This window comes from Streptomyces sp. NPDC053560, from assembly GCF_044544605.1.
Lineage (GTDB): Bacteria > Actinomycetota > Actinomycetes > Streptomycetales > Streptomycetaceae > Streptomyces.
This window is the reverse complement of sequence record NZ_JBITXI010000010.1, coordinates 225,729-337,741: the sequence shown is the minus strand read 5'-3', so window position 1 is coordinate 337,741 and position 112,013 is coordinate 225,729. Positions and strand designations below refer to the sequence as shown.

At 72.7% G+C, this 112,013-nt stretch carries 101 protein-coding genes, 1 tRNA gene, 1 pseudogene and 1 riboswitch (2 of these 104 cut by a window edge); of the genes and pseudogenes, 58 read left to right on the top strand and 45 right to left on the bottom strand.

The window, feature by feature from the left end; all coding sequences use genetic code 11:
- Both ACIGQF_RS25310 and ACIGQF_RS25305 read left to right on the top strand, forming a co-directional pair.
- A protein-coding gene (locus ACIGQF_RS25310) for a CHAD domain-containing protein (protein ID WP_399714283.1) crosses the window boundary here: on the top strand, positions 1-720 show its 3' portion. 447 nt of this gene lie to the left of the window's left edge; the window shows 720 of its 1,167 coding nt (coding positions 448-1,167); the start codon falls outside the window, past its left edge; the stop codon is at positions 718-720.
- 14 nt (positions 721-734) lie between these two features.
- Positions 735-1,148: an NUDIX hydrolase gene (locus tag ACIGQF_RS25305; RefSeq protein WP_399714280.1), complete on the top strand. Its 414-nt coding sequence runs from the start codon at positions 735-737 to the stop codon at positions 1,146-1,148.
- A gap of 121 nt (positions 1,149-1,269) precedes the next feature.
- On the opposite strand, the gene ACIGQF_RS25300 is transcribed toward ACIGQF_RS25305, so the two are convergent.
- Positions 1,270-2,100: a class I SAM-dependent methyltransferase gene (locus ACIGQF_RS25300; protein ID WP_399714277.1), complete on the bottom strand. Its 831-nt coding sequence runs from the start codon at positions 2,098-2,100 to the stop codon at positions 1,270-1,272.
- A gap of 252 nt (positions 2,101-2,352) precedes the next feature.
- Here ACIGQF_RS25300 and mshA point away from each other — a divergent pair, with 252 nt between their 5' ends.
- The 3 genes from mshA to ACIGQF_RS25285 all read left to right on the top strand — a co-directional run bounded on the left by mshA (position 2,353) and on the right by ACIGQF_RS25285 (position 6,006).
- Complete coding sequence (gene mshA, locus ACIGQF_RS25295; protein ID WP_399714274.1) at positions 2,353-3,732, top strand: D-inositol-3-phosphate glycosyltransferase; 1,380 nt, start codon at positions 2,353-2,355, stop codon at positions 3,730-3,732.
- On the top strand, positions 3,725-4,231 hold the full coding sequence (locus ACIGQF_RS25290; RefSeq protein WP_399714271.1) for a YbjN domain-containing protein: 507 nt from the start codon (positions 3,725-3,727) through the stop codon (positions 4,229-4,231). Before mshA ends, ACIGQF_RS25290 begins: the two co-directional genes overlap by 8 nt.
- Before the next feature lie 116 nt (positions 4,232-4,347).
- Positions 4,348-6,006 carry a glycosyl hydrolase family 28-related protein gene (locus tag ACIGQF_RS25285; protein ID WP_399714269.1) on the top strand — a complete coding sequence of 553 codons (1,659 nt, stop codon included), beginning with the start codon at positions 4,348-4,350 and terminating at the stop codon, positions 6,004-6,006.
- On the opposite strand, the gene ACIGQF_RS25280 is transcribed toward ACIGQF_RS25285, so the two are convergent.
- Positions 5,960-7,312, bottom strand: a complete 1,353-nt coding sequence (locus ACIGQF_RS25280) for an MDR family MFS transporter (protein WP_399714266.1) — start codon at positions 7,310-7,312, stop codon at positions 5,960-5,962. The two genes, ACIGQF_RS25285 and ACIGQF_RS25280, sit on opposite strands and share 47 nt — an antisense overlap.
- A 201-nt stretch (positions 7,313-7,513) precedes the next feature.
- Here ACIGQF_RS25280 and ACIGQF_RS25275 point away from each other — a divergent pair, with 201 nt between their 5' ends.
- Positions 7,514-8,275, top strand: coding sequence for a phosphoglyceromutase (locus tag ACIGQF_RS25275; RefSeq protein ID WP_399714263.1), 762 nt, complete (start codon positions 7,514-7,516; stop codon positions 8,273-8,275).
- Between the two features lie 332 nt (positions 8,276-8,607).
- Here the strand turns inward: ACIGQF_RS25275 and phoU are convergent, their stop codons facing one another.
- Positions 8,608-9,285 (bottom strand): phosphate signaling complex protein PhoU, encoded by a 678-nt coding sequence (gene phoU / locus ACIGQF_RS25270; protein WP_361559057.1) that lies wholly within the window; start codon positions 9,283-9,285, stop codon positions 8,608-8,610.
- Positions 9,286-9,551: 266 nt separating this feature from the next.
- On the opposite strand from phoU, the gene ACIGQF_RS25265 reads away from it, so the two are divergent.
- A complete protein-coding gene (locus tag ACIGQF_RS25265; RefSeq protein WP_399714260.1) occupies positions 9,552-10,865 on the top strand; it encodes a sensor histidine kinase in 1,314 nt (437 codons plus the stop codon).
- Positions 10,862-11,542 carry a response regulator transcription factor gene (locus tag ACIGQF_RS25260; RefSeq protein WP_006603892.1) on the top strand — a complete coding sequence of 227 codons (681 nt, stop codon included), beginning with the start codon at positions 10,862-10,864 and terminating at the stop codon, positions 11,540-11,542. The genes ACIGQF_RS25265 and ACIGQF_RS25260 overlap by 4 nt, the downstream gene beginning before the upstream one ends.
- Positions 11,543-11,848: 306 nt before the next feature.
- Here the strand turns inward: ACIGQF_RS25260 and ACIGQF_RS25255 are convergent, their stop codons facing one another.
- Positions 11,849-12,502: a copper chaperone PCu(A)C gene (locus ACIGQF_RS25255; RefSeq protein ID WP_399714257.1), complete on the bottom strand. Its 654-nt coding sequence runs from the start codon at positions 12,500-12,502 to the stop codon at positions 11,849-11,851.
- 808 nt (positions 12,503-13,310) lie between these two features.
- Here ACIGQF_RS25255 and ACIGQF_RS25250 point away from each other — a divergent pair.
- From ACIGQF_RS25250 to ACIGQF_RS25225, 6 genes are all read left to right on the top strand, one after another.
- The gene (locus tag ACIGQF_RS25250) at positions 13,311-13,793 is read left to right on the top strand and encodes a CarD family transcriptional regulator (RefSeq protein ID WP_003953493.1); all 483 of its coding nucleotides are present in this window, start codon (positions 13,311-13,313) and stop codon (positions 13,791-13,793) included.
- Between the two features lie 510 nt (positions 13,794-14,303).
- Entirely contained in the window at positions 14,304-15,053 is a 750-nt protein-coding gene (gene ispD, locus ACIGQF_RS25245) for a 2-C-methyl-D-erythritol 4-phosphate cytidylyltransferase (RefSeq protein ID WP_361559067.1), read from the top strand.
- A gap of 136 nt (positions 15,054-15,189) precedes the next feature.
- Positions 15,190-15,681, top strand: a complete 492-nt coding sequence (ispF, locus tag ACIGQF_RS25240; RefSeq protein WP_399714254.1) for a 2-C-methyl-D-erythritol 2,4-cyclodiphosphate synthase — start codon at positions 15,190-15,192, stop codon at positions 15,679-15,681.
- 417 nt (positions 15,682-16,098) lie between these two features.
- On the top strand, positions 16,099-17,496 hold the full coding sequence (cysS, locus tag ACIGQF_RS25235; protein WP_399714252.1) for a cysteine--tRNA ligase: 1,398 nt from the start codon (positions 16,099-16,101) through the stop codon (positions 17,494-17,496).
- 167 nt (positions 17,497-17,663) lie between these two features.
- Positions 17,664-18,617 (top strand): 23S rRNA (guanosine(2251)-2'-O)-methyltransferase RlmB, encoded by a 954-nt coding sequence (gene rlmB / locus ACIGQF_RS25230; RefSeq protein ID WP_399714249.1) that lies wholly within the window; start codon positions 17,664-17,666, stop codon positions 18,615-18,617.
- 367 nt (positions 18,618-18,984) lie between these two features.
- A complete protein-coding gene (locus ACIGQF_RS25225; RefSeq protein WP_399714246.1) occupies positions 18,985-20,778 on the top strand; it encodes a DoxX family membrane protein in 1,794 nt (597 codons plus the stop codon).
- 195 nt (positions 20,779-20,973) lie between these two features.
- On the opposite strand, the gene ACIGQF_RS25220 is transcribed toward ACIGQF_RS25225, so the two are convergent.
- The 3 genes from ACIGQF_RS25220 to ACIGQF_RS25210 form a co-directional block, all read right to left on the bottom strand.
- Complete coding sequence (locus ACIGQF_RS25220) at positions 20,974-21,747, bottom strand: NDP-sugar synthase (protein WP_399714243.1); 774 nt, start codon at positions 21,745-21,747, stop codon at positions 20,974-20,976.
- 282 nt (positions 21,748-22,029) lie between these two features.
- On the bottom strand, positions 22,030-22,449 hold the full coding sequence (locus ACIGQF_RS25215; protein WP_361559085.1) for a hypothetical protein: 420 nt from the start codon (positions 22,447-22,449) through the stop codon (positions 22,030-22,032).
- A 390-nt stretch (positions 22,450-22,839) separates the two neighbouring features.
- The gene (locus ACIGQF_RS25210; RefSeq protein WP_399714241.1) at positions 22,840-23,976 is read right to left on the bottom strand and encodes an ABC transporter ATP-binding protein; all 1,137 of its coding nucleotides are present in this window, start codon (positions 23,974-23,976) and stop codon (positions 22,840-22,842) included.
- A 205-nt stretch (positions 23,977-24,181) separates the two neighbouring features.
- Between ACIGQF_RS25210 and ACIGQF_RS25205 the strand changes: the two genes are divergently transcribed.
- The 3 genes from ACIGQF_RS25205 (at position 24,182) to ACIGQF_RS25195 (ending at position 26,894) form a co-directional block, all read left to right on the top strand.
- Positions 24,182-24,258 (top strand) — tRNA-Thr (locus tag ACIGQF_RS25205).
- Positions 24,259-24,796: 538 nt separating this feature from the next.
- Positions 24,797-25,873: an aminopeptidase P family protein gene (locus ACIGQF_RS25200; RefSeq protein WP_399714447.1), complete on the top strand. Its 1,077-nt coding sequence runs from the start codon at positions 24,797-24,799 to the stop codon at positions 25,871-25,873.
- A gap of 328 nt (positions 25,874-26,201) precedes the next feature.
- The gene (locus ACIGQF_RS25195) at positions 26,202-26,894 is read left to right on the top strand and encodes a pentapeptide repeat-containing protein (protein ID WP_399714239.1); all 693 of its coding nucleotides are present in this window, start codon (positions 26,202-26,204) and stop codon (positions 26,892-26,894) included.
- A 36-nt stretch (positions 26,895-26,930) separates the two neighbouring features.
- Here ACIGQF_RS25195 and ACIGQF_RS25190 read toward each other — a convergent pair whose 3' ends face one another.
- Both ACIGQF_RS25190 and map read right to left on the bottom strand, forming a co-directional pair.
- Positions 26,931-27,428 carry a hypothetical protein gene (locus ACIGQF_RS25190; protein WP_399714236.1) on the bottom strand — a complete coding sequence of 166 codons (498 nt, stop codon included), beginning with the start codon at positions 27,426-27,428 and terminating at the stop codon, positions 26,931-26,933.
- A gap of 254 nt (positions 27,429-27,682) precedes the next feature.
- A complete protein-coding gene (gene map, locus ACIGQF_RS25185; protein ID WP_399714234.1) occupies positions 27,683-28,450 on the bottom strand; it encodes a type I methionyl aminopeptidase in 768 nt (255 codons plus the stop codon).
- Between the two features lie 71 nt (positions 28,451-28,521).
- Here map and ACIGQF_RS25180 point away from each other — a divergent pair, with 71 nt between their 5' ends.
- Positions 28,522-28,860, top strand: coding sequence for a helix-turn-helix domain-containing protein (locus tag ACIGQF_RS25180; protein WP_399714231.1), 339 nt, complete (start codon positions 28,522-28,524; stop codon positions 28,858-28,860).
- 142 nt (positions 28,861-29,002) lie between these two features.
- Here the strand turns inward: ACIGQF_RS25180 and ACIGQF_RS25175 are convergent, their stop codons facing one another.
- Together ACIGQF_RS25175 and ACIGQF_RS25170 are read right to left on the bottom strand one after the other, a co-directional pair.
- Complete coding sequence (locus ACIGQF_RS25175; protein ID WP_399714228.1) at positions 29,003-29,665, bottom strand: GNAT family N-acetyltransferase; 663 nt, start codon at positions 29,663-29,665, stop codon at positions 29,003-29,005.
- A gap of 329 nt (positions 29,666-29,994) precedes the next feature.
- Positions 29,995-30,570, bottom strand: coding sequence for a TerD family protein (locus ACIGQF_RS25170; RefSeq protein WP_052863614.1), 576 nt, complete (start codon positions 30,568-30,570; stop codon positions 29,995-29,997).
- Positions 30,571-30,872: 302 nt separating this feature from the next.
- On the opposite strand from ACIGQF_RS25170, the gene arfB reads away from it, so the two are divergent.
- Complete coding sequence (gene arfB, locus ACIGQF_RS25165) at positions 30,873-31,310, top strand: alternative ribosome rescue aminoacyl-tRNA hydrolase ArfB (RefSeq protein ID WP_361559156.1); 438 nt, start codon at positions 30,873-30,875, stop codon at positions 31,308-31,310.
- Positions 31,311-31,414: 104 nt separating this feature from the next.
- On the opposite strand, the gene ACIGQF_RS25160 is transcribed toward arfB, so the two are convergent.
- Positions 31,415-31,993 carry a flavin reductase family protein gene (locus ACIGQF_RS25160; protein ID WP_399714444.1) on the bottom strand — a complete coding sequence of 193 codons (579 nt, stop codon included), beginning with the start codon at positions 31,991-31,993 and terminating at the stop codon, positions 31,415-31,417.
- Positions 31,994-32,444: 451 nt separating this feature from the next.
- On the opposite strand from ACIGQF_RS25160, the gene cdgB reads away from it, so the two are divergent.
- The gene (gene cdgB, locus ACIGQF_RS25155; protein WP_361559159.1) at positions 32,445-34,109 is read left to right on the top strand and encodes a diguanylate cyclase CdgB; all 1,665 of its coding nucleotides are present in this window, start codon (positions 32,445-32,447) and stop codon (positions 34,107-34,109) included.
- A gap of 366 nt (positions 34,110-34,475) precedes the next feature.
- Positions 34,476-35,438 carry a carbohydrate-binding protein gene (locus tag ACIGQF_RS25150; RefSeq protein ID WP_399714223.1) on the top strand — a complete coding sequence of 321 codons (963 nt, stop codon included), beginning with the start codon at positions 34,476-34,478 and terminating at the stop codon, positions 35,436-35,438.
- Positions 35,439-35,553: 115 nt separating this feature from the next.
- On the opposite strand, the gene ACIGQF_RS25145 is transcribed toward ACIGQF_RS25150, so the two are convergent.
- The 3 genes from ACIGQF_RS25145 to ACIGQF_RS25135 form a co-directional block, all read right to left on the bottom strand.
- A complete protein-coding gene (locus ACIGQF_RS25145) occupies positions 35,554-36,483 on the bottom strand; it encodes a 1-phosphofructokinase family hexose kinase (protein WP_399714220.1) in 930 nt (309 codons plus the stop codon).
- A 187-nt stretch (positions 36,484-36,670) separates the two neighbouring features.
- Positions 36,671-37,828 carry an N-acetylglucosamine-6-phosphate deacetylase gene (gene nagA, locus ACIGQF_RS25140; RefSeq protein ID WP_399714218.1) on the bottom strand — a complete coding sequence of 386 codons (1,158 nt, stop codon included), beginning with the start codon at positions 37,826-37,828 and terminating at the stop codon, positions 36,671-36,673.
- Entirely contained in the window at positions 37,828-38,793 is a 966-nt protein-coding gene (locus tag ACIGQF_RS25135; RefSeq protein ID WP_399714215.1) for an ROK family protein, read from the bottom strand. Before ACIGQF_RS25135 ends, nagA begins: the two co-directional genes overlap by 1 nt.
- A gap of 359 nt (positions 38,794-39,152) precedes the next feature.
- On the opposite strand from ACIGQF_RS25135, the gene ACIGQF_RS25130 reads away from it, so the two are divergent.
- From ACIGQF_RS25130 to otsB, 3 genes are all read left to right on the top strand, one after another.
- Positions 39,153-40,430, top strand: coding sequence for an extracellular solute-binding protein (locus ACIGQF_RS25130; RefSeq protein WP_399714212.1), 1,278 nt, complete (start codon positions 39,153-39,155; stop codon positions 40,428-40,430).
- 123 nt (positions 40,431-40,553) lie between these two features.
- The gene (locus ACIGQF_RS25125; protein ID WP_361559177.1) at positions 40,554-40,799 is read left to right on the top strand and encodes a DUF3263 domain-containing protein; all 246 of its coding nucleotides are present in this window, start codon (positions 40,554-40,556) and stop codon (positions 40,797-40,799) included.
- A 128-nt stretch (positions 40,800-40,927) separates the two neighbouring features.
- Entirely contained in the window at positions 40,928-41,803 is an 876-nt protein-coding gene (otsB, locus tag ACIGQF_RS25120) for a trehalose-phosphatase (protein ID WP_399714209.1), read from the top strand.
- Positions 41,804-41,923: 120 nt separating this feature from the next.
- On the opposite strand, the gene ACIGQF_RS25115 is transcribed toward otsB, so the two are convergent.
- Positions 41,924-43,405, bottom strand: a complete 1,482-nt coding sequence (locus ACIGQF_RS25115) for a trehalose-6-phosphate synthase (RefSeq protein WP_399714206.1) — start codon at positions 43,403-43,405, stop codon at positions 41,924-41,926.
- A 206-nt stretch (positions 43,406-43,611) separates the two neighbouring features.
- Positions 43,612-44,604, bottom strand: coding sequence for a glucosyl-3-phosphoglycerate synthase (locus tag ACIGQF_RS25110; RefSeq protein WP_399714203.1), 993 nt, complete (start codon positions 44,602-44,604; stop codon positions 43,612-43,614).
- 180 nt (positions 44,605-44,784) lie between these two features.
- Positions 44,785-44,943, top strand: a riboswitch (SAM riboswitch).
- A gap of 17 nt (positions 44,944-44,960) precedes the next feature.
- On the opposite strand from ACIGQF_RS25110, the gene thrC reads away from it, so the two are divergent.
- The 5 genes from thrC to ACIGQF_RS25085 all read left to right on the top strand — a co-directional run bounded on the left by thrC (position 44,961) and on the right by ACIGQF_RS25085 (position 49,910).
- Positions 44,961-46,247, top strand: coding sequence for a threonine synthase (thrC, locus tag ACIGQF_RS25105; protein ID WP_399714200.1), 1,287 nt, complete (start codon positions 44,961-44,963; stop codon positions 46,245-46,247).
- Positions 46,248-46,315: 68 nt separating this feature from the next.
- A complete protein-coding gene (locus tag ACIGQF_RS25100; protein ID WP_361559190.1) occupies positions 46,316-46,594 on the top strand; it encodes a MoaD/ThiS family protein in 279 nt (92 codons plus the stop codon).
- Between the two features lie 456 nt (positions 46,595-47,050).
- Positions 47,051-47,254, top strand: a complete 204-nt coding sequence (locus tag ACIGQF_RS25095) for a cold-shock protein (RefSeq protein WP_003986833.1) — start codon at positions 47,051-47,053, stop codon at positions 47,252-47,254.
- 322 nt (positions 47,255-47,576) lie between these two features.
- Entirely contained in the window at positions 47,577-49,202 is a 1,626-nt protein-coding gene (gene groL, locus ACIGQF_RS25090; protein WP_361559193.1) for a chaperonin GroEL, read from the top strand.
- Between the two features lie 162 nt (positions 49,203-49,364).
- The gene (locus ACIGQF_RS25085; RefSeq protein WP_399714196.1) at positions 49,365-49,910 is read left to right on the top strand and encodes a hypothetical protein; all 546 of its coding nucleotides are present in this window, start codon (positions 49,365-49,367) and stop codon (positions 49,908-49,910) included.
- Between the two features lie 72 nt (positions 49,911-49,982).
- On the opposite strand, the gene ACIGQF_RS25080 is transcribed toward ACIGQF_RS25085, so the two are convergent.
- The 3 genes from ACIGQF_RS25080 to ACIGQF_RS25070 all read right to left on the bottom strand — a co-directional run bounded on the left by ACIGQF_RS25080 (position 49,983) and on the right by ACIGQF_RS25070 (position 53,749).
- A complete protein-coding gene (locus tag ACIGQF_RS25080; protein WP_399714193.1) occupies positions 49,983-51,653 on the bottom strand; it encodes a PTS transporter subunit EIIC in 1,671 nt (556 codons plus the stop codon).
- A 117-nt stretch (positions 51,654-51,770) separates the two neighbouring features.
- Positions 51,771-52,712: an N-acetylmuramic acid 6-phosphate etherase gene (gene murQ / locus ACIGQF_RS25075; protein ID WP_399714191.1), complete on the bottom strand. Its 942-nt coding sequence runs from the start codon at positions 52,710-52,712 to the stop codon at positions 51,771-51,773.
- Between the two features lie 56 nt (positions 52,713-52,768).
- Entirely contained in the window at positions 52,769-53,749 is a 981-nt protein-coding gene (locus ACIGQF_RS25070) for a MurR/RpiR family transcriptional regulator (RefSeq protein WP_399714188.1), read from the bottom strand.
- 124 nt (positions 53,750-53,873) lie between these two features.
- On the opposite strand from ACIGQF_RS25070, the gene ACIGQF_RS25065 reads away from it, so the two are divergent.
- Entirely contained in the window at positions 53,874-54,233 is a 360-nt protein-coding gene (locus tag ACIGQF_RS25065) for a hypothetical protein (RefSeq protein WP_361559207.1), read from the top strand.
- Positions 54,234-54,243: 10 nt separating this feature from the next.
- Positions 54,244-54,510, top strand: coding sequence for a DUF4031 domain-containing protein (locus ACIGQF_RS25060; protein WP_399714185.1), 267 nt, complete (start codon positions 54,244-54,246; stop codon positions 54,508-54,510).
- A 126-nt stretch (positions 54,511-54,636) separates the two neighbouring features.
- On the opposite strand, the gene ACIGQF_RS25055 is transcribed toward ACIGQF_RS25060, so the two are convergent.
- The 3 genes from ACIGQF_RS25055 to ACIGQF_RS25045 form a co-directional block, all read right to left on the bottom strand.
- Positions 54,637-55,929, bottom strand: a complete 1,293-nt coding sequence (locus ACIGQF_RS25055; RefSeq protein WP_399714442.1) for a Cmx/CmrA family chloramphenicol efflux MFS transporter — start codon at positions 55,927-55,929, stop codon at positions 54,637-54,639.
- 170 nt (positions 55,930-56,099) lie between these two features.
- On the bottom strand, positions 56,100-56,417 hold the full coding sequence (locus ACIGQF_RS25050) for a DUF397 domain-containing protein (RefSeq protein WP_399714183.1): 318 nt from the start codon (positions 56,415-56,417) through the stop codon (positions 56,100-56,102).
- A complete protein-coding gene (locus tag ACIGQF_RS25045; RefSeq protein WP_399714180.1) occupies positions 56,404-57,240 on the bottom strand; it encodes a helix-turn-helix domain-containing protein in 837 nt (278 codons plus the stop codon). The genes ACIGQF_RS25050 and ACIGQF_RS25045 overlap by 14 nt, the downstream gene beginning before the upstream one ends.
- A gap of 158 nt (positions 57,241-57,398) precedes the next feature.
- On the opposite strand from ACIGQF_RS25045, the gene ACIGQF_RS25040 reads away from it, so the two are divergent.
- Positions 57,399-57,629: a hypothetical protein gene (locus ACIGQF_RS25040; protein ID WP_361559219.1), complete on the top strand. Its 231-nt coding sequence runs from the start codon at positions 57,399-57,401 to the stop codon at positions 57,627-57,629.
- Positions 57,630-57,709: 80 nt separating this feature from the next.
- Here ACIGQF_RS25040 and ACIGQF_RS25035 read toward each other — a convergent pair whose 3' ends face one another.
- Positions 57,710-58,399, bottom strand: coding sequence for a hypothetical protein (locus ACIGQF_RS25035; protein WP_399714176.1), 690 nt, complete (start codon positions 58,397-58,399; stop codon positions 57,710-57,712).
- A gap of 150 nt (positions 58,400-58,549) precedes the next feature.
- Here ACIGQF_RS25035 and ACIGQF_RS25030 point away from each other — a divergent pair, with 150 nt between their 5' ends.
- Positions 58,550-59,251 (top strand): copper homeostasis protein CutC, encoded by a 702-nt coding sequence (locus ACIGQF_RS25030; protein WP_399714173.1) that lies wholly within the window; start codon positions 58,550-58,552, stop codon positions 59,249-59,251.
- A 90-nt stretch (positions 59,252-59,341) separates the two neighbouring features.
- Here ACIGQF_RS25030 and ACIGQF_RS25025 read toward each other — a convergent pair whose 3' ends face one another.
- The gene (locus tag ACIGQF_RS25025) at positions 59,342-61,480 is read right to left on the bottom strand and encodes a HelD family protein (RefSeq protein WP_399714170.1); all 2,139 of its coding nucleotides are present in this window, start codon (positions 61,478-61,480) and stop codon (positions 59,342-59,344) included.
- Between the two features lie 262 nt (positions 61,481-61,742).
- On the opposite strand from ACIGQF_RS25025, the gene ACIGQF_RS25020 reads away from it, so the two are divergent.
- Together ACIGQF_RS25020 and ACIGQF_RS25015 are read left to right on the top strand one after the other, a co-directional pair.
- Positions 61,743-61,979 carry a hypothetical protein gene (locus tag ACIGQF_RS25020; protein WP_399714168.1) on the top strand — a complete coding sequence of 79 codons (237 nt, stop codon included), beginning with the start codon at positions 61,743-61,745 and terminating at the stop codon, positions 61,977-61,979.
- A 103-nt stretch (positions 61,980-62,082) separates the two neighbouring features.
- Entirely contained in the window at positions 62,083-63,471 is a 1,389-nt protein-coding gene (locus ACIGQF_RS25015) for a glycosyltransferase 87 family protein (RefSeq protein ID WP_399714165.1), read from the top strand.
- A gap of 178 nt (positions 63,472-63,649) precedes the next feature.
- Here ACIGQF_RS25015 and ACIGQF_RS25010 read toward each other — a convergent pair whose 3' ends face one another.
- Both ACIGQF_RS25010 and ACIGQF_RS25005 read right to left on the bottom strand, forming a co-directional pair.
- Complete coding sequence (locus ACIGQF_RS25010) at positions 63,650-65,299, bottom strand: DNA repair helicase XPB (RefSeq protein ID WP_399714163.1); 1,650 nt, start codon at positions 65,297-65,299, stop codon at positions 63,650-63,652.
- A gap of 237 nt (positions 65,300-65,536) precedes the next feature.
- Positions 65,537-68,086: a helicase-associated domain-containing protein gene (locus ACIGQF_RS25005; protein ID WP_399714161.1), complete on the bottom strand. Its 2,550-nt coding sequence runs from the start codon at positions 68,084-68,086 to the stop codon at positions 65,537-65,539.
- Positions 68,087-68,317: 231 nt separating this feature from the next.
- Here ACIGQF_RS25005 and ACIGQF_RS25000 point away from each other — a divergent pair, with 231 nt between their 5' ends.
- Positions 68,318-69,394 carry a hypothetical protein gene (locus tag ACIGQF_RS25000; RefSeq protein ID WP_399714159.1) on the top strand — a complete coding sequence of 359 codons (1,077 nt, stop codon included), beginning with the start codon at positions 68,318-68,320 and terminating at the stop codon, positions 69,392-69,394.
- A gap of 196 nt (positions 69,395-69,590) precedes the next feature.
- Here the strand turns inward: ACIGQF_RS25000 and ACIGQF_RS24995 are convergent, their stop codons facing one another.
- The 4 genes from ACIGQF_RS24995 to ACIGQF_RS24980 form a co-directional block, all read right to left on the bottom strand.
- Positions 69,591-70,634 (bottom strand): ABC transporter substrate-binding protein, encoded by a 1,044-nt coding sequence (locus ACIGQF_RS24995; RefSeq protein ID WP_399714157.1) that lies wholly within the window; start codon positions 70,632-70,634, stop codon positions 69,591-69,593.
- Between the two features lie 135 nt (positions 70,635-70,769).
- The gene (locus ACIGQF_RS24990; protein WP_399714154.1) at positions 70,770-71,594 is read right to left on the bottom strand and encodes an ABC transporter ATP-binding protein; all 825 of its coding nucleotides are present in this window, start codon (positions 71,592-71,594) and stop codon (positions 70,770-70,772) included.
- Positions 71,591-72,685, bottom strand: coding sequence for a FecCD family ABC transporter permease (locus tag ACIGQF_RS24985; protein WP_399714152.1), 1,095 nt, complete (start codon positions 72,683-72,685; stop codon positions 71,591-71,593). Before ACIGQF_RS24985 ends, ACIGQF_RS24990 begins: the two co-directional genes overlap by 4 nt.
- Positions 72,682-73,719 carry a FecCD family ABC transporter permease gene (locus ACIGQF_RS24980; RefSeq protein WP_399714149.1) on the bottom strand — a complete coding sequence of 346 codons (1,038 nt, stop codon included), beginning with the start codon at positions 73,717-73,719 and terminating at the stop codon, positions 72,682-72,684. Before ACIGQF_RS24980 ends, ACIGQF_RS24985 begins: the two co-directional genes overlap by 4 nt.
- 131 nt (positions 73,720-73,850) lie before the next feature.
- On the opposite strand from ACIGQF_RS24980, the gene ACIGQF_RS24975 reads away from it, so the two are divergent.
- On the top strand, positions 73,851-74,531 hold the full coding sequence (locus tag ACIGQF_RS24975; protein ID WP_399714146.1) for an HAD family hydrolase: 681 nt from the start codon (positions 73,851-73,853) through the stop codon (positions 74,529-74,531).
- On the opposite strand, the gene ACIGQF_RS24970 is transcribed toward ACIGQF_RS24975, so the two are convergent.
- On the bottom strand, positions 74,504-74,782 hold the full coding sequence (locus tag ACIGQF_RS24970; protein WP_362214243.1) for a hypothetical protein: 279 nt from the start codon (positions 74,780-74,782) through the stop codon (positions 74,504-74,506). The two genes, ACIGQF_RS24975 and ACIGQF_RS24970, sit on opposite strands and share 28 nt — an antisense overlap.
- A 181-nt stretch (positions 74,783-74,963) precedes the next feature.
- Here ACIGQF_RS24970 and ACIGQF_RS24965 point away from each other — a divergent pair, with 181 nt between their 5' ends.
- A complete protein-coding gene (locus ACIGQF_RS24965; protein ID WP_361559258.1) occupies positions 74,964-75,347 on the top strand; it encodes a cold-shock protein in 384 nt (127 codons plus the stop codon).
- Between the two features lie 58 nt (positions 75,348-75,405).
- On the opposite strand, the gene ACIGQF_RS24960 is transcribed toward ACIGQF_RS24965, so the two are convergent.
- From ACIGQF_RS24960 to ACIGQF_RS24945, 4 genes are all read right to left on the bottom strand, one after another.
- The gene (locus tag ACIGQF_RS24960) at positions 75,406-76,257 is read right to left on the bottom strand and encodes a 1,4-dihydroxy-6-naphthoate synthase (protein WP_399714143.1); all 852 of its coding nucleotides are present in this window, start codon (positions 76,255-76,257) and stop codon (positions 75,406-75,408) included.
- Positions 76,254-76,985: a futalosine hydrolase gene (locus ACIGQF_RS24955; protein ID WP_399714140.1), complete on the bottom strand. Its 732-nt coding sequence runs from the start codon at positions 76,983-76,985 to the stop codon at positions 76,254-76,256. Before ACIGQF_RS24955 ends, ACIGQF_RS24960 begins: the two co-directional genes overlap by 4 nt.
- A 29-nt stretch (positions 76,986-77,014) precedes the next feature.
- A complete protein-coding gene (locus ACIGQF_RS24950) occupies positions 77,015-77,530 on the bottom strand; it encodes a hypothetical protein (RefSeq protein WP_361559267.1) in 516 nt (171 codons plus the stop codon).
- 108 nt (positions 77,531-77,638) lie between these two features.
- On the bottom strand, positions 77,639-79,024 hold the full coding sequence (locus ACIGQF_RS24945; protein ID WP_399714439.1) for an MFS transporter: 1,386 nt from the start codon (positions 79,022-79,024) through the stop codon (positions 77,639-77,641).
- 405 nt (positions 79,025-79,429) lie between these two features.
- On the opposite strand from ACIGQF_RS24945, the gene ACIGQF_RS24940 reads away from it, so the two are divergent.
- Positions 79,430-80,476, top strand: coding sequence for a DUF3027 domain-containing protein (locus ACIGQF_RS24940; RefSeq protein WP_361559270.1), 1,047 nt, complete (start codon positions 79,430-79,432; stop codon positions 80,474-80,476).
- Positions 80,477-80,799: 323 nt separating this feature from the next.
- Complete coding sequence (locus ACIGQF_RS24935; protein ID WP_399714135.1) at positions 80,800-84,081, top strand: sacsin N-terminal ATP-binding-like domain-containing protein; 3,282 nt, start codon at positions 80,800-80,802, stop codon at positions 84,079-84,081.
- Positions 84,082-84,138: 57 nt separating this feature from the next.
- Here ACIGQF_RS24935 and ACIGQF_RS24930 read toward each other — a convergent pair whose 3' ends face one another.
- Complete coding sequence (locus ACIGQF_RS24930; RefSeq protein ID WP_399714132.1) at positions 84,139-84,423, bottom strand: DUF2530 domain-containing protein; 285 nt, start codon at positions 84,421-84,423, stop codon at positions 84,139-84,141.
- A 256-nt stretch (positions 84,424-84,679) separates the two neighbouring features.
- On the opposite strand from ACIGQF_RS24930, the gene ACIGQF_RS24925 reads away from it, so the two are divergent.
- Positions 84,680-86,152 carry an NCS2 family permease gene (locus tag ACIGQF_RS24925; protein ID WP_399714129.1) on the top strand — a complete coding sequence of 491 codons (1,473 nt, stop codon included), beginning with the start codon at positions 84,680-84,682 and terminating at the stop codon, positions 86,150-86,152.
- A 61-nt stretch (positions 86,153-86,213) separates the two neighbouring features.
- Here the strand turns inward: ACIGQF_RS24925 and ACIGQF_RS24920 are convergent, their stop codons facing one another.
- Positions 86,214-86,402, bottom strand: coding sequence for a ribbon-helix-helix protein, CopG family (locus ACIGQF_RS24920; protein WP_361559279.1), 189 nt, complete (start codon positions 86,400-86,402; stop codon positions 86,214-86,216).
- Between the two features lie 131 nt (positions 86,403-86,533).
- On the opposite strand from ACIGQF_RS24920, the gene ACIGQF_RS24915 reads away from it, so the two are divergent.
- The 4 genes from ACIGQF_RS24915 to ACIGQF_RS24900 all read left to right on the top strand — a co-directional run bounded on the left by ACIGQF_RS24915 (position 86,534) and on the right by ACIGQF_RS24900 (position 89,497).
- The gene (locus ACIGQF_RS24915) at positions 86,534-86,971 is read left to right on the top strand and encodes a MarR family winged helix-turn-helix transcriptional regulator (RefSeq protein WP_399714125.1); all 438 of its coding nucleotides are present in this window, start codon (positions 86,534-86,536) and stop codon (positions 86,969-86,971) included.
- A 46-nt stretch (positions 86,972-87,017) separates the two neighbouring features.
- Positions 87,018-88,418 (top strand): MFS transporter, encoded by a 1,401-nt coding sequence (locus tag ACIGQF_RS24910; protein WP_399714123.1) that lies wholly within the window; start codon positions 87,018-87,020, stop codon positions 88,416-88,418.
- A gap of 256 nt (positions 88,419-88,674) precedes the next feature.
- Entirely contained in the window at positions 88,675-89,253 is a 579-nt protein-coding gene (gene thpR / locus ACIGQF_RS24905; protein ID WP_399714121.1) for an RNA 2',3'-cyclic phosphodiesterase, read from the top strand.
- Positions 89,240-89,497 (top strand): hypothetical protein, encoded by a 258-nt coding sequence (locus ACIGQF_RS24900; RefSeq protein ID WP_399714118.1) that lies wholly within the window; start codon positions 89,240-89,242, stop codon positions 89,495-89,497. The genes thpR and ACIGQF_RS24900 overlap by 14 nt, the downstream gene beginning before the upstream one ends.
- Before the next feature lie 81 nt (positions 89,498-89,578).
- Here the strand turns inward: ACIGQF_RS24900 and ACIGQF_RS24895 are convergent, their stop codons facing one another.
- The 3 genes from ACIGQF_RS24895 to ACIGQF_RS24885 are packed head-to-tail and all read right to left on the bottom strand — an operon-like array spanning position 89,579 to position 91,541.
- Entirely contained in the window at positions 89,579-90,577 is a 999-nt protein-coding gene (locus ACIGQF_RS24895) for an aldo/keto reductase (RefSeq protein ID WP_399714115.1), read from the bottom strand.
- Entirely contained in the window at positions 90,559-90,765 is a 207-nt protein-coding gene (locus ACIGQF_RS24890) for a DUF397 domain-containing protein (RefSeq protein ID WP_399714112.1), read from the bottom strand. Before ACIGQF_RS24890 ends, ACIGQF_RS24895 begins: the two co-directional genes overlap by 19 nt.
- Entirely contained in the window at positions 90,762-91,541 is a 780-nt protein-coding gene (locus tag ACIGQF_RS24885; RefSeq protein ID WP_399714436.1) for a Scr1 family TA system antitoxin-like transcriptional regulator, read from the bottom strand. The genes ACIGQF_RS24890 and ACIGQF_RS24885 overlap by 4 nt, the downstream gene beginning before the upstream one ends.
- 107 nt (positions 91,542-91,648) lie before the next feature.
- Between ACIGQF_RS24885 and ACIGQF_RS24880 the strand changes: the two genes are divergently transcribed.
- Positions 91,649-92,068 carry a hypothetical protein gene (locus ACIGQF_RS24880; protein WP_399714110.1) on the top strand — a complete coding sequence of 140 codons (420 nt, stop codon included), beginning with the start codon at positions 91,649-91,651 and terminating at the stop codon, positions 92,066-92,068.
- Here ACIGQF_RS24880 and ACIGQF_RS24875 read toward each other — a convergent pair.
- Positions 92,065-92,751: a GDSL-type esterase/lipase family protein gene (locus ACIGQF_RS24875; protein ID WP_399714107.1), complete on the bottom strand. Its 687-nt coding sequence runs from the start codon at positions 92,749-92,751 to the stop codon at positions 92,065-92,067. The genes ACIGQF_RS24880 and ACIGQF_RS24875 overlap by 4 nt on opposite strands.
- 90 nt (positions 92,752-92,841) lie before the next feature.
- On the opposite strand from ACIGQF_RS24875, the gene ACIGQF_RS24870 reads away from it, so the two are divergent.
- The gene (locus ACIGQF_RS24870) at positions 92,842-93,867 is read left to right on the top strand and encodes a hypothetical protein (RefSeq protein WP_399714105.1); all 1,026 of its coding nucleotides are present in this window, start codon (positions 92,842-92,844) and stop codon (positions 93,865-93,867) included.
- A 158-nt stretch (positions 93,868-94,025) separates the two neighbouring features.
- Here ACIGQF_RS24870 and serC read toward each other — a convergent pair whose 3' ends face one another.
- Positions 94,026-95,144, bottom strand: coding sequence for a phosphoserine transaminase (gene serC, locus ACIGQF_RS24865; protein ID WP_399714102.1), 1,119 nt, complete (start codon positions 95,142-95,144; stop codon positions 94,026-94,028).
- A 125-nt stretch (positions 95,145-95,269) separates the two neighbouring features.
- Between serC and ACIGQF_RS24860 the strand changes: the two genes are divergently transcribed.
- The 3 genes from ACIGQF_RS24860 (at position 95,270) to ACIGQF_RS24850 (ending at position 100,623) form a co-directional block, all read left to right on the top strand.
- Positions 95,270-98,137 (top strand): FAD-binding and (Fe-S)-binding domain-containing protein, encoded by a 2,868-nt coding sequence (locus ACIGQF_RS24860; protein WP_399714099.1) that lies wholly within the window; start codon positions 95,270-95,272, stop codon positions 98,135-98,137.
- A gap of 84 nt (positions 98,138-98,221) precedes the next feature.
- Complete coding sequence (locus ACIGQF_RS24855; RefSeq protein ID WP_399714097.1) at positions 98,222-99,244, top strand: EamA family transporter; 1,023 nt, start codon at positions 98,222-98,224, stop codon at positions 99,242-99,244.
- Positions 99,245-99,528: 284 nt separating this feature from the next.
- A complete protein-coding gene (locus ACIGQF_RS24850; RefSeq protein WP_399714094.1) occupies positions 99,529-100,623 on the top strand; it encodes a teichoic acid biosynthesis protein C in 1,095 nt (364 codons plus the stop codon).
- Positions 100,624-100,697: 74 nt separating this feature from the next.
- Here the strand turns inward: ACIGQF_RS24850 and ACIGQF_RS24845 are convergent.
- Positions 100,698-100,889 (bottom strand): annotated as a pseudogene (locus ACIGQF_RS24845) (cupin); the annotation flags it as partial.
- Between the two features lie 199 nt (positions 100,890-101,088).
- Here ACIGQF_RS24845 and ACIGQF_RS24840 point away from each other — a divergent pair.
- The 8 genes from ACIGQF_RS24840 (at position 101,089) to ACIGQF_RS24805 (ending at position 111,370) form a co-directional block, all read left to right on the top strand.
- Positions 101,089-101,931: a TIGR03084 family metal-binding protein gene (locus ACIGQF_RS24840; RefSeq protein ID WP_399714092.1), complete on the top strand. Its 843-nt coding sequence runs from the start codon at positions 101,089-101,091 to the stop codon at positions 101,929-101,931.
- Positions 101,928-103,676 carry an acyclic terpene utilization AtuA family protein gene (locus ACIGQF_RS24835; RefSeq protein ID WP_399714090.1) on the top strand — a complete coding sequence of 583 codons (1,749 nt, stop codon included), beginning with the start codon at positions 101,928-101,930 and terminating at the stop codon, positions 103,674-103,676. Before ACIGQF_RS24840 ends, ACIGQF_RS24835 begins: the two co-directional genes overlap by 4 nt.
- A complete protein-coding gene (locus tag ACIGQF_RS24830) occupies positions 103,673-105,295 on the top strand; it encodes an acyl-CoA carboxylase subunit beta (protein WP_399714087.1) in 1,623 nt (540 codons plus the stop codon). The genes ACIGQF_RS24835 and ACIGQF_RS24830 overlap by 4 nt, the downstream gene beginning before the upstream one ends.
- 7 nt (positions 105,296-105,302) lie before the next feature.
- Positions 105,303-107,156: an acetyl/propionyl/methylcrotonyl-CoA carboxylase subunit alpha gene (locus ACIGQF_RS24825; protein WP_399714085.1), complete on the top strand. Its 1,854-nt coding sequence runs from the start codon at positions 105,303-105,305 to the stop codon at positions 107,154-107,156.
- 25 nt (positions 107,157-107,181) lie between these two features.
- Positions 107,182-108,345: an acyl-CoA dehydrogenase family protein gene (locus tag ACIGQF_RS24820; RefSeq protein ID WP_399714083.1), complete on the top strand. Its 1,164-nt coding sequence runs from the start codon at positions 107,182-107,184 to the stop codon at positions 108,343-108,345.
- Between the two features lie 81 nt (positions 108,346-108,426).
- A complete protein-coding gene (locus tag ACIGQF_RS24815; RefSeq protein ID WP_399714080.1) occupies positions 108,427-110,010 on the top strand; it encodes a 4-coumarate--CoA ligase family protein in 1,584 nt (527 codons plus the stop codon).
- Complete coding sequence (locus tag ACIGQF_RS24810) at positions 110,007-110,777, top strand: enoyl-CoA hydratase family protein (RefSeq protein ID WP_399714078.1); 771 nt, start codon at positions 110,007-110,009, stop codon at positions 110,775-110,777. The genes ACIGQF_RS24815 and ACIGQF_RS24810 overlap by 4 nt, the downstream gene beginning before the upstream one ends.
- Positions 110,765-111,370 (top strand): TetR/AcrR family transcriptional regulator, encoded by a 606-nt coding sequence (locus ACIGQF_RS24805; RefSeq protein ID WP_399714074.1) that lies wholly within the window; start codon positions 110,765-110,767, stop codon positions 111,368-111,370. Before ACIGQF_RS24810 ends, ACIGQF_RS24805 begins: the two co-directional genes overlap by 13 nt.
- Before the next feature lie 46 nt (positions 111,371-111,416).
- Here ACIGQF_RS24805 and ACIGQF_RS24800 read toward each other — a convergent pair whose 3' ends face one another.
- On the bottom strand, positions 111,417-112,013 hold the 3' portion of the coding sequence (locus ACIGQF_RS24800) for a citrate synthase 2 (protein ID WP_399714071.1). Its footprint extends 507 nt past the window's final position; only the last 597 of its 1,104 coding nucleotides appear in the window; its start codon lies beyond the right edge, outside the window; its stop codon occupies positions 111,417-111,419.

Here is a 112,013-nt window from a genome sequence, read left to right as displayed (position 1 = left end):
GCACGCGCGGCGCGGGGCAGGGACGCCGGGCCCCGCGAGGAGCGGAGCCGGGACCCCAAGGACCCGGCCGCCACCACCGCGGCGGGGGCCGCGCGGGCCGGAGCGCTGCTCGACCGGCAGCTGACGCTGGCCCGCACCCGTGCCCACTCCGCGGCGCTCCAGGCGCTCGGCTCCTCGCGCTTCCACGCCGTCGCGGACGCCGTGGCGGTGCTCGCCTCCGAGGCCCCGCTGGACAAGAACGCCGCCGACCGGCTCGCCGCCGAGGCGTTGCCGCCGCTGGCCGACCAGGCGCACCGCCGGCTGGCCGAGGCTGTCGCCGCACTGCCGCTGACCCGCGCGGGGCACCCGTACAACGCCGCGGCGCTGACCGCCGACGACCGCCACGACACCCCCTGGCACCAGGTCCGGCTGCTGCTGCGGCACAGCAGGTACGCGCAGGAGGTCGCCGAGGGCGGCGTCACCGACCTGCGGCTGGTGGAGGCGGGCCGGGCGCTGGAGCGGCACCGGGACGCCGCCGAGGCAGCGGCTGCCGCCGCCGCTGCCGCCCGCACCCCGCGCATCGCCCCGGCCACCGCCTACGCCCTCGGCGTCCTCCACGCCGATCAGCGGCACGAGGTCGAGGCCGCCCGCTACGCCTTCACCCGCGCCTGGCACCCGCTCCCGTCCGACGCCTTCCGGCCCCGGGACCGCGCACCGGAACGCGGCGACTGGACCCGATGAGGAAGGGCCGGCGGATGAACGAAGCGGTGATCCTCGCGGCGGGCTGCGTCCTGTGGCGCCGCTCGCCGGAGTCGGGCGGGCTGGAGATCGCGCTGGTGCACCGGCCCAAGTACGACGACTGGTCGCACCCGAAGGGAAAGCTCAAGCGGGGCGAGGAGGCGCCGGCCGCGGCGGTGCGCGAGGTCGCGGAGGAGACCGGCATGGCCTGTCGGCCGGGCCCCGAGCTGCCCTCCGCGTACTACGAGGTGAACGGCCGCCCCAAGGAGGTCCGCTACTGGGCGGCCGAGGCGTGCGGCGGCACGTTCACCCCGAACGACGAGGTCGACCGGGTGGCCTGGCTGCCCCCGGCCGCGGCCCGCGGCCGCCTCACCCAGGACCGCGACCGCCCCCTGGTCGACGCGCTGATGGCGGCACTGCGTACTGCTTGAGCTGGGCGCGTACTGGTTGACCCGCGGCGCGTACTGCTTTTACCTGCGGCGATGGGTGATCGCTGAGCGTCGGGGGGCGGCGCCGCGCGCCGGGGCCGGGACGGGCGGGTGCCGGTGTCGCTCAGGCCGTGCCGCCGCGCGGTGCCAGCGCCTCCCAGCGGACCGTGACCTCGCCCAGGCGCCAGCGGCGGGGGCCGTCGGCGAGCGGCCAGCCCGCGTCGCGCAGGGCGAGGACCGACCGGATCCAGCGCTGGCGGGCGCCGAGCGCGCCGTACGGTGCCGCTGCCGCCCACGCCCGGTCGAAGTCGCGCAGGAAGGCGTGCACCGGTTCGCCCGGCACATTGCGGTGGATCAGCGCTTTCGGGAGCCGTTCGGCCAGGTCGGAGGGGGCCTCCAGGGAGCCGAGGCGGGCCGCGAAGGTGACCGTGCGGGGGCCTTCGGGGCCGAGCGCGACCCAGACGTGCCGGCGGCCGATCTCGTCGCAGGTGCCCTCCACCAGCAGCCCGCCCGGCGCCAGCCGTGCGCACAGCCGCGCCCAGACCTCGGCCACCTCGGCCTCGCTGTACTGCCGCAGCACGTTCGCGGCCCGGATGAGGGCGGGGGAGCGGTCCCGGGCGCCCGGCAGCGGCACCTCGAAGCCGCCGTGCAGGAAGACCAGCCCGGCCCGCTCGTACGGCCGGGCCGCCGCGACCCGCTCCGGATCGATCTCCACCCCCACCACCTCCGCGTCCCCGCGCGCCGTCCGCAGCCGGTCCAGCAGCTCGACGGCGGTCCAGGGCGCTGCCCCGTACCCGAGGTCGACCGCGACCGGATCGGCGGCGCGGCGTAGCTGCGGGCCGTGCGTGGCGGCGATCCAGCGGTCCATGCGGCGCAGCCGGTTGGGGTTGGTGGTCCCGCGGGTGGCGCTCCCGACCGGGCGTGCGGACGGGGGCGTGGGGGAGCTGCGGGCCATGACATGACTTTATGTGCTGCGCGGCGGGCACCCGGCCCGTCGCATGTCGGGGGACCCGGCGGGCATCCGGTCCGTCGCCCGCCGGGGCGCTCGGTGGGCCCCGGCCCGCCGCCAGGGTCACGCTTTGGCAAAGAGGGCGGGGCCGGGCGTCTGGTGGGAAATGGCTCGGCCGACTCCGTTGTTGGCCGGTTGAGAGGCGGTGCCAGGATCGGTTTCCGCCGGATTTTGCCGGAATGTGGGAGGTAGCTCGCAGTGAGCCAATACGTGTCCCGGCTCCGCGGCCGTCCCCAGAGCCAGTTCACCGGCCCGGCCAGGCTGCGGCTGGGCGGCTCCCGCAAGCCGCGCCGAGTGGCGATGCTGAGCGTGCACACCTCCCCGCTGCACCAGCCCGGCACGGGCGACGCGGGCGGCATGAACGTCTACATCGTCGAGCTGGCCAGGAAGCTCGCCTCGCTCAACATCGAGGTCGAGATATTCACCCGGGCCACCACCGGCACCCTGCCGCCCGCCGTCGAGCTGGCCCCCGGCGTCCTCGTACGCCACGTGGACGCGGGCCCGTACGAGGGGCTGAACAAGGAGGACCTGCCCGCCCAGCTGTGCGCCTTCACGCACGGCGTCATGCAGGCCTGGGCCGGCCACCGCCCCGGCTACTACGACCTGGTCCACTCCCACTACTGGCTCTCCGGCCACGTCGGCTGGCTCGCCGCCGAGCGCTGGGGCGTCCCGCTGGTGCACGCCATGCACACGATGGCCAAGGTCAAGAACGCCGCGCTGGCGGAGGGGGACACCCCCGAGCCGGCCGCGCGCGTCATCGGCGAGACGCAGATCGTGCGCGCCGCGGACCGCCTGATCGCCAACACCGCCGAGGAGGCCGGCGAGCTGGTCCGGCACTACGAGGCCGAGCCGGACCGGGTCGCCGTCGTGCACCCGGGCGTGAACCTCGACCGCTTCCGCCCGGCGAGCGGCGTGACGGGCAGCGGCGTCGCGGACGAGCGGGCCGCGGCGCGCAGGCGTCTCGACCTGCCCCAGGACGCGCTGATCCCGCTCTTCGCCGGCCGTATCCAGCCCCTGAAGGCGCCCGACATCCTGCTGCGCGCGGTAGCCGTCCTGCTCGACCAGGACCCCTCGCTGCGCTCCCGGATCGTCGTCCCCGTCGTCGGCGGGCCGAGCGGCAGCGGCCTGGCCAAGCCGGAGGGGCTGCAGAAGCTCGCCGCCCGGCTTGGCATCGCCGACGTGGTGCGGTTCCGGCCGCCGGTCGGCCAGGACCGGCTCGCGGACTGGTACCGCGCGGCCAGCGTGCTGGTCATGCCCTCGTACAGCGAGTCCTTCGGGCTGGTGGCCATCGAGGCCGAGGCGTGCGGCACCCCGGTGATCGCCGCGTCGGTGGGCGGCCTGCCGGTCGCCGTGAAGGACGGCGTCAGCGGCTTCCTGATCGACGGGCACGACCCGGTGGACTACGCCCACGCGCTGCGCCGCTTCGCCGACGACCCCTCGCTCACGCTGCGGATGGGCGCGGCGGCCGCCCGGCACGCCGAGTCCTTCGGCTGGGACACCGCGGCCGGGGCCACCGCCGACGTCTACACCGCCGCGTTGCAGGAGCGGCGCCGTCGCCTACGATCACTGCATGGCTGAGGACAGCAGGGCCGCGGACGCGCGGCGGGTCGTCGAGGAGACGCTGAACGACGCCGGGCTGGAGTGGGAGTCGCCCGCGGAGGGCAGCTACGTCGTGAAGCTGCCCGGCACCCGCAAGCTCTCCACCACCTGCTCGCTGCTGGTCGGCCGGCATTCTCTGTCGGTCAACGCGTTCGTCGTCCGCCGCCCGGACGAGAACCACGAAGCGGTGCACCGCTGGCTGCTGGAGCGCAACACCCGTCTGTACGGCGTGGGTTACGCCATCGACAGGCTCGGCGACATCTACCTCGTCGGCAAGCTGCCGCTGGCGGCCGTCACCCCCGACGAACTGGACCGGATCCTCGGCACGGTCCTGGAGAACGCCGACGGCTCCTTCAACACCCTGCTGGAGATGGGCTTCGCCTCGGCGATCCGCAAGGAGTACGAGTGGCAGGTCTCGCGCGGTGAGTCCACCCGCAACCTGGCGGCGTTCGCCCACCTGACCGGCCAGGACAAGTAGCACTTTCCGGCCCATCTCGCTGCGCCCGTTTCCGCCTCTTCCGCCGCGCGGCGGGCCCGTGCCATGCTCGCGGCCTCCTCTCCCATGCACCTCTTCATCTGCATGAAGGGCGGCCCATGGACATCAGCAGGCGCACCCTTTTGGGCAGCGCGACGGCCGTGGCGGCGGCCGCGGCGCTGCCCGCTCTCCCGGCCTCGGCGGCATCGGTGGCCGACCGTCGCACCGCGCTTTGGGACGAATACACGGCTCGCCCCTTCCGGCATCCGCAGATCCCGTACGTCGGCCGGGCAGGCAGCAGGCGCGGGCCACGGGCCGCCGGTGCGGAACCGGTGATCGACGCCGTACGCGACCACGGCGCTGACCCGGCCGGCCGCAAGGACTCCGCCCCCGCCCTCAATCGCGCCATCGAGGCCGCCGGGCGCCGCGGCGGCGGCATCGTCACCCTCCCGCCCGGCACCTTCCGCATCGACGACGTGATCCGCATCGGCCGCGACGGCGTGGTGCTGCGCGGCGCGGGCAGCGGCCGTACGAAGCTGCTGGCCACCAAGCACCTCACCGAGCTGATCGGCCCGTACGGCAGCAGGTACGGCGGCGACAAGTCCGCCTGGTCCTGGACCGGCGGCCTCGTCTGGCTCTGCCCCACGGCCCGTTACGACTCCCTCGTCGCGGCGATCAGGCGGAAGGACTGGCCGTTCGAGGGCTGGACGGGCAACCGGCGCGACGAGTGGCGCACGCTCACCACCGTGCGGCCGGCCCGCCGCGGCGTCTGGTCGGTGACGGTCGCCGACACCGCACGCCTGCGCCCCGGCGCCCTCGTCCTCCTCCGGCTGGCCGACGACCGGGACCACACCCTCCTGAAGCACATGGCGGGCGGCGGTCCCGGGGCCGAGGCGTACCGCTGGCACGGCAGGGCCAAACTCAACAGCTTCGTCCCGTACGAGTGGCCCGTACGCATCGTCCGCATCAAGGGTCGCGAGGTGACCTTCGAGCGCCCGCTGCCCCTCGACGTACGCCCGGAGTGGGACCCGCGGCTCACCACCCACGTCCCCGCGCTCACCGGCGCCGGGGTCGAGGGCCTGACGATCGAGGCGGTCGAGACGCCGCAGTCCCCGCACCTGCACGACAAGGGCTACAACGGAGTCGTCCTGCAGTGCGCGTACGACTGCTGGGTACGGGACGTCGTCGCGCGCCATGTCGACAACGGCATCGGCCTGACCGCCTCGTCCTCCTGCACGATCAGCAACACCCGTATCGCGGGCCGCGGTTCCCACCATCCCTACTACTGCCGCGAGGGCGCGCACGACAACCTCTTCGAGGACTTCGTGATCGAGCAGCGCACCGTCCCCGCACGGCCCGGCACCATGCTGCACGGCATCAACGTCGAGAACCTGTCCAGCTACAACGTCTGGTCGCGCGGCCGGATGGAGATGGGCACGTTCGACTCCCACCGCGGCATGCCGTTCGCCAACGTCCGTACGGACATCACTGTCAACAACACTGGCCGGCACGGCGGCGACCTGCGCGCCGGGCCCCTCTTCGGGGCGCGCTTCACCCACTGGAACATCCGCGTCACCAACGGGCGCGCCGGCATGGTGAAGATCGACGGCCTGGCCCCGTACAGCGTCACCGCGGGCATCTCGGAGGTCCGCGAGTTCGGCCAGACCGACAAGCCGGACTTCACGGGCGACCTGCACAGCAGGCTGACGGACTACGGCCGCCCCGGCGCGGTCAGGCCACGGAATCTGTACGAGGCGCAGCGGCGCCTGCGGCCGTGACGGGGGCGGCGGCTGCGTCCGTGCCGGGGGCCGGGTCCGGGGCCGTGGTCTGCTCGGCCGTGATCTGCTCGGCCGTGGTCGGTTCGGCCGCGGCCCGTTCCCGCTCCTCGGCGTTCATCCGCCGCAGCAGCAGCCCGTAGCCGAGCGCCGCGACCGTGCCGACGACCGCGCAGCCGGCCCACAGCGCCTCCGGCCCGAACCGGTCGATGACGGTCCCGCCGAGCAGCGGGGCCGCCAGCGACGCCACCGACCAGGACAGCGAGTACATCCCCTGGTACCGGCCGCGGCCGTGGGTGGGGGAGAGGCGCACCACCAGCCCCATCTGGGTGGGCGAGTTGATGATCTCGCCGAGCGTCCAGACGGCTACGGCCACCGCGAACAGCGCCACCGAACCGGCGAACGCCGTCAGCCCGAACCCGTAGCCGGTCAGCAGCGCCGAGCCGATCAGCAGCGCCGCCGGGCTGCGGTGCTCGATGAACCGGGTCACCGGGATCTGCAACAGCACGATCAGCACGCCATTGGTGGCGATCACCAGCCCGAAGTCGGAGCTGGTGAACCCCGCCAGCCCCATCGTCACCGGCAGCGACACGTACGCCTGCTGGAAGAGCAGCGCCAGCATCAGGTTCAGCCCGACGACCGTCATGAACCGCCCGTCCCGCACCACGGTCGTCATCGACACCCGCCGTACGGGCTCCGCCGCCGTACCGTCCTCCGCCGTCCCCGCCGCCGGCCGGGACTCGGGCAGCTTCACGAACACCACGATCGCGCACGCCAGCACCAGCACCGACTCACCGATGAAGAGCAGCAGATATCCGTACTGGGCAAGCAGCCCGGCCAGCGCCGAGGAGATCGCGAAGCCCATGTTCAGGGCCCAGTAGTTCAATGCGAAGGCCCGCACCCGGTCCTCGGGCGCGACGATGTCCGCCATCATCGCCTGCACCGCGGGCCGCGAGCCGTTGGTCGCCATGCCCACCACGCAGGCCACCGCCGCGATGGCCACCGGATGCTCCATGAACCCCAGCAGCGCCACCGAGCCCGCGGTGGCCAGCTGCGCGATCAGCATCGTGGGCCGCCGCCCGAGCCGGTCGGTCGCCACGCCCGCGACCACCGACGACACCACCCCGCCCAGCCCGTACAGCGCCCCCACCAGGCCGGCGTACGAGGCCGAGTAGCCACGCTCGACCGTGAGGTACAGCGCCAGGAACGTCGCGACGAACGCTCCCAATCGGTTGATCAGCGTGCTCGTCCACAACCACCAGAACTGCCGTGGCAACCCGGCCACACTCGCGACGACGCCCCGTCTCACCCTGTCTCCCCCAAAGCAGCGATGCAGGTGGGTGAGGTAAGTGGCACACCCATCAAGGGGAAACTACATACGCAGGTCACAGCCCGCCATTCAATTAACACGAACCGTCAAACGACACCGCTCTCTCACAGACGAGCGGCCCCGCGTCCACAGGCCGGGCCCCTGCCGGAGCAGCCCCCCTTTTCGATTACGCTCAAAGGCATGGCCGACGCACCGTACAAGCTCATCCTCCTCCGCCACGGCGAGAGCGAGTGGAACGCGAAGAACCTGTTCACCGGCTGGGTGGACGTCAACCTGAACGAGAAGGGCGAGAAGGAGGCGGTCCGCGGCGGTGAGCTGCTCAAGGACGCCGGCCTGCTCCCCGACGTGGTCCACACGTCCCTCCAGAAGCGCGCCATCCGCACCGCGCAGCTGGCGCTGGAGTCCGCCGACCGCCACTGGATCCCGGTCCACCGCTCCTGGCGCCTGAACGAGCGCCACTACGGCGCCCTCCAGGGCAAGGACAAGGCCCAGACCCTCGCCGAGTTCGGCGAGGAGCAGTTCATGCTCTGGCGCCGCTCGTACGACACCCCGCCGCCCGCGCTGGACCGCGACGCGGAGTACTCCCAGTTCTCCGACCCGCGCTACGCCACGCTCCCGCCCGAGCTGCGCCCCCGGACGGAGTGCCTGAAGGACGTCGTCGTCCGCATGCTCCCGTACTGGTTCGACGGCATCGTCCCCGACCTCCTCACGGGCAGGACGGTCCTGGTAGCGGCCCACGGAAACTCGCTCCGCGCCCTGGTCAAGCACCTGGACGGCATCTCCGACGCCGACATCGCCGGCCTGAACATCCCCACCGGCATCCCGCTCTCCTACGAGCTCGACGCCGACTTCAAGCCCCTCACCCCGGGCGGCACCTACCTCGACCCGGAAGCCGCTAAGGCAGCCATCGAGGCAGTCAAAAACCAGGGCAAGAAGAAGTAGCCCTCCGCGTCTCCGCAACGACGAGCCCCCCGCTCGCGATCTTCGCGGGCGGGGGGCTCGGGCGGTTCGGGGCGGGTCAGCCGCAGCTGCCGCCGCACTGGCAGGGGCCGCCCGACTGGCAGCCGCAGGCGCAGCCGGGGCCGCACGAGCAGCCGTTGGCCGTTTCGGGCGCGGGGGTGCTGGAAACTGACGACTGGGTCATGAAGTGCCTCCTGGTTGGCAGCCATAAGGGAGGTTCCTTCCCTCCCTTACCCACCCGGGGAGGCGCACCAACGGCGCGCGGCCGCACGGATCGGGGCGCGCGCACTCCGCACGCCCCGCTCGCGGGGTGCTCAGGCGCCCTCGACCGCCGCCTGCGGCGCGATCTCGTCCGCGTGCTCGCCCGTGACCAGGTAGACCACGCGCTTGGCGACCGACACCGCGTGATCGGCGAACCGCTCGTAGTAACGGCCCAGCAGCGTGACATCCACCGCCGTCTCGATGCCGTGCTTCCAGCGGTCGTCCATCAGGTGCTGGAACAGCGTGCGGTGCAGCAGGTCCATCGCGTCGTCGTCCTGCTCCAGCTGGAGCGCCAGGTCGACGTCCTTCGTGATGATGACCTCACCGGCCTTCGCCATCAGGCGCTGCGCCAGCTGCCCCATCTCCAGGATCGTGGCGTGCAGGTCCCGGGGCACAGCCGACTCCGGGAACCGCAGCCGCGCCAGCTTCGCGACGTGCTGCGCCAGGTCACCGGACCGCTCCAGGTCCGCGCTCATCCGCAGCGACGTGACGACTATCCGCAGGTCGGTGGCGACCGGCTGCTGGCGCGCCAGCAGGGCTATGGCCCGCGCCTCCAGGTCCCGCTGCAGATCATCGACCTTCTCGTCGCCGGCGATCACGTTCTCCGCCAGCTTCAGGTCCGCGTCGAGTATCGCCGTGGTGGCGCGCCCGATCGCGGAGCCGACAAGCCTGGCCATCTCGACCAGGCCTTCGCCGATCGAGTCAAGCTCCTCGTGGTACGCGTCCCGCATCAGTGACCTTCTCTCGCATCGAGTCGTTCGGTGTGGGCCTGCGATGCCCGCCGACCTCCGGGCCGCGCCCCGCGTCGTAACGTGGGCTGCGCCCCTGGTGGCGTGGGTCTACGATCCCCACGCTCCCACGTTCGAGCCCGGATGCGACCGGTTCGCCCATCCGGAGTGAACCAGTACCGACGTGAAGGTGAACTCTCGGCAACGGGTGTTCGAGGTGACCCTCGGATGGCTGTGGAACTGTCACAACCGGCGCATAACCTGGACTCATGAACGTGGACGCGGCCATCGCCGCAGTGGCAGCGATCGCCGGATGCTGTACCGGCGTGATCGCCATGCTGGCGTTTCGCTGGAGCGAACGCGACCAGGCCAAACCCACCCGTACCTCCCTGCACACCGATGCCGTCCTGCCGCCCGGCGTGGACACCGTTCTGTCGGTACTGCGGTCCTCCGCCGTCGTCCTCGACGAGGCCGACGGCGTGGTCAAGGCCAGCTCGGCCGCGTACGCCCTCGGACTCGTACGCGGCGGCAAACTCGCCGTCGACCCGATGATGCAGATGGCCCGCGACACCCGCAGGGACGGCGAGATACGCCAGGTCGAGCTGGACCTGCCGCGCCGCGGCACCGGCCGCGGCGACGCCCTCGCGGTCTCGGCGCGGGTCGCCCCGCTCGGCTCCCGGCTCGTCCTGCTGCTGGTCGAGGACCTCACCGAGGCGCGCCGCATAGAGGCGGTCCGCCGCGACTTCGTGGCCAACGTCAGCCATGAGCTCAAGACCCCGGTCGGCGCGCTCTCGCTGCTCTCCGAGGCCGTGATGGACGCGAGCGACGACCCCGAGGCGGTGACCCGCTTCGCCGGCCGCATGCAGGCCGAGGCCACCCGCCTGACCAGCCTCGTCCAGGAGCTGATCGACCTCTCCAGGGTGCAGAACGACAACCCCCTGGAGGACGCCGAGCCGGTCCACGTGGACGAGCTGGTCGAGGAGGCCATGGACCGCTGCCGCCAGCAGGCCAGCAGCAAGTCCATCACCATGGCCGTCGGCGGCACGGCCGACCTGTACGTATGGGGCCACAGAAGCCAGCTCGCCGGCGCCCTCGGCAACCTCGTCGAGAACGCCGTCAACTACTCCCCGGCCCGGACCCGCGTCGGGATAGCCGGCCGCCGCGTCCCGGCGGCCGGCGGCACGATGATCGAGATAGCCGTCACCGACCAGGGCATCGGCATCTCCGAGAAGGACCGGGACCGGATCTTCGAGCGGTTCTACCGCGTCGACCCGGCGCGCTCCCGCGCCACCGGCGGCACCGGACTCGGTCTCGCCATCGTCAAGCACGTGGCCGCCTCGCACGGCGGGGAGGTCACGGTGTGGAGCGCCGAAGGACAGGGCTCCACCTTCACCCTGCGGCTTCCGGAAGCCGGCGCGGTCCGCGACCGCGAGGCCCGCCGGGACGCCGCCGGAACAGACCCGGACGACCTCGATGGCGAGGACGGTCCGTACGACACCTACAGCGGCCCGGCCGTCACCCACCACCACACTTCCCCGGAAGCGCTACGTGCGCCCTATCCTGCCCCGGAGGTCCTTCCGTGACCCGAGTGCTCGTCGTCGAGGATGAGGAGTCCTTCAGCGACGCTCTGTCGTACATGCTCCGCAAGGAGGGCTTCGAGGTCGCCATCGCCGCGACCGGCCCCGACGGACTGGACGAGTTCGAGCGCAACGGCGCCGACTTGGTCCTGCTCGACCTGATGCTGCCCGGTCTGCCCGGTACCGAGGTCTGCCGCCAGCTGCGCGGCCGCTCCAACGTCCCGGTGATCATGGTGACCGCCAAGGACAGCGAGATCGACAAGGTCGTCGGCCTGGAAATAGGAGCCGACGACTACGTCACCAAGCCCTTCTCCTCGCGGGAGCTGGTCGCCCGTATCCGCGCGGTCCTGCGCCGCCGCGGCGAGCCGGAGGAGGTCACCCCGCAGGCCCTGGAGGCGGGCCCGGTCCGCATGGACGTGGACCGGCACGTCGTCACGGTCTCCGGCGGCAAGGTCGACCTGCCGCTCAAGGAGTTCGACCTGCTGGAGATGCTGCTGCGCAACGCCGGCCGGGTCCTCACCCGTATGCAGCTGATCGACCGGGTCTGGGGCGCCGACTACGTGGGCGACACCAAGACCCTCGACGTCCACGTCAAGCGCCTGCGCGCCAAGATCGAGCCGGACCCGGGCGCCCCGCGCTACCTGGTCACGGTCCGCGGCCTCGGGTACAAGTTCGAGCCGTAGGCCGATTACCCGGACGGGCGCCTGCAGCTGTACCTGTAGCTGTACGTGTGCCTGTTCCTGCGAGGAGTACGTGCGTCGCTCCAGCGCTCCGCCCCGATCCGGGTGGGGCGCTTGTGGCGTTGGGGGCCGACGGGCCGGCAGGACGGCGATGAGCGCGTACGAGTGCCCGGTTTACGTAGGCCCGTACTCCGGCGTACGCACAACCGCGCCCGCCGTGCTCCCGCGGGGCGGCGGGGGGCGCGACGGGCGTCAGCCGGGCTGTGGGCGCCGCTCGGGCGCCGAGGCAGCTCAGTGCGCGGCTACGGCTCAGTGGCCGGCGTGCGCGGCCTCCGAGGAGGAGGCGGCGTCGGACGGCTTGCCCGACTCCGACGGCTTGCCGGACGCGGACTCGGACGGCGAGCCGGTGCCCGACGGCGTGGCGGCGCCGGACTGACCCGGCTGCGGGACCTCGCTCGGGCCGTACTCCTTGAAGTAGCTGTTCGCCGGGACGACGAACGCGCGCAGCTTCACCTTGCCGGTGCGGCTGAACGTGAAGGTCACGGGCTGCGCGTCGCCGTCCTTGACCGCCTCGCGGCCGCTGGCCAGCACGGCGGAGGCGTTGCCCTTGCCGCCGATCACGACGGAGCCGCCGGCCGGCACGGTGATCTTGCCGGAACCCTTGGCGGGCTTCAGCTCGGCCTGCGTGCCGCTGCCGTCGAGCGTGACGGAGTCCAGCGTCTGGTCCTTCGCGCCCTCGTTGAACAGCGTCGCGGACACGGCGGCCGGGCCCTTGGCCTCCGGCTTCGGCTGGGTGATCACAGTGGCGTTCTGGATCTTGATGTCGCCGACGGAGGTCGCGGCGTTGTCCGGCTTGACTTGCAGCGTCGCGGCGTCGTTTCCGGCCCCGCACGCGGAGAGCGAGGCAATCGAGAGCGTGAGGACGGTGGCGGCGAGGGCGCCGCGTCGAAGGCTGCGGCTCACGGCGGCGGCATCTCCTAGGACGAGCTTCGGCGGCCGAACGGTCATGCCCGGTCGCGGTGGACGGCTGGGCGGCCCTTCCGTACGCCGCGCTTCGGCGCCGTACGTAAAGCCGCCCTAAGGGTGTGTCAGCGCCGCTAGGTTACCGAGCCGCCCTTGCGGCGCCGCACCCGACCCGCCCCTGAGCGATCACGCGCCGGTCACATGGTCACTGCCGGCCACCCGGAACGCATCGGATCGCCCTCTCCGGCGGCCTCCCCCGTGCTTCCCCTGCGCTTCCCCTGGGCCCGCTCGGTGTCGAGTCCGGCCGGTGCGCGGCCGGATTGCCGAAGTCCTCACGGGAACTGCCGGAAGAATTCACCTGCCGTCCGTTCGAGTGGCCGTGGCGAACGAATCCGCCGCGCCCGTCGGAGGAATAACGGCAAAGGCATAAGGAATGCGCCGCGTCACACGAATTGATCATGTCCGGCCCACCCGTCCGGGTGACACCGTGATCAATTTCCGATTCGGGCGGGACTGATCGGGAGAGTGATCGTGAGACACCGAACGGAGCACTGGAAGCCCGCCATCCGGATCCCGGCAAAACGGGACGTTCGTCCTCTCGATCAGGCTCTTCCGGGGCTGTGACGTACGTGTTTCGCTCCGCTCAAGAAGTGCCTCCGACCTGCGAATACCTGCTTCCGGCAGGCGGTCGATGCACGTTACGGCCATCGTTGTCAAGCCCCGAGATACGCCCTGACCTGCGAAAACGCCATTCAGAACCAACCGTTCCCGTGTTAGGATGGATAGCCACGGAAGGGGTACCTGTCACATGACGTTCAAGGTTGGCGACACCGTGGTCTATCCCCATCACGGGGCCGCGCTGATCGAGGCCATCGAAACTCGCCAGATCAAAGGCGTGGACAAGACCTACTTGGTGCTGAAGGTCGCTCAGGGCGACCTGACGGTTCGTGTGCCAGCGGACAATGCGGAGTTCGTCGGTGTGCGCGATGTGGTCGGCCAGGACGGGCTCGACCGGGTCTTCGAGGTGCTCCGCGCACCATATGCCGAAGAGCCGACGAACTGGTCCCGTCGCTACAAGGCAAATCTCGAAAAGCTCGCCTCCGGTGACGTGATCAAGGTCGCCGAAGTAGTTCGCGACCTGTGGCGTCGTGAGCGCGAGCGCGGACTCTCCGCAGGTGAGAAGCGCATGCTCGCCAAGGCCCGCCAGATCCTGGTGAGCGAGCTGGCTCTCGCGGAGAACACCAACGAAGACAAGGCCGAGGCTCTGCTCGACGAGGTCCTCGCGTCCTGACGCCGGACGCTGCTGGGTTCCCACGTTGCTGGGTATCCACAGTGATCGCCCACAGTGGTGTGCTCGGCGGTGCTCAGCAGAAGAATGGCTCAGCACGAAAATGCCGCGGTGCCCGAGCGACGACTGCTTCCCACGGAAGCGGTCCGTTGCCGGGCGCTGCGGCATATCTGACGCTACTGACGAACCACGAGCCCGCCGTACGGTCGACGACTCTGTCGCCGGCGACGTCTGAGGATCTCCGCGTCTGAGGATCTCTGCGTTGCCGACGGCGTCTGAAGATGTTCGCGACCCGCCTCGATGACCACCTGGATCGGCCTGGTCATCGAGCCTGTCGGCCGACGTGAAGGGCACTGACGTGCCGGGCCCGGGCAGCTGGCTCGACCGGTCGTCACGGAAGGGTCCGGTCGGGGCGTCGCGCCCGGCACGGTGAGGCCATACCCACCTCGGCCGAGTAAACAAACCTGCCGCTCGAAATTCGGGGTGCGACCCCCGGCTCACGGAGTGCAACCGATGTCTGAAGATTCCCGCCGACTTCGCACGGCGGCGGTCATCCCCGCGGCCGGCCGTGGCGTACGCCTCGGCCCCGGCGCCCCCAAGGCCCTGCGCGCGCTGGGCGGTACGCCCATGCTCATCCACGCCGTACGCGCCATGGCCGCTTCCCGCGCCGTCTCGCTCGTCGTCGTGGTCGCGCCGCCCGACGGCGCGCCCGAAGTCCGCGCGCTGCTGGACGGCCACACCTTCCCCGAGCGCACGGAACTGCTGGTCGTCCCCGGCGGTGACACCCGCCAGCAGTCCGTTAGCCTCGGCCTGAAGGCGCTGCCCGACGACGTCGACGTGGTCCTGGTCCATGACGCCGCGCGGCCGCTCGTACCGGTCGACACCGTCGACGGCGTGATCGCCGCCGTACGGGGCGGCGCCCCCGCGGTCGTGCCGGCGCTGCCGCTCGCCGACACGGTCAAGGAAGTACGGCCGGATCCCGACGGCGGAAACGAGCCGGTCGTCGGCACCCCGGAGCGCGCCCGGCTGCGCGCCGTGCAGACCCCGCAGGGCTTCGACCGGGACACCCTGGTCAAGGCGCACACGACCGTCACCTTCGACGGCGAGGGCGCGACGGACGACGCCGGCATGGTCGAGCGGCTCGGCGCGCCGGTCGTGGTCGTGCCCGGCCACGAAGAAGCCTTCAAGGTCACCCGCCCGCTCGACCTGGTACTCGCCGAGGCCGTACTGGCCCGCCGGCGAGTGACGGACGGGTACGCCTGACCCTGCCGCCCGGGGGTTTGGGGCGGGGGCGGGGCGTATACGGGGGCTGCGGGGTGGGTCCCCTACCCGTTCGACGAGCGGGGGCGGGGCGGAGTTCTCGCGTGGTTCGATGTTCACTCGCAGGGAGGAAAATCTCATGGTCGCGTTGCCCCAGGTGGGGATCGGGACGGACGTACACGCCTTTGAAGAGGGGCGTGAGCTGTGGTGTGCCGGTCTCCTGTGGGACGAGGCCGCGAGCGGCGGCTACGGCCTCGCCGGGCACAGCGACGGCGACGTCGCCGCGCACGCCGCCTGCGACGCCCTGTTCTCCGCCGCCGGGATCGGCGATCTCGGAGCGCACTTCGGTACGAGCCGCCCCGAGTGGTCCGGGGCCTCCGGCGTGACCCTGCTCGCCGAGGCCGCCCGCATCGTCCGCGCCGAGGGCTTCGAGATCGGCAACATCGCCGTACAGGTCATCGGCGTACGCCCGAAGGTCGGCAAGCGCCGCGAGGAGGCCCAGAAGGCCCTCTCGGCCGCGGCCGGCGCCCCCGTCGCGGTCTCCGGCACCACCACCGACGGCCTCGGCCTCACCGGCCGCGGCGAAGGCCTGGCCGCACTGGCCACGGCCCTGGTGTACCGAGCGAGCTGAGCGCACCGCCCTGGAGTACCGAGCGAGTCGAGCGCACCGGCCTGGTGTACCGACTGGTGTACCGAGCCGGCTGAGCACACCAGCCCTCCAGGGCGCCTTCCAGAGGAGCCTCCCAGGGGCGCCCTTCGCGGCGCCCTGCGGGAGCGCGAGGGGGAATGCCGCGCTTCGCAGGGGTGTTGGCGGGGTACGGGGACGGACGGGCGCACTCCGTACCCGCCCGCGGCGCCCGGTCTTCCCGACCGGCCCGCCTCGTCGTACGGACCGGCCCGCCCCGGATCGTCGGACCGGGCCATCCTGGACCGCACACAGGCCCCATATCGCGCGAAGTGTGACAGAACACCCGCGAGTGTCACGCTTCTGTGTCCTCGTGGCCCATCGGGTCGCGGGGCACTGCCTCGCTCCGTCTACCCTTGATGCGTGACCATTCGCCTGTACGACACCAGCGCCCGGCAGATCCGTGACTTCACCCCGCTCACGCCGGGCTGCGTCTCGATCTACCTGTGTGGCGCGACCGTGCAGGCCGCCCCGCACATCGGGCACATCCGGTCGGGACTGAACTTCGACATCATGCGCCGCTGGTTCGAGTACCGCGGCTACGACGTGACGTTCGTACGCAACGTCACCGACATCGACGACAAGATCATCAAGAAGTCGGCCGAGCAGGGCCGTCCGTGGTGGTCGATCGGGTACGAGAACGAGGTCGCGTTCAACACCGCGTACGACACCCTCGGCTGCCTGCGGCCGACGTACGAGCCGCGCGCGACCGGGCACGTCCCCGAGATGATCGAAATGATGCGCGGCCTGATCGAGCGCGGCCACGCCTATGCCGTCGACGGCAACGTCTACTTCGACGTGCGCTCCTTCCCCGGCTACCTGGAGCTGTCCGGCCAGGAGCTGGACAAGCTGAAGCAGCCCTCCGGAGAGGGCGAGACCGGCAAGCGGGACCCGCGCGACTTCGCGATGTGGAAGGCGGCCAAGGAAGGGGAGCCCAGCTGGGAGACCCCCTGGGGCCGCGGCCGGCCGGGCTGGCACCTGGAATGCTCGGCCATGGCCCACAAGTACCTGGGTGAGCGCTTCGACATCCACGGCGGCGGCGTCGACCTGGTCTTCCCGCACCACGAGAACGAGATCGCGCAGGCCAAGGCCTACGGCGACGAGTTCGCGCGGTACTGGGCGCACAACGCCTGGGTCACGATGAGCGGCGAGAAGATGTCCAAGTCCCTGGGCAACTCCGTGCTCGTCTCCGAGATGGTCAAGCGCTGGCGCCCCATCGTGCTGCGCTACTACCTCGGGACGCCGCACTACCGTTCGATGATCGAGTACAGCGAGGAAGCGCTGCGCGAGGCCGAGTCCGCGTTCGCGCGCATCGAGGGCTTCGTGCAGCGCGTCGTGGAGCTGGCCGGGGGACCGGTCGAGCCCGCCGACGAGGTGCCGCTGGCCTTCGCCGAGGCGATGGACGACGACCTCGGCGTCCCGCAGGCGCTGGCGATCGTGCACACGACCGTCCGGCAGGGCAACTCCGCGCTGACCGCCGACGACAAGGAAGCCGCCGTCGCCCGACTGGCCGAGGTGCGCGCCATGCTCGGCGTACTGGGCCTGGACCCGCTGGACGAGCAGTGGTCCGGCGGCGCCTCCGAGCGCGGCGAGGACCTGCACGGCGTCGTCGACTCCCTCGTGCGCATGGTCCTGGACCAGCGCCAGGCGGCCCGTGCCCGCAAGGACTACGCCACCGCCGACGCGATCCGCGACCAGCTCCAGCAGTCCGGCCTCGCCATCGAGGACACCCCGTCGGGGCCGCGCTGGTCGCTGTCGTGACGGACAGCGGCGACGCGGACGGCAGCGCCCGCGCCCCGGTGGGCGCGGGCGGCGCAGTCCCGTCCCGGTAGCCCGCACAGGGCACCGCGGGCGACACTCATACGCATACGCAGCAGACATCACATCCACGTCGCGAGACGTCGAGAGCAGTAAGAGACAGGTGACCCATGGCCGGCAACAGCCAGCGCAGGAACCGCCGCACGTCCAACAAGAAGGGCATGCAGGTCGGCAGCGGCGGCCAGCGGCGCCGGGGCCTGGAGGGCAAGGGCCCCACCCCGCCCGCGTCCGCCCGCAAGGGACATGTGAAGAACCGCATCGCCAACGCCCAGGCCAAGCAGTCGGCCCACCGCCGTCCGGCCCCGCGCCGCGGCGGCGCCAAGGGCACGTCGGAGCTGGTCGTCGGCCGTAACCCGGTCGTGGAGGCGCTGCGCGAGGACATCCCCGCGACGACGCTGTACGTCCAGCAGTTCATCGACAGCGACGAGCGGGTGCGCGAGGCGCTCCAGCTCGCCGCCGACCGCGGCATGAACCTCATGGAGGCGCCGCGCCCCGAGCTGGACCGCATGACCAACGGCCTGAACCACCAGGGCCTGGTCCTGCAGATCCCGCCGTACGACTACGCGCACCCCGAGGACCTCCCCGTGGCCGCGTTCGACAACGGCGAGGACCCGCTGATCGTCGCCCTCGACGGCGTCACCGACCCGCGCAACCTCGGTGCGGTCGTCCGCTCCGTCTCCGCGTTCGGCGGCCATGGCGTGGTCGTACCGGAGCGGCGCGCGGCCGGGATGACGGCCGGCGCGTGGAAGACCTCCGCCGGTACGGCGGCGCGCACGCCGGTCGCGCGCGCCACCAACCTCACCCGTGCGCTGGAGACGTACCAGAAGGCGGGCATGACGGTCGTGGGCCTCGCGGCCGACGGCGAGATGGAGCTCCAGGACCTGGAGGTGCTGGACGGCCCGGTCGTCATCGTGGTCGGCAGTGAGGGCAAGGGCCTCTCCCGCCTCGTCGGCGAGACCTGCGACGTGCGCGTCCGCATCCCGATGCCGGGAGGCGCCGAGTCGCTCAACGCCGGTGTCGCGGCGGGCGTGGTGCTGTGGGAGGCGGCGCGCCGCCGGGCGTGACGCCTTTGTGCAGCGCGGGGGCGGGCCTTGGTCCGCCCCCGCGTGCGCTCGTCGGGCATCTCGTCGTGGTTTGGGTCGCCAGTCGCCCCATCCCAGGACACCCCGGCCCACCCCGCCCCGCCCGGTCCCGTTCGTACCGGAGCCCGCGGACCGTGGCCGTGGCCTACTTGCGTGACCTGCTGACGTGACCTACTGGGGGCAGCGGCCGTCCCGCCCCGAAGTGCGGCAGCCGCGTCGCATATCGGCACGAACCGAGCCGCCATCCCGGGGCAGAACATCACCCTCCGTGCAACCCGGGAAGTTTTGACGGGTCTCGGACAGATCGACGCGGTCAAGGCAGTGTCTTAAACGCTGGTCACTCGGTTAGATGAGCGTGGACACCAGAACACCCCGCAGGCCTACGGGGGGACGCTCGCCGGGCTTCGATGACGAGCCGGTACTGAGCTCGGTCAAGGTGCCGTGCGACCCCGCGCAGGTCATCGTCAATCACGCCAGTTTCCGCGTGCAGCTCGCGGCCCCCGCGTCGGCGGGCGCCGCGCGGGGTGCCACGGCCGCCGCCGCGTCCGGCACCGCCGCTGCCGGACCCGCCCCCGCCAGGCGGCGCGCGCCCGTCGTCTGGAGCGGCCGTACGACGCCCGGCGACACCTCGGCGCCCACCACCCAGCTCCTGCACGCCGTGCGGAACAGCGCGGGCGGCCGCACCGACGACGCCGGCGCGACCCAGGTCCTGCCCCGGGTCGGGCCGGACGGGGCGGGCGCCTTCGCGCCGCCGCCGTCGCCCGGTGTGATCGGACCCCGCGGCGCCTCCGACGACACCGAGCTGATGCCCCGGCTCCCGCACTCCCGCCCCACGGACGACACCTGGTCCGACGGTGCGTACGGCGCGGACGAGAACGGCGCGTACGTCACGGCGGGCGCGGGCGGCACGTGGCATGAAGGGGCGCACGCCGACACCCAGGCCGGCTCGTACGCCGGCGGGGCCGACGGCTCGTACGCCGGTGCGTACGGCGCCGCTTCCGGCGGCTCCGGTGGCCCCGGCGCTGCCGGGGCCGACTGGGACGAAGGCCCGTGCAGCGACGCCGAATTCGAGCCCCGCCACGGCGACGGCCGCCGTTTCGCCGGCGACAAGCAGGCGTTCTACCCCGACCGCCGGATGAACCTCGGCGTCGTCCTGCTGCCCCTGCGCGTCTTCCTCGGCTTCATCACCGTCTACGCCGGCATGGGCAAGCTCTGCGACCCCGTGTACTTCGACGGCGGCGAGCGCGGCTCCATGGTGAAGTGGCTGGAGTCGCTGCACCCTTGGGCGCTCGCCACCCCGCTCCGCGACTTCGCGCTCGCGCACCCGGTAGGAGCCGGCCTCACCGTCGCCTTCCTCCAGGTCGTCGTCGGCGTACTGACCGTCTGCGGCCTTTGGCAGCGGGTCGCCGCCTCCATGGGCGCGCTGCTCTCGGCGGCCCTCCTGATGACCGTCAGCTGGCGCAACGTTCCTGTGTACGACGCGCCGGACATCATCTACCTCGCCGCCTGGAGCCCGCTGATCATCGCGGGTGCCCCCGTCTACTCCCTGGACGCGCGGCTGGCCGGCGAGGCCTGGCGCAACCTCGGCCCCCGTGTGGAGGTCTGGGACCTGCGGCGCCGGGTGCTGCGCCGCGGCGCCGTGATGACCGCGGTGGTCGCCGGCCTGACGCTGCTGATCGGCTCCCTCCTGGGCGGCGCCGTACGCTCCGCCTCGGGGCCGACCGTCCCCAAGCCGGGCGAGCCGCCGACCAATTCCCTGCCCGGCCGCTCGCTGCACACCCCGCGCGAGGCCCCGAACCGTACGAGCAACGGCCGCATCGGCGGCGCCACCCAGGGCAGCGCGTCTCCCACGGCGGGCACCTCCCGCGGTACGGACTCCTCGGTCTCCCCGTCGGCCTCGCAGCCGGGCGCGGCCAGGGAGACGGCCGGCGCCACCCAGGGCGCCCAGCCGGGCCGTACGACGAGCGGCCCGCCCCAGCAGTCGGTCCCGGCCGACCCCGCCCCCGCCACCCAGCCCCCGACCTCCACGGCCGGCACCGGCGGCGGCACGACGGGCGGCGGCTCCTCCCCGAGCGGCTCCTCCAGCGGCGGCTCCTCCGGAGGCTCCTCCTCCGGCGGCACCCTGGGCGGCCTCCTGGGCTGACCCACCCGCCCCGGGGTCCCGGGCCACTTCCCCGGCCCGCCCCCTCTCCGCCACCCGCCCCACCGCCTGAAAGGGCTGTGGGGCGGGTGGCGGAGGTGTGTGGGGGGAGGGGAAGGGAGATGGGCGAGGAGGCGGCGGGGGAGCCTCACGCGCCCCGTCGGCCAACGCACCGTGCAGGCGTTGGTTGCCCCTGCGCTACGCCTGCCCGTTCCTCAGGCCACGCCCATGCCCATGTCCGTCTACGGGCCCGTACCGGGCGAGTTCCCGCGCGGCCTCGGTGAGGTCCTTGGCCGTGTCGATCGCGCGCCAGTAGGCGCCCTGCGGCAGCGGGAAACCGGCCAGTCGGCGCTCGCGCGCGAGCCGCGGGAACGTCGTGCGCTCATGGTCGCCACGGTCCGGCAGCAAGTCCGTGAAGGCCGCGGAGAAGACGTACACACCCGCATTGATCAGATACGGCGACGGCGGCGCTTCGATGAAGTCCAGTACGTGCCCGAAGGGGTCGGTCTCGACGGCGCCCCAGGGGATCCGCGGCCGGGCCAGCGCCAGGGTGGCATCCGCGCCGCGCTCGTGGTGGAAGTCCGCCATCTCACGCAGGGAGAAGCGCGTCCAGATGTCCCCGTTGGTCGCGTACCAGGGCTGACCGGGGCGGGGGAGAGAGGCGGCGGCGTACTTGAGTCCGCCACCGCGGCCGAGCGGTTCGGTCTCCACAACGGTGGTGACCCGCAGGGGGAGTTCGGCCTCGGCCAGCCAGTCCTGGAGGACCTCGGCGAGGTGGCCGCAGGAGACGACCGCGTCGGTGACGCCCTCGGCCGCCAGCCAAGCGAGCTGATGGCCGATGATCGGGGTCCCGGTGCCCGGGATCTCGACCATCGGCTTGGGCCGGTCGTCGGTGTACGGGCGGAGTCGCGAGCCCTGGCCGCCGGCCAGGACCACGGCCTGCGTGGGATGCGGATACGGGACACCTGTCATGATCCGCACCCTATGCGCTGGCTGTGGCGGACAGGGTACGAGCGCTGCGCCCTGTCACCTGATGTACGGGCAGGCGTACGGGCGGACGTACCGGCGGACGTACGGGACGTACGAGAAGTTGCCGTCCGACGGCCGCCCGCCGTGGTCCGCCACGCCGCTCGCCACATGGTCCTGCTGTAGTGACGAGGCTTGCGAGTCTCGTGGCTACGAGTTCAGTCGTTGCTTCGGCTGTTGCTTCGATCGCTACTTCGGTCGTTACTTCGGTCGTTACGGGGTGGCCGCTCACTGCGCAGTGGCGACCCCGCTCGCGAACGACGTGTCACAGACGGGCCGCGAGTACGCCTGGGCGCGGTGCGATGCGCCGTACTTCTGGACCGCGGCACGGCCCAGCGCGCGGGCGATGGACGCGCAGTGCTTGGCGAGCGACGGCCGCTTGGTGGTGGCCTCCTGGAGGTGCGTCAGGGCGGTTCCCGGGTCCTTCTCCTGGAGTTCGGCCAGCAGACGGTCCCGCAGGAGGTCCTGCGGGGCGCGGTTGCGCGGCTGATGGCTGGTGGCCGTACCGGACGAGGCGGTGAGCATCTGCGACTCGGAAGTCGGTGAGGCCCACGGCACGCGAGTGACGGCTAGTGTCCCGGAGAGTACGAGGACGACGGGCAGGACGAGAGCGAGAGTTCGGCCGATACGCCGGGCTGCGGAGTTCACGTCCGTGATGGTAGCGAGCAGTGATGATATGGCGACATTTAGTCACCCGGTCGAGGGATGAAATCGCCTGTCGCGGGTTAAATGATGTTGACGCACGCTGCTCGAAATGGCGGAACTGCCCGCCCAATTGTCGACAACCGGAAGCCCGGTACCTCCCCACCCCATGCCCCGTTTCAAACCCGGCCGTGCCTCTGAGGGCGGCAGTCGGGCAGGCAGGAAGGAAGGCGGGCGGGCAGGCCATGGCAGGGCCCAGCGCCCGGAGCGTGCCCCCCCTGCCGATCAGGACGGCTCCCAAACGCCGACGGGGCGGCCCCACAAGGGAAACCGCCCCGCCCATCATGTTCCGCGCCTCATGCGGGAGGCTGCTCAGCCGTTGAGCTGCTGAGCCGCTCAGTCGCTGAGCCGCTCACCGGTCGACGTGGAGAAGACATGCGTCTCGCCCGGCCGCGGCACGACGTGCACCTGGCTGCCCTTCTCCGGCACCTGACGGCCGTTGACACGGACGACCAGGTCCTTGACCTCGCCGCCGACCTCCGCCGTGCCGTACACGTACCCGTCCGCGCCCAACTCCTCGACGACGTTCACGGTGACGGCCAGGCCCGCCGGCGCGTCCGCGGACTCCTTCGTCAGGGTCTTCGCGGCGCTGCCGTTCTGCTCGACGATGTCGAAGTGCTCGGGCCGGACGCCGACGGTGACCGTACGGTCGCCCTTGTCCGCCGCCGTGCTGAGCGCCTCACGGCTGACCGGCACGACGCTGTTGCCGAACTTCACGCCGCCATCGGTGATGGGCACCTCCACGAGGTTCATCGCAGGCGACCCGATGAAGCCGGCCACGAAGAGGTTCGCCGGCCGGTCGTACATGTTGCGCGGCGAGTCGACCTGCTGCAGGAGCCCGTCCTTGAGAACGGCCACCCGGTCGCCCATCGTCATGGCCTCGACCTGGTCGTGCGTGACGTACACGGTCGTGATCCCGAGGCGGCGCTGCAGGCCGGCGATCTGCGTACGCGTCTGGACACGCAGCTTCGCGTCGAGGTTCGACAGCGGCTCGTCCATGAGGAACACCTGGGGCTCACGCACGATGGCGCGCCCCATCGCCACACGCTGGCGCTGACCACCGGAGAGCGCCTTCGGCTTGCGGCCCAGGTACTCGGTCAGGTCCAGGATCTTCGCCGCGTCCTCGACCTTCTGCCGGATCTCCGTCTTGTTCACGCCGGCGATCTTGAGCGCGAAGCCCATGTTGTCCGCGACGGTCATGTGCGGGTAGAGCGCGTAGTTCTGGAACACCATGGCGATGTCCCGGTCCTTGGGCGGCAAGTGAGTGACGTCGCGGTCCCCGATGCGGATCGCGCCGCCGTTGACGTCCTCCAGGCCGGCGAGCATCCGCAGGGAGGTGGACTTGCCGCAACCGGACGGCCCGACCAGGACGAGGAACTCCCCGTCCTCGATCTGGATGTCGAGCTGATCGACGGCGGGCTTGTCGGAACCCGGGTAGATCCGGGTTGCCTGGTCATACGTGACCGTAGCCATGGTGATATGTCCCTTCACCGGCAGGAACGTGCCGGACGATCCGAGTAAAGGAAGGATTGTGGGCAGCCCGTGCGCGGGTGGTGTAGTCCACTGCACACCGACTGCCAGGGACGGTACCCGGAAGGGCACCCGGTGTCAGTAGGTCGGACATCACGAAATCCCCCCGCCAGGTAACCTTCCCCCCTGGGTACACTTCACATGACACGCCTCCTTAGCTCAGCTGGTCAGAGCACCGCTCTTGTAAAGCGAAGGTCGTCGGTTCGAATCCGACAGGGGGCTCCACGCGCGACAGCGCGCTGAACAGCGAAAACGCCCCGGCCGGGCCCTCAAAGGGTCCCGGCCGGGGCGTTTTGGCATCCGCGATCGACATCAGCCGCCCGGCGGAACGATCACCGCTCCCGCTCGACGCGCTTCTTCAGCAGCTGGTCCATGAGGCACCTCGACGATCTTCCGCTGGAACCGCACCGGGAACCCGTCGGCGGCCTTCAGGTGCCACTCCAGCCGCCGCTAGTGAGCCGGGGGGGCGTCCGGGGTTGGTTGCTGGGGCTGCTCCTGGCCCGGGGGGCTGTCGGCCGGGTGGGATGCGGGGGAGTGATCGGGGCTGGTTTGTGCGGCACGGTCGGGCTCTGGTGGGCCGTTCCCGGCGTAAGTTCCCGGCATGGCGAGTTCTGTGAGGACGACGGTGGTTGGCGGGGAGGCCGGGATGGCGACAAGTGCAGGAGCGAGTGCGGACAAGGGCGCTGACGAGGGTGCTGGAAAGGGTGCTGGAAAGGGCGCTGGGAAGGGCGCTGTGCTGACGCGGGAGGACTTCGAGCGGCGGATGGAGCGGGCCGGGCGGGCGGCGGCGGACGCCGGGCTGGCCGGGTTGATCGTGACGCCGGGCCCCGATCTGGCGTGGCTCACCGGGTACACGCCGACCGCCGTGACCGAGCGGCTGACCGCGCTGGTCGTCACCGTCGACCGGCGGCCGCGCTTGTTGGTGCCCGTACTGGAGCGGTCGGACGCACAGCATGCCGCCGGCGCCGGTGCGACGGAGATCCTGGGGTGGCGGGACGGCGAGGACCCGTACGCGGTACTGGCCGGACTTTTGGAGCCGGAGCGGCGGTACGGCATCTCCGACTCGGCCTGGGCGATGCACCTCCTCGGGATGCAGCGGACGCTGCCGGGCAGCGCGTACGCCTCGCTCACGGAGGCGCTTCCGATGCTGCGCGCGGTCAAGGACGCCTACGAGGTGGAGCGGCTGGCGGCGGCGGGCGCGGCGGCGGACGCCACGTACGAGGAGATCCTGGGCGTGCCGTTCGCGGGGCGCCGGGAGCGCGACGTGGCGACGGACCTTGCGCGGCTGCTGCGCCAACACGGGCACAGCCAGGTGGACTTCACGGTGGTGGGCTCCGGGCCCAATGGGGCCGATCCGCACCACGAGGCGGGCGACCGTGTCATCGAGGACGGCGACATGGTCGTACTCGACTTCGGCGGGCTGAAGGACGGGTACGGCTCGGACACGACGCGCACCGTGCACGTGGGCGAGCCGACCGCGGAGGAGCGCAAGGTCCACGACATCGTGCGGGAGGCGCAGCAGGCGGCGTTCGAAGCGGTGCGGCCGGGCGCCGCGTGCCAGGACATCGACCGGGTGGCGCGGAAGGTGATCAAGGCGGCGGGGTACGGCGAGTACTTCATCCACCGGGTCGGGCACGGCATCGGCGTGACCACGCACGAACCGCCGTACATGGTCGAGGGCGAACACCTGCCGCTGGTCCCGGGAATGTGCTTCTCGATCGAGCCGGGGATCTACCTTCCGGGGCGCTTCGGGGTGCGGATCGAGGACATCGTGACGTGTACGGAGACGGGTGGGCGGCGGCTGAACAACACGGCGCGGGAGCTGGGGATTGTGGGGTAGCGGAGTAGCGGCCGGCCCCGGGCTCCGGCCGATGCGTTCGGCCGCCGAAGTCGAGTACAGCCGGGTCGGAAGCCGAGGACGGCCGTATCGGAAGTCGGGTACGGCCGTGGCGGCGGGCTGCCGAGGGGTTATCCACAGGCCGGGGCGGGCGTCGGCGGGATGTCAGTGGTCGGGTGCAGGATGGGTGATGGGTCGGGATGAAGGCGAGGTCGGTTGCCGGGTGTCGGGGGGCGGGCACCGGGTGTCCGGTGTCGGGTGGATGCCGGCGGGGGCGGGTTCGTGAGGTGGCTGCGCGCGGGGGCGTGGGTGGAGACGGAAGGGTGCGGAGATGGGCGGTGGTCGTGTGGCCGGGCGAGCCGGGAACGCCGAGCGGACGAGGCGGTCGGTACGGCGGCCGGAGGTGCGCCTGCCGGAACTGGTCGCGTACGAGGGAGGGGAGTGGGAGCCGGAGGGGGATTACGACGGGCTGGAGTTCGCGGACACGGACTTCGGGGGGCAGTCGGCGCGGGGCGCTCGGTTCCTCGACTGCGCGGTGCGGCGCAGCGCGCTGGACGAGGCGGTGCTGAGCCGGGCCCGCTTCATCGACAGCGTGCTGGAGGGGGTGCGGGGCGTCGGTACGGATCTGTCGGGGGCGTCGTTCCGCGATGTGGAGATGCGGGACGCGCGGCTGGGCGGGACACAGCTGCACGGCGCGGTGCTGGAGCGGGTCGTGGTGCACGGCGGGAAGATCGACTTCCTCAATCTGCGGAAGGCGAAGCTGCGGGACGTCGCGTTCGAGGAATGCGTGCTGGTGGAGGCGGACTTCGGCGGGGCCGAGCTGGAGCGGGTGACGTTCGACGGCTGCACCCTGGCGCGTACGGACTTCAGCGAGGTGCGGATGCGGGACGTCGACCTGCGGGGTGCGGCGACGCTGGACATCGCACGGGGTATCGACCGGCTCGCGGGCGCGGTGATCAGCACGTCCCAGCTCATGGAACTGGCACCGGCGTTCGCGGCCCAGGTGGGCGTCACGGTGGAGTGAGGGGAGCCGGGGGAATGGCGGGGGAGCCGGGGGTGGTCAGACGCGGGGGAAGCGGGCCTGGAGGTCCCATACGAGGGGGTTGTCGGCCAGGCCGTCGTGCATGTCCGTGAGGTCGGCGATCAGGTCGTGCAGGAAGTCGCGGGCCTCGCGGCGCAGCGCGGCGTGGTTGAAGCTGAGCGGGGCCTCGTCGACCGGCATCCAGTCGGCGGTGACGTCCACCCAGCCGAAACGGCGCTCGAAGAGGATGCGGTCGGACGACTCGGTGAAGTCCAGCTCGGCGTGTTGCGGGCGGGCGGCGCGGCTGCCGTGGGGGTCGCGGTCGAGCTGCTCGACGATGTCGCAGAGGGCCCAGGCGAAGTCCAGTACCGGTACCCATCCCCAGGCCGTGGACAGCTCCCGGTCCGCCTTGGTGTCGGCGAGGTAGACGTCACCGCAGAACAGGTCGTGGCGCAGCGCGCGGGTGTCCGCGGTGCGGTAGTCCGTCTGCGGGGGGTCCGGGAAGCGCCGGGAGAGCGAGTAGCCGAGGTCGATCACGTAGGTGATGGTCGCATGCCGGTTGAGGTGATCGCTTGGGGAGGCCAGGGACCAGGGAGCGGCCGGGAGAGGCCAGGGAGAGGCCGGGAGAGGCCGGGGAGCAGCCCGGCGGGGGGCCAGGCGGAGGGCAGAGGGGGCCCGCCCCCCGGCCCTTCCCCGGGTCGCCCCTGCCCCGGAGCCGGCCCGGGGGCGATCCGGGGGCCGGGCCTCTGCGGTGGCGCTGGTCGGTGGGAGAGGGGAGAGGGGAGGCGGAGTCAGGGCCGGGTGAGGATGCGGGGGCCGTCGTGGGTGACGGCGATGGTGTGCTCGAAGTGGGCGGCCTGGCTGCCGTCCGTGGTGTGGAGCGTCCAGCCGTCGCCGCCCGTGTAGTACGCGTTGCTGCCGCCGGCCAGGAACATCGGCTCGATGGCGAGGACGAGGCCGTGGCGGAGGACGAAGCCGCGGCCGGGCCGGCCGTCGTTGGGTACGGACGGGTCCTCGTGCATCCGGCGGCCCACGCCGTGGCCGCCGAAGTCTTCCGGGATGCCGTAGCCGGCGGCGCGGCCGATGCTGCCGATGGCGTGCGAGATGTCGCCGATACGGGCGCCCACGACGGCTGCCGCTATGCCGGCTTCCAGGGCGCGCCGGGTGGTGTCCATCAGGAGCTGGTCCTCCGGGCGCGGGGTGCCGACCGCGACGGTGATGGCCGCGTCGCCCGCCCAGCCGTCCACCATCGCGCCGCAGTCGATGCTGAGCAGGTCGCCGTCGCGCAGCCGGTACGGGCCCGGGACGCCGTGCACGATCGCGTCGTTGACGGACGTGCAGATGGTGGCGGGGAAGGGGGTGAGTGCGAAGGACGGGCGGTAATGCAGGAAGGGCGAGGTGGCGCCCGCCTCGCGCAGTACCGAGCGGGCGATCTCGTCCAGCTCGGTCAGCCGGGTGCCGGGGGTGGCGGCTTCGCGTGTGGCCGTGAGGATGTCGGCTACCACGCGGCCGGTGCCGCGCATCGCGTCGAGGGCGGTGTCGGTCTTGATCTCCACCATGGGTCGGGTCCTCCGTGTTCGGTGCGCCAATTTTTATACCGGTATTTGTTTACCGGTATTAGTATCACGGCATGGTCCGTACACCTCTCACTCCCTGGGAACGCGAGCGCGGCGAGCGGCTGGGGGCGCTGCTCCGGGCGGCGCGCGGCGACCGCAGCATGGTCGAGATCGCGGCAGCCGCGGGGATCTCCGCCGAAACGCTGCGCAAGGTCGAAACGGGGCGGGCGCCCACCCCGGCTTTCTTCACCGTGGCGACCCTCGCCTCGACGCTCGGGCTGTCGCTCGATGAGCTGGCGTTTCTCGCTGCCCCACCGGGAGAGGGAACAGGCGCCGCGGTCGAGACCGAGGTCGAGGCCGAGGGGGACGGGGTGGTGCCGCCGACTGCGCGGCCGGGCATCGCGGCCGCCTGAGGGGGAAGGGGTCGGGCCCGATTTCACTTCCGGCCCACGCCCGCCCCGTACCCGCCTCGCGTCCGTCCCGCCCCATGCCCGTCCCGCGCCCCTCCCGCGAGGGGGCTACGGTCGGCTGCCCTCGTCAGGGCCGGTGGAGAGGTCAGAAATCCTTGTGCAGGACCGTGCACGGGCGGCCCATGGCGAGGTCCGTGCGGTGGTCGATGGCGCGGTAGCCGAGGGCGGTCCAGAAGACGAACGCGCCGGGGTTGTTGTCCAGGACGGCCAGACGTACGCCGTCGTGGCCGGCACCGCGAAGCCGGTCCTCGACGCATGCCGCCAGGCGGCTGCCGCGGCCGGAACGGTGCAGGTCGCCGTGGATCAGGAGCAGGCCGATCCAGGGGTACGGGTCGATCGGGTCGGGGTGTTCGGTGAGGGTGGCGGCCAGGCCCGTCAGTCGTCCCGGCGGCCGGTCGCCCGTCAACCGTCCCGACGGCTGGCCGCCCGATCCGGGAGCCGTTGCGCATCCCGGTTCGCGGGCGAGGAGTACCTCGGCGGCGGGGTGTGCCAGTTCGGCGTTGAGGCTGGAGGCGACCTCGTCCCGTCGGAGGGCGTACGGGTCGGGAAAGTCGCCGCTGAGGGCGAAGAACTCGGCGTTGGAGGCGTAGAGGTCCGTCAGCTCGTCGAGGAGCGGGTCCGGAAGGCGGCCGTCGGTCTCGGTGAGCAGGGCGCTCAGCGGTTCCAGAGCGGGAGCCTCAGCGGGAGCGTCGGTGGGGGAGTCGGTGGGCGGCTCGTCCTCGTGCGGGTGGTGGCTTGTACCGGTCATGGCCGCATGTTCGTCGGTCGGTCGCCCCGAAGCGAGGGAGTTCGGCGGAATGCGGAGACGTTTGCGACGGAGGAGCCGGAACGGGAGCGGCGAAGTTCGCGCCGGGGAGGGCGGAGGCCCGGCCGGGGGACCCGTTCTCGGCCGGAGCAAGCAGGCCGGAGCACGTTGGAGCAGGCGGAGGCCGCCCGCCGCCGCTGGGTGCGGTGCGGGCGGCCTCCATCAGTCAGCCGACTCAGCCGTCAGTCGACTCGGCCGTCAGCCGACTCGGCCGTCAGGCGACGTGACTGTCAGCCGAGGTGGCCATCAGCCGACGTGACGGTCGAGCCGGATCAGACGTTGACGCCGAAGTCCTGGGCGATGCCGACCAGGCCCGAGGCGTAGCCCTGGCCGACGGCGCGGAACTTCCACTCCGAGCCGTTGCGGTACAGCTCACCGAAGACCATCGCGGTCTCGGTCGCCGCGTCCTCGCTGAGGTCGTAGCGGGCGATCTCGGTGCCGCCGGCCTGGTTCACGATGCGGATGAAGGCGTTGCGCACCTGGCCGAAGTTCTGGCTGCGGTTCTCGGCGTCGTAGATGGAGACCGGGAAGACGATCTTCTCGACGTCGGCGGGCAGCGCGGCGAGGTTGACGTTGATCTGCTCGTCGTCGCCCTCGCCCTGGCCGGTGACGTTGTCACCGGTGTGCACGATGGACTGGTCCGGCGTGGCCTTGTTGTTGAAGAACACGAAGTGCTGGTCCGAGTAGACCTTGCCGCTCGGGTTGACCGCGATCGCGCTCGCGTCGAGGTCGAAGTCCGTGCCCGTGGTGGTGCGGACGTCCCAGCCGAGGCCGACCGTGACGGCGGTCAGGCCCGGAGCCTCCTTGGTGAGCGAGACGTTGCCGCCCTTGGACAGGCTTACAGCCATGGGAGTGCCCTTTCCTCGTCGTTTCGTCGGGCTCCGTACTCCGGACGAAGCTACCGTCACCCTGCACAACGTCGGTCGAGGACCATGAGGTTCCAGCTGGCTTTACTTTCTTTGCCAAGTCCTGATGCGGCTGTCGTGACCGTCGTGCTTCATGGGGTCTGCGCGGCTCCGCGGGCCGACTGCCCGGACCGGCCCCGGAAGGGGCCGGGCTGGGCCGGGACGAGGACCGGACTGGCCCCGGACTGGACCCGGACGGGGAAATGCGGGTGACGGGACCGGCGCGGGCGCGCGATCATTGGCGCATGTCCGGGCCCTATGTCATCCGTGGTTCGGTCGTCCTTCCGGAGGCGGAGCTCGTCTGGCGCTTCTCGCGTTCATCCGGACCGGGCGGCCAGCACGTCAACACCTCCGACAGCCAGGTGGAGCTGCGTTTCGACCTCGCCGCGACCACTGCGCTGCCCGAGGTCTGGAAGGAGCGCGCGCTCCAGCGGCTGGCCGAGCGCGGGCGGCTGCTGGACGGTGGCGTGGTGTCCGTACGGGCCTCCGAGCACCGCTCGCAGTGGCGGAACCGCGAGACCGCCGCGGTACGGCTCGCCTCTCTGCTGGCGGAGGCGTCCGCGCCGCCGCCGAAGCCGCGCCGTAAGACGCGGATACCGCGGGGCATCAATGAGCGCAGGCTGCGGGAGAAGAAGCAGCGCGGTGACACGAAGCGTGGGCGTTCGGGCCGCGACTGGCACTGAGCCGCCCCGGCCCCCTCTCCCTGTCCCGGCTTCCGGTACCGACCCCGGCTACCCCGGCTTCCGGCACCGCCCCTGACTATCCCGGCTTCCGGTACGGACCCCGGTTACCCCAGCTTCCGGTACCGACCCCGGAAGTACGTCAGGGGATTCGTTTCCACGTGCGGCGTGTGGGCCGTCAGTACGCGGCCGATGGTGAGGGTGTGGTCGCCGGCCACGACGCGCTGTTCCGTACGGCACTCCATCGTGGCGAGCGCGCCCTTCACGAGTGCGGCGCCCGTCTCCTTGCCCCGTACGTGCGGGACGCTCGCGAAGAGGAGCCGGTCGCTGAGGCGGCCCTTCATGGAGAACTGGCCGGCGATGTTGCGCTGGCTCTCCGTCAGGACCGAGACAGCCCACAGGGGCTGTCGCTCCAGGATGTCGTCCATCCGGGACTCGTTGCGGACGCTCACCATGACCAGCGGCGGGTCGAGTGAGACGGACATGAACGCGGTGGCGGTCATCCCCGCGTCCTCGCCGTCCGGGACGTCGCCGTCGGCCGGGTCGTCCTCCGGGTCGAGGGCGGTGATCAGTACGACCCCGGCAGCGAGCCGGGACAGGGCGGCACGGAACTCGTCGGCACTCACCCCACCAGCATGCGGGATCAGCTCCTGACCCTCGACGATCACATCGGGGCGCGAGGCGATCTCCTCCGGGCGGGAACCCGCCTCTTCCGAACGGGGGCCCGGCTCCCCGTCCGGGCTCTGCTCCGTACCCGGGCTCTGCTCCGTACCCGGGGTAGGGGCGGTGCGCGGGTCGGTGGCGGCGGCAGAGTTGTTCGTGAACACACAATGAACGCTAATCGGATCCGCGTGCGGTTCGCATCGGGCCCTGGGACCAGCCGCGTCCTAGGGCTGACGACCGAGGACTCCGGTCGGCGGAATTTGCGTTCAGGAAGTTTATGGAAGCGAGAAAAGGGCTTTCGGGGGAGTGGGTAACTTCCCGGCGTGTTATGTGACTTGAGTCACAGCAGGGGGTAATTGTTGACCCTGTGTACCGAGTGAACAGCTCACTGTGATTCAGTGGCCGTGGCAATCGGACGACTAGAGGACGACAAGAAGCCTGGAGTTGCTGTCGAGGTCTCGGGGAGAGCGAGCGATGGAGACCGAGTCGGAGCCATACGTCCGTCTTGCGACCCTGCGGCAGCTGCACCAAGTGGTCGCTGACCTGAACACCGCACGCAGCCTTGCAGACACGCTGCAGGCCGTCGCCGACGGCGCGATCACCGGGCTGGGCTATGAGCTCGCCGCGGTCAATCTCGTACGCCCCGACGGCGACCTCGTGGTGGCCGCAGTCGCAGGCAGTGCGGGTGCGGAGGCCCTGCTGTCCGGCCGGGTCGGCTCCCGGGAGTCCTGGGAGCGCCGGCTGAGCATGGGCCAGCGCTGGGGCGACCTGTGCTTCATTCCGCACACCGAGGGCTGGGTGCTGGACGACGACGACGTCCCGCAGTGGCACGCCGCCGGGCCCACGCCGCGCTTCCCCGACGAGTGGCACCCGATGGACCGCCTCTTCGCGCCCATGTACTCGGCCTCCTCCGGAGGCGGCGACCTGCTCGGCGTGATTTCCGTCGACCGGCCACGCAACGGGCGCCGTCCGGGAGCCTGGGGCCGCGAGGCGCTCCAGATGTTCGCTTTCCAGGCCGCGATTGCGATCAGTAATGCCCGGTTGCGGGCAAACATGCAGCGCGCGCTGGTCCGGCTGGAGCGTGAGCAGCAGGCGCTGCGGGCGAGCGAGGAAAGCTTCCGGCAGGCCTTCGAGTACGCGCCGAGCGGCATGGCCATCGCCGAGATGGGAGGCGACCAGCACGGGCGGCTGCTGCGTACGAACGACGCGCTGTGCCGGCTGCTGGGGCGCCCGGCTTCCGTGATGCGCCGGTACTCCTTCTCCGACCTGGTGCACCCCGAGGACATCGGGACGCTGCTGCGGACCTCCGCCGAGGGCGGCCGCGCGGAGCTGCGGCTGGCCCGCCGGGACGGCTCCTACGTCTGGGTGAACCTGCGCAACAGCGTCGTCGCGGACACCGCCGACGGCCCGCGCTTCCTGCTCACGCACGTCGAGGACATCGAGGAGCGCAAGCGGCACGAGCTGCAGCTCGCGCACCGTGCCAGCCACGACTCGCTGACCGGCCTGCCGAACGCCGCCGAGCTGCGGGCCCGGCTCAGCGCCCGGCTGTGCTCGCGGCCGCCGGGCGCGGACGAGGCGGACGCCTTCGCCTCGGCGGTCGGCGGGGACATCGACGGGCACGACTTCCTGCCGGACGGCGGCGGCGAACCGTTCGAGGGCTTCCACCTCGCCCGTACGGGTCCGGTCTACGACAGCCATGTGCATGCGGTGGCGCCGTCGGACGGGCCCGAGGACGACGGTGCCAAGGGGCTGGCCGTGCTCTTCTGCGACCTGGACGGCTTCAAGTCGATCAACGACCGGTTCGGGCACCACACGGGTGACGCGGTGCTCATCGAGGTGGCCAGGCGGCTGACCAACGGGGTGCGGGACGGCGACACGGTCGCGCGCCTCGGCGGTGACGAGTTCGTCGTGCTCGCGGACGGGCTGGGCAAGGCGGACGCCCAGGACCTGGCCGTACGGCTGCGGAACGCGATCATCCCGCCGATCAGGGTGGACGGCCGGGCCGTGCGGGTCGGCGCCAGCTTCGGGATCGGCTGGGCCGGTTGCGGCATGTCGGCCGAGGAGGTCCTGCAATCCGCTGACCAGCGGATGTACGTCGAGAAGCGGTCCCGCTCGAAGGCGAACCGGCGGGTGGGCTGACGGCCGGCGCCCGGGGCAGGGGCCCTGCCGCCCTGCCCCTGGGACGGCAGCCGGCATCCGCACCGGGCCCTCCCGTCGCACGGACCCGTCTTCCCCGCCCGTCCCACCCGTCCCGCGTCCCGGCCGTGTGGCGGAAGACACCTCCCGCCCGGCGGAGGGCGCCCGTACCGCGCTGACCGCTGCCTACCCCGGTGAGCGCCCGCTGTTCACCGTCCTGTAGTGATCTTGTGGCCGTACGGAACCGGCGTACGCCGCTCCGCACCGGGTAGGCTGCGCCGATGCGGCGCTGGCCGCCGGGGGCCTCACAAGCATGTAGACATCAGTACGTAGACATTCGTTTGCAAGACCGCTGGGGAGTGACGCGGAATGACGGCCGGTAGTAACGGCACGGACACGCCGGAGAACGACGATCCGTTCGGCTACCTCTACCGCTCGGAAGGCGGCGAGGCGGGCGCGCAGGGTCAGTCGGGCGCCGGCGCGGCGGTGCGGCAGCCGGGCGTCCCCAGAAGGTCCTACAACCAGGTGCGCGCCGTCGGTGAGCGGCAGTACGGGCAGCAGCAGTACGGGCAGTCGTACGGTCAGCAGGCGCAGGCGCCGCAGCAGCCGGCGTACGGGCAGAACGCGCACTACGCGGCGCCCGAGACGCTGCCGGGCGGTGGGGCGCGCAACGGCCACGGCGGGCACGGTGCCGGCGGCTCCGGCCAGGGGCCGCGACGCAACCGCAACGGCCTGCTCATCGGCGCCATCGCGGTCGTCGCCGTCGTCTGCGTCGGCATCGGCGTCGCGATGATCTCCAACAGCGACGACGGGAAGGGCGAGGAGGCCGGCGGGGCCGGCGCGTCCGCGAGCGAGAGCGCCGGGCCGAGCGCCAAGCCGTCCGACAAGCCGGCCGCGGTCGACCTGCCCAAGGCCGACGCGGGCAGCCTGCGCCTGGACGGCTCCGCGACCACCGCCAAGGACATACCGGGCGCCCGTTCGTCCGGCGGCCTGTACGTCACCGGCATGAACACGCCGGGCTCCGCGGCGACGTGGAAGATGGACGTGCCCAAGGACGGTCAGTACACCGTCTTCGTCGGGTACGGCGTGCCCGGCAAGGACGCCGACGCGACCCTGTCGATCAACGGCAAGGCCCGCGACTCGGGGCTGAACATGAAGAACTTCGCCGGGGCGCAGGAAGGCGACTGGGAAAAGGGCTGGACCCGCACCTACGCCTACGTGCAGCTGAACAAGGGCACCAACGAGATCAAGATCTCCTGCGAGCAGGGGAACAAGTGCGACTTCAATCTCGACCAGGTGTGGCTCAAGGCGGGCCAGGTCACCAAGCCGTAGCCGGTACCGCACCGCCGGCCGGGGCCGCCCTTGAGCCCCGGCCGCCGGCGCGGCCTCTGAGCCCCGGGCTCCCGGCCGCCGCCCCTGAGCCCCGGCCGTCGGCCGGGGCTTATCGCTAAGCCGCCGCCGGCCCGTCCGTCACGGTGACCTCGCCCAGCAGTTCCTCGTACGTGGCGCGGTCGAATTCGCCGGCGCCCTCGGCGCGGACCGTTGCGGTGGACAGGGCCACCGCGCGGATCAGGCGGTCCGGCCAGGAGAGGCCTTCGACCAGGCCGGTCAGCAGGCCGGCCACCGCCGAGTCGCCCGCGCCGGTGGGGTTGCCGGCGATCCGCCGCGGTGGCGCGGCCTGCCAGGAGCCGTCCGCGGTCACCGCGAGCATGCCGTCGGCGCCGAGCGAGGCCGCGACCGTGTGCGCGCCCCGGCGGCGCGCGTCCCGCGCGGCCCGCAGCGGTTCGTTGTGGCCGGTCAGCGCGGCCAGCTCGTCGGCGTTGGGCTTGGCGAGGTCGGGCCGGGCGGCAAGGCCGCGGCGCAGCGGTTCGCCGCTGGTGTCCAGGAGGACCGGGACGCCGGCCGTGCGGGCCGTACGGGTGAGGCGCGCGTACACGTCCACGGGCACGCCGGGCGGCAGGCTGCCGCAGAGGGCCACTGCCTCCGCGCCGTCGAGGAGTTCGCGGTACCGGGTGAGGAACGCGTCCCACTCGGCGGGGGAGACCGTCGGGCCCGGTTCGTTGAGCTGGGTGGTGTCGCCGCCGGCGGTGTCCACGACGGCGATGGTGCGCCGGGTGGCGGCGCCGATCGGCACCAGCGCGTCGGTGACGCCGGTCTCCTGGGCGAGCATGGCGCGCAGCGCGTCGCCTGTGCCGCCGCCGGCGAAACCGGTGGCAACGGTGTCATGCCCCAGTGCGGCGAGCACCCGGGCGACGTTCAGGCCCTTGCCGCCGGGGCGTTCGGACACCTCCGTCAGCCGGTTGGTGCCGCGCGGGCGGAGCCGCGGTACCCGGTAGGTGATGTCGAGTGCGGCGTTCAGCGTGACCGTGAGGATCATGGTTCCCCCTCCCGCGCAGTGGTCGGGCGGCCGCGTGAACGGCCGGGTACGGACGAGTGCGCGAGCGATCATGCCATCGCCGACGGCAGTTGGCACAGAGCGCGTTGACCGCCGGGGCCGCGGATCCGGATCAATCGGCCCAGCCCGGACGGGGGTGCCCGCCCGGACCAACGTCCGCACCGGGTCTCTACCCGGCCTGCGGCGGCCGTACCACCCACTCACCCCGCCGCATCACACCCACCAGGTCGTACGCCGCGTTCAGTACGACCAGGTCGGCGTCCTTGCCCGGCTCGATGGAGCCGGTGCGGTCGTCGATGCCCAGCAGTCGCGCCGGGTTCGCCGACAGGGCCTGTACGGTCTGCTCGATGCTGATGCCGTCGACCGTGACGGCGCGCTTGAAGGCCAGGTCCAGGGTGAGCGTGGAGCCCGCGATCGAGCCGGCGGTGGGGCCGCCGTGGATGCGTGCGACGCCGTCCTTGACCTCGACCTCCATCGGGCCGAGCGGGTACATGCCGTCGCTCATGCCGGCCGCGCCCATCGCGTCGGTGATGAACGCGACGCGGCCGGCGCCCGCGTGACGGAACGCCAGTTCCAGGACGGCGGGGTGCAGATGGGTGCCGTCGTTGATCAGCTCGACGGTGATCCGCTCGTCCTCCAGGAGCGCCGCGATCGGCCCGGGGGTGCGGTGGTTCAGGGCCGGCATGGCGTTGAAGAGGTGCGTGGCGACGGTGGCGCCCGCCTCGATGGCCTCGTGGGCCGCTTCGTACGTGGAGTCGGTGTGGCCGATGGCCGCGATGACGCCGGAGTCGGCCAGCAGGCGTACGGAGTCCAGGCCGCCGGGCAGTTCGGGGGCGAGGGTCAGCATCTTCGCCGTGCCGCGGGCCGCGTCGATCAGCTTGCGGACGTCCGCCGGGTCCGGGTCGCGCAGCAGTTCGGGCTGGTGGGCGCCGCAGCGGTGGGCCGAGATGAACGGGCCCTCGAAGTGGATGCCGGCCAGCTCGCCCTGCTCGACCAGTTCGGACAGGACGGCCGCCTGCCGGGCCAGGTCCGCCAGGTCGCCGGTGACGGTCGAGGCGACCATGGAGGTGGTGCCGTGGCGGCGGTGGGTGTCGGCGGCCTTCAGGCACTCCTCGGGGTCGGCGGAGGAGAACGAGCCGCCGCCTCCGCCGTGCACGTGCATGTCCACGAAGCCGGGGACGACCAGGTGCCCCGACAGGTCGACGGTGGTGCCGCCGGCCGCGGGGCCCACGGCGAGGTGCGGCCCGTCGATGGTGAGCGCGAGTTCGTCGACGACGCCCGCGGGCAGCGCCACCCGGGCGCCGCTGAGGATGGTTCGGTCCGCCATCAGGCAGTTACCTCCGTGGAGAGTAGATCCCGGGCGAGCAGTCCTGCGCCCAGGCAGCCGGCCGCGTCCCCGAGCGCCGCCGGAACGATCGAGGGGAGCGGCTGGAACGTAACCCGCTGCCGGACCGCCTCTCGCAGAGGCGCGAACAGCGTGTCGCCCGCCTCGGCGAGCCCGCCGCCGATGATCAGGGTCCGCGGGTCGAGCAGCGTGAGGCAGGTGACCAGGCCGTCGGCGAGCGCGTCGACGGCCTCCTGCCAGACGGTGACGGCCGTCCGGTCGCCGGACTCGACGGCCTTGGCGGCGTCCGCTGCGGTGGCGTCCGGGTCACCGCAGGCGGCGGCCCAGGCGCGGCCGACGGCGGAGGCGGAGGCCAGCGTCTCCAGGCAGCCGCGCCGGCCGCAACCGCACTGCGGGCCCTGCGGGCGTACGACGATGTGCCCGACCTCGCCCGCGCTGCCGTGCGCCCCGGCCTCGATGCGGCCGCCGATGCCGATGGCGGCCGCGATGCCGGTGCCCAGCGGCAGGAAGACGAACCGGTCGGCGCCCTTGCCCGCCCCGATGCGGCCCTCGGCGAGTCCGCCGGTGCGTACGTCGTGGCCGAGCGCCACGGGTACGCCGTCGAGCCGCTCCGAGAGCAGGCGGCGCAGCGGGACATCGCGCCAGCCGAGGTTGGAGGCGTACACGGCGGTGCCGGTGGTCTCGTCGACGATGCCCGGGACCGCGACGCCGACGGCCGCGGCGGGGGCGCCGTACCGCCGGGCGCCCAGCTCGCGCAGCTCGGCGGCGAAATCGAGGATCGTGCCGATCACCGCCTCGGGGCCGCGCTCGCGCCCCGTGGGGCGGCGGGCCTCGTGCAGCAGGACGGGCGGCCGGGCGGGCGCGCCTCCGGAGGACGCCGCCTCCGTACCGACGAGTGCGGCCTTGATCCCGGTGCCGCCCACATCGAGCGCGATGACATGTCTCACGCGGGCCAGTCTCCCGCGAGAAGTGTTGAAAGGTCTAGTCCACTTGCGGTCTCCGCGCGTAGCTACCCTGTGGGGGTGATGTTCGGGCGTGGTGCGCGGGGAGTTGGGCGCCGGGTCGCCCGCGCGTCACCGTGCGTTCCGTCCGCGCCGCGTGCGCAGGGCGGTCGCGCGGGGCTGGAGGGAGGCCCGTGTTCCGGTTCGCTGATGCGAAACGGAGACCTCATTTGGTGTAGACCTTGTGACGGTGTGCGGGGCAGACTCGCAGCCCATGCGCTCGGCGGGGGTGATCCTCGCCGCCGCGGCGCGTCCCGGACGTACGGCACACCCAGACGGCACACGAAGGCGGAAAAGGGCACGTAATGGCAGTACAGCGACGCTACAAGAGCCTCGCGGCGGCGGGTATCGCGACGGCCATGACGCTGACCCTGGCGTCCTGCTCCGGCGGCCCCGGCGGCAGCGACGACGTCACCCTGAAGCTGGTCGCCGCCGACTACGGCGACAACGCGTCCAACTCCAGCAAGCACTACTGGGACGACGTCACGCAGGCCTTCGAGGCGAAGCACCCGAACATCAAGGTGGACGTCGACGTCTACAGCTGGGAGGACGTCGACAAGGAGGTCGCGAAGCGGGTCGAGGCCGGCAACGCCCCCGACATGGCCCAGATCGGCGCGTACGCCGACTACGCCGCCGAGGGCAAGCTCTACAGCGCCGACGACCTGCTCTCCATCAGCACCCAGGCGGACTTCACGCCCGGTCTCGCCGACGCGGGCGAGTACCACCGGGTCCAGTACGGTCTGCCCTTCGGAGCCAGCACCCGCCGCCTCTTCTACAACAAGAAGCTCTTCGCCCAGGCCGGCATCGCCGGCCCGCCCAAGACCTGGTCCGACATCAAGCAGGACGCGCAGCTCCTGAAGGACGCGGGCGTGAAGACACCGTTCGCGCTGCCGCTCGGCCCCGAGGAGACCCAGGCCGAGACGATGATCTGGATGCTGAGCGGAGGCGGCGGCTACACCGACTCCATAGGCAAGTACACGATCGACTCGCGGCAGAACGTCCGGACCTTCAAGTGGGTCAAGGACAACCTCGTCACTCCCGGCCTGACCGGCGGCGACCCCGCGAAGCTCAACCGCCAGGCCGGCTTCGACGCCTTCGCCGACGGCAAGGTGGGCATGCTCAACGGCCACCCCACCCTCATGCAGCAGGCCAAGGCCAAGGGCGTCGACTACGGCACCGTCGCGCTCCCCGGCATCAACGGCCCCGCCAAGTCCACCATGGGCGTCGCCGACTGGATGATGGGCTTCAAGCAGAACGGGCACCGCGCCGAGATCGGCAAGTTCCTCGACTTCGTCTACGACAAGGACAACGTCCTGAAGTTCTCCGGCGACTACGGCCTCCTCCCGGTCACCGTCTCCGCCTCCCAGGACATGCTCGCCGAGGACAAGTACAAGAAGCTGCACGGCTTCCTCACGCAGCTGCCGGACGCGGAGTTCTACCCCGCCGACAAGACCTCCTGGCCCCTCGTCAGCAAGACCGTCAAGGCCAAGATGGGCAGCGCGGTCGGCAGCGACGGCGACCCGCAGCAGGTCCTCACCGACATCGAGAACACCGCGAACGAGGCGGACAGCGCGACCCGCTGACGCCGGACGCAGACGGCGGGCGGCAGGCCGCGGGCCGGTCCGGGGCCGCCCCGAGCGCGTCGGCCGGCGCCGCCCGCCCGGGTGATCAGTAGGGATGTCGTACCGCGGGGCTATCGTGGTCGTGTGGTGTCCGAATCGCCGTCCGAGCAGCTGTCAGCGCGCGACGAGGCCGTGCTCGCCGTGGAGCGCCGCTCCTGGCCCGGCCCCGGCGCCAAGGAGCGCGCCGTGCGCGAGCGGCTCGGCATCTCGCCGACCCGCTACTACCAGCTGCTCAACGCCCTCCTGGACGACCCGCGCGCGCTCGCCCACGACCCGGTGACGGTGAATCGGCTGCGCCGGGTCCGGGAGGAGCGGCGGGCCCGGCGCTGAGGCCGCGTGCCCGGTCGGCCCTCGTCCGCGAGGGGTGTGGCCCGCCCGACGCCGGCCCCTGCCGCGTCCGGCGCGCAAGATCTCCGTACGCCCTCCGCGCGCCCCGGCCCACCGCTAGGCTCGGGCCCATGGGCAGCCCCGAGAACCTCCTCGCGCAGCCGGTGTCCGAAGCCGGCCGCGCGGGCCTGGCCACCCTCCTCGCCCGGCCCGCCGAAGCCGTCGTCGCGCTCGACTTCGACGGCACCCTCGCCGACATCGTCCCCGACCCCGAACAGGCCCGCGCGCACCCCGGCGTCGTCCCGGCCCTCGCCCGCCTCGCGCCACTGCTGCGCGCCGTCGTGGTGATCACCGGCCGGCCGGCGGAGACCGCCGTACGGCTCGGCGGCTTCGCCGCAGCGGACGGCCTGGACCACCTCGTCGTCCTCGGGCACTACGGCGCGGAGCGCTGGGACGCCGCCACCGGCCGGATCGACGCGCCCGCGCCGCCGCCCGGCGTCGCCGCCGCGGCCGCCGAGCTGCCCGGACTGCTGGCGGGCACCGGTGCCTGGCGGGACGTGCCCGTCGAGGACGCCATCGAGACCAAGGGCGGCCGGGCCGTCGCCGTGCACACCCGCCGCACCGCCGACCCGCAGGGCACCTTTGAAGCGCTGCGCGCGCCGCTGGCCGACCTCGCCCGGCGGCACGGCCTGATCGTCGAGCCGGGCCGCTTCGTCCTGGAGCTGCGCCCGCCCGGCGTCGACAAGGGCGTGGCGCTCACGTCGTACCTGCGGGAGGTGGCCGCGGGCGCGGTCCTCTACGCCGGGGACGACCTCGGCGACCTGGCCGCGTACGCCGCCGTCGACGCGCTCCGCGACCGGGGACAGCCCGGGGTGCTGGTGTGCAGCTCGGCGACGGTCGGCGAGGGCGCCGAGGAACTGGCCGACCGCGCCGACCTGGTCGTACCGGGCCCGGCCGGGGTGGTCCAGCTGCTGACGGGGCTGGCGGAGGCCATGGCGCGCGCCTGAGGGCTCGCCCCGCAAGGGGCAGCCCCAGGGGCGCGGGGGACTGCGCGAGCGACCACGACGGCGGGGCAGCCGCCCGGCACACCGAACGGGGCAGTGCCCCTCGCGCCCGGAGAACCGGCCTCAGGCCGAGAGCGCCCGCAACTGATCCAAGAACCACTGCGCAGGCGGCAGCGCCGTCGCCGCCATCGCCAGCCGCTTCGACCGCTCCGCGCGCTCGTCCTGTGGCATCGTCAGCGCCTCGTGCAGCGCGCCGGCCGTGGCCTCGATGTCGTACGGATTGACCACCAGCGCGTCGTCCGCCAGCTCCGCGCAGGCCCCGGCCTCCCGGGAGAGCACCAGCGCGCAGCCCGCCTCCGACACCACCGGCACCTCCTTGGCGACCAGGTTCATGCCGTCGCGGATGGGGTTGACCAGCGCCACGTCGGCGAGCCGGTAGGCGGCCAGGGAACGCGCGAAGTCGTCCTTCACATGCAGCACCACCGGCAGCCAGCCGGGCGTGCCGAACTCGTCGTTGATCTCCCCGGCCAGCCGCGCGACCTCCTCGGTGTACTCCCGGTACACCGCCAGGTCCTGCCGCGAGGGGTAGGCGAACGCTATGTGGACGACCCGGCCGCGCCACTCGGGCCGGTCGGCCAGCAGCCGCCGGTACGCGCGCAGCCCGCGCACGATGTTCTTGGACAGCTCCGTGCGGTCCACCCGCACGATCGTCTTCCGCGGCGCGCCGTCCTCGCCGGTGCCGATCTGCTCGCGCAGGTCCGCCAGCCGGTCGTCGACGTCCGGCTGCCGGGACCGGTCGCGCAGGAAGTCCGCGTCGGCGCCCAGGCCGTGCACGCCGAGCCGGGTGGTCCGGCCCTCGTGCGTGACGCGCAGCCCCGCTTCCCCGTCCCGCGCCACCTCGGCGCCCAGCACGGCCGCGCAGCACTCGGCGAACGCCTCGGCCCAGCGGCGGGTCAGGAACGCCGCCCGGTCGCCGCCCAGGACGCCGCGCAGCACCTGGGCCGCCACGTCGTCCGGCAGCAGGCGGAAGTAGTCCGGCGGCGCCCACGGAGTGTGCGAGAAGTGGCCGATGCGCAGGTCGGGGCGGCGCTCGCGGAGCAGGCCCGGGACCAGTGTGAGGTGGTAGTCCTGCACGAGGACGGCGGCGCCCGGCGCCGCGGCCTCGGCGAGCGCGTCGGCGAAGGCGGTGTTGTACGCCTCGTACGCCGCCCACTGGCCGCGGAAATCCGCGTCGAACGACGGCTCCAGCGGCGTCTGGTACAGCAGGTGGTGGACGAACCACAGCACGGAGTTGGCGATGCCGTTGTACGCGTCGGCGAACACCTCGGGCGGGATGTCCAGCATCCGGACCTGCTGTCCGCCGGTGTCGGCCGGATCCAGCAGTCCGGCACCGGAGGCGGCCCGCCGGGCCGCCTCGCGGTCGCCGTCGCCGAGCGCCGCGCACACCCAGACGGCTCCGGCGTCCGAGCCGATCGCGGACAGGCCCGAGACCAGTCCGCCACCGCCGCGCCGGGATGTGAGCGTGCCGTCCGCGCCCAGGGCGTAGGAGACCGGGCCACGGTTGGACGCGACGAGAACCTGGGCACCTGAGCTGGAGGAGACCATGCCGATGAACTAACCCGCCACAGATCCGCTCAAACGTACGGCCCGCAGCACATCGTGGGCGCAGCCGCACGTCGGGCGACGCGCGCGACCGCCATGAGCTCCCGGAAGCTCCCGGTCCGCCGGACTCCGCGGCCCCGCAGGGCCGGTACGGCTCGCCGCGACCGCTCGCCGCGACCGCTCGCCGCGACCGCCGCCGCGCCCCGGCCTCAGGCCGCCCGCCGCTCCGCGTACTCCGGTATGCCGCGCATCGGCGGCCGCTCCTCGGTGTCCACCGCGGTCGTACGCGGCACGAAGCCGCCCTCCTCGCCGCGGTCGAACTGGGTGAGCCGGGGCCGTACGAGGTGGCCGCGCGCCAGCCGCAGCTGGGCGGTGCGGTAGATCGCCGCGGCCATCCGGCCCAGGGCCTGCCCGTCCTGGTGCCGGTGCCTGCGCACCCCCACGTCCACCTGCGCCAGCGCGTCCAGGCCGACCGTGTGCAGCGCGTCGACCAGCAGGCCCAGCTCGACGCCGTACCCCACGGGGAAGGGCAGCCGCTCCAGGAGCGAGCGCCGGGCCGCGTACTCGCCGCCGAGCGGCTGGACGAAACCGGCCAGCTGCGGCCAGTGCAGATTGAGCAGCGGGCGGGCCACCAGCTCGGTCACCCGTCCTCCCTGCTCGCCGCCGGCACGACGACCGTCCCGGCCCGCCCCCGCGCCGCCGACGGCGTCGCCCAGCGGCCGGTCGTACATCGCCTTCACGAACTGCACCTGCGGGTCGGTCAGCAGCGGCCCGACGATCCCGGACACGAAGTCGGCGGAGAACTCGCGCAGGTCGGCGTCGACGAAGCAGACGATGTCGCCGCTGGTGGCCAGCAGCGAGCGCCACAGCACCTCGCCCTTGCCGGGCACCGTCGCCAGCCGGGGCAGGATCGCGTCGCGGTGCACGACCCGGGCGCCGGCCGCGGCCGCGACCTCGGAGGTGCGGTCGGTGGAGCCGGAATCCACCACGATCAGCTCGTCGACCAGCGGCATCGCGTCGGACATCAGGTCACGGCGGATGATCTCCACGATCGCGCCGACCGTGGCTTCCTCGTCGAGCGCGGGCAGCACTACGCTGACCTTCTGCCCCGTGCGCCCTTTCGCTGCCAACAGCTGGTCGAGCGGTCGGTCGGCGGCGGACCAGGAGCGGCCGGCCAGCCAGCGCTCCACCTCTTCCAGCACGTATCCGTCTCCTTTTGCTACGCGTGTGGGCCATCTTGCTACGCGGTGTGAGCCATCTCGCGGTTCGGACGGCTATCTCAACCATCCACCCCTTCGGTTACAGTCTTGAACAACGCGGATGACCACCGCATGCCGGGGTCACCGCTGAACAAACGCCTGTGTTTCGCATGCAGGCCATACCGCTCATCCAGAGGGGCAGAGGGATACGGCCCGTTGAAGCCCCGGCAACCCTCCAGCCGGTCTTGCCGCCAGGACACTGAAGTCCCGCGCGCGAGGCTCCCGGCTAGGGAAGGTGCCAAATCCGTCTCACGGCGAGATGCGTCGTGAGGAAGATGAGGAGAAAGGGCCTCGCCTCCATGGCTGTGCAAGCTTCTGAAAGCACCACCACTTCCGCCGTCTCCCTCGGCCCCGCCGCCGCGCTGTCCTGCCGCGAGTGCGGCACCCGCTTCGATCTGGGCCCGATCTTCGCCTGTCAGGAATGTTTCGGGCCGCTCGAAGTGGCCTACGACCTGCCGAGCGGCGACCCCGAGGGCCTGAAGAAGCAGATCGAGGCCGGTCCCGACAACATCTGGCGGTACGCGCCGCTGCTGCCCGTCCCCGCCGACGTGGCCGACAAGCCCAACCTCAACCCGGGCTTCACCAAGCTGGTCAAGGCCGACCGGCTCGCCGCCGAGCTGGGCGTCACCGGCGGCCTGTACGTGAAGGACGACTCCGGCAACCCGACGCACTCCTTCAAGGACCGCGTCGTGGCCATCGCCGTCGAGGCGGCCCGCGCCTTCGGCTTCACCACCCTGTCCTGCTCCTCCACCGGCAACCTGGCCGGCGCCGTCGGCGCCGCGGCGCGCCGGGCCGGCTTCCGCTCCTGCGTGTTCATCCCGCACGACCTGGAGGCGGGCAAGGTCGTCATGGCCGCGGTGTACGGCGGCGACCTCGTCGGCATCGAGGGCAACTACGACGACGTCAACCGCTTCTGCTCCGAGCTCATCGGCGACCCGCTGGGCGAGGGCTGGGGCTTCGTGAACGTCAACCTCCGCCCGTACTACGGCGAGGGCTCCAAGACGCTCGCGTACGAGATCTGCGAGCAGCTCGGCTGGGAGCTGCCGGACCAGCTGGTCATCCCGATCGCCTCGGGCTCGCAGCTCACGAAGATCGACAAGGGGCTCAAGGAGCTGATCCAGCTCGGCCTGGTCGAGGACAAGCCGTACAAGATCTTCGGCGCCCAGGCCGAGGGCTGCTCGCCGGTGTCCACCGCCTTCAAGGCCGGCCACGACGTGGTCCGCCCGCAGAAGCCGAACACCATCGCCAAGTCGCTGGCCATCGGCAACCCGGCGGACGGCCCGTACGTGCTCGACATCGCCCGCCGCACCGGCGGCGCCGTCGAGGACGTCAACGACGAGCAGGTCGTGGACGCGATCAAGCTGCTGGCCCGCACCGAGGGCATCTTCGCGGAGACCGCGGGCGGCGTGACCGTCGGCGTCACCAAGAAGCTCATCGAGAACGGCCGGATCGACCCGGCCAAGTCCCTCGTCGTCCTGAACACCGGCGACGGCCTGAAGACGCTGGACGCCGTCGCGCCGACCACCGGCCCGACCGCGACCATCCGTCCGAGCCTGGACTCCTTCCGCGAGGCCGGCCTCGGCTGAGCCCCGGCTCCCGGCCGCAGCGCGGCCCCGTACCCGTCGCCCCTGAACCCGGAAGGCAGAGAAACACCATGAGCGTCAACGTCCGCATCCCCACCATCCTCCGCACCTACACCGGCGGCCAGGCCGAGGTCCCCGCCGAGGGCGCGAAGCTCTCCGAGGTCATCCAGGACCTGGAGAAGAACCACAACGGCATCGCGGCCCGCGTCCTGGACGACCAGGGCAAGCTGCGCCGCTTCGTGAACGTCTACGTCAACGACGACGACGTGCGCTTCGAGGGTGGTCTGGAGACCGCGACGCCGGACGGCGCCAGCGTCTCGATCATTCCCGCGGTGGCCGGCGGCTGCTGAAAAGCGGCTGTACGCCCCTTTGTGCGCCCTGTGCGCGCCCCTTGTGCACCGTCTCGTGAATGACGGGATGCGCACCCCGGAATCGCCCCGTCCGCATTAGAAGCGGACGGGGCGATTCCATGTCGTTAAAGGCGATACAGTTGAGGTGAATCCTCTTCTCGCGCGTGCCCGACGCATATGAGAACACGACAAGATGTGCTCAAAGTGTGTGCGCAATTTGTCGTGTTGATGAGCTATGCCCGGCCCGGCTTGCCCAGAATTGTTGAGACTTCGCCGGATATCGGCGAATGGTCGTGGGCAGAATTCTCGTCCGATTGACCTGTTGCGCTGGGCATCGGTCCAGATACATTCAGCGGCGGTCGACGCGTTCCGGCGCACACCCTCCTTGGGGGTGAGGTCTGACCCGGGTCCGCGGAGTGCGGTCCTGCGCAAGGGCCAGCAATAGGGGAGTTAGGAATGGCTCAGGGCACCGTCAAGTGGTTCAACGCGGAGAAGGGGTACGGCTTCATCGCGGTCGACGGTGGTGCGGATGTTTTCGTCCACTACAGCGCGATCCAGATGGACGGTTACCGCACCCTTGAGGAAGGCCAGCGGGTCGAGTTCGAGATCTCGCAGGGCCAGAAGGGGCCGCAGGCGGACATGGTTCGCGTGGCCGGCTGAAGCGCCGACCGACTGCAGCGTACGGAGGTCCGTGCTCCCTGACGGGGGTGCGGACCTTCTGTTGTGCGCGGGCGCGTGTGTGCCCCGGGCCTCTTGCGTGGTCGCCGCTCGAGCCTGCAGCCTTGCTTGGGCGCTTGCACTCGAGGGGGTCGAGTGCTAATCATTGCGTTAGCACTCTGAAGGTGAGAGTGACAGAACTTCGGATCGGGCCGGTGAGGTCCGCGGCCCGGTGGGGCAGGGAACCACGGGGTTGCAGGCCGTCCGTCGCGGGCACCAGCGCGGTCCACTGCGTTTCCACCCCTGTCCGGGAGGACCACTTCACATGGCCAAGATCATCGCGTTCGACGAGGAGGCACGGCGCGGTCTCGAGCGCGGGATGAACCAGCTCGCCGACGCCGTCAAGGTCACCCTTGGCCCCAAGGGCCGCAACGTCGTCCTTGAGAAGAAGTGGGGCGCCCCCACGATCACCAACGATGGTGTGTCCATCGCCAAGGAGATCGAGCTCGAGGACCCGTACGAGAAGATCGGCGCCGAGCTGGTCAAGGAGGTCGCGAAGAAGACGGACGACGTCGCCGGTGACGGCACGACGACCGCGACCGTCCTGGCCCAGGCCCTGGTCCGCGAGGGCCTGCGCAACGTCGCGGCCGGCGCCAACCCGATGGCCCTGAAGCGCGGCATCGAGCGCGCCGTCGAGGCCGTCTCCGCCGCCCTGCTGGAGCAGGCGAAGGACGTGGAGACCAAGGAGCAGATCGCCTCCACCGCCTCCATCTCCGCGGCCGACACCCAGATCGGTGAGCTCATCGCCGAGGCCATGGACAAGGTCGGCAAGGAAGGCGTCATCACCGTCGAGGAGTCCCAGACCTTCGGTCTGGAGCTGGAGCTCACCGAGGGTATGCGCTTCGACAAGGGCTACATCTCGGCGTACTTCGCCACCGACATGGAGCGTATGGAGGCGTCGCTCGACGACCCGTACATCCTGATCGTCAACTCCAAGATCTCCAACGTGAAGGACCTCCTTCCGCTGCTGGAGAAGGTCATGCAGTCGGGCAAGCCGCTGCTGATCATCGCGGAGGACGTCGAGGGCGAGGCCCTGTCGACCCTGGTCGTCAACAAGATCCGTGGCACCTTCAAGTCCGTCGCCGTGAAGGCCCCGGGCTTCGGTGACCGCCGCAAGGCCATGCTCGGCGACATCGCCATCCTCACCGGTGGCACCGTCATCTCCGAGGAGGTCGGCCTCAAGCTGGAGAACGCCGGTCTCGACCTGCTCGGCCGCGCCCGCAAGGTCGTCATCACCAAGGACGAGACCACCATCGTCGACGGTGCCGGCGACAGCGACCAGGTCCAGGGCCGCGTCAACCAGATCCGCGCCGAGATCGAGAACTCGGACAGCGACTACGACCGCGAGAAGCTGCAGGAGCGCCTGGCGAAGCTCGCCGGCGGTGTTGCGGTCATCAAGGCCGGTGCCGCGACCGAGGTGGAGCTCAAGGAGCGCAAGCACCGCATCGAGGACGCCGTTCGCAACGCGAAGGCGGCCGTCGAGGAGGGCATCGTCGCCGGCGGTGGCGTCGCCCTGCTGCAGGCTTCCTCGGTCTTCGAGAAGCTCGAGCTCGAGGGTGACGAGGCCACCGGTGCCGCCGCTGTGAAGCTGGCCCTGGAGGCCCCGCTGAAGCAGATCTCCGTCAACGGCGGCCTTGAGGGCGGCGTCGTGGTGGAGAAGGTGCGCAACCTGACCGTGGGTCACGGCCTGAACGCCGCGACCGGCGAGTACGTCGACATGATCGCCGAGGGCATCATCGACCCCGCCAAGGTCACCCGCTCCGCGCTGCAGAACGCCGCCTCCATCGCGGCGCTCTTCCTCACCACCGAGGCCGTCATCGCCGACAAGCCGGAGAAGGCCGCCGCGGGCGGCGCCCCGGGCGGCATGCCGGGCGGTGACATGGACTTCTGATCCCCCCTTCCGGGAACGGATCAGCTGTTCATCGCTGTACGAACCGAGGGCGGCACCCCCATCACGGGGGTGCCGCCCTCGGGCGTTTTCCGGGGCGCGGCGGGCGGGCCGAGCTCCTTCGGGTCAGCCGCTGTTGTCGGTGGTGGGTGGGACGGTGCCGCCATGGGTCTTTCGATCAGGTTCGAGAAGGACGAGGCGACCGGCGAGTACGCCGCTGCCGGGACGGACGGGACCCGCACGGTCACGGTCCGGGCCGATACCTACGAGGGGCAGGCGCGCTCGCGCATGAGGCGTTCGGTCTCCAGACCCACCGGCCGCGGACGGCAACGGTTCCGGCTGATCCACTGTCCGCCCGGCGAACAGCCGGGAGTCGACGATCGTCGTTACGACACGCTCAAAGCCCGGCCGCCCGAAGGCCGTGAGGTGCGGAACCTCGGCGGCTACCTGGCCCTGTGCTGCGAGCGGCCCGGCGACGGACTCCTCGACGCGGTTGCCGAGGTGTGTGCCGAGATCCGTGCCGAGCACGGGCTGCTCATGTCCGGCCTCGGTATCGAGAAGCTGGACGAGTGGTGTGAGGACGGAACCGACGGCCGGGGCGCGGAGATCGTCGGGCAACTGCTGCTGATGGCCGCCGAGCGCGGTCCGCGTCTCGGGTATGACGTGCAGGAGCTGGTGCGCTTCCTGCGGACGGCCGCCGGCAACGGGTAGCCAGGGTGCCGGGACGGGGCTCCCCCTCCCGGCACCCTGATGTGAGCTGCTGTGCCGCTCAGTGCGGAGGGGTCATACGGCCGCCGGGGCCTTGGCCGCGGCGGTGTCGCCGCCGGTGGCGGACGTGCCGGGGGCGGTGCCGCCGGCCACCGGAGCGCGGGTGGTGTCGGTGTTCAGGTCGGTGAGCATCTGCTTGCTGAAGCCGAAGAAGTAGGTGGCCAGGAAGCCGACGACATAGCCGGCGAGGAGGCCCACGGCGTAGATGACCGCCGTCGTGCCCAGGTCGTGGTTTCCCTTGAGGAGGGGGAAGAGGGCCCAGCCGGAGGGGCCGATGGCGGTGGAGCCGACGGCCGTGCCGAGCTGGTTGAAGAGGCCGACGAAGGCGCCGCCGAACGCGCCGCCGACGCAGGCGGTGATGAACGGCCGCCCGAGCGGGAGCGAGACGCCGTAGATCAGCGGTTCGCCGACGCCGAGGAAGCCGGCGGGGAGGGCGGACTTGATCGTCGTACGGATGGAGCCGTTGCGGGGGAGGCGGAGGTAGACGGCGACGGCCGCGCCGACCTGGCCCGCGCCGGCCATGGCCAGGATCGGCAGCAGGACCGTATAGCTCTGCTGCTCGATGAGGGTGGTGTGGATGGGGATGAGGGCCTGGTGCAGGCCGAGCATCACCAGCGGCAGGAAGAGACCGCCGAGGACGAAGCCGGCGAGCGCGCCGCCGTGGGCGAGGAGCCAGTTGGCGGCCGTACCGATCGCGGAGGAGACCTCACCCGCGGCGTACATCAGGCCGAAGATCGTCACCAGCCCGGTGAGCAGAACGGTGAGGGTCGGGGTGACCAGGACGTCCAGCGATTCGGGGACCCACTTGCGGCACCACTTCTCGATGTACACCGCCAGTACGGCGGCGCCGAGCGCGCCGAGGACGCCGCCCTGGCCGGGGGAGAGCTTCTGGCCGAACGCGGTGATGTTCGCGACGCCCGGGAAGACGATGATCGCCGCGACCGCGCCGCCGAGGATCGGCGTACCGCCGAACTCCTTCGCCGTGTTGAAGCCGACGAACACCGCGATCAGCGCCATGAAGCCGGAGGCGATGGCGGTCAGCGCGGGGACCAGGGCCGGCAGCCAGCCGAGGTTGGTCAGCAGGCCGTTGATGCCGGCGATGATGCCGCAGCCGATGAGGGCCGGGATCAGCGGGACGAAGATGTTGGCGATCCGGCGGAGGAACAGCTTGAAGGGGGTGGCGTTCGCCGCCTTCCGTCGGGCCTTGATCGCGGCGCCCTGAGCGGCCAGCTCGTCGGCGGTGAGGGGGGTGAGGGGGGCGGGGTCGCCGGGTGCCCCCGGTCCGTCGGACGAGCCGGAGGGGTGGGAGGAGCCGGTCGGGCTGGTCGGGGCGGCGGCTCCGGTGGTGCCGGCGGCCGGTGCGGGCCCGGTCGCCTGCGGCTCGGGGGCTGCCGTCCGCTCCTCCTCGACCAGTTCCTCGAAGACGGGCGTGACGCGGGCGACCGTGCCGGGGCCCAGCACGATCTGGTAGGTGTCGTCCTCGACCACTCCCATGACGGCCGGCAGCGCCTTCAGGGCGTCGTCCTGGACCAACGAGCGGTCCTTGATGCCGAGGCGGAGCCGGGTCATGCAGTGCGCGACGGACGTGATGTTGGCAGCGCCGCCCACGAGGGGCAGGAGCGCGGCGGCGGTGGCGCGGTTCTTGTCCGGGGAGCCGGAGTTCCCCTGGGGAGATGCAGAGGTCATGTGCAGGCGCTGTTCTGTCGGAGGGTGCGCGTCGTCGCGCGAGGGGGGGAGAGAGGGCGCCGCTCCCGGAGGGAGTGCGCGGGCGGGCGGTCGGCCGTCCTGGGCGGGGCGCCCCGGTCAGCCTTCCCGGGCTGCGGCCTGGAGGGCGGCGCGCAGGTGTCCTTGGGAGGCGGCGAGCAGGCGGGCCGCGGTCGGGCCGTCCACGGAGCCGAGGATGGTCAGGATGGCGTTCTTCACCTCCCCGTCGGTGGCGGTGAGCGCGTCCTCGATCTCCGCGTCGGACGCGCCGGTGGCCAGCGCGACGATGCGCCGGGACCGGGCCCGCAGCTTGTCGTTGGACGCCCGGACGTCGACCATCAGGTTTCCGTAGGTCTTGCCCAGCCGGATCATCGTGATGGTCGAGAGCATGTTCAGCACCAGCTTCTGGGCCGTACCGGCCTTCAGGCGGGTGGAGCCGGTCAGCAGCTCGGGGCCGACGACGACCTCGATGCCGTGGTCGGCGGCGGCCGCGAGCGCGGAGCCGGTGTTGCACGACAGGCCGATGGTCAGCGCGCCCTGGGCGCGGGCGTGCTCGACGGCGCCGATGGCGTACGGCGTGCGGCCCGAGGCGGAGATGCCGACCACCGTGTCGTCGGCGGTCAGGGCGAGCGCGTCCAGCTCGGCGGCGGCCAGGTCCTTGCTGTCCTCGGCGCCCTCCACGGCGGTGAGCATGGCGGGCGGGCCGCCCGCGATCAGCCCGATGACCTCTTCGGGGTCGGTGTTGAAGGTGGGCGGGCACTCGCTGGCGTCGAGGATGCCCAGCCGGCCCGCCGTGCCGGCCCCGGCGTAGATCAGCCGGCCGCCGCGGGCCATGCGGGCCGCCGTGCCGTCGATGGCGGCGGCGATCCGCGGCAGCTGCTCGGCGACGGCGGCCGGGACGGTGGCGTCCTCGCCGTTCATCGTGCGGGCGATGTCCAGGGTGGACATGCGGTCGATCTCGGCGAGCTCCGGCCGGAACGCCTCGGTGGTGAGGGTCTCCAACTGGGCCCGCAGCTCGGCGTGGTCAGCGGTGGAAGTCATGGTGTGGGGGTCTCCCGGTACGGCAGGGGGTGGGGCGGGTGGTGCGTGCGGGCGGGTCAGCGGGGGCGGGGGGAGTGGCGGTGCGCCAGGGCCTCGTAGGAGGCGGAGAGGGCGGGCGCCGCCGTCTCGTACGTGCGCTGGGCGACGCCGACGAAGAGGCAGTCGACGACGAGCAGCTGGCTCGTACGGGACGACATGGCCGCCGGGCGCAGCTCGCTCTCCCGGGCGGTGGAGGTGGTGAGTATGTGGTCGGCGTAGGAGGCGATCTCGCCGTCCGGGCGGCCGGTGATGGCGATCGTCGTCGCGCCGTGGTCGAAGGCGACCCGCAGCGGCTCTATGACGTCGGTCGTGCGCCCGGAGTGGGTGATCGCGATGGCGACGTCGCCGGTCCGCATCTGGACGGCGTTGGTCACGGCGAGGTGCGGATCGGCGTGGGCGTGCGCGATCAGGCCGATGCGCAGCAGCTTCTGTGCCAGGTCCTGGCCGACGAGGCTGGAGGCGCCGATGCCGTAGACGTCGATGCGGCGGGCGCCGGCGAGCGCGGCCACGGCCGCCTCCAGCTGGGTGGTGTCCAGCGCGGCCGCGGTGTCGGCGAGGCACTGCTGCTCTTCCTGCGCGAGCTTGGTGACCACGTCGGTGAGGGAGTCGTCGACCGCTATGTCGGCCGTGACCGCGGGCGCCCGGCCGGTGGCCTGCTGCGCGGCGAGGGCCGCGAGCGCCAGCCGCAGGTCGCGGTAGCCGGGGTAGCCCAGCAGGCGGGAGGTGCGGACGACGGTGGCCTCGCTGGTGCCGGTGCGTTCGGCGAGGCCGGTGACGGTGAGCGCGGCGCAGCCGGCCGGGTCGGCGGCGACGGTCTCCGCGACCCGCTGCATGGAGCGGGTCATGGACGGCGCCAGCGTGCGCACCTTGGCGGCGAGGGCCGCGGGGGCGGGCGGGGTCCGGTCCGGCTGGGGGCGGCGGGCGGCGCCGGGACCGGTTCGGGGAGTGGGGCGGTCGCCGGGGCTGCTGCTGAAAGTTTCCTTCAATTTCGCGCTCACCATTGAAAAGTAATTTCAGCTGTACGCGGCGTCAATACCTTTCCGTGGCCTGTGGACAACTTGGGGCCGGTCGGTGGACGGGAACGCGTGTGGGGCTCCGGCGCGTACGCGCGACAATGGGCGTATGGAGTTGGAACAGGCGCTGCACGCGGCACGGGCCCTGGTGATCGCGGATCTGATGGCGGACGAGGTCGCCGACGCGGACATCGTCTCGATGGTGGAGGACGCGGTCGCGCACCGGCGGTGGTGGGTGGAGCAGTGGCCGGAGGGGATCGAATTCGTCGCCGGGCTCGTCGCCCAGGACGTCCAGGACTCGCTGCTGGAGCGGTACGGCCGCTGGCCGCTGTGCCCGGTGTGCACCGACGGCGGCGACCCGCACGCGCTGGACGTGGAGCCGGAGCTGGGGCCCGACCCGCACTGGGTCTGCGCGAAGACGGCGGTCTCGGTGGCCCGTGTCGGCTCGCTCGGCACCGCGGGGCGCTGAGGGGCCCGGGGTGACGGTCTACATCGACCCGCCGACCTGGCCGGGGCACGGCCGGCTGTGGTCGCATCTGGTGAGCGACGTGTCGTTCGAGGAGCTGCACGCCTTCGCCGCCGGCCTCGGCGCGCCGCGCCGCGCTTTCGAGCGCGATCACTACGACCTGCCGGCGGAACGGTACGCCGACGCCGTACGGGCCGGCGCGGTCGAGATCGGCAGCAAGGAACTGGTGCGCCGGCTCACGGCGGCGGGGCTGCGCCGGCCGAAACACCGGCGGCACTGAACCCGCCCCCGGACGCCGGGCGCCGGGCGCCTACGTGGCGGGCGTGAGCCCTACGGATACGCAGCGGGGTCCGCCCTACGGATACGAAGCAGGCGCCCGCCCCGCATGCGGAGCAGGCGCTCGCCCTCAGAGGTGCTTCGCGCCCGTCGCCGCGCCCCGCTCGTCCGCCCCCGCTTCGTCGGCAACAGGCTCGTGGGCGGCAGTCTCGTAGGCAGCGGGCTCGTGGGTGCCCGGTTCGTCCGAGGAGGCGACGAGGCGGGAGGGGCTCGCCGAGCGCTGCGCACGGTAGGAGAGGGCGGTCGTGACGACCGCGGCGGCCGCCAGTGCCGCGCCGGTCCACGCCACGGCCGGGTAGCCCCAGTGCGCGCTGATGACCAGGCCGCCGAGCCACGGGCCGAGGGTGTTGCCGATGTTGAAGGCGGCCGTCGTGGTGGCCCCGGCCAGCGTGGGCGCGGCGTTGGCCACGTTGAACATCCGGGCGTTCAGGGCCGGTGCCGTGGCGAACGCCGTGACGCCCAGCATCAGCGAAAGCGCGATGGCGGCCACGGAGTTGTGCGCGGTGAGCGCGAGCGCCGCCAGGACGACGGTGGAGGCGGCGATGCCGCCGAAGAGGGTCGGGAAGAGGTGCGCGTCGGCGACCCGGCCGCCTATGTATGTACCGATGAGCGCGCCGACACCGAACAGCGCCAGGACCGTGGGCACCCAGCTCTCGGCGAGCCCTGCGGCGTCGGTGAGCAGCGGGGAGAGGTACGAGAACAGCGCGAAGACCGCGGCGGCGTTCAGCGCGGTGGCGCTGAGCGACAGCCAGACCTGCTTGTCCCGGTAGATCGCCAGCTCACGGCGGAGCTGCGGGCGGTCCTCACCCGTGGGCACCTCCGTGCGCGGCACGAGGGCGATCACGCCCACGAGGCCGATCGCGGAGAGGGCCGCCACACCCCAGAACGCGGCGCGCCAGCCGGCCGTCTGCCCGAGCAGCGCACCGGCCGGCACCCCCGCGATGTTGGCGATGCTGAGACCGCCGACCATCACGGCCATCGCGCGGGCGCGCGCCGTGAAGGGCACGAGCGAGACGGCCACCGCCGCGCCGACCGCCCAGAAGCCCGCGCAGGCCAGCGCGCTGACCACACGGGAGACGAACAGCACGGGGTACGAAGGCGCGAGGGCGCCCGCGACCTGGCCGAGACCGAAGACCGTGAGGAGCGCGATCAGCGTCGTACGGCGCGGCAGGCGGAGGGTGGCGGCGGCCAGCGTCGGTGCGCCGACCACCATGCCGATCGCGAAAGCCGAGACGAGCAGTCCGGCTTGCGGGATGGAGACGTCCATGTCCCGGGCCAGTGGCTGGAGGATTCCGGAGAGCATGAACTCGCTCGTGCCGAGAGCGAAGACGGACAGGCCGAGGATGTAGACGGCGAGGGGCATTCGGGCGCGTTCGGCGCGAGTGGAAGGGACAGGCATGACACGCATGAACAGTGTGAACAGGCATGACATTCCCGGCGGGTCCGCGCCGAAGTGACCGTCATCGGCCCGTACGGCCGTCTTCATCGGCAGGTGACGCGGCTGTTACCCGCCGCGTCCCGTCCCGGCGGTCATCAGGCGCCGGCGGCCCCGTCCAGCGCGCCGTCCCGCACCGCCGTGACAAACGCCGACCAGGCGGCCGGCGGCACGACGATCGCCGGGCCCCAAGGGATCTTGCTGTCGCGCACCGGGACGGCGCCGGGGGCGCCGTAGCCCATCTCCACGCAGTCGCCGCCGCTGCCGCCGCTGTAGCTGCTCTTGCGCCAGCGGACGGCGGAGAGGTCGAGCGCGTGGCCCGACGGGCGGCGGGCCGCGGTGCTGTGCGCACCGTGGCCCGCGCCGGGAACGGCGCGGTACCGCGCCGGGTGGAACGTGTCGTTATCCGTGATCATCGTGGAATTCCTTCGCCGCCAACTCGATCTGAACGAGGGACGCTTCGGGTGACAGTGCAGCGGCCCGGACGAGATCGTAAGCCAGGCCGTACCGTTCCACACGCAAAGGCTCATCCAACATCTGACCTGTTTCAAGGCCTTGTAGGTACGCGACGGGCGGTGCATCTGCGAATGTCATCAGCTTCAGCGAACCTTCGAGACCGGCGTGGGCGCCCTCCGAGTACGGCAGCAGTTGCACGATGACGCGATTTCGACGCATGAGCGCGGCTATATGGGTGAGTTGGGCGTGCATCGCGGCCGGACCGCCCACCGGGCGGCGCAGCACGTTCTCGTCGAGTACCGCCCAGAACAACGGGGTTGTTGGATTGTCGAGGATGCGGGCGCGGTCCAGCCGCGCCGACAGCAGGTTGTCGATGACCTCCTCGGGAGCCACCGGATGCACCGCGCGGAACACGGCTCGCGCGTATTCCTCCGTTTGCAGCAGCCCCGGGACGAGCAGGGGTGCGTACTCCCTGATCGACAGGGCTAAGGACTCGACCTCGACGGCGTCCGCGAAGTGTTCCGGATAGCGCGAGCGCTGGGCGGCCTCGGCATTCCGTGCGAAGAACCCGTCGGTGTCCAGGATCTCGTCGATCCGTCGTGCGTACTCCGTCTGCATACGTCGTGCGCCCGATTCGAGCTGGCCGATGAACGACCCGCTGACGAACATGGGTGCCCCGAGCTCGGCCTGCGTCAGCCCTGCTCTCTCCCGCTTGAATCGCAGCTCGGCGCCGTAGAGCGCCCTCGGTGATTCCGATGCGTCCAGTTGCTTCGGCTTCGGCATGGCCCACTCCCTGTCGTGCACCTGGTGTTGTTGGATGTCACCCTCTGTCAAGCTTAACCCCGGACCGTCACCATATAGACACAACCAGTGAGGCGCGACGGAGCGCGATTAGGCGCAGTGAGGCGCGGTGAGGCGCAGTGAGGTCAGCGACCGGAGAGATGAGGTACCCGGTGACGCTCCCGGCGAAGGGGTCGTACGTGGTCGACACCCGGTTCGGCAGGATCGGGGAGGTGATGGGACACGAAGGGCCCTACGTGCAGCTGCGCCCGCCGGGGGGCGGCCGCGAATGGGACTGCCCGCCGGCCGATGCCCGGGAGGCCACTCCGCGCGAACGGCTCGCCGCCCGTACGGCGCTGGCGAACGCGCGCAGCCGGGGCGAGCGCCGCTGAGCCGGCTGCGCGAGGAGAGATGAACGTGTGTGCGGTGCGCCCCGGACCCTGGCGCCTCCGCCCCGCCCCGGTCGTCGCCCTCATGACGTCAGAAGGTCGAGCTCCGTGCTGAGGTTCCGCCGGGCCAGCCGCTCCCATCTGTCGTGCCCCACCGGTGTACGGAACAGCCGCGGCAGCGCCAGCAGCTGCCGCAGGACGTCGGCCCGCCCGGCGCGGAAGGCCTCGTCCGGCACGAACCCGAACTCCTCCCGCACCGCAGCGGCGTACGCGGCGTACTGCTCGGGCGCCCCGGCCAGCACCGCCAGGTCCGCGTCGCACAGCACCTCGCCGTTGCTGTCGTCCTCCGCGGGATCGTGCGTGACCGTGAGCCGCACCAGTCGCGCGACCTCCGCCGTGCGCTCGGCGTCGATCCCCAGCTCCGGCAGCGCCCGTTCGGCCAGCGCGGCGCTGCGTTCCTCGTTCTCGGACCGGTCCGGCCGGTAGACGGCGTCGTGGAACCACGCGGCGAGCCGTACGGCATCCGGCTCGGCCGCGTGCGCGGCGAGTTCGTCGATCCGGTCCAGCACGGCGGTCAGATGGGCGGTCGTGTGGTACCGGCGCTGCGGCTCGGCCCAGCGCGCGAGCAGGTTGTCGGCGTACGGAGCGGGGTCCGGCATGGCGGACGCGGCGGTACCGGCGTCCCGGAGCGCCAGAACGGCGTCGTGCCAGCGGCGGCGCAGGAGGTCGCCCGCGTCCGTGCGGTCTGCGGTGTCCGTCGGAGAGGAAGCCATACGCCCATTGTGCGCATCCGGACCTGAGGCCCCACCACAGTGATCCGCGCCGATCGGTGGCGTGTCCGGGACGATTCCGCCGGATCGCTTTCGCGCCGTATCGGTGTCGCTCCGTAGCGGTGGCCTGCCGTGTGTGGCACTCTTGAGCACATGTCTAGACCAATCCTTGAGGTGATCGCGCTCGATGCCGCGGACGCCGCCGCGGCCGAGGCCGGAGGGGCGGACCGCCTCGAACTGGTCACGGACATGGCCGCCGACGGGCTGACCCCGCCGCGCGAGACCGTCGCCGCAGTGCGGGCCGCCGTCGGCATCCCGCTGCGCGTCATGCTGCGCGCGGCGGACGGCTTCGCGGCGGGCGACGCCCGTACGTTCGACGCGCTGTGCGCCGAAGCCGCGGCCCTCCGGGCCGAGGGCGCCGAGGAGTTCGTGCTCGGCTTCCTGGCCGAGGACGGCGGGCCCGACCTCGCGGCGCTGGACCGGCTGGCCGAGGTGATCGACGGCTGCCGCTGGACCTTCCACCGCGCCATCGACCGCGCCGCCGACCGCGACGGCCTGCGCAAGCGCCTCGACGGCCGGCCGGGCCTGGACACCTACCTCACCGCGGGCTCGCCCGCCGGCGTCGACGACGGGCTGTCGGTCCTCCTGGCCGAGGCGGCCCGTGCCGCCTCCGGCGAACCGGGGTACGACCCGCAGATCATGGCGGGCGGTGGCCTCGCCCTCGGCCATGTGCCCCGCCTCCGGGCCGCCGGCGTCACCGCCTTCCACATCGGCGGCGCGGCCCGCCCGCACGGCTGGTCCGCGCCGGTCGCCCCGGCCGCCGTCGAGACCTGGCGCACGGCAATCGACAGCTGAGCGGCCCACGCCCGCCGGGGGACCGGGGCTGCCGGGGCCCGCTCCCGCCGAGGGCTCGGCCCCGGGTCTCGGCCGGGGCCGACGGGCCCGTCAGCCCGCCAGTTCCTCCGGCAGCGGCGCCGCGTGCACGATCGTCAGCCCCGAGACGGCACGGGTGAGGCAGACGTACAGGCGGCGCAGGCCGGTCCGGTGGTCGGGCTCGGCGTCCACCAGCGCCGCCGGCTCGTCCAGCACCACGTAGTCGTACTCCAGACCCTTGGCGAGCGTGGCGGGCACGAGCGTGAGCCGGGCGTCCGCCGAGGTCTCCTCGCCCGGTTCCAGCGTGGCCAGGCCCGCCTCGGCCAGCGCCGCACGCAGGGCGGGGATACGGGGCTCGGCGGCGATCAGACCGATGGAACCCTCCCGCGCCAGCGCGTCGCGACAGGCCCCGACCACCGCAGCGTCCAGCGCCTCCGCCGTCGTCGGACGGATCCCGAAGTCGCCCGGCGACTCACGGATGGAGGTCGCCTCGGAGAGGTCCGGCGCGATCGCCGGGAGCAGCCGAGAGGCGTACGCGATCACCTCACGCGGCACACGGAAGCCCTGCGTCAGCTCCTCGACCTCGGCGCCCGGCTTGCCCAGGTGCGTCAGCGCCTCCTCCCAGGTGTCCGTCGACCACGGCGTCGTCCCCTGGGCGATGTCGCCCAGCACGGTCGCCGAACCCGTCGAACAGCGGCGCCCCACGGCCCGGTACTGCATGGGGGAGAGGTCCTGCGCCTCGTCCAGGACCACGTGCCCCAGCGAGTGCGTACGCTCCACCAGGTCGCGCGCCTCGTCGATGAGGACGGCGTCGGCCGGTGACCACTTGGCGCTGCGGACGCCGCGGGCGGGCCTGGTCCACAGGACGGTCTTCTGTTCCTCGTCGGTGAGGACGCCGTCGGCGTGCTCGGCGAGGAAGTCCGCGTCGCTGAGCAGCCGCAGCACCAGCTTGGCCGGGTCCACCGGCGGCCAGATCTCCTTGACCGTCGCCTTCACCGCGGCGTTCCGGGCGACCGCGTCCTGCACCCGGTCGTCGGGCGCCTCGCCGGCCCGCTCCATCTGGACGAGCACGGCGTGCGCGATACGGTGCGGCAGCGCCTCCCGGCCCGCGCCGTACCGGATGCCGCGGTCCAGCAACTGCGTGACGATCTCCTCCAGTTCGTACGCGGGCACGCGCCAGCGGCGGGAACCGCGGACCACCACGCATCCCTCGGTGGGCATCGTGACGTGCGCGCGCACGGCGCGGCGCAGCACCTCCGCCATCCGCGCGTCGCCCTTCACCATGGCGGCCGCGGCGTCGTCCGTGCCGCGCACCTCCACATGCGCGACGAGGTCGTCGACCGTGGCCTGCTTGACCTCCAGCTCACCCAGCGCGGGCAGCACCTGCTCGATGTAGTGCAGGAAGGACTTGTTGGGCCCGATGACGAGGGTGCCCGCGCGCGCCAGCCGCTCGCGGTGCGCGTAGAGGAGGTACGCGACCCGGTGCAGGCCGACGGCGGTCTTCCCCGTACCGGGCGCTCCCTGGACGCAGACAGTGCCGCCGATCCCGGCCCGGACGATCTCGTCCTGCTCGGGCTGGATGGTGGCCACGATGTCCCGCATCGGACCCACGCGCGGCCGCTCGATCTCCGTCTGGAGCAGCTTGGAGGTCTGCTCGGCCTCCGCCGGGTCGGTGAGGTGCTCGTCCTCGTACGCGGTCAGCTCGCCGCCGGTGTACCCGAAGCGGCGACGCAGCCGCAGGCCCATCGGGTCCTTCTTGGAGGCCCGGTAGAACGGCTGGGAGACCGGCGCGCGCCAGTCGATCACCATCGGGTCGCCGTCGGCGTCGTGGACGTGCCGCCGCCCGATGTAGAAGTCCTCGCCCTCCCGTCGCCCGCCACCGCCCTTGCCGGAGGCGCTCCGCGCCGCCCCTTTCGATGGCCCCTCGGCCAGCTCCGTCCCCGGCGCGTGCAGGTAGTCCAGCCGTCCGAAGAAGAGCGGCGTGTGGGAGAGGTCGGCGAGCGCCTTGATACGGGCGTCGATCTCGCCCTGAAGCACCTGGGCGTTGACCCAGTTCGCCGCGACGTCCTTGATGTTCAGCGATTCGGCGTCCGCGCGCATGGCACGGAGCGCGGAACGGGAAGCGGCGAGGTGCCGTCGTTCGCGCTCCAGGGGGTCGTTCTCGTGGTGCTCGGTCGTCTCGGCTTTCTGGTCCTGGGCGTGCGAGGGCACGGCTTCGCCTCCGGGCAGCTGCGGTGGTCTGGGGGCCGGCCGGTTTCCGTCCGGGCGGCGGCGCTCCTCGGCGAGAGCCGTCGGGAAGCGGGCAGACGCGCGATTGTAGCCAGCACCCAATGGACGCGCGACCGAATTAAAACGGCCCCGCATCCCCTAGGGGAGGGCCGTCGCGCGGTGCTTCCGGGGCCGTACGCCGCGCGACACGCGGATCGGTCCTTGGTCGGATGTGCGGCGGCCGGGTGAATCCCATCATGGAGACATGACCGACTACCTGAACACGCCACCCGATCCCAAGGCGGCCGGCCGTGCCAGACACGGCGCCCGCGCCGTCGCCCACGACACCGGGCACCGGCACCCCGTGGGCAGTGCCCTGCGGGCCGTGAAGGTCTTCGCAGGTACCGCCCTCAGCGTCGTCGTACTGGGCGAGTACGCCGACGACCGGTCCCCCGATACGTCACGGTCCTCGGACCCCGGCACCTCACGGCCCAAGGATTGACATCCGGACGTCCGGAAAGCGTCACGAAAGTTCGTGTGTGATCGATTAACGTCGCTGTAAACAGGGTGCAATCAGCATATGGCGACAAGGAGGGGTCACCCGCGTGTCTGCCGCCGACGGGAAGCCGATCCAGCGGACAACGCCCCTCGTGGGCAGGCCACGCACCACCCGGGAAACGCCGGACCCGCCGGCGGGCCGTACGGTCCCCACCCGGGCCCCTCGACCGCCCCGCACCCTCCCGCGCCACACGCTCCCCGCTGCGGCGCTGCTCGCGGTGTCCCTGACCGCGCTCGGCCTGGTGCACCTGATAGTGCCCATGCCGAACTCCGACATCCTCGTCTACCGGGCGATGGGCGACTCCGTCCTCACCGGCGGCGACCTCTACGGCTTCCGGGTCACCGAGTGGCACCTCCCCGCCACCTACCCGCCGTTCGCCGCCCTGCTGTTCGTACCGCTGGCGTGGTTCCCGACCGGTGTCCTGAAGGTCGCCTCGGTACTCGTCAACGTCGCGCTGCTCGCCCTGCTCATCCACCTCTCCGCGCGCCTCGCCGGACTGCGCGCCACGCACCGCGTCCCGTCGCTGCTCGCCGCCACCGCGCTCGCCCTCTGGCTGGAGCCGGTGTACCAGACGCTGGTCTTCGGGCAGATCAACCTCGCGCTGACCTGCCTCGTCCTGTGGGACCTCACCCGCCCCGACGGCGCCCGCGGCAAGGGCCTGGCCATCGGCATCGCGGCCGGCATCAAGCTCACCCCCGCGCTCTTCGCGGTGTACCTCCTGCTCACCGGCCGCGTACGGGCCGCCCTGGTCTCGCTCGCCGGCTTCGCGGGCACGGTCCTGCTCGGCGTCGTCGCCCTGCCCGGCGCCAGCGTGGAGTTCTGGACCGCGCGGCTCTACGAGACCGGCCGGGTCGGCGAGGCCTGGATCGTCGACAACCAGTCGCTCCAGGGCCTCGTCGCGCGCCTGCTGCACACCCCGCACCCCGGCACCGTCTGGGCGGCCGCCGCCGTGCTCACGGCCGTGGTGGGGATGGCGGCGGCCCGCCGGACGGGCCTGGTCGCGGGCCGGGAGGCGTGGGGCGTGCTGTGCACGGCGCTCACCGCGCTGCTCGTCTCGCCGATCAGCTGGTCCCACCACTGGGTCTGGTGCGTCCCACTGCTGGCGGTACTGGCCACGCACGTACGCGGGGACGCGTGGCGGCGTACGGCCTGGTGGGCGCTGACCGTGCTGTTCACCGCCCGCACGATGTGGCTGACGCCGCACAAGGGCGACCTGGACCTCGCCCTCCCGTGGTGGCAGCAGCCACTGGCGGCGCCGTACCCACTGATCGGCCTGGCCCTGCTCCTCACCGCGGTCTTCTGGCGAGGCGGCGCACTGACCGGCGTGGCGGCAGGCGCCCTGGCCCGCTCGGCGGCACCGGGCGGGGAGGCGGCAGAAGGCCGGGCAGCGGTACCGGGCCGGGACGGGGTACCGGCGCCTCGGTCACCGCGTTAGGCGTGCGGTGCCTGGTCGCCGCGAGCGCCAGGCGTACCGTTTCGCTCCCCACTTCCCCCATTGGGGAGGCGGCGAGGCCCCTTCTCAACACAGTACCGAGGGGTACTGACATCGGACCGCTACTGACCACGGACCGACGGTCACGGGCCCGCCGCCTTGTCGGGCTCTGCCCTGCGGCTCACGCCCCCTCGTCCGCCAGGAGTTCGTGGGCGTCCACGATGCGGTACGCGTAGCCCTGTTCGGCCAGGAAGCGTTGGCGGTGGGCTGCGAAGTCCTGGTCGATGGTGTCGCGCGCGACGACCGAGTAGAAGCGCGCCTCGTGGCCGTCCGCCTTCGGGCGGAGCACCCGGCCGAGGCGCTGCGCCTCCTCCTGGCGTGAGCCGAACGTGCCGGAGACCTGGATCGCGACGGTTGCCTCCGGCAGGTCGATCGAGAAGTTCGCGACCTTGGAGACGACCAGAACGGACAGCTCGCCCTCGCGGAACGCGTTGAAGAGCTTCTCGCGCTGCGCGTTGCTCGTGTCGCCCTTGATGACCGGCGCGTCCAGATGCTCGCCCAGCTCGTCCAGCTGGTCGATGTACTGCCCGATCACCAGGGTCTGTTCGCCCGCGTGCCGGCGCACCAGCGCCTCGGTGACCTGCTGCTTGGAGCCGGTCGTCGCGCAGAAGCGGTACTTCTCGTCGCTCTCCGCCGTGGCGTACGCCAGCCGCTCCGAGTCGGTCAGATTGACGCGGACCTCGACGCAGTCGGCGGGCGCGATGTAGCCCTGCGCCTCGATCTCCTTCCACGGTGCGTCGAACCGCTTCGGGCCGATGAGCGAGAAGACGTCGGACTCGCGGCCGTCCTCGCGGACGAGCGTGGCCGTCAGGCCCAGCCGTCGCCGCGCCTGGAGGTCGGCGGTGAACTTGAAGACCGGCGCGGGCAGCAGGTGCACCTCGTCGTAGACGACCAGGCCCCAGTCGCGGGAGTCGAACAGCTCCAGATGCGGGTAGACGCCCTTCCGCTTGGTCGTCAGCACCTGGTACGTCGCGATGGTGACCGGCCGGATCTCCTTCTTCGTACCGCTGTACTCGCCGATCTCGTCCTCGGTCAGCGACGTGCGCTTCACCAGCTCGTGCTTCCACTGGCGCGCGGAGACGGTGTTCGTCACGAGGATCAGCGTGGTCGCCTTGGCCTCGGCCATCGCGCCCGCGCCGACCAGCGTCTTGCCCGCGCCGCAGGGCAGCACGACGACGCCGGAGCCGCCGTGCCAGAAGTTCTCCACGGCCTGCTGCTGGTACGGCCGCAGCGACCAGCCGTCCTCGGCCAGCTCGATCGGATGCGCCTCGCCGTCGACGTAACCGGCCAGGTCCTCGGCCGGCCAGCCCAGCTTCAGCAGCGTCTGCTTGATCTGGCCGCGCTCGGAGGGGTGCACCGCGACCGTGTCCGGGTCGATCCGGGTGCCGACCAGCGGCTGCACCTTCTTCGACCGCAGGATCTCCTCCAGCACCGGGCGGTCGGTGGTGGTGAGCACGAGGCCGTGCGCCGGGTCCTTGCTGAGGGTGAGGCGGCCGTACCGGGACATCGTCTCGGCGATGTCGACGAGCAGCGCATGCGGGACCGGGTAGCGGGAGAACGCCACCAGCGCGTCCACGACCTGCTCCGCGTCGTGCCCCGCGGCCCGCGCGTTCCACAGGCCGAGCGGCGTCACCCGGTAGGTGTGGATGTGCTCCGGGGCGCGCTCCAGCTCGGCGAAGGGGGCGATGGCCTGCCGGCAGGCGTCCGCCTGCTCGTGGTCCACCTCCAGCAGCAGCGTCTTGTCGCTCTGGACGATGAGGGGTCCGTTCACGCGCCTCGCCTTTCGCTTCGCCTGCGCCCGCCCGCCGTCACCGGGAGGCCCGGCCGCCCGTACGTACGGCCAAACGTCCAGTGTGCCGCATCCGTGCCGAAGCGGGGGCCGGGCCGGAGTGCGGCCCCGAAGCGGCGCGCCCCGCGGCCGGGCATGCACGCCCCGGCAGCCAGACACGCGCGCCCCGCACCTCGGAGCCGCGCGCCCCCGCATTCCGGGAGCGCGCGTTCCGCGGTGTCAGGAAGCGGCGTCGTCGGCGAGCTCGGCTACGCCCGTGATGCGGTGCAGCGCGTATGTGCGGACCTCGTCGGCGGTGTGGTCGTACGCGGTCACGAAGCCGCCCTCGACGCGGACGGGCGCGATGACGCGCTGGCTGGCCGCGCCGTCGGCGTTGACGTACCCGATCCACAGCGCCGAGTTGGTCAGCGCCGCCGCCTGCACCGTGGCCAGCGTCTCGGCCGACGTCGTGCGCGGCAGCCGGCCGGGCGCGGGCGCCGCGGCCGCCGGGCCCGGCTTGCGTTCGGCGGTGGCCGCGAGGTCGCCCGCGCGGATGGCCCGTACTGCGGCCTCCAGCAGCGTGGCGTCCGGGGGCGGCGGGCCGTCGGGGACCGGCGCCGGCGCGGTGCGCGGCGGGGTGCGGTGGGCGTCCGCGCGGGTGATCACCACGTCCCCCTCGGCGGACTCGGCGGCGGGTGCGTACCCCATCGCGCGCAGCCCTTCCAGGAGGGCGTCCGGCGCGGCCTGGGCGGCCAGCACGGTCGGGGCGAGGCGGCGCAACCGCAGCCCGTCGGCGCGCCGGTCGGCCAGGATCTCGTTCAGCAGCGCGTCGTCGTCGCAGCGTACGTAGGCGGAGGCGGCGCCCACCCGGAGCCGGCCGTGTCTGCGTGCCACGTCGTCGATCAGGTACGCGAGCGGCTGCGGCACCGGCGTACGGGAGTGGGCGGTGAGGAACGCCTGGATGTCGGTGGCGGACCGGCCCGCGTCCAGGGCGCGGCGTACGGAGCCGGGCGTGAAGCGGTAGACGGTCGCGCCGCCCTTGGACTCCACGTCGGCCAGCACATCGAGGGCGTCGGCGAGCGGGCGCTCCAAGGGGCCGGGCGCGACGGCGGTCAGGTCGGCCTGGAGGAGGACGTGGTCCAGGGGGGAGGGCAGCAGCGGGGCGAGGGCAGCGGCGGCGGCCCGGCGGGCCTTCTCGTCGTCGGCGTCCGGGCCGGTCTCCAGGAGGGCGCGGGTGTGGCCCGCAAGGGCGCCGCGGCCGGTGAGGCCGAGGAGTTCGGCCTCGTGGAGGGACCACAGGGCGATACGGGAGCGGAGGTCCTGCGGGGCGGTGTGCGCCGCGTTCCCGGCGGCGTTGTGGTCGGCGGTCCGGCCGTTCTCCGGCGCGTTGCCGGGGGCGGCGGCCCGGTCGGCGGCGCGGAGCGGCCGCTCCCAGCGGAGGCGGGCCAGGACGGCGTCCTGCGGGACGGCGGTGCCGGGCGGGACGCTGCCGAGCAGGGCGAGGACGCGGTGCCGCACCTCGGGTGCGGGGGAGCGGTCCAGGTGCGGGCCGAGCGCTGCGAGGGTGCGGCCCTTGGTGTCGGCGGTGCCGACGAGGCCTGCCGTGCGGGTCGCGGCCAGCCAGGCGGTGGCCAGCCGGACCCAGCGCTCCTCGGCGGGCAGCTGCCGCCAGTCCTCGGCGGCGGGCGTGGGTGCGTACTGCTCGTCGGCCTCGCCGTCCGAGGCCACCAGCCCGGCCGCGTACGCCAGTTCCAGCCAGAAGGCGGCGGTGTGCACTCCGGTGTCCAGCGCTGTCGCGGTCCGCTTGAGGTCGCGGACGCTCAGGCCGCCGGCGCGCAGTACGGGCGGGCCGCCGAGGTCCCACTCCTTGAGCAGCTCCTCGATCGTGTCCAGCGCGGTGAACGCCTGGCCGGCGGCGGTGCGGTCCACCATCTCCGGATCGCGCGCGGTGGCAGGCGCGAGGGCGGGGGGCTGCGGCTCCGGCGCCCGGTGCGCGCGCCCGGCGCGCAGGTGCAGGGCGGCCTCGCGGGGAAGCACGACGTTCCGCGCGCCCACCGGGAGCAGCACGCCGCGGTCCAGCAGCCAGCGCAGGTGCGGCGCGGGCTGCGCGGTCACGGAGCCGTACGGCGGGCCCCAGACCAGCCGGTCCAGGACGGCCAGGGACTCGGCGGGGGCGTCGTCCAGCAGCGTCGCCATGGCGGCGCGGTCCTCGAAGAGCGAGGCCAGCGCGGCGACGGCGGTCACCGGATCGGGGGTGGCGGGCAGCCCGGCGGTGGCCAGGATCTCCTGGAGGCGGCCGGGGGACATGCCCGAGGCGGCCTCGGCGACGGTGGGGCCGAGGCCGGTGGGGGAGGGGTGCGTGGCGCTCGGGGCGAGGAGTTCGCGGGCGGTGCGGACGAGCCGGAGCCGGTCGTCGGGCCCCCAGACCAGCGCCTGGGCGCGGAGGGTGGCCAGCGCCTCGGGGAGCCGGTCGGCGACGGCGGCGCGCAGCTGCGGGTCGGTGTCGGCCGCGTCCTCGTCGCCCGTCATCAGCCCGGCGAGCGTGCCGTACGGGCAGGGGTCGGGGGCGACGGCGAGCGCCTCGGCGGTCTGCAGCGCGAAGGCGTCCAGCCGCTCCACGGCGCGGACCACGGAGGCCCGCGTGCCGGCCCGGGTGGCCAGCTGGGTCAGGTCGCCGGGGACGGGGTTGAGCAGGTCGGGCCGGGACCGCAGCAGAGCGGACAGGTCGACGTCCGGCCGGTTGCGCAACTCCTCGGCCAGCGTGCGGGGGGACGGATTGCTGCCGCTCATTCGCCCCACGTTACCGTCTGGCGGCCGGTGGGCCGATGGTTGCGGGTGGGGCGCCGGTGCCCGCGCGCCCGTGAGAACCGCTGCCCGCCCCCTGTCCGCGCGGGTGTGGAAAGCCTTGTCCGCGCGCCTGTGGAAAAGCCGCTGCCCGCCCCCTGTGGAAAAGCGTGGGAGGGGGCGGCGCGAGGGGTACCGTCGGAGCGGCGGGAATCGGCCTGGCGCAGAGGTGTTTCGGTGGGGATCGAGAGTGATCAGCTGGTCTTCGACTACCTGAGCCGGGTGGGCGACCTGGCGCAGGGACGGGGCCTGACGGCCCGGCAGCGTATGGAGCTGGTCGCCCGGCTGCGGTCGCGGATAGACGCGGACCGGGGCCGGGGCGGCGGCGACGTCAAACGCCTCCTCGCGAGGCTGGGCACGCCCGAATCGGTGGTCGCGGCGGCGGTCAGCGGCGAGGAGCCGGTGCCGGAGGAGCCGGCCGGGGGGCCGGCGGAGCGGCGGCCGGGCGCGCTGCCCTCGCTGCTCAAGCGGCAGCCGAAGCAGGGGGGCCAGGCGCCCGCGCCCCGTGGTGGCGCGCAGCCGATGGTGCCTCAGCAGGGCGCCCCGCCGCCGCATCTGGCGGACCTGGACCAGCTCGGCGGCCGGGACGCGACGGCCGAGGAGGAGCCGGACTGGTGGCGCGTGTCGGCCGAGCCGTTCGGCACGGCCGAGCCGTACGGCCCCGGGGAGACCGTGCCCGGCTTCGTCGGCGGCATCGAGATCGAGGAGATACGGCGCCCGCCGGAGACCGACGAGGAGGAGGCCGAGGAGCCGGCGGCCGGCACGGAGGCGGCGGACACGGGGCGGGGCGGGCTGCCCGGCGTGCTGAAGAAGGCGACAGGCAAGGCGCTGCCCTGGCGGCGGGGCGCCCCCGCCGCGCCGGCCGCAGCGCCCGCTGCCGAGGGGGCCGGCGAGGCGGTGGCGGTGGCGCCGCGGCCGAAGCCGAGCCCGGTCCTGGTGCTGGCGGTGCTGCTGCTGGCAGCGGGTGCCGCGGTCGGCAGCTGGCTCGCGGCCGCGCTCGGCTGGGTCGTGGCGTACTCCTCGCGCAAGCTGTCGCGTGCCGAGGCCAAGTTCGCTGCGCTGGGCGTGCCGGGGCTGGTGTGCGTGGCGGCGCTGGTCTGGCTGTGGGGCCGGTTCGCCGGCAAGTGGGGCGACCCGCTCGGCCAGGACCGGCTGGGTCCGGTGCTGACCGACGCGCTCCCGGTCGTCGTCCGTGTCGCGGCCGTCGCCTCCGCGCTCTTCCTGCTGTGGCGCATACGGCGAGGGCCGCGATGAGGGGCCGACGGCCGCGGTGAGGCGAGGGGCCGCAGTGAGGGAGGCGAGGGCCGCGGTGAGCGGACGGCCTCCGGCCCACTTCGCCGGGCCCGGTCCACTTCACCGGGCCCCGGCCCCGGCCCACGCAGCCGGAGCCCGGTCCAGCGCGCCGGGCCTGGCCCTCGTCAGGCCCCGGCCCGCTTCGCCAGCCCCCGGCCTACTTCGTAAGGTCCCGCTTCAGCTCATCTAGGATGCGGTCGGCCGCGGTGTAGCCGATGCCCTGGAGCCAGAGCTGGTCGGAGACGCGGAAGGCGCGGCCGTTCTGCACGGCCTTCATGTTCTTCCACAGCGCGCCGCCGGTTACCTGGCTCTCCTTGGACTTCTCGGGGCTGCCGTACGCCGAGTAGAAGACCGCGTCCGCGTCGGCGCGGGTGATCTGCTCCGGGCCGATCTCGGTCATCAGGCCGTCCTTGGCGTCCTTCACCACGTCGGTGGGGGCGGTGCCGATGTCGTCCAGGAGGGTGCCGATGTAGCTCTGGCAGCCGTAGATGCGGGTGTCGGCGCCCTCGACGAAGCGCACGACGTTGGTGGTCTTCTTCGCGGCCGCGTCGGCGCCACCGAGCGCATCGGTGACCTCTGCCGCGTGCCTCTCGTACGCGGCGGCCGTCTTCCTGCCCTCCTCGACCTTGCCGAGCGCGTCGGCGTGCGTGGCGAAGTTCTGCTTCCACGGGTAGCCGGTGGTCTCGGTCATCACCGTGGGGGCGATCTTCTTCAGCTGCTCGTAGCGCTGCCCGTCGCGGACCTTGCTGGTGAGGATGAGGTCCGGCTTCAGGGCCGTGATCGCCTCCATGTCGGGCGTGCCGATCGTGCCCACGTCCTTGATCCCGGCGACCTTGTCCTTGGGCAGGTACGCCAGGAAGCCGGAGGCCACGTCGGCGTGGGTGGCGCCGACCGGCTTCACGCCGAGGGTGAGGGCCGAGTCCAGCTCGGCGGTGTCCAGGACGACGACGCGCTTCGGGGCGGCGGGGACCTTCACGCCGCCCATGGCGGTCGGCACGGTGTGCGCGCCGTCGGCCGGCTTCGCCCACGTGGTCTTCGGCTGGGCGGGACAGTCGGTGGCCTTGAAGGAGCCGCCGCCGTTCTTGGACCCGGCGCCACCGGTGGCACCGGTGGCGCCGCAGGCGGACAGGGCGACGGTGGCCGCGGCCAGGACGGCGGCGGCGCGGAGGGGACGGGGTACGGGGACGGAGACGGAGACCATGAGCGGGCCTTTCGGAGGGGAGCGGAGGGGAGCGGCCCCGGAGCCGAGGGGAGACCCCGGAGCGGTGGCCCGGGGCCGAGGAGAAGCCCCGGAGCGGTGGCCCGGGGCCGAGGGACGGCCCCGGGACGGGGACGGTCAGCCGTCGGCGGGGGACTGCCAGGGCCGGCCGGGGACGACCAGCGGGGAGCCGGTCACAGGGTCGGGGACGACGACCGAGTCGAGGCCGAAGACGTCGTGGACCAGCTCGGCGGTGACCGTCTCGGCGGGCGGGCCCTGGGCGACGATCCGCCCGGCCTTCATCGCCACCAGGTGGTCGGCGTAGCGCGCGGCCTGGTTGAGGTCGTGCAGGACGGCGACGACGGTGCGGCCGCGCTCGTGGTTCAGCTGCCGCACCAGGTCCAGCACCTCGACCTGGTGGGAGATGTCCAGGTAGGTGGTGGGCTCGTCGAGGAGCAGCAGGTCGGTCTCCTGGGCGAGGGCCATGGCGATCCAGACGCGCTGCCGCTGGCCTCCGGAGAGGGCGTCGACGGGCCGGTCGGCCAGCTCGATGACGTCGGTACGGTCCATCGCCTCGGTGACCGCGCGCTCGTCCGCCTCCGACCACTGCTGCCACCAGTGCTGGTGCGGCTGGCGGCCGCGGGCGACGAGGTCGGCCACGGTGATCGCCTCGGGCGCGACGGGCGTCTGCGGCAGCAGGCCGACCGACTGGGCGATCTTCCTGGTGGGGATGCGGGCGAGGTCCGTACCGTCCAGCAGCACCGCGCCCCCGCGCGGCTTCAGCAGCCGGCCCAGCGCCCGCAGCAGCGTGGACTTGCCGCAGGCGTTCGGCCCGACGACGACGGTGACGGCGCCGTGCGGGACGTCCAGGTCCAGCCCGTCGACGACGGTGCGGTCCTCGTAGGCGAGGGTCAGCCCGCGTGCGGTGAGCCTGCTCGCGGTGCGGTCGTCGATGGTGGTCACGCGCTTCCTCCCGCGGCACGGCGCCGGGCGCTGTGCCCTCTCACGAGCAGATGGATCAGGTACGGGGCGCCGATGGCCGCGGTCAGCACGCCGACCGGCAGCTCGGTCGGCGCGAACAGCGTGCGGGCCGGCAGGTCGCCGAGGACCACGACGCACGCGCCCAGCAGCGCCGAGCAGAGCAGCGGTATCTGCGCGGTACGGGTCAGCCGGCGGGCGATCTGCGGTGCCAGCAGCGCCACGAAGTCGACAGGCCCCGCGGCGCCGGTGGCCAGCGCGGCCAGCAGCACCCCGAGCGTGGCCAGGCCGAGCCGGGTGCGGCCCAGCCGTACGCCGAGCGCGGTCGCGGTGTCGTCGTCCATCGAGACGGTGCGCTGCGCGCGGGCCGCCCACAGGACGCAGGGGATCAGGACGAGCAGTGCCCAGGCGAGCGGTAGGGCCTCGGCCCAGCCCCGGCCGTTGAGCGAGCCGACCATCCAGACCTGGGCCTTCTGCGCCACGAGGTAGTCGCCCTTGGTCAGGAACAGCTGGGTGACCGAGCGGAGGGCGACGGCGAAGCCGATGCCGATGAGGACGAAGCGGGTGGCGTGCAGCCCGCCGCGCCAGGCGAAGACGTAGACCAGCGCGGCGGCGAGCAGGCCGCCCGCGACGGACAGGTACGGCAGGACGGCGTACGAGCCGATGCCGAAGGTCATCGCGCCGACGGTGAACGCGCTCGCGCCCTGGGTGATGCCGATGATGTCGGGGCTGGCGAGCGGGTTGCGCGCGACGGTCTGGATGAGCGCGCCGGCCACGCCGAAGGCGGCGCCGGCCAGCAGCCCGACGCACATCCGGGGCAGCCGCAGCGTGCCGACCACGAGCGCGTCGGGCGAGGGGTGCCCGAGTACGACCTTGATCACCTCGGTGGGCGCGACGGCGTGCTCGCCGAGGGAGAGGTACGCGACGCAGCCGGCGGCCAGCACGAGGGTGAGCACGGCGGCGACGAGCGCGGCCCGGCGGTGGATCAGGAAGGCGGTCCGGCCGGCGCGCAGCAGCGCGTGGCCGGCCGGGCGTATCGGAGCCGGAGGGGCCTGAGTGGCGGAGGCGGAGGTCATGCCGCCACCGCCTTCCGGCGCACCAGCGTGACCAGGAACGGGACGCCGATCAGGGCCGTCATCACCCCGGCCGGCACCTCGGAGGGCGGGAAGAGGACGCGGCCCACGGTGTCGGCGACCAGCACCATCACCGGGCCGATCAGCGCGGCGGTCGGCAGCACCCAGCGGTGGTCGCTGCCGACGAGGGCGCGGGCCAGGTGCGGCACGGCGAGACCGACGAAGGCGACCGGGCCGGCCGCCGCGACGCCCGCGCCGGTCAGCACGGCGGCGCCGAGCCCGCCCACGATCCGTACGGTGGCGACCTTCTGGCCCAGCCCCTTCGCGACGTCCTCGCCGAGCGCCAGGGCGTCCAGGCCGCGCGCGACGACGACCACCAGCACCGCGCCCACCAGCAGGAACGGCCAGATCTGGGCGGCCACGGCGGCGTCCCGGCCGGTCAGCGAGCCGACCTGCCAGAACCGGAACTCGTCCAGCGCCGCCGACCTGGTCGTCAGCACCGCCATGGTCACCGCGACCAGCAGCGCGTTGATCGCTGCACCGGCCAGCGCGAGCTTGACGGGGGTGGCGCCACCGCGGCCGCGCGCGGCGACGGCGTACACGAAGACGGCCGCGAGCGCGGCACCGGAGAAGGCGACGCCGACGTATCCGGAGAGCGAGTGCACGCCCGCGAAGGCGATGGCCAGGACCACGGCGGCCGAGGCGCCCTGGCTGATGCCGAGGACACCGGGGTCCGCGATCGGATTGCGGGTGATGCCCTGCATCGCCGTGCCGGCCAGCGCGAGCGCGGCGCCGACCAGCAGCCCCACGAGGGTGCGCGGCAGCCGCAGGAACAGCACGATCTGCGCCGCTTCGCTGTCGCCTCCATAGAAGAGCGCGTCGAGCACCTCGCGGGGCGCGATCGCGCGGCTGCCCACCGCGAGGGAGAGGAGCACCGCGAGCAGCAGTGCGAGCGACGCTGCGGCAGTCCAGCAGATGCGGCGTCGTGCCGGAGAGCTTCTGGGGCTGCCGGCCAGGGCGACTGACATCGGTTCCATTCCGCGGAGCGCAGTGTTCAGATGGAGCGTGTACGCGTACGGAGGGGAGGCGTACGCCTACGGAGGAAGAAGGTAAGGCTCCGCTAAGTGTACGGACCGTGGCCGTGCGTGCCAGAGGCACAATGGCTGTCATGGCCACGCACACCTTGACGGTCGGCTTCGACCTCGACATGACCCTGATCGACTCCCGGCCGGGCATCAAGGACGCCTACGCGGCGCTCTCAGCGGCCACGGATACGTACATCGACACCGACCTCGTCACCAGCCGGCTCGGGCCGCCGCTGGAGCAGGAGATCCGCAACTGGTACCCCGAGGAGCGGGTCGCCGAGATCGCCGACCGTTACCGCGCGCTCTACCCCGAGCACGCCATCACCGGCACGCTCGCCATGGAGGGTGCGCGCGAGGCCGTCGAGGCCGTGCAATCGATAGGGGCAGGCGCGGAGCGCCTTCCGGCGAAGGGTGGTGGTGGGCGACGGGTGGGCGGGCGCGCCATCGTCGTCACGGCCAAGTACGAGCCCAACGCCAAGCTGCATCTGAAGCACCTGGGCATCAACGCCGACGCTGTCATCGGCTCGCTGTGGGCGGAGGGCAAGGCGGAGGCGCTGCGGGAGTACGGCGCGAGCGTCTACGTCGGCGACCACACCGGCGACGTGCGCGGTGCCCGGGCGGCGGGCGCGCTCTCGGTCGCGGTGGCCACCGGCCCGTGCTCCGAGGAAGAGCTGCGGGAGGCCGGCGCGGACGTCGTCCTGCCCGGCCTGGCCGCCTTCCCGGCCTGGCTGGAGGGCTACCTCGCGGACGCTTCGCGGGCCTGACGCCGCTGCGCCGCGATCGAGCGCAGCACTCCGGCCGCGGCGATCAGGAAGCCCGCGCCCATGAGCATGCAGACCCAGTAGAAGACGGGCGGCAACGGGTCGGAGCCGAGGAAAAGGGGCGTCATCGTCGCGAGCGTGGCGAAGGCGCCAATAAGGAACACGATCGCGCCGATCCGGACGAGAGCGTCCCCGGCGCGCGGACCTTCGGTGACCGCCGGGGCCGCACCCCGGACGGGAGGATTGTCAGACACACGACCAGGGTAAGTCCCCGCTCGGAAGCGTTGAGGAACCACCCGGCGACGTCTTGTCACCAGGCCCCGGACCATTAGCCTTGGTGCCGGCGGGTCCGCAGACCCGCTGCATTGCTATCCAGAGCTGTTGTGTGCGCAGCTACCCCCATTTTTCCCGACGAGTACGAGGACGAGGACAGACGTGCCTACCGGCAAGGTCAAGTGGTTCAACAGCGAGAAGGGCTTCGGCTTTCTCTCCCGCGACGACGGCGGTGACGTCTTCGTGCACTCTTCGGTGCTGCCCGCCGGCGTGGACGCACTCAAGCCGGGCCAGCGCGTCGAATTCGGCGTCGTGGCGGGCCAACGTGGTGACCAGGCACTTTCGGTGACCCTCCTCGACCCCGCCCCCTCCGTCGCGGCGGCCCAGCGGCGCAAGCCCGACGAGCTCGCGTCGATCGTGCAGGACCTCACCACTCTCCTGGAAGGCGTCGCGCAGCAGCTGGAGCGCGGGCGCTACCCCGACAGGGCGCACGGCGGCAAGATCGCCGGCATGCTGCGCGCCGTCGCCGACCAGCTGGACGTCTGAGGACGGCGGACCGGCCGTCCGGAAGCACCCCCGCGGGAGGTCCCGCGGGGGCCGGCCGTCATACGAACTTCAGCGCATCCGGGCCGAGGGGCGGTACGAGCCCCTCGGCCGCGGCACGGGTGAGCAGCCCGCGCACCGCCGCGTAGCCGTCCTCGCCCAGGTCCGCGCTGAACTCGTTCACGTACAGCCCGATGTGCTGGTCCGCGACGGCCGGGTCCATCTCCTGCGCGTGCTCCAGGACGTAGGGACGCGAGGCCTCGGGGTCCTCCCAGGCCATCCGCACGGACGTCGTGATCGTCCGGGCCAGCTCGCGCAGCCTCTCCTCGCCCAGCGACCGCTTGGCGATGATCGCGCCGAGCGGGATCGGCAGCCCGGTCGTGGTCTCCCAGTGCTCGCCCATGTCGGCCAGGCAGGTCAGACCGAAGTTCTGGTACGTGAAGCGGGCCTCGTGGATGACCAGCCCCGCGTCGACGAGCCCGTCCCGCACCGCCGGCATGATCTCGTCGAACGGCATGACCCGGACCTCGCCCACGCCGCCGGGCACCTGGTCGGCCGCCCACAGCCGGAACAGCAGGTACGCGGTGGAGCGCTCGCTGGGCACGGCGACCGTACGGCCCTTGAGGTCGGCCGGGGTGGCCGCGTCCTTGGTGAGCACCAGCGGCCCGCAGCCGCGGCCGAGCGCGCCGCCGCAGGGCAGCAGCGCGTACTCGTCCAGGACCCAGGGCAGCTCGGCGTAGGACACCTTCAGTACGTCCAGCTCGCCGCGCTCGGCCATGCCGTTGGTCAGGTCGATGTCCGCGAAGGTGACCTCGGGCGCGGCGGCGCCGGGGACCTTGCCGTGCGCCCAGGCGTGGAAGACGAACGTGTCGTTCGGGCAGGGCGAAAACGCGATCTTGAGCGCCTGGCTCATGGCGTGCTCCTTGAGTGCAGGGCTCGCGGCAGATCGGCGAAGGCGGCGGTGAGGGCGGCGAGCGCCTCCCCGATCCGCCAGGCGGCGCGGTCCCGCGGGCCGACGGGGTTGGAGATCGTACGGAGTTCCAGCACGGGCAGGCCGTGCGCCGCGGCGGCCTCGGCGACGCCGAAGCCCTCCATGGCCTCGGCGAGCGCGCGCGGATGGCGGGCCAGCAGCTCCGCGGCGCGGGCCGTGCTGCCGGTGACGGTGGAGCCCGTCAGGACGGTGCCGGGCAGCGCGCCGGTGGCCGCGGCGACGGCCGCGACCAGGTCCTCGGGCGGACGGTGCGCGTCGGTGCCGAAGCCGAGCGCGGTGACCGGCAGGAAGCCGCCGGGCGTCTCGGCGCCGAGGTCGGCGGCCGCGATCTCCTCCGCGACGACCAGCGAGCCGACGGGCGCGCCGGGCGCGAAGCCGCCGCCGATGCCGGCCGAGACGACGAGGTCGTACGAGGTCGAGGGGGACAGCGCGGCGGCCGTGAGGGCCGTGGCGGCGCCGGCAGCGGCGGCGGCCGGGCCCACGCCGGCGGCGAGGGCGTCGAGGGCGAACGGGCCCCCGGGGGAGTCGGACCGCACGGTGCGGTGCAACGCGAAACCGCCCGGCACGGCGATGCGCTCGGGCCGTCCCGCCGTCGCGGCGGTGACCGCGTCGCGTTCGGCGGGGACGGCGGTGACGACCAGGATGTGCATCAGGTGACCGGGCGGTTCAGGAGCGGCGCTCAGGAGGAGGCGCGCTCGAGCTTGATGTTCCAGACGCCGGTGTACTTGCCGCCCTTGGACGTCATGATCGAGATCGTCGCGGAGTCGGCCATCTGCTGGGTCTGCTGGTTGTAGAAGACCCGGTCGCCCTCGACCGACGTGTAGGTCTGCTTGCTCAGGCTGGTCACCGGCATGCCGTTCGCCATGGCGATCCAGCCCTGCTCGGCCATGTCCGGCTCGACGCCGAGGCGGACCTTGTCACCGGGGTGAATGGTGATCGTCTGATCCGGCTTCGCCGTCATGCACTTCTCGAACTTGGCCTGCTCCGCCTTGTTCTTGGAGGTGAGGTCGCCGATGGTCTTGCCGTCCTCGTAGCAGGAGGCTTCGGCCGTGACGGAGTCCTGGCCGGCGGTCACGGTCGCCCGCGGCGTGGGCTGGTCACAGGCGGAGAGGACGAGCAGTCCCAGGGACACGGCGCCCGCGGCGGCGGCGGCACGGCGGCCCTTGCCCCGGAGCGAGGAGGAGAACGCGGTCATGCGGGCAGGCTATCTGGCCGCCGGGCCCGCACGACGCCGGGGTACGGTGCGCGCTGCTCCGTGTGGAGCCGGTTACGCCACACGGGGGCGCCGCGCACGCCCCGGGGATCACGCCACACGGGGGCGCGCCGCGCCGTGCCCGTGGGCCGCGGAGAGGAGCCCCCGTACGGTCGTGGCGGCGGCCAGGGCCAGTACGCCGGCGGCCACGGCGAGGCCCAGGACGCCGTGCAGCGGCAGCGCGATGCCCAGCCCGCCGCCCACCACCCACGACAGCTGGAGCGCCGTCTCGGAGCGGGCGAAGGCCGAGTTGCGGAAGGACTCGGGGACGTCCCGCTGGATCAGCGCGTCCAGCGACAGCTTCCCCAGCGCCTGGCAGAGCCCGGCCGTGGCGGCGGTGGCAGTGATCATCACGCTCGCCAGTACGGCGTGGAGGACCGCGGCGGCCACCGTCACGCCGAACGACAGCGTCAGCACCACCGCGATGATCACCTCTGGGCCGCGCGCCCGCAGCCAGGCCCCGACCGCCGTGCCCAGCGCGTTCCCGGCCCCCGCCGCCACCGCCACCACCCCCAGCGACACCGCCGGGCTCAGCCCGCCCAGCGGGTGCTCGCGCAGCAGGAACGCCAGGAAGAAGGTGAGGAAGCCGGAGAGCGCGCGCAGCGCGGAGTTCGCCCGGAGGCCGCGCAGGGCGGACCCGCCGACGGTGCGCAGCCCGGGCCGCGGGCGGCGCGCCCGCCGCGCCGGAGGAATCCGCGCCTCGCCCCGCGCCGAGTCGACCTTGTGCGGCAGCGAAAAGGAGAGAAACGTGCCTGCGGCGAACACCGCGCACGCGCCGTACAGCGGCCAGGCCGGGCCGAGCAGATGCAGCCCGGCGCCCAGCGGCGCCGCCACGCCGGTGGCCAGCAGTCCGGCCAGGGTGACTCTCGAATTGGCCTTCACCAGGGAGAAGCGGCGCGGCAGCAGCCGGGGCACCACGGCCGAACGGACCACGCCGTACGCCTTGGACGACACCAGTACGCCGAGCGCGGCCGGGTACAGCTCCAGGCCGCCCGTGGCCACCGCGCCCGACATCGTGAGCGCCAGCACCGCGCGGGCCAGCATCGCCCCGGCCATCGCGGCGCGCCGCCCGTGCGGCAGCCGGTCCAGCAGCGGCCCGACGACGGGTGCGAGGAGCACGAACGGCGCCATGGTGACCGCCAGGTACAGGGCCACCCGGCCGCGCGCCTGGTCCGTGGGGACGGAGAAGAAGACGGTCGAGGCGAGCGCGACGGTGATCAGCATGTCGCCCGCGGAGTTCACCGCGTGCAGTTCGATCAGCTTTCCGAGGCCCGACTCGCCCGCGCCGTGCGCGTGTGTCGCGCGGCGGACGGCGCGCCCGGAAGCGGCGAACGGGCGGCGTACCGCGGCCCCGGCGGCCCGGCTCGCGCGGCCGACGGCCCGGCCCGCGCCACGGGCCGGGCCGCTGCCCTCGGTCGATGCCCTGGCGGCGGCCACGTCGTCATAGTGCCCGAAACGGCCCCTCAACTCGCCCAGGTGATGCCAGTTTCCACGAGTTTCCACGGGTTCCTTCCCGGGCGTGCGAGGGGTGGCGGAGGGGCCCGTGGCGGCTGCCGGTGACATTTGCCGCTCCCGCCGGGGGGTCGTACACGATTGAAGGGGTAGCGTGTGTAGCGCGCCACCGGCGGTCGCTCTTGGCCGCGCGCCTTGCCGCGATCCCGCAGAATGGTTCGTATAGGCGCGCTGCTTCTGGAGGGCTGATCGGGCGCGGACGTCGACGCGGTCCCCAGGTCCGCTCCGCCCGCCCCGGCCCGTCGGTCGTCCGGACAGGTTCAGGACGGCTCCGGCCGGCGCGCTCGTGAGACGGCGTGGAAGAGAGAATCGATTCTTGTGAGTGCTGCGATGCGAAGCCGTACGCCCGACCGCCTCTGCGCCGAGGCCGTCGAACTCGCCCGCGGGGCGGCCGAGGAGGCCGCCCTTCCGGGCATGGTCGGTGAGCACGTCGACGCAGTGGCCGACGGGGACCGCGTCGTCACCCATTTGTTCGAATGCAAGGAGCCCGGGTACCGGGGCTGGCGCTGGGCCGTCACCGTCGCCCGCGCCTCCCGCGCCAAGGTCGTCACGCTCGACGAGTCGGTGCTCCTGCCCGGCCCCGACGCGCTGCTGGCACCCGAGTGGGTGCCGTGGAGCGAGCGGCTGCGCCCCGGTGACATGGGCCCGGGCGACCTGCTGCCCACCGAGTCCGAGGACCTGCGGCTGGAGCCCGGCTTCGCGGCCGACGAGACGTTCGGCGACAACGGCGGCGTGGGCGTCCCGCCCGTCGCCCCCGGCTCGCCCGACGCGGACGCGGCCGGTCCGACCGCCGCGGACCGCGCCGACGCGGCACGTGCCGCGCGGAGCGCCGGCACCGAGGCCGCCGCGAGCGCCGACGAGGACGCCGAGGCGCGCCGGGGCCCGCTCGCGGAGCTGGCCGAGGCCGAGGACGCCGACGTGGTCGCGGGCACCCCCGCGCACCAGGCCACCGTGCCGGCCCGCGGCAGCATCGCCGCGGTCGCCGAGGAGCTGGGCATGGGCCGTGCCCGGGTGCTCTCCCGGTACGGCCTGCACACGGCGGCCGACCGCTGGGAGGAGGCGTACGGCGCCAAGACCCCGATGGCGCAGGCCGCGCCCGCCGCCTGCATGAGCTGCGGCTTCCTCGTACCGCTCGCCGGCTCGCTCCGGCAGGCCTTCGGCGTCTGCGCGAACGAGTTCTCCCCGGCGGACGGCCGGGTCGTCTCGCTGGCGTACGGCTGCGGCGGCCACTCCGAGGCCGCCGTGATGCCCAAGCCGCCGCGCCCGGCCCCGCCGGTCATCGACGAGACCGTCGTCGAGCCCATGCCGCTCCGCCCGGACCGCACCGGCGGCTCCGTCTCGGAGGGCGAACCCGCCGAAGAGCTCGGCCACAGCTGATCCACCGGGACGACGGCCCGCCGCCGCCGACCGCAGGCACGGGGCCGGGGACGCCGCACGCCGGGGACGCCCTGACGTACGTGGCGCCGGACGTACGCCCGGCCGCCGCGGCCGAGGGCCGAACCCCGGCGCGCGCCCGCCCCGCACCGCCTCGGCGTACGCCGGTGCGACGTACGGCTCGACACGCGCCCCGGTCGCGGACCCCCTCGTTCTCGGCCCGTTGGTGAGGCGTGTCGTACCCCGGCCGTTCGCGGGGCACCCGAGGCGGAAGAATGACGTGCGAAGCCGCCGCGGGGCGGGAAGCTGTGTGCGAGGGAGCAGTCGTGAGCCGTAGGGCGACCGTCCGGAATCCCGTCGATGGTGCGGACCCCTTCGGAGCCGCGCGGTTGCGGCGGGGCGTACTGGACGCCTGGGCCGGCTCTCCGGCCCGGTTCCGCGAGGATGCCAACGCCGAGGAGGACCTCGCGCTCGGCGGGTACCGCGACCGGCTCGTGGTCGAGCTGGCGCAGAACGCCGCCGACGCGGCCGCGCGTGCCGGGGTGCCGGGCCGGCTCCGGCTGACGCTGCATCCGGGCGAGGACGGTACGCACGCGGTCCTGGTGGCCTCCAACACCGGCGCGCCGCTCGACGCCACGGGCGTCGAGTCGCTGTCCACCCTGCGCGCCTCCGCCAAGCGGGACAGTGACGCGGCGGCGGGCGCGGTCGGTCGCTTCGGCGTCGGCTTCGCCGCCGTGCTGGCCGTGACCGACGAACCGGCGGTGGTCGGCAGGACCGGCGGCGTGCGCTGGTCGCTGGCCGAGGCGCGTTCGATGGCGCTGGATGTCGCGGCGCACAGTCCGGGCCTGGGCAACGAACTGCGCCGCCGGGACGGCCACGTACCGCTGCTCCGGCTGCCGCTGCCCGCCGAGGGCACGGCCCCCGAGGGGTACGACACCGCCGTGGTGCTGCCGCTGCGGGACGGCGCCGCCGAGGACCTGACGCACCGTCTGCTGGCCGCCGTCGACGACGCGCTGCTGCTGACCCTGCCGGGCCTGGGCGAGATCGTCATCGAGACGGCCGAGGGCGTCCGTACGCTGCGGCGCGGCGCGGACGGCCCGTACGTCGTGGTCGAGGACAGCGCGCGCGGCACGGTGCGCTGGCGCGTCGCCTCCGACGGCGGCGCCCTGGAGCCCGCGCTGCTGGGTGACCGACCCGTCGAGGAACGGCTGCGGCCCGCCTGGTCGGTGACCTGGGCGGTGCCGGTGAACGCCGAGGGCGAGCCGGTACGCCCGGCCACCGCGCCCGTCGTGCACGCGCCGACCCCCACCGACGAGCCGCTGGGCCTGCCCGCGCTGCTCATCGCGTCGCTCCCACTGGAGCCGACCCGCCGGCACGTCGCGCCCGGCCCGCTCGCCGACTTCGTGACCGAGCGCGCCGCCGACGCCTACGCCACGCTGCTCCGGGACTGGGAGCCGGCCTCCGTCGGCACCATCGACCTGGTGCCGGGGCCGCTGGGCAAGGGCGGCCTGGACGGCGAGCTGCGGCGGCTGGTGCTGGAGCGGCTGCCGCGGGTGCCGTTCCTGCCCGGTGCCGGCGCCGGCACCGCGGTGCGCCGCGAGGCCGACCGCGCGCTCGGCACCTGGCCGGAGGCCGACGAACCGGCCGGCGCCGAGGCCGACGGGCCGTACGTGCTGCGCCCCGTCGAGGCCGAACTGGTCGAGGGCGCGGGCGCCGAGACCGTCGCCGTCCTGGCCGAGCTGTTCCCCAGCCTGCTCCCCGCAGGGCTGGAGCGGCGGCCCGAGCTGCGCGCGCTGGGCGTGGCCCGGGTGCCGCTGGGCGAGGTCGTCGACCGGCTGGCCGGGGTGGAGCGCGCGCCGTCCTGGTGGCGGCGGCTGTACGCCTCGCTGGCCGGGACCGACCCGGACCGGCTGAGCGGGCTTCCCGTACCGCTCGCGGGCGGGCCGGCCGAGGCGACCGGGGGAGGCCGGACGACGATCGGCCCCCGCCAGGTGCTGCTGCCGCTCCGCGAGGAGGGCACGGAGACGGCGTCCCGGCACCGCACCCTGGCCCGGCTGGGGCTGAAGGTCGCGCACCCGGACGCGGTCCACCCGCTGCTGGAGAAGCTGGGCGCGGTGCCCGCCACGCCGCGCGCCGTCCTGACGACCCCCCAGGTACGCGCGGCGGTCGCGCACTCCCTGGAGGACGCGGAGGACGAGTACGACGTCTTCGCCGAGGAGACGGCGGACGGGCCCGGCGGCGCGCTGGCCGGCGAGGAACTGGCCGAGGCGGTGCTCGGGCTGGTCCGCGACGCGGGGCTGGCCCCGGGCGACGAGCCGTGGCTGGGCGCGCTGGCGCTGCCCGACGAGGACGGCGAGCCGGCCCCGGCCGGGGAGCTGGTCTACCCGGGCAGCGCGTTCGAGCGGGTCATCCGGGACGGCGAACTGGCCTGCGTGGACGAGGAGCTGGCGGCCCGCTGGGGCGAGCAGCCGCTGACCGCGGTGGGCGTGCTGGCGGACTTCGCGCTGGTCCGCGCCCAGGACGTGGTGCTGGACCCGGACGAGCTGGAGCCCCGGGACGGCGACTTCGCCGAGCCGGACGACACCGGGCTGCTGGACGCGGTGGACGTGTGGTGCGAGGACGTCCTCGACGGGTTGCCCGAGACCCCCGTGCCGCCCGTCGCCACCGAGATCGTCGCCGTACGGGACCTGGACCTGGTCGACGACGACGCCTGGCCGCAGGTGCTGGCCATGCTGTCGCAACCGCCGCTGCGGGACGCGCTGACCGCCCCGGTACGGGTCCTGCTCCCGGACGGCACGACGGAGACGGTGCGCCCGTACACGGCGTGGTGGCTGCGCGGCCACCCCGTGCTCGACGGACGGCGCCCGGCGGGCCTGCGCTCCGCGGGCGGCGACCCGCTGCTGGCGGGCCTGTACGAGGCGGCGGACGCCGGCGACGTCGACGCGCAGGTGCTGCGTGCCCTGGGCGTACGGACCTCGGTGGAGGCGCTGCTGGACGAGCCGGGCGGCGCCGCCGAACTGCTCGGGCGGCTGGCCGACGAGGACGCCGGGGTGACGGCCGCTCAGCTGCACGCCCTGTACGGCGCGCTGGCGGGGATGGACCCCGAACAGGTGACGCTGCCGGACGAGCTGCGGGCCGTGGTGGGGGAAGCGGTGCGGGTGGTGGACGCGGCCGACGCGGTCATCGCGGACGCGCCCGATCTGCTGCCGCTGGCCGGTGACCGGCCGCTGCTGCCGGTCAGCCCGGGCCGCGCCGCCGCGCTGGCCGAGCTGCTCCAGGTACGGCGGCTGAGCGAGGAGTGCGCCGCCGAGGTGCGGAGCGAGGGCACGGTGCGCGAGGTGCCGGAGGCGGTACGCGTGCTGCTGGGCCCCGACACGCCCGGTACGTACGTCGAGCACGACGAACTGCTGGTGACCGCGGACGGCGGGGACACCGAGCTGGACTGGCTGCGCGCCGCCGACGGCACGGTGCACGCGGCCACGTTCGAGGGCGTGGCGGCCGGGCTGGCCTGGGCGACCGGTCAGTGGCCGCGCCGCTTCGAGGTGGCGGCGCTGCTGGAGGACCCGACCCGTACGGAGGAGTTGGCGCGAGCGCGCTGGTTCGACTGACGGAGAGGTGCTTCGAGGGGCCTCCGCGCGGACGCGGGGGCCCGGATCACCCGGGGGTCAGGCGCCGGAACCGGCGGCCCGGCCCTCGGCGCTCTTCGCGGCCGCGTCGCGCTTTATGGCCGCGTCGCGCTTGCGGACGTACCAGATGCCGAGCAGTCCGAGGCCGGCGCCGGCCAGGCAGGTCCAGACCCACCAGGTGGTGCCCCGGTCGTCGAACCAGCCGTAGAAGGGCAGCTGGGCGAGGAAGAGCACGAACCAGATGACGGTGCCGCCGGTGACGGTGGCGACGACGGGCCCTTCCAGAGGGGCGGGGGCCTCGCGCAGTTCGGACTTCTTCCACATACCACCAAGCTTACGGCGGGTCGGTCCGCCGGCTGTCCCCGGCACTCGCGAACCGTGCCGGAACCCGGCCGATCCGGTCGGCACAGGGGTCTACGCGCGGAGATAGCGATCATCGTTTTGTTTATTCATACTGAACCTTTCCGGATCTGACCGGTTTCTGTCGTCTGATAGAACAAACCTGATCCGATTGTTGTGTGGTCCGTTTCTCCGGGCCGCCCGCGCCTCCCCAGGCCCGTTTCCTCTGAGGTCACCACCGATGCCCACCCCGGCCACCACCGAGGCCGACGCCGATTCCCCGTCCGGCGCCACGCCCGAGCCCAAGAACGGTCTCGACCGGTTCTTCCAGATCTCCGAACGCCGCTCCACGGTCGCCCGTGAGGTGCGCGGCGGTCTGGCCACCTTCTTCGCGATGGCCTACATCGTGATCCTGAACCCGATCATCCTGGCCGGCGGGCAGGACATGAACGGGCACCACCTGGACAACGCCCAGCTGGTCACCGCCACCGCGCTGATGGCGGGCCTGACCACCGTCCTGATGGGCGTCATCGGCAACGTCCCGATCGCGCTCGCGGCCGGGCTGGGCATCAACGCGCTGGTCTCGCTCCAGCTCGCGCCCCAGATGACCTGGCCGGACGCGATGGGCATGGTCGTCTGGGCCGGCATCGTGCTGATGATCCTGGTCGCCTCCGGCCTGCGGCAGCGCGTCATGGACGCGATCCCCAACGGGCTGCGCCGCGCCATCGCCATCGGCATCGGCCTCTTCATCAGCCTGATCGGCCTGGTCGACTCCGGCTTCGTCACCCGCAACCCGGACTCCGCGCACACCACCGTGCCGCTCGGCCTGGGCACCGGCGGGCAGCTCCAGGGCTGGCCGGTACTGGTCTTCGTGCTCGGCCTGGCGCTGATGTTCGTGCTGACCGTGCGGAAGACCAAGGGCGCGATCCTCATCGGGATCGTCGTCATGACGGTCGTCGCGATCATCATCAACACCGTCGCGGGGCTGCCGGACAGCGCCTGGGGCCTGGCCGTGCCCAAGATCCCGGACGCGCTGGTGGGCACCCCCGACTTCGGCCTGGTCGGTCAGATCAGCCTCTTCGGCGGCTTCCAGAAGGTCGGCATCCTCACCGGCTGCCTCTTCGTCTTCACCGTGCTGCTCTCCGGCTTCTTCGACGCGATGGGCACGATCATCGGCGTCGGCGAGGAGTCCGGTCTGACCGACGAGAACGGTCAGCTGCCGCGCATGGGCCGGATCCTGATGCTGGACGGCATCGGCGTCGCGGGCGGCGGCCTCGGCTCCTGCTCGGCCAACACCTGCTTTGTTGAATCCACCGCGGGCGTCGGCGAGGGGGCCCGTACGGGCCTCGCGAATGTCGTGACCGGCGGACTCTTCCTGCTCACGCTGATCTTCAACCCGCTCGCCACGGTCGTGCCGTCGCAGGCCGCCACGCCGGCCCTGCTCGTCGTCGGCTTCCTGATCATGGCGTCCAACGTCCGCGAGATCGACTGGAGCGACTTCACGGTCGGCATCCCGGCGTTCCTGACGATCGTCTCGATGCCGTTCACGTACAGCATCACCACCGGTATCGGTATCGGTGTCGTGGCCTACATCCTGCTGCGCGCCGCGACCGGCCGCTTCCGGCAGGTCCCGTGGCTGCTGAACGTCGTCGGCCTCTGCTTCCTGGTCTACTTCCTGCTCAACCCGATCGAGCAGGCGCTCGGCCTGAAGTAGTCACTGGCTCCCTCGGCTGTATCGGAGGAGCGCCGCAGAACCGCCATAACTGCCATAACCGCTATATCGGCGGAGCGGCGTAGAACCGCTCCGTCTCCTCGACCGACGTCTTGAAGCGTTCGTCGAAGTCCTCGCGCATGAGCGTCCGGATCACGTAATCCTGGACGCTCATGCCGCGTTTGGCCGCGTGCTGTCCGATGCGCTCCAGCAGCTCACTCTCGACGCGAAGGCTGAGCACTCTCGATCCCATGCGGTCAACGTTCCACGTCCGGCCCGTTCTGGCGCGTCACTTTCCGCCACCCTCTCACTCGTTTGGGTGATGCATGTAGTCCCGCACCCCTCGACTTTCTTTAGCGAGAGTAATGAGTTACGCTAACAAACATGCCGGAACTGTCCCTCGGTGACGACGACGCCGCCGTGAACGCGCTGCGGTCCGCCGTCATGCGCCTGTCCCGCCGGATCAAGCACCAGCGGGTCGACGAATCGCTGAGCCCCACCGAGATGTCGGTGCTGGGCACCCTCGCGCGCTGCGGTACCGCCACCCCCGGTGAGCTGGCCCGCAAGGAGCACGTCCAGCCGCCGTCGATGACCCGCATCGTGGCGATGCTCGAAGCCAAGGGGCTGGTCCGGCTGGAGCCGCACCCCGACGACCGGCGCCAGAAGGTCGTCATGCAGACGGAGCAGGCGGAGGAGATGCTCGAGGAGAGCCGCCGCAAGCGCAACGTCTGGCTGGCCGAGCTGGCCTCGGGGCTGGACGAGGACGAGTGGGAGGCGCTGCGTGCCGCCGCACCCGTACTGGAGAAGCTCGCGCACATGTAAGCCGCCGATGACCGTCATGCCACCGACCGCCGAGGAGGCGAACCACTTGAGTACGGGATCCGGAACAGATTCCGCCCCCGCACCGAACCCCGACGACGACCGCGGGACCGGCACTGCCCACGCCCCCGCGGAACCTGCTGCGGCTGCCGTCAAGCCGCGCAAGGGCACCTTCAGCTCGCTGCGCAACCGTAACTACCGTCTCTTCGCCACCGGCCAGGTCGTCTCCAACACCGGCACCTGGATGCAGCGCATCGCCCAGGACTGGCTGGTACTGAGCCTCACCGGCTCCTCGGCCGCCGTCGGCATCACCACGGCCCTGCAGTTTCTCCCCATGCTGCTCTTCGGCCTGTACGGCGGCGTCATCGCCGACCGGCTGCCCAAGCGCAAGCTGCTGCTGCTCACCCAGGCCGCGATGGGCTGCACGGGACTCGCCCTCGCGGTACTGACGCTGACCGGCCAGGTCCAGGTCTGGCACGTCTACCTCGTCGCCTTCCTGCTCGGCCTGGTGACCGTCGTCGACAACCCCGCCCGGCAGTCGTTCGTCTCCGAGATGGTCGGCCCCGACGACCTGCGCAACGCGGTCAGCCTGAACTCCGCGAACTTCCAGTCGGCCCGGCTGGTCGGCCCGGCCGTCGCCGGTGTACTGATCACCGCCGTCGGCAGCGGCTGGGCCTTCATGCTCAACGGCCTGTCCTTCATCGCGCCGGTCATCGGCCTGCTGATGATGCGGCCCGCCGAGCTGTACCCGGGCAAGCAGGTGCCGCGCGGCAAGGGCCAGCTCCGCGAGGGCCTGCGCTACGTGGCGGGCCGCCCGGACCTGATATGGCCGATAGTCCTGGTCGGCTTCATCGGGACCTTCGGCTTCAACTTCCCGATCTGGCTGACCGCCTTCGTCGACAAGGTCTACCACTCGGGCGCCGGCACGTACGGCCTGCTCAACACCCTCATGGCGGCCGGTTCGCTGGCCGGCGCGCTGCTCGCGGCGCGACGCGGCACCTCCCGCCTCCGCCTCCTGGTGGGCGCCGCGCTCCTCTTCGGCGTCCTGGAGATCGCGGCGTCCCTCTCCCCGTACTTCTGGCTGTACGCGGTCCTGCTGGTCCCGATCGGCATGTGCGGCCTGACGATCAACGTCACCGCCAACTCCAGCGTCCAGCTGGCCACCGACCCCGCCATGCGCGGCCGCGTGATGAGCCTGTTCATGATGGTCTTCATGGGTGGTACGCCGCTGGGCGCGCCGCTCGTCGGCTGGGTCACCGACGCGTACGGCGCCCGGATCGGCTTCCTCACCGGCGGCGTGATCTCCGCACTGGCCGCGGTGGGCGTCGGCCTGGTCCTGGCCCGCATCGGCGGCCTCCGCCTCCGCCTCGACCTCCGCCGAGGCCACCGCCATGTCGCCCTCGTCCCCCGCGAATCCGCCACACGAGACCGGGTGGCAGCGGCGGCGTGACGATCGCCGGTCGCAGTTCCCCGTGCCCCTTCAGGGGTGCGGGGAACTGTCGGTCAGAAGCCGAGACAGGTGACCTGGACGATGAAGACCCGTTCGCGGCGGACGACGACCTGATAGCGGAACATCCCGCCAGGGACGGGGTTTCCCCTTCACTGGGCAACCTTGTGAAGGGGCGCGACGGGCCGGGCTGCCGTCTTCAGGGCGCGGGGAACCACGTGGGCAACCGGGACGCTGCCGCGCACGCCAAAATGACCGCATGAGACTCTTCGCAGCGGTGCTTCCGCCGCAGGCGGTGATCGAGGAACTGGCGGCCGAGACGGCGGCCCTGCGTCGGCTGCCCGGCGCGGAGCGGCTGCGCTGGACCGGCCACGCGGGCTGGCACTTCACGCTCGCGTTCTACGGCGAGGTGGCCGACGGCATCCTCCCCGAGCTGCACACCCGGCTGGCCCGCGCCGCCCACCGCCACGGGCCGTTCCCACTGCGGATCAGCGGTGGCGGCCGGTTCGATCACAAGGTGCTGTGGGCGGGCGCGGCGGGCGGCCGGGAGCCGATGCGGCACCTGGCGGACGCCGCGGGGGCCGCGGCCCGGCGCGCCGGCGTGGACATGGACGAGCACCGGCGCTACACCCCGCACCTCACCCTCGCCCGCGCCCGGGGCGGCGAGGCCCGCGTGGACCTCGTCCCCTTCGCCGGCGCGCTCGCCGCGTACGAGAGCGAGGAGTGGACCGTGGCCGACCTGGCCCTCGTCCGCAGCAACCTGCCCGCCTCCGGCGTCCCCGGCGAACGGCCCCGCTACGAGACGGTGGCCTCCTGGCCGCTGGGTGACGGCGGCTGAGCGCGAGGGCGGCGCGACGGCCGCTGAGCGCGCGGGCCGCTGGGCGCGGCGGGCCCGGCGCCGGGCGGGACCCGTGGAGGACCCGGGGACAACCCCAGACACGACCCGGGGCGGTACTGGCTGCGGACCGGCCCGGCGGTCCGGTTACGCTCAAAGGGTGGACCCCAAGACCCGTAACCGGATCATGTCCGGCCTGCTCGCCGTGCTGCTGATCGTCGTCGTCGTGGCGGCCGCCATGCAGTGACGGCTGCGGCGCCGGTGCGTACGGCGGGGCCGGCTCCCGAACCACCCGGCCCGGGAGCCGTCCCGCGCGGTGCCCGTCCGCCTACCAGGCGAAAGCCTCGGGGGACGGGCCCGGCCCCGGGAAGATCTCGTCCAGCGACCGCAGCAGCTCGTCCGGCAGCGTCAGCTCCACCGCCCGCAGCGCCGACGCGAGCTGATCCGTCGTACGCGGCCCCACGATCGGCCCCGTCACGCCGGGCCGCGTGAGCAGCCACGCCAGCGCGACCTCGCCCGGCTCCAGCCCGTTCTTGTCCACGACGTCCTCGTACGCCTGGATCTGCGCCCGCGCGGTGGGGTCGGCGAGCGTGTCGGCGGCCCGCCCGGAGGCGGTGCGGCCGCTGCCGCCCTCCTGCTCCTTACGGATGGCGCCGCCCAGCAGCCCGCCGTGCAGCGGCGACCACGGGATCACGCCGAGCCCGTAGCCCTGCGCTGCCGGGATGACCTCCATCTCGGCCCGCCGCTCTGCGAGGTTGTACAGGCACTGCTCGCTGACCAGCCCGTACGAGCCGCGGCGCGCGGCGGTCTCGTTGGCCTGCGCGATGTGCCAGCCGGCGTGGTTCGACGACCCGGCATACAGGATCTTGCCCTGCTGCACGAGGACGTCGATCGCCTGCCAGATCTCGTCCCACGGCGTCGCCCGGTCCACGTGGTGGAACTGGTAGAGATCGATGTAGTCCGTCCCCAGCCGCTTGAGGCTGGCGTCCACGGCCCGCCGGATGTTCACGGCGGACAGCTTGTCGTGGTTGGGCCAGGCGCCGTCCCCGTCCGGGGCCATGTTCGCGTAGACCTTGGTCCCCAGCACGACCTTGTCGCGCCGGCCCCCGCCCTTGGCGAACCACGACCCGACGATCTCTTCCGTCCGGCCCTTGTTCTCGCCCCAGCCGTACACGTTGGCCGTGTCGAAGAAGTTGACGCCCGCACCCAGCGCGGCGTCCATGATCGTGTGACTGTCGGCCTCGTCGGTCTGCGGCCCGAAATTCATCGTCCCGAGAACGAGCCGGCTGACCTTGAGCCCCGTACGTCCTAGCTGCGTGTACTCCATGACCCCACAGCCAACGCCTTGAAGCGCACTCGAATCAAGGAAGTGAAGCTGTCCCAGGCGTCGGGGGATGCGGTGATACCGGGCCGAGCTATGTCTTTGGAGTCCCGCACGTGAACGACGGAGGGAGCGAGGGCAACCTCGACGCATTCACCCTGCTCGGCGCTGTAGCTGCTCTTGAACCAGTTCATAGTCCTCGTGCCACCCGTTCGATGAGTTCCACGGACTGCTCCGGCGTGAGAGCCTGCGACCGCAGAATGCCATATTTACCGAACAGGTTTCCCACGTCTGGTTGTTCGCTCACGAAGTAGCCGCTTCCCTGCCCCTCCACGTAGGCGAGCTGACGAAGTTCGTCCGTCTCCAGGAGGATCATCGGGCCCGCGAGTCCCGCGTGAGTCTGCCGGTCCGACGACATCACCTGGATCTCGACATTGCGCATCCGGGCGATGTCCAGCACGTGTTGGAGCTGCCCTTTCAGTACCTCCGGCCCGCCGAGTGGCCGGGTCAGCACCACCAGTTCCAGGATGAAGCTGAGGACAGGCGCCGGCTTCCGGTGGAACAACTGCTGCCGAGCAAGCCGAGTGGCCACCTGGACCTCGACTTCCTCGTCGTCCAGGGGCGGACAGTAGTTGCAGTTGAAGACGGCCCGCGCGTACGCCTCTGTCTGGAGGAGGCCCGGGACGACATGGTTGGCGTACGTGTGCAGGGCAGCCGCCCGCGCCTCCTCCTCCGCGTACTCCGCGGGCCACCGCGGCAGGTGGTCGATCCGGAAGTGCGTCGCCGCCACGAGCAGCGCTCCCTGCGCGTCCAGCGTCTCGTCCGACAGCGACGCGAAGCTGCCCTTGGGCGGTCGTTCCCCTCGCTCGACCATGGCCACTTGAGACTTGGAGAAGCCGATGTGCCGGCCCAGTACCTCCTGTGTCAGACCGGCCCGTTCCCTGTAGAACCGCAGTAGTGCCCCGAACATCCGCGCATTGCCGTCCATGTACACGACGCCCTCCCCGAGTTCACGGCTTCGCACGAGCCGCATGTGGCACTGGTCACAGTCAAGCGTCAGCGGCAATCGTCTTCGGCATGAACCTTGGAATCTCACCCGATCTCGTCCCGGCCTGGGTGCCCGCGTCAGGGCATGCGTTGCGGCTGGTCGGCGTCCACTTCGACGCCGTTCGCATCGGGGATCTGTTTGGTGAGCAAGTGGCTTACGAGCTGATGCAGTTCACGGACTTTCGGGCGGGGCCGATCGTGCGGGCCTGGAGCCGCGGCCGGGGCGGGAATTCGTATTTCCTGTTGCCGCCGCGCACCGCCGCGGCATACGCATGGCCCGTCGGGGTCGAGGTGGTGGGGCGGGATCGGCGGCACACCGCGTTCGTGGGGGTGCCCGCGCTGTACGGGGACACCTGGCCGCTCGACTGGCGATCGCTGCCCTGTACGGAAGCGCCCTTCGTGGAGCCGGAGTTGTTGCAGGAGATGGTCGTGCGGGTGCTGGCGGCCTAGGCGGCCGGTTCGTACGGGGCGCCCACGTCCCACGCCTGGTGCATCGCGTCGGCGAAGGCGGCGGCCAGGCGGTGTTCGCCGGAGGGGGAGGGGTGGGTGCCGTCGTAGGTGTCGCGGTCCAGGACGTAGTCCTCGGGGGGTGAGGCGAGGAGCAGGGGGGACTGCGGGGTGGAGAGGTCGGCGACGGCCTTGGCGAGGAGTTCGTTGAAGCGGTCGCACTCGGCGGCGAAGACGGGGTCCGTCAGGGCCCGGATGTTGGGGATGACGGGGAGAAGTACGGCGCGGAGGTGTGGTCGTACGGCGCGGGCCTCCGCGAAGAAGCGGCGGGCGTTCGCGGCGGTCTGCTCCGCGTCCGTGTAGAAGCCGAGGTCGATCAGGCCGAGGGAGATGAGCAGCGTGTCGGCCTTGTGGGCGCGTACGGCGTCGCCGATGAGCGGGGCCATGTGGAGCCAGCCCTCGCCCCAGCCGGCGAGATGGCGGCGGGCGCGTTCGGGGAAGGCCGGGTCGCCGTAGTCGTACGACTCGGGGGCCGCCGCGGCGATGTCGTACAGCGTGTCGCGCGGGCCGACGATGCGGTACGGGCCGCCGTACGTGCGGTTGAGGTGCTGCCACATGCGGTAGCGCCAGGTGTAGTCGCCGGCGGAGCCGATGGTCATGGAGTCGCCGACGAACATGATCCGCATCCGGCCATTTTCGCCGATCGCCGGCGTGGCCGGTACGTGACGCCGGCCACGCGCCCCCGTAGAGCGCCGCGCTGATGGGAAGCTGGGGGCATGCGTTCGCTTCTGTGCGCGGCAGGTGCCGCGGGGGTACTGCTCTTCGGGTCGGCCGCCGGCGCCGTGGCCGCGTCCGGCGGTGAGCCGGAGCAGTTCACGATCAAGGACCCACGGATCACCGAGTCCAGCGGCCTGGCCGCCAGCCGCGCGCACCCCGGCATCTACTGGACGCACAACGACAGCGACGACGGGCCGTACGTCTACGCCGTGGACTCCCGGACCGGCCGGACGGTCGCGACCGTCACCATGCGGGGGGTGGGCGATCCGCGGGACGTGGAGGCGATCTCGGTCGGGCCGGACGGCGACCTGTACGTCGGCGACATCGGCGACAACCTCGGCGGTTCCTGGGACCACGTCTGGATCTACCGCTTCCCGGAGCCGAAGCAGTTGCGCGATCAGACGGTGACCGCGACGCAGTACGTGGTGAAGTACGCCGATGGACCGCGGGACGCCGAGGCGATGATGGTGCACCCCAAGAGCGGGCGGGTGTACGTCGTCTCGAAGAAGGAGGACGGGGGCGCGGCGCTGTACGCCGGGCCCGAGCGGTTGAGTGCGCCCGGAACGAACGTCTTCCGGCGCGTCTCCAAGATCGACATGTGGGTCACCGACGGCGCCTTCTCGCCGGACGGCAGCCGGCTGATGCTGCGCAGCTACTTCGGCGGCCGGATGTACCGCTGGCAGGACGGCCGCCCGAAGGACGACATCGGGAGCGTGGGCGTACCGATACAGGGGCAGGGCGAGTCCGTCACGTTCACGCCGGACGGGCGGACGCTGATGTTCGGGTCGGAGGGGGCCGACAGCCAGGTCAAGCCGGTGGGGCTGAGCGGCCGGCAGCTTCCGGAATCGGTGTCCGGTGACGCCTCCGCCACGCCCGGCGGCGAGGACGGGAACGGCTCGGACGGGGCCGGTGGCTCCTCCGACTCCGACTCCTCGGAGAAGAGCAGTCCGGCCGTCACCGGCGTCATCGTCATCGGGATCGCCATCGCCGGCATCCTCGCCATCCGGCGGCGCGGACGCCGCTGAGCGCACCCGCCGCTGACCGCGGCGGCGCCACGCAGTACGCGGACGGGCCCCGGCGATCATCTCGCCGGGGCCCGTTCGTGTGTCAGTACACGCTGCCTGCTGGTTATCCGTGTGTCAGTACACGCTCTGACTACCCGTGTGTCAGTGGAAGCGGCTGGCTACAGCTTCTCGATCACGTAGTCGATGCAGTTCGTCAGGGCCTCGACGTCGGCCGGGTCGATGGCCGGGAACATCGCGACGCGCAGCTGGTTGCGGCCGAGCTTGCGGTACGGGTCGGTGTCGACGATGCCGTTGGCGCGGAGGGCCTTGGCGACGGCCGCGGCGTCCACGTCGTCGTTGAAGTCGATCGTGCCGATGACCTGCGAGCGCTTGGCCGGGTCGGTGACGAACGGGGTGGCGTGCTTGGAGTCCTCGGCCCAGCCGTACAGGGTGCGCGCGGAGGTCGCCGTGCGGCGGACCGCCCAGTCCAGACCGCCCTGGCCGTTGATCCACTCCAGCTGCTCGTTGAGCAGGAAGAGGGTGGAGAGGGCCGGGGTGTTGTACGTCTGGTTCTTGAGGGAGTTGTCGATCGCCGTGGGGAGCGAGAAGAACTCCGGGATGTGCCGGCCGGAGGCGTGGACGGCGCGGGCGCGCTCCAGGGCGGCGGGGGAGAAGACGCCGATCCACAGGCCGCCGTCGGAGGCGAAGGACTTCTGCGGGGCGAAGTAGTAGACGTCCGTCTCGGCGATGTCGACCGGGAGGCCGCCGGCGCCGGAGGTGGCGTCGACCAGGACGAGCGAGCCCTCGTCGGCGCCCGCGACGCGCTTGATCGGCGCGGCGACACCGGTGGAGGTCTCGTTGTGCGTGAAGGCGTAGACGTCGACGCCCTCCTCCGCCTGCGGCTCAGGGTGCGTACCGGGCTCGGAGGAGATGACGGTGGGCTCCTCCAGCCAGGGCGCGAGCTTGCTGGCCTTCGCGAACTTGGAGGAGAACTCACCGAAGGTGAGGTGCTGGGACTTGCGCTCGATCAGACCGTGCGTCGCGATGTCCCAGAACGCGGTGGAGCCGCCGTTGCCGAGCACGACCTCGTAGCCCTCGGGGAGCTGGAAGAGGTCGCGGACGCCTTCGCGCACCTTGCCGACCAGGTTCTTCACCGGGGCCTGGCGGTGGGAAGTGCCGAGGAGAGAGGTTCCGGTGGCGGCCAGGGCGTCGACCGCCTCCGTACGCACCTTGGAGGGGCCCGCGCCGAAGCGACCGTCGGCGGGCTTGATGTCAGCGGGAATCTGGATATCAGCCACATGCGAAGCCTAATCCGTCGGGCCGCCGGGTTCTGACCCGAGTCCAGCCGTTGAGACGGGAGTGTCCGGGGATGGCCGGGCGTCGCAGCCCATCTCCCGGCGTCCCGCGGGGCAGGCTGAGAGGTATGGCTGAGCGTGCGCAGAGGGAGACAGGGACAGGGACGGCGGACCAGGAGCTGGTACGGGCGCTGACGGCGACCGTACGGGGGGAGGTGTCGGGGACCCCGGCGGACCGGGCGCTGATGACCATGGACGCGTCGAACTACCGGCGGGTGCCGTGGGCGGTCGTCGCGCCCCGCGACACGGCGGACGTCGCGGCGGCGCTGCGGGTCTGCCGGGAGCACGGGGTGCCGGTGGTGCCGCGCGGCGGCGGTACGTCCATCGCCGGGCAGGCCACCGGTACGGGCGTGGTGCTGGACTTCACCCGCCACATGCGGCGGATCGAGTCGCTGGACCCGGAGGCGCGGACGGCCGTGGTCCAGCCCGGTGTGATCTGCGACGAGCTGCGCACCGCGGCCGGCGCGCACGGCCTCACCTTCGGGCCCGACCCGTCCACGCACAGCCGCTGCACGATCGGCGGCATGATCGGCAACAACTCCTGCGGCTCGCACTCGGTGGCCTGGGGGACGACGGCGGACAACGTGAGTGCGCTGGACGTGCTGACGTACGGGGGTGAGCGGGTCCGGGCCGGTCAGGGGTTCGACGGCGTACCGGGCGCGCTCGCGGCGGGCATGCGCGCGCTGGTCGACGGGGACCTGGCGCTGCTGCGTACCGGCTATCCCGAGCTGCCGCGCCGGATCTCGGGGTACGCGCTGGACGCGCTGCTCCCCGAGAACGGGGTCGATCTGGCGCGGGCGCTGACCGGCAGCGAGGGCACGCTCGGGGTGCTCACCGGGGCGACCGTGAAACTGGTCGAGGCGCCGGCGGCGCGCGCCCTGGCCGTGCTGGGGTACCCCGACGAGAGCGCCGCCGCCGAGGCCGCGCACACGCTGCTGCCGTACGGGCCGCTGACGGTGGAGGGCATGGCGTCCGACCTGGTGCCGGACGCGGGCGGGCTGCCCAAGGGCGGTGCGTGGCTCTTCGTGGAGACCGGCGGCGGCTCGGCGGCGGAGGCGCGGGCGCGGGCCGAGGAGATGTGCCGGGCGGCGGCCGCCGACGGGGTCACCGACCACATGGTGGTGTCCGATCCGGCGAGGCAGCGTGTCCTGTGGCGGGTGCGGGAGGACGCCTCCGGGACGGCGACGCGGATGCCGGACGGGAGCGAGGCGTGGCCCGGCTGGGAGGACTGCGCGGTGCCCCCGGAGCGGCTCGGCGGCTACCTCCGCGACTTCCGGGCGCTGCTCTCCCAGCACGGGCTGCGCGGCACCCCGTACGGCCACTTCGGCGACGGCTGCATCCACGTACGCATCGACTTCGACCTGCTCACCGGTCCCGGCATCCGGCGCTTCCGGGAGTTCTCGCACGACCTGGCGGACCTGGTCGTCGCGCACGGCGGGTCGCTGTCCGGCGAGCACGGTGACGGGCAGGCCCGCGCCGAGCTGCTGCCGAAGATGTACGGCGGGGAACTCGTCGGTCTCTTCGGCCGTTTCAAGGACCTGTGGGACCCGGCGGGCGGGCTCAACCCCGGCATGCTCGTCCGCCCCGACCGCATGGACGACAATCTCCGCTTCGCCGTGCTGCCCAGGCAGCCGGTCGACGTGGAGTTCGGATATCCGCACGACAAGGGCGACTTCTCCGCCGCCGTACGGCGCTGCGTCGGCGTGGCCAAGTGCCGCAACACCTCCGTCTCGGGCGCTGGCGTGATGTGCCCGTCCTTCCGTGCGACGGGCGAGGAGCGGCACTCCACCCGCGGCCGCGCCCGGCTGCTGCACGAGATGCTGGCGGGCGAGGTGGTCACCGACGGCTGGCGGTCGGCCGAGGTGCACGACGCGCTCGACCTCTGCCTGTCCTGCAAGGGCTGCCGCAGCGACTGCCCGGTGGGGGTGGACATGGCGACGTACAAGGCGGAGTTCCTGCACCACCACTACGCGGGGCGGCTGCGGCCCGCCGCGCACTACGCCATGGGGCGGCTGCCGCTGTGGCTGCGCGCGGCGTCCATCGCCCGGCTGGCCCCCGTGCTCAACGCGGCGGCCGGGGTCGGGCCGCTCGCCGCCGTGGCCAAGCGGGCGGGCGGCATCGCGGCGGAGCGCACGATCCCCGGGATCGCGCCGGAGCCGTTCACACGCTGGTTCGCCCGCCGCTTCCGCGCCCGTACGACCGGCCCCCGGCCGCGGATCGTCCCGCAGGCGAAGGCCGCCACCCTCTGGCCCGACACCTTCACCACCTACCTCGCGCCGTCCGTGGGGCAGGCCGCGGTGCGGGTCCTGGAGGCCGCGGGCAAGGAGGTCGTGCTCCCGGCGGCGCCCGGCAAGGCCGTCTGCTGCGGCCTGACCTACGTCTCCACCGGCCAGCTCGACCAGGCGCGCAAGGTGATGCGCCGCACCCTGGACCACATCGGCCCGGCCCTCGGCCGCCCGCTGGTCGTCCTGGAGCCGAGCTGCGCGGCCACTCTCCGCACCGATCTGCCCGAGCTGCTTTCGGACGACCCGCGCGCGGCCGAGCTGGCCCGCTCGGTGCGGACCCTCGCCCAGTACCTGGAGGAGTACGCGCCGGACTGGCAGCCGCCCCGGATCGACCGTCCCGTGGCCGGTCAGACCCACTGCCACCAGCACGCGGTCCTCGGCGACGCGGCCGAGCGGCGGTTGCGGGAGCGGGCGGGGCTGACGGGCGAGCTGAGCGGCGGCTGCTGCGGTCTCGCGGGCAACTTCGGCTTCGAGCGCGGTCATTACGACGTTTCCGTGGCGTGTGCAGAAGAGCAACTGCTCCCTGCCGTACGGGGCGCTGACCCGTCCGCCGAGATCGTCGCCGATGGCTTCTCCTGCCGTACGCAACTGTCTCAGCTGGGAGAACGGCCCGGACGTCACCTCGCGGAGGTGCTGGCGGAGCACCTGTGACGGAACGGCCGGAAATGTGCGATCGCAACGCATCCGTGGAAAGTGCATTTTTCCGTGCGGCGGTCGGACCGTAGCTTGGGGGACGTGAATCATTCGTCTCCCTCGACCGGCGCGCAGGCCGGCCCCCGTACCCGTGCTTCCTCCGGCCTCCCGGACGCCGGTGAGCCCTCGCGGCTCGCGGCGTCCGACGCGGGCGCGCTGCCCGTAGCGGTACCGCCCTCGGAGGAGGTCCGGCGGGCCGAGCGGGCGGCCAGGGTCAACGGCTCCCGCAGCCGCATGATGTCCGTGGGGCTGGTGATCGGCGGCATCATCTCGCTGCAGTTCGGCTCCTCGGTGGCCGTGCTGCTGTTCCCGCGGGCCGGCGCGCTCGGTGTGGTCACCCTGCGCCTCGTCGTGGCGGCGCTGGTCCTGCTCGTGGCCTGCCGCCCGAAGCTGCGCGGCTACTCGCGCGGCGACTGGGCCACCGTGGTCGGCTTCGGCTTCGCGCTGGCCGGCATGAACTCCCTCTTCTACCTGGCGATCGACCGCATCCCGCTGGGCGCGGCGGTCACCCTGGAGTTCCTCGGCCCGCTGGTGCTGTCCATCGTGACCTCCCGGCGTGCGCTGAGCCTGGTGTGGGCGGCGCTCGCGCTGGGCGGTGTCGCGCTGCTGGGCCGCGAGGGCTTCGACGGGCTGAACCTGTTCGGCGCCGGGTGCGCGCTGACGGCCGGCGCGCTGTGGGCGGCGTACATCCTGCTGTCGGCCCGCGCGGGACAGCGCTTCCCGCAGGCCGACGGGCTGGCGCTGGCGATGACCGTCGCCGCCGTCCTCACCCTGCCGCTGGGCATCACGACCTCCGGCGCCGCGCTGCTCGACCCGGTCACGATCGGGCTGGGCGCCGCCGTCGCGATGATGTCCTCGGTGCTGCCGTACACCCTGGAGCTGCTCGCCCTGCGCAAGCTCCCGGCCTCCGGCTTCGCGGTCATGATGAGCCTGGAGCCGGCCGCCGCCGCGACGGCGGGCTTCCTGGTCCTGCACCAGTCGCTCGGCCTGGCGGAGGTCGCCGCCATCGGCATGGTCGTCCTCGCGAGCGTCGGCGCCGTCCGCTCGGCGAGCTCCGGTCACTGACCCGAACCCGGCAAGCCCCGGTCGCCGACCCGACTGGGCAACTCCGGTCACTGCCCCAGACCTGGCGAGCTCAGGTCACCGACCCGGACCCCGCGAGCGGTCACGGACCCGCTTCCGCCACCGCCCCGTCCCCTGCCGCCGTTGGTGTGAGGGGCCGGGGGCGGATGGATGAAGCCGCCGGAAAACGGGTGTGGCGCCTGTCCGCCATCGGTCACACGTCTCCCGTACGGAAAGAGGACGTACGGACGACGACGTACGGGACGGCGACGGAGGGGCGACGCGGTATGACGGGGATCGGGCGCAGGGAACTTCTCAGGTTCGGAGGCGCCGCGGTTCTCGGCGGTCCGGCGCTGCTCACGAACCCGGCCGAGGCGGCCCCGCGGCCCCCGGGCCCGGGCCGCGAGCCGGTCCCCACGGTCAAACCGGCGCCCGCCGACGTCGGCATGCCGGACATCGCCCTGCCCGGCGCCGCACCGGGCGGCGGTGGGTACATCGACGTGTCCGGTCCGGCCGTCTCGCTGCTCCAGAAGAAGCGGCTCACGCACACCTCGGTCCTCCAGTCCTTCGCGTTCGACGAGGGCAACGGCTACATCTACGCCCTCCAGGTCGTGCAGGGCGGCGTCCGCCTCAGGGGCGAGACGCGCACGTACACCCACGCGCAGCGGGTCACCCGCGGCGACCTCTGCCTGAACCGCCTCACCATGGCCGGGCGGCTGAAGGACCGGATGTTCCTCAAGGGCTTCGGGCACGGCGGCTCGCTCGGCGTCCAGGAACGGCCGGGCCGGGCACCCCTGCTGTGGACGGAGTGGGACGTCAACCCCGCCTCCGGCTACGGCCGCGGCATCGCCCGCTTCACCTACACCCCGAACCGCGTCCTGCGGGCCGGCGACCGCTCGCTGACCACCTTCCACCCGCAGCCGGGCACCACGAAGAACCAGCCGGCCGTCGACATGGCCACCGGCCGGCTGCTGCTCCGCTACCGCCGCAACGGCATCTACCGTTACGCGCTCTACGACCTGGACGACTTCGCCCGTGGCACGAAGCCCAAGGCGCTCACCGACGTCCCGCAGCCGCCACTCCGCAAGGGCGTCTTCTACCAGGGCCTGGCGCTCTCGGGGAACTACGCGTACCAGCTCACCGGCAGCCCGTACGGCCCCGGCAACCCGGCCTCCGGGCCCGGCGACGCCCGCCTGGCCGGCATCGACCTGCGCACCGGCACCGTCCTCCAGGACGTCCGTACGACGGCCGGGCGGAAGCTGCGCCCGCGCGAGCCGGAGGGGCTGGCGGTGCTGCGCCGCGGCGGCGACCGGCTGGTCGCGGGCTTCACTTCGGGCAAGGTCAACCGCCGCCGCTTCTCGCTGTACGCACACGGCGGCTGAGTGTGTTCCGCCTCCTGTGACTGCTGAGTGCGTGCCTCCTCCTAGGACTCCTATGACTCCTAGGGCTCCTGTGACTACTGTGACTTGGCGTACTGCTGGGCCGTGACGCCGGCGAAGTCGAACACGACGACCGTGTCATCACCCACGACCCAGGCGTCATCCCCGGGGGAGAGCACGAAGACGTCGCCGGGGCCGGCTTCGCCCTCCGTGCCGTCGTCCATGCGGACGCCCCTGCGTCCCTGCACGACATGGCCGTTGTGCGGCACCTCGTAGCTCATCACTCCCTTCCACGATGCGCCTACCCGAGGCCGACCGTGCGGGCGACCGCGCGACCAGCGGTCGCGGCAGAAAATCATGCATGCGTGCTTGATTGTTTCTGGGGCGGGTGCCACTCTCTTAAGCCGCACCACACACGTCAACGCGGCCCGTCCGCCTGCGAGTCGGGCCTGATGAGGGGAGTGCAGCGTGTCCGATCCGAGCCCGGTCCTCGCCGACCTGCACGCGGAGGGGGAGGCGCTGGACGGCCTCGTGGGGCAGCTCGCCGCGGACCGCTGGGCGCTGCCGACGCCCGCCGCCGGCTGGACGATCGCCCACCAGATCGCCCACCTCGCCTGGACCGACCAGCAGGCCCTGCACGCGGCCACCGACCCGGACGGCTTCCGGCGCGCCGCCGAGGCGGCACTCCCAGCGCCGGACACCTTCGTCGACGAGGGTGCCGAGGACGGGGCCCGCCGCCCGCCCGCCGAGCTGCTGGCCCACTGGCGTACGGGCCGCGCGGCCCTCCACGAAGCGCTCGCCGGGCACGCCGGCGGCCGGCTGCCGTGGTTCGGGCCGCCGATGGGCGTCACCTCGATGGCCACCGCCCGGCTCATGGAGACCTGGGCGCACGGCCAGGACGTGGCCGACGCGCTCGGCGTCGTACGGGAGCCCACGGCGCGGCTGCGGCACGTCGCCCACATCGGCGTACGGGCCCGGAACTTCGCCTACTTCGCGCACGGGCTCACGCCGCCTGAGGAGGAGTTCCGGGTCGAGCTGCGCGCCCCGGACGGCGGGCTCTGGACGTGGGGCCCAGAGGACGCGGCGCAGCGGGTGACCGGCGACGCGCTCGGCTTCTGTCTGCTGGTCACCCAGCGGGCGCACCGCGACGACGTGGCCGTGACGGCCGAAGGCGCGGAGGCCGAGCGGTGGCTCGGGATCGCGCAGGCCTTCGCCGGCCCGCCGGGCGCCGGCCGCAGCCCCCGGTCCGCAACGCCGGAGGAGTCCACGGCCCCGGAGGAGTCGGCAACCCCGAAGGAGCCCACCGCGTGACCCCCGCGATACCGGGGGAGCCCACGGCTCCCCTCCGCGTCGGCAATGCCTCCGGCTTCTACGGCGACCGCTTCGGTGCGCTGGAGGAGATGCTCACCGGCGGCCCGCTCGACATCCTCACGGGCGACTACCTCGCCGAACTGACCATGCTCATCCTCGGCCGCGACCGCCTGAAGGACCCGGACCGCGGCTACGCGAAGACCTTCCTGCGGCAGCTGGAGACCGGTCTCGGCCTGGCCGCCGAGCGCGGCGTACGGATCGTCACCAACGCGGGCGGCCTGAACCCGGCCGGACTCGCCGACGCCGTACGGGAGTTGGCGGAGAAGGTCGGGGTGCCCGTGCGTGTCGCGCACGTCGAGGGCGACGATCTGCTGGCTCGCGGGGGGTGGCCCGACGGCACCCTGACGGCCAACGCCTACCTCGGCGGTGGTGGCATCGCGGAGTGCCTGCGGGCCGGTGCCGAGGTGGTCGTCACCGGCAGGGTCACCGACGCCGCGCTGGTCAGCGGGGCCGCGGCCGCGCACTTCGGGTGGCGGCCCGACGATCACGACCGGCTGGCGGGGGCCGTGATCGCCGGGCATGTCCTGGAGTGCGGTACCCAGGCCACCGGCGGCAACTACTCCTTCTTCGGCGCGCTCGACATGCGCAGACCCGGCTTCCCGCTCGCCGAGATCGCCGCCGACGGCTCCGCCGTGATCACCAAGCACCCGGGGACCGGCGGCGCCGTCACGGTCGGGACGGTCACCGCGCAGCTGCTGTACGAGACGACGGGCGCCCGGTACGCGGGACCCGACGTGACCGCCCGGCTGGACACCGCCCGGCTCACCCAGGACGGCCCGGACCGGGTGCGGATCGACGGCGTACGGGGCGAGGCGCCGCCGCCCACCCTCAAGACCGGCCTGACCCGGCTCGGCGGCTGGCGCAACGAGGTCACGTTCGTGCTGACCGGGCTGGACGTGGACCTCAAGGCCGGGCTCGTGCGCGAGCAGATGGAGGCCGCCTTCGACGCGGCAGGCCGCCGACCCGCCGAGGTGGACTGGCGGCTCGCCCGCACCGACCACCCCGACGCGGCGTCCGAGGAGGAGGCCAGTGCGCTGCTGCGGCTGGTGGTGCGCGACCCGGACCAGGACGCGGTGGGCCGGGTGATCAGTGGCGCCGCGGTCGAACTCGCCCTCGGCAGCTACCCGGGCTTCCACGTCACGGCCCCGCCCGGCAAGGGCGCGCCGTACGGCGTCTTCGAGGCCGCGTACGTACCGGCGGCCGAGGTCCCGCACGTCGCCGTACTGCCGGACGGCCGTCGGGTGGACATCGAACCGCCGCGTGAGACACGGGAACTGGCGCGCGGGTCCGACTCTCCCCCAGCTGCCGCGGGGGGCAGCCCCGTGCTGCCCGAACCCCTGCACCACGACGGTGCCACCCGCCGCGCGCCCCTCGGCCTCGTCGCCGGGGCCCGCAGCGGCGACAAGGGCGGCGCGGCCAACGTCGGGGTGTGGGCGCGTACGGAGGAGGCGTGGGCCTGGCTGGCGCACGAGCTCACCACCGAACGGCTCCGCGCGCTCCTCCCGGAGGCCGCAGGGCTGCCCGTCGAGCGGCACGTGCTGCCGAACCTGCGGGCGCTGAACTTCGTGATCGACGGACTGCTGGGCGCGGGCGTGGCCTCGCAGGCCCGCTTCGACCCGCAGGCCAAGGCCCTGGGCGAGTGGCTGCGCGCCCGCCACCTGGACATACCGGAGGTACTGCTGTGACCGTGCTCGGCACGGGGCTGGACACCGCGAGCCCCGAGTACGCGGAGAACCGCGCGGCGCTCCTCGCCAAGCTGGACGAGCTGGACGCCGAGCAGGCCAAGGCGGTCGCCGGCGGCGGGGAGAAGTACGTCGAGCGGCACCGCGAACGCGGCAAGCTGCTCGCCCGCGAACGCATCGAGCTGCTGCTCGACCCCGACACCCCGTTCCTGGAACTGTCGCCGCTCGCCGCGTGGGGGAGCGACTACCAGGTGGGCGCCTCGCTGGTCACCGGCATCGGCGTGATCGAGGGCGTGGAGTGCCTGGTCACCGCGAACGATCCGACCGTACGCGGCGGCGCCTCCAACCCCTGGACGCTGAAGAAGGCGCTGCGGGCGAACGAGATCGCGTACGCCAACCGGCTGCCCGTCGTCTCGCTGGTGGAGTCCGGCGGTGCCGACCTGCCCAGCCAGAAGGAGATCTTCATCCCGGGCGGGGCGCTCTTCAAGGACCTCACCCGGCTCTCGGCGGCCGGCATCCCGACGGTCGCCGTGGTCTTCGGCAACTCCACCGCGGGCGGTGCGTACGTCCCCGGCATGTCCGACCACGTGATCATGGTCAAGGAGCGGGCCAAGGTCTTCCTCGGCGGTCCGCCGCTGGTGAAGATGGCCACCGGCGAGGAGAGCGACGACGAGTCCCTCGGCGGCGCCGAGATGCATGCCCGCACGTCGGGCCTCGCGGACTACTTCGCGGTGGACGAGCCGGATGCGCTGCGGCAGGCCCGCCGTGTGGTCGCCCGCCTCAACTGGCGCAAGGCGCACACCGATCCTCGCCCAGCTACCGCTGGGGGGACCCCCATCGCCGAGCCCCCGAAGTACGACGAGGACGAGCTGCTGGGCATCGTCCCCTGCGACCTCAAGGCCCCCTTCGATCCGCGCGAGGTCATCGCCCGGATCGTCGACGGCTCGGACTTCGACGAATTCAAGCCGCTGTACGGGCCCTCGCTGACGACCGGCTGGGCGCGGCTGCACGGTTACCCGGTCGGCATCCTCGCCAACGCGCAGGGCGTGCTCTTCAGCGAGGAGTCGCAGAAGGCCGCGCAGTTCATCCAGCTCGCCAACCAGCGCGACATCCCGCTGCTCTTCCTGCACAACACCACCGGCTACATGGTCGGCAAGGAGTACGAGCAGGGCGGCATCATCAAGCACGGCGCGATGATGATCAACGCGGTGTCCAACTCGAAGGTCCCGCACCTGAGCGTGCTCATGGGCGCCTCGTACGGCGCGGGGCATTACGGCATGTGCGGCCGCGCCTACGGCCCCCGCTTCCTCTTCGCCTGGCCCAGCGCCAAGTCCGCCGTCATGGGCCCGCAGCAGCTCGCGGGCGTCCTGTCGATCGTGGCTCGCTCCTCGGCCGCCGCCAAGGGCCGGCCGTACGACGACGAGGCGGACGCCGGGCTGCGCGCCATGGTCGAGCAGCAGATCGAGTCCGAGTCGCTGCCGATGTTCCTGTCCGGGCGGCTCTACGACGACGGCGTCATCGACCCGCGCGACACCCGCACCGTCCTCGGCCTGTGCCTGTCCGCGATCCACACCGCCCCTGTGGAGGGCGCGCGGGGTGGCTTCGGCATCTTCCGGATGTGAGGTACCAGTGATTCGTTCGCTCCTCGTCGCCAACCGCGGCGAGATCGCTCGCCGTGTCTTCCGCACCTGCCGGGAGCTGGGCATCGCCACCGTCGCCGTGCACTCCGACGCGGACGCCGGAGCGCCGCACGTCAGGGAGGCGGACGCGGCCGTGCGGCTCCCGGGGGACGCGCCCGCCGACACGTACCTGCGCGGCGACCTGATCGTGAAGGCCGCCCTGGACGCCGGGGCGGATGCCGTCCACCCCGGCTACGGCTTCCTCTCCGAGAACGCGGAGTTCGCCACCGCGGTCGCCGACGCCGGCCTGACCTGGGTCGGCCCGCCGCCCGCCGCCATCGAGGCGATGGCGTCCAAGACCCGGGCCAAGGAGCTGATGGGCATCGCCCCGCTCACCGAGGTCACGGCGGACGATCTGCCGGTGCTGGTGAAGGCGGCGGCGGGCGGGGGCGGGCGCGGCATGCGCGTCGTACGGGAGCTGGCCGATCTGGACGGCGAGCTGGCGGCGGCCCGCGCGGAGGCCGCCAGTGCGTTCGGCGACGGCGAGGTGTTCGTCGAGCCGTACATCGAGGACGGCCGCCACATCGAGGTGCAGATCCTCGCCGACGCGCACGGCACCGTCTGGCCCCTAGGTACCCGAGACTGTTCCCTCCAGCGCCGCCACCAGAAGGTCATCGAGGAGGCCCCGGCCCCCGGCATCGGCCCCGAAACGACGGCGACGCTGTACGAGATGGCCGTACGGGCGGCGCGTGCGACCGACTATCGCGGCGCCGGCACCGTCGAGTTCCTCGTCGTCGGCTCCACCGCGCACTTCCTGGAGATGAACACCCGCCTCCAGGTCGAACACCCGGTGACCGAGGAGATCTTCGGCATCGACCTGGTCGCGCTCCAGCTCCGCGTCGCCGAGGGCGAGGCCCTGCCGGACACGCCGCCGGAGCCGCGCGGCCACGCCGTCGAGGCCCGCCTCTACGCCGAGGACCCGGCCGCCGGCTGGGCCCCGCAGACCGGCGTCCTGCACCGCCTCGACGTCCCCGGCGTCCGCCTGGACTCCGGCTGTGCCGACGGCGACACCATCGGCATCCATTACGACCCGATGCTCGCCAAGGCCGTCGCCTGGGCACCCACCCGCGCAGCCGCCGTCCGCAAGCTGGCGGGCGCCCTGGAACGGGCCCGCGTCCACGGGCCGGTGACCAACCGCGATCTGCTCGTACGCTCCCTGCGCCACCCGGAGTTCACCGGCGCCGCCATGGACACCGGCTTCTACGACCGCCACCTGCCCGCGCTCACGGCCGCCGACCCCGACCCGCACGCGCCGCTCGCCGCCGCCCTCGCCGACGCGCACGGCCGTTCGCGCTTCGGCGGCTGGCGCAACGTGCCCTCCCAGCCGCAGCTCAAGCGGTACCGCACCGACACGGACGGCGAGGAGCACGAGGCGCGCTACCGGTACACCCGCGACGGCCTCACGGCGGACGGCGTGCAGGTCGTGGCCGTATCCGGCGACCGCGTCGTCCTGGAGTCCGGCGGGGTGCGCCGCACGTACGAGGTCGCCGTGCACGGTGACCGGGTGTACGTCGACTCCCCGCTCGGTGCCACGGCCCTCACCGCGCTGCCCCGCTTCCCCGACCCCACGGCCCGCCAGGAACCCGGATCGCTGCTGGCGCCGATGCCGGGCACGGTGGTCCGTGTCGCGGACGGGGTCGCCGAAGGGGCCCGCGTGGAGGCCGGGCAGCCGCTGCTGTGGCTGGAGGCGATGAAGATGGAGCACAAGATCACTGCGCCTGCGACCGGGACGGTGACGGCGCTGCACGCCGAGCCCGGCCGCCAGGTCGAGGTGGGCGCCCTGCTGGCCGTCGTTTCGGACTGACCGACACCCCTCGAAGGAGCACCCCGTGAGCCTGATCGAAACCGAAGAGCAGCAGGCCCTCCGCGCGGCCGTCGCCGCACTCGGCAAGCGGTACGGACGCGAGTACTTCACCCGCGTCGTCGCCGAGGGCAAGCACACCGACGACCTCTGGGCCGAGGCCGCCAAGCTCGGCTACCTGGGCGTCAACCTGCCCGAGGAGCACGGCGGCGGAGGCGGCGGCATCGCCGAACTCGCCATCGTCCTCGAAGAGCTGGGCGCGGCCGGCTGCCCCCTGCTGATGCTCGTCGTCTCGCCCGCCATCTGCGGCACCGTCATCGCCCGCTTCGGCACCGAGGAGCAGAAGCGGCAGTGGCTGCCCGGGCTCGCCGACGGCTCCCGCAAGATGGCGTTCGGCATCACCGAGCCCGACGCCGGCTCCAACTCGCACCGCATCACCACCACGGCGCGCCGCGACCCGGAGACCGGCGACTGGATACTCAACGGCCGCAAGGTCTTCATCTCCGGCGTCGACATCGCCGAGGCCACGCTGATCGTCGGCCGTACGGAGGACGCGAAGACGGGCAAGCTCAAGCCCTGCCTCTTCATCGTGCCGCGCGAAGCGCCGGGCTTCTCCCGCAGCCCGATCGAGATGGAACTGGCGGCGCCGGAGAAGCAGTTCGAGCTGGTGCTGGACGACGTACGACTGCCCGCCGACGCGCTGGTCGGGGACGAGGACGCGGGCCTCCTCCAGCTCTTCGCCGGGCTCAACCCCGAGCGCATCATGACCGCCGCCTTCGCCCTCGGCATGGCCCGCTACGCCCTGGGCCGGGCGCTGGAGTACGCCCGCGACCGGCAGGTCTGGAAGGTGCCCGTCGGCGCCCACCAGGCCATCGCCCACCCGCTCGCCCAGTGCCACATCGACATCGAGCTGGCCCGGCTGATGATGCACAAGGCGGCCCATCTCTACGACAGCGGCGACGACATGGGCGCGGGCGCGGCCGCCAACATGGCCAAGTACGCGGCGGGGGAGGCCGCGGTGAAGACCGTCGACCAGGCCGTGCACACCCTCGGCGGCAACGGCCTCACCGCTGAGTACGGCCTCGCCTCGATGATCACCGCGGCCCGGGTGGCCAGAATCGCCCCGGTCAGCCGGGAGATGATCCTCAACTTTGTCTCCCACCAGTCCCTGGGTCTCCCCAAGTCCTACTGAGACCGCCATGCTGCGGAACATCGTCCGACACCGCAGCCGCAGAAGCCGGCTACCGACCACCGAGCGAAGGGCCGTGAGTCCATGGTGTTCCGCAGCGAGTACCCCGGCGTCGCCCCCCTCGACCTGCCGATCCACGAAGCCGTACTGGGCCGGTCGGCCCCCGGGCACGGCGACCGGCCGGCCCTCATCGACGGCCTGACCGGCACCACCCTCACCTACGCCGAACTGGACGCCCGCACCCGCCGCCTCGCCGCGGCGTTCGCCGAGGCGGGCGTCCGCAAGGGCGACGTCCTCGCCCTGCACAGCCCGAACTCCGTCGTCTACCCCGTCGTCTGCTACGCCGCCTCCCGCTGCGGCGCCGCCGTGACGCCCGTCCACCCGCTGGCCACCGCCGACGAGGTCGCCAAGCAGCTCCGCGACTCCGGCGCCCGCTGGCTGGTGACGGTCTCCGCGCTGCTGCCGACGGCCCGTACGGCCGCCGAGAAGTGCGGCGGCATCACCGAGATCTTCGTCTGCGACGGCGCTCCGGGCCACCGCTCGCTGTCCGACCTGCTGGCCACCGGCGCGCCCGAGCCGCAGGTCGCCCTCGACCCCGCCGAGGACCTGGCGTGCCTGCCGTACTCCTCCGGCACCACCGGCGCGCCCAAGGGCGTGATGCTCACCCACCGCAACATCGCCACCAACCTCGTCCAGCTCGACGGCGTCCTCACCGCGGGCCCCGGCGACCGCGTCCTGGCCGTACTCCCGATGTTCCACATCTACGGCTACACCGCGCTGATGAACGCCCCGCTGCGGAAGGGCGCCACGGTCGTCGTGCTGCCCCGCTTCGACCTCGACAGCTTCCTCGGCGCCATCGAGAAGTACCGGTGCACCGCCGTCTACGTGGCCCCGCCCATCGTCCTCGCGCTCGCCAAGCACCCGGCCGTCGAGGGCAGAGACCTCTCGTCGCTGGAGTACCTGCTCAGCGCCGCCGCACCGCTGGACGCCGAGCTGGCCGCCGCCTGCGCCGCGCGCCTGAAGCTGCCGCCGGTCCTCCAGGCGTACGGCATGACCGAACTCTCGCCCGGCACCCACGTCGTCCCGCGGGACGCCCGCCAGGCGCCGCCCGGCGCGGTCGGCAAGCTGCTGCCCGGCACCGAGATGCGCATCGTCGACCTGGACGGCGGCGCCGACCTCGGCACCGGCGACACCGGCGAGATCCTCATCCGCGGCCCCCAGGTCATGAAGGGCTACCTGGGGCGCCCGGAGGCCACCGACGCCATGATCGACGCCGACGGCTGGCTGCACACCGGCGACATCGGCCACTGCGACGCGGACGGCTGGCTGCACGTCGTCGACCGGGTCAAGGAGCTGATCAAGTACAAGGGTTACCAGGTGGCCCCCGCCGACCTGGAGGCCGTTCTGCTCCAGCACGAGGACATCGCCGACGCGGCCGTCATCGGCGTCACCGACGCCGACGGCAATGAGATACCCAAGGCGTACGTCGTACCGCAACCGGGGGCCCTGCTCACCGAGCGGGAGATCATCGCGTACGTTGCAGACCGGGTGGCCCCCTACAAGAAGATCCGGCGGGTGGAGTTCACGGACGCCGTACCGCGCGCCGCCACCGGCAAGATCCTGCGGCGCGAACTCCGCGCCCGGGAAAGGAGTTCGCAGGACTCATGACCGACGCACCCGAGACCCCCCTGGTGCCGCGGGCACACGAGCGCGGCATCACCACGCTCACCCTGGACTCGCCCGGCAACCGCAACGCGCTCTCCGCCCGCCTGGTCACCGAACTGCGGCAGGGCCTCGCGGACGCCGTCGCCGACCCCGGCACCCGCGCCGTCGTCCTCACCCACACCGGCACCACCTTCTGCGCCGGCGCCGACCTCTCCGAGGCGACGTCCGGCGCGGCCAAGGACGGCCCGCTCGGGCTGGCCCGGCTGCTGCGCGAGATCGTCGGCCTGCCGGTCCCGGTCGTCGCGCGCGTCACCGGACACGTACGGGCCGGGGGGCTCGGGCTGCTCGCCGCCTGCGACATCTCCGTGGCCGGGCCCGGCGCGACCTTCGCCTTCACCGAGGCGCGCCTCGGCCTGGCCCCGGCCGTCATCTCCCTGCCCGTACTGCCCCGCATGGACGCCCGCGCCGCCACCCGCTACTACCTCACCGGCGAGCGCTTCGACGCCGCCGAGGCGGCCCGGACGGGCCTGGTGACGCTGGCCGCCGACGACGTCGACGCGGCCCTGGAACCGCTGCTGGCGGGCCTGCGCAAGGGCTCGCCGCAGGGCCTGGCGGAGTCCAAGAAGCTCACCTCCGCCGCCGTGCTGCGCGCCTTCGACCGGGACACCGACTCGCTCGCCGAACAGTCCGCCCGCCTCTTCTCCTCCGAGGAGGCCCGCGAGGGCATGACCGCCTTCCTGGAGCGCCGGGAGCCGTCATGGGCACAGTGACCCGCGCCCCCAAGGAGCCGCAGCAGGACCGCAGCCGCGCCACCCGCCGCAAGCTGCTGGAAGCGGCCGTCTCCTGCCTCGCCGAACACGGCTGGGCGGGCTCCACGGTGTCCGTCGTCGCCGAGCGCGCGGGCGTCTCCCGGGGCGCGGCACAGCACCACTTCCCCACCCGCGAGGACCTCTTCACCGCGGCCGTCGAGTACGTCGCCGAAGAGCGCTCCCACGCCCTGCGCGCCCTCTTCCCGGCCTCCGCGCCGGCCGACCGCCGGGCCGTGGTCACCGCCGTCGTCGACCTCTACACGGGCCCGCTCTTCCGGGCCGCGCTGCACCTCTGGGTCGCCGCCGCCAACGAGGACCAGTTGCACGGCCGGGTCACCGAACTGGAGGCCAGGGTCGGCCGCGAGTCGCACCGCATCGCCGTGGAGCTGCTGGGCGCCGACGAGACCGTCCCCGGCGTGCGGGAGACCGTCCAGGGCCTGCTGGACATGGCCCGCGGCCTGGGCCTCGCCACCCTCCTCAGCGACGACACCACCCGCCGCGAGCGGGTGGTGGCGCAGTGGGCGCTGCTGCTCGACGAGGCGCTGGCGACATGAGAACGGGCGCCCCGCGGGGGCGCCCGTCCCTGATCACTGCCGGCCGTCAGCTGCCCGCGATGTCCCCGTAACCCGAGATGTCGCGCGGGCTGCGGGCCGCGGGGCCCACGTACCGGGCGGACGGCCGCACCAGCCGGCCCGTCCGCTTCTGCTCCAGGATGTGCGCGCTCCACCCGGCCGTACGCGCACACGTGAACATCGAGGTGAACATGTGCGCCGGGACCTCGGCGAAGTCCAGCGTGATCGCCGCCCAGAACTCCACGTTCGTCGCCAGCACCCGGTCGGGGCGGCGGTTGTGCAGCTCCTCCAGCGCCGCCTTCTCCAGCGCCTCGGCGACCTCGAAGCGGGGCGCGCCCAGCTCCTTGGCCGTCCGTCGCAGCACACGGGCGCGCGGGTCCTCCGCCCGGTACACGCGGTGCCCGAAGCCCATCAGCCGCTCGCCGCGGTCCAGCGCGTTCTTCACGTACGCCTTCGCGTCACCGGTGCGCTCGATCTCCTCGATCATGCCCAGCACCCGGGACGGCGCGCCGCCGTGCAGCGGACCGGACATCGCGCCCACCGCACCCGAGAGCGCAGCGGCCACGTCGGCGCCGGTGGAGGCGATGACGCGGGCGGTGAAGGTGGAGGCGTTCATGCCGTGCTC

Bases quoted from the DNA above. Each gene is read 5' to 3' on its own strand.
- ACIGQF_RS25180 (WP_399714231.1), top strand. From the start codon at position 28,522: ATGGTCCGTACACCTCTCACTCCCTGGGAACGCGAGCGCGGCGAGCGG.
- ACIGQF_RS25170 (WP_052863614.1), bottom strand. From the start codon at position 30,570: ATGGCTGTAAGCCTGTCCAAGGGCGGCAACGTCTCGCTCACCAAGGAG.
- ACIGQF_RS25035 (WP_399714176.1), bottom strand. From the start codon at position 58,399: ATGGCTTCCTCTCCGACGGACACCGCAGACCGCACGGACGCGGGCGAC.
- ACIGQF_RS24880 (WP_399714110.1), top strand. From the start codon at position 91,649: ATGAACCTTGGAATCTCACCCGATCTCGTCCCGGCCTGGGTGCCCGCG.
- ACIGQF_RS25305 (WP_399714280.1), top strand. From the start codon at position 735: ATGAACGAAGCGGTGATCCTCGCGGCGGGCTGCGTCCTGTGGCGCCGC.
- ACIGQF_RS25250 (WP_003953493.1), top strand. From the start codon at position 13,311: ATGACGTTCAAGGTTGGCGACACCGTGGTCTATCCCCATCACGGGGCC.
- ACIGQF_RS25265 (WP_399714260.1), top strand. From the start codon at position 9,552: ATGAACGTGGACGCGGCCATCGCCGCAGTGGCAGCGATCGCCGGATGC.
- ACIGQF_RS24805 (WP_399714074.1), top strand. From the start codon at position 110,765: ATGGGCACAGTGACCCGCGCCCCCAAGGAGCCGCAGCAGGACCGCAGC.
- ACIGQF_RS24940 (WP_361559270.1), top strand. From the start codon at position 79,430: ATGCGAAGCCGTACGCCCGACCGCCTCTGCGCCGAGGCCGTCGAACTC.
- ACIGQF_RS25100 (WP_361559190.1), top strand. From the start codon at position 46,316: ATGAGCGTCAACGTCCGCATCCCCACCATCCTCCGCACCTACACCGGC.
- ACIGQF_RS25290 (WP_399714271.1), top strand. From the start codon at position 3,725: ATGGCTGAGGACAGCAGGGCCGCGGACGCGCGGCGGGTCGTCGAGGAG.
- ACIGQF_RS25275 (WP_399714263.1), top strand. From the start codon at position 7,514: ATGGCCGACGCACCGTACAAGCTCATCCTCCTCCGCCACGGCGAGAGC.
- ACIGQF_RS24930 (WP_399714132.1), bottom strand. From the start codon at position 84,423: ATGTGGAAGAAGTCCGAACTGCGCGAGGCCCCCGCCCCTCTGGAAGGG.
- ACIGQF_RS24850 (WP_399714094.1), top strand. From the start codon at position 99,529: ATGACGGGGATCGGGCGCAGGGAACTTCTCAGGTTCGGAGGCGCCGCG.
- ACIGQF_RS24950 (WP_361559267.1), bottom strand. From the start codon at position 77,530: ATGACCGCGTTCTCCTCCTCGCTCCGGGGCAAGGGCCGCCGTGCCGCC.
- ACIGQF_RS24815 (WP_399714080.1), top strand. From the start codon at position 108,427: ATGGTGTTCCGCAGCGAGTACCCCGGCGTCGCCCCCCTCGACCTGCCG.
- ACIGQF_RS25210 (WP_399714241.1), bottom strand. From the start codon at position 23,976: ATGGCTACGGTCACGTATGACCAGGCAACCCGGATCTACCCGGGTTCC.
- murQ (WP_399714191.1), bottom strand. From the start codon at position 52,712: ATGACTTCCACCGCTGACCACGCCGAGCTGCGGGCCCAGTTGGAGACC.
- groL (WP_361559193.1), top strand. From the start codon at position 47,577: ATGGCCAAGATCATCGCGTTCGACGAGGAGGCACGGCGCGGTCTCGAG.
- ispD (WP_361559067.1), top strand. From the start codon at position 14,304: ATGTCTGAAGATTCCCGCCGACTTCGCACGGCGGCGGTCATCCCCGCG.
- ACIGQF_RS25095 (WP_003986833.1), top strand. From the start codon at position 47,051: ATGGCTCAGGGCACCGTCAAGTGGTTCAACGCGGAGAAGGGGTACGGC.
- arfB (WP_361559156.1), top strand. From the start codon at position 30,873: ATGTCCGGGCCCTATGTCATCCGTGGTTCGGTCGTCCTTCCGGAGGCG.
- ACIGQF_RS25225 (WP_399714246.1), top strand. From the start codon at position 18,985: ATGAGCGTGGACACCAGAACACCCCGCAGGCCTACGGGGGGACGCTCG.
- ACIGQF_RS25285 (WP_399714269.1), top strand. From the start codon at position 4,348: ATGGACATCAGCAGGCGCACCCTTTTGGGCAGCGCGACGGCCGTGGCG.
- ACIGQF_RS24960 (WP_399714143.1), bottom strand. From the start codon at position 76,257: ATGAGCCAGGCGCTCAAGATCGCGTTTTCGCCCTGCCCGAACGACACG.
- ACIGQF_RS24895 (WP_399714115.1), bottom strand. From the start codon at position 90,577: ATGGAGTACACGCAGCTAGGACGTACGGGGCTCAAGGTCAGCCGGCTC.
- rlmB (WP_399714249.1), top strand. From the start codon at position 17,664: ATGGCCGGCAACAGCCAGCGCAGGAACCGCCGCACGTCCAACAAGAAG.
- ACIGQF_RS24810 (WP_399714078.1), top strand. From the start codon at position 110,007: ATGACCGACGCACCCGAGACCCCCCTGGTGCCGCGGGCACACGAGCGC.
- ACIGQF_RS24920 (WP_361559279.1), bottom strand. From the start codon at position 86,402: ATGGGATCGAGAGTGCTCAGCCTTCGCGTCGAGAGTGAGCTGCTGGAG.
- ACIGQF_RS25130 (WP_399714212.1), top strand. From the start codon at position 39,153: ATGGCAGTACAGCGACGCTACAAGAGCCTCGCGGCGGCGGGTATCGCG.
- ACIGQF_RS25005 (WP_399714161.1), bottom strand. From the start codon at position 68,086: ATGAGCGGCAGCAATCCGTCCCCCCGCACGCTGGCCGAGGAGTTGCGC.
- ACIGQF_RS25065 (WP_361559207.1), top strand. From the start codon at position 53,874: ATGGAGTTGGAACAGGCGCTGCACGCGGCACGGGCCCTGGTGATCGCG.
- ACIGQF_RS24875 (WP_399714107.1), bottom strand. From the start codon at position 92,751: ATGCGGATCATGTTCGTCGGCGACTCCATGACCATCGGCTCCGCCGGC.
- ACIGQF_RS24955 (WP_399714140.1), bottom strand. From the start codon at position 76,985: ATGCACATCCTGGTCGTCACCGCCGTCCCCGCCGAACGCGACGCGGTC.
- ACIGQF_RS25030 (WP_399714173.1), top strand. From the start codon at position 58,550: ATGTCTAGACCAATCCTTGAGGTGATCGCGCTCGATGCCGCGGACGCC.
- thpR (WP_399714121.1), top strand. From the start codon at position 88,675: ATGAGACTCTTCGCAGCGGTGCTTCCGCCGCAGGCGGTGATCGAGGAA.
- ACIGQF_RS25195 (WP_399714239.1), top strand. From the start codon at position 26,202: ATGGGCGGTGGTCGTGTGGCCGGGCGAGCCGGGAACGCCGAGCGGACG.
- ACIGQF_RS25080 (WP_399714193.1), bottom strand. From the start codon at position 51,653: ATGACCTCTGCATCTCCCCAGGGGAACTCCGGCTCCCCGGACAAGAAC.
- ACIGQF_RS25200 (WP_399714447.1), top strand. From the start codon at position 24,797: ATGGAGCGGGCCGGGCGGGCGGCGGCGGACGCCGGGCTGGCCGGGTTG.
- ACIGQF_RS24915 (WP_399714125.1), top strand. From the start codon at position 86,534: ATGCCGGAACTGTCCCTCGGTGACGACGACGCCGCCGTGAACGCGCTG.
- ACIGQF_RS24885 (WP_399714436.1), bottom strand. From the start codon at position 91,541: ATGTTCGGGGCACTACTGCGGTTCTACAGGGAACGGGCCGGTCTGACA.
- thrC (WP_399714200.1), top strand. From the start codon at position 44,961: ATGGCTGTGCAAGCTTCTGAAAGCACCACCACTTCCGCCGTCTCCCTC.
- ACIGQF_RS24860 (WP_399714099.1), top strand. From the start codon at position 95,270: ATGGCTGAGCGTGCGCAGAGGGAGACAGGGACAGGGACGGCGGACCAG.
- ispF (WP_399714254.1), top strand. From the start codon at position 15,190: ATGGTCGCGTTGCCCCAGGTGGGGATCGGGACGGACGTACACGCCTTT.
- ACIGQF_RS25115 (WP_399714206.1), bottom strand. From the start codon at position 43,405: ATGGTCTCCTCCAGCTCAGGTGCCCAGGTTCTCGTCGCGTCCAACCGT.
- ACIGQF_RS25300 (WP_399714277.1), bottom strand. From the start codon at position 2,100: ATGGCCCGCAGCTCCCCCACGCCCCCGTCCGCACGCCCGGTCGGGAGC.
- map (WP_399714234.1), bottom strand. From the start codon at position 28,450: ATGGTGGAGATCAAGACCGACACCGCCCTCGACGCGATGCGCGGCACC.
- ACIGQF_RS25220 (WP_399714243.1), bottom strand. From the start codon at position 21,747: ATGACAGGTGTCCCGTATCCGCATCCCACGCAGGCCGTGGTCCTGGCC.
- ACIGQF_RS25055 (WP_399714442.1), bottom strand. From the start codon at position 55,929: ATGCCCCTCGCCGTCTACATCCTCGGCCTGTCCGTCTTCGCTCTCGGC.
- ACIGQF_RS25050 (WP_399714183.1), bottom strand. From the start codon at position 56,417: ATGATCACGGATAACGACACGTTCCACCCGGCGCGGTACCGCGCCGTT.
- ACIGQF_RS25045 (WP_399714180.1), bottom strand. From the start codon at position 57,240: ATGCCGAAGCCGAAGCAACTGGACGCATCGGAATCACCGAGGGCGCTC.
- ACIGQF_RS24980 (WP_399714149.1), bottom strand. From the start codon at position 73,719: ATGGAACCGATGTCAGTCGCCCTGGCCGGCAGCCCCAGAAGCTCTCCG.
- ACIGQF_RS24975 (WP_399714146.1), top strand. From the start codon at position 73,851: ATGGCCACGCACACCTTGACGGTCGGCTTCGACCTCGACATGACCCTG.
- nagA (WP_399714218.1), bottom strand. From the start codon at position 37,828: ATGGCGGACCGAACCATCCTCAGCGGCGCCCGGGTGGCGCTGCCCGCG.
- ACIGQF_RS25150 (WP_399714223.1), top strand. From the start codon at position 34,476: ATGACGGCCGGTAGTAACGGCACGGACACGCCGGAGAACGACGATCCG.
- ACIGQF_RS24925 (WP_399714129.1), top strand. From the start codon at position 84,680: ATGCCCACCCCGGCCACCACCGAGGCCGACGCCGATTCCCCGTCCGGC.
- ACIGQF_RS25085 (WP_399714196.1), top strand. From the start codon at position 49,365: ATGGGTCTTTCGATCAGGTTCGAGAAGGACGAGGCGACCGGCGAGTAC.
- otsB (WP_399714209.1), top strand. From the start codon at position 40,928: ATGGGCAGCCCCGAGAACCTCCTCGCGCAGCCGGTGTCCGAAGCCGGC.
- cdgB (WP_361559159.1), top strand. From the start codon at position 32,445: ATGGAGACCGAGTCGGAGCCATACGTCCGTCTTGCGACCCTGCGGCAG.
- ACIGQF_RS24870 (WP_399714105.1), top strand. From the start codon at position 92,842: ATGCGTTCGCTTCTGTGCGCGGCAGGTGCCGCGGGGGTACTGCTCTTC.
- ACIGQF_RS25040 (WP_361559219.1), top strand. From the start codon at position 57,399: ATGAGGTACCCGGTGACGCTCCCGGCGAAGGGGTCGTACGTGGTCGAC.
- phoU (WP_361559057.1), bottom strand. From the start codon at position 9,285: ATGCGGGACGCGTACCACGAGGAGCTTGACTCGATCGGCGAAGGCCTG.
- ACIGQF_RS24995 (WP_399714157.1), bottom strand. From the start codon at position 70,634: ATGGTCTCCGTCTCCGTCCCCGTACCCCGTCCCCTCCGCGCCGCCGCC.
- ACIGQF_RS24890 (WP_399714112.1), bottom strand. From the start codon at position 90,765: ATGAACTGGTTCAAGAGCAGCTACAGCGCCGAGCAGGGTGAATGCGTC.
- ACIGQF_RS25175 (WP_399714228.1), bottom strand. From the start codon at position 29,665: ATGACCGGTACAAGCCACCACCCGCACGAGGACGAGCCGCCCACCGAC.
- ACIGQF_RS25145 (WP_399714220.1), bottom strand. From the start codon at position 36,483: ATGATCCTCACGGTCACGCTGAACGCCGCACTCGACATCACCTACCGG.
- ACIGQF_RS24985 (WP_399714152.1), bottom strand. From the start codon at position 72,685: ATGACCTCCGCCTCCGCCACTCAGGCCCCTCCGGCTCCGATACGCCCG.
- ACIGQF_RS25020 (WP_399714168.1), top strand. From the start codon at position 61,743: ATGACCGACTACCTGAACACGCCACCCGATCCCAAGGCGGCCGGCCGT.